The organism is Streptomyces sp. NPDC004435 (genome assembly GCF_042873895.1).
Taxonomy (GTDB): Bacteria; Actinomycetota; Actinomycetes; order Streptomycetales; family Streptomycetaceae; genus Streptomyces.
The window spans coordinates 168,464-276,711 of sequence record NZ_JBIAMB010000003.1; the positions used below are offsets into that span (position 1 = coordinate 168,464).

At 73.5% G+C, this 108,248-nt stretch carries 108 protein-coding genes, 2 pseudogenes and 1 riboswitch (1 of these 111 cut by a window edge); of the genes and pseudogenes, 42 read left to right on the forward strand and 68 right to left on the reverse strand.

Translation table 11 applies throughout. The annotated features are described in order from the left end of the window. Window positions 1–81: 81 nt before the first annotated feature. Window positions 82–252, reverse strand: coding sequence for a thiazolylpeptide-type bacteriocin (locus ACFYT9_RS06305; protein WP_030757923.1), 171 nt, complete (start codon window positions 250–252; stop codon window positions 82–84). A 212-nt stretch (window positions 253–464) separates the two neighbouring features. Here ACFYT9_RS06305 and ACFYT9_RS06310 point away from each other — a divergent pair, with 212 nt between their 5' ends. The 6 genes from ACFYT9_RS06310 (at window position 465) to ACFYT9_RS06335 (ending at window position 11,967) form a co-directional block, all read left to right on the forward strand. Next, window positions 465–1,703 carry an amidohydrolase gene (locus ACFYT9_RS06310; protein ID WP_389161661.1) on the forward strand — a complete coding sequence of 413 codons (1,239 nt, stop codon included), beginning with the start codon at window positions 465–467 and terminating at the stop codon, window positions 1,701–1,703. Window positions 1,704–1,936: 233 nt separating this feature from the next. Continuing rightward, window positions 1,937–3,853 carry a ricin-type beta-trefoil lectin domain protein gene (locus ACFYT9_RS06315; protein ID WP_389161292.1) on the forward strand — a complete coding sequence of 639 codons (1,917 nt, stop codon included), beginning with the start codon at window positions 1,937–1,939 and terminating at the stop codon, window positions 3,851–3,853. Window positions 3,854–3,885: 32 nt separating this feature from the next. After that, window positions 3,886–6,996, forward strand: coding sequence for a glycoside hydrolase family 3 N-terminal domain-containing protein (locus ACFYT9_RS06320; protein WP_389161294.1), 3,111 nt, complete (start codon window positions 3,886–3,888; stop codon window positions 6,994–6,996). Between the two features lie 131 nt (window positions 6,997–7,127). Next, window positions 7,128–8,576 carry an argininosuccinate synthase gene (gene argG, locus ACFYT9_RS06325; RefSeq protein WP_376602645.1) on the forward strand — a complete coding sequence of 483 codons (1,449 nt, stop codon included), beginning with the start codon at window positions 7,128–7,130 and terminating at the stop codon, window positions 8,574–8,576. 212 nt (window positions 8,577–8,788) lie between these two features. Then, a complete protein-coding gene (locus ACFYT9_RS06330) occupies window positions 8,789–10,351 on the forward strand; it encodes a FadD3 family acyl-CoA ligase (RefSeq protein ID WP_389161296.1) in 1,563 nt (520 codons plus the stop codon). Next, a complete protein-coding gene (locus tag ACFYT9_RS06335) occupies window positions 10,348–11,967 on the forward strand; it encodes a flavin-containing monooxygenase (RefSeq protein ID WP_389161298.1) in 1,620 nt (539 codons plus the stop codon). The genes ACFYT9_RS06330 and ACFYT9_RS06335 overlap by 4 nt, the downstream gene beginning before the upstream one ends. Window positions 11,968–12,037: 70 nt before the next feature. Here ACFYT9_RS06335 and ACFYT9_RS06340 read toward each other — a convergent pair whose 3' ends face one another. From ACFYT9_RS06340 to hsaA (ACFYT9_RS06385), 10 genes are all read right to left on the reverse strand, one after another. Next, the gene (locus tag ACFYT9_RS06340; RefSeq protein WP_389161300.1) at window positions 12,038–12,952 is read right to left on the reverse strand and encodes an alpha/beta hydrolase; all 915 of its coding nucleotides are present in this window, start codon (window positions 12,950–12,952) and stop codon (window positions 12,038–12,040) included. Then, window positions 12,949–13,713, reverse strand: a complete 765-nt coding sequence (locus ACFYT9_RS06345; protein ID WP_389161302.1) for a glucose 1-dehydrogenase — start codon at window positions 13,711–13,713, stop codon at window positions 12,949–12,951. The genes ACFYT9_RS06340 and ACFYT9_RS06345 overlap by 4 nt, the downstream gene beginning before the upstream one ends. Beyond that, window positions 13,713–14,498: a glucose 1-dehydrogenase gene (locus tag ACFYT9_RS06350; RefSeq protein WP_389161303.1), complete on the reverse strand. Its 786-nt coding sequence runs from the start codon at window positions 14,496–14,498 to the stop codon at window positions 13,713–13,715. Before ACFYT9_RS06350 ends, ACFYT9_RS06345 begins: the two co-directional genes overlap by 1 nt. After that, window positions 14,495–16,165 carry an FAD-dependent oxidoreductase gene (locus tag ACFYT9_RS06355; RefSeq protein WP_389161304.1) on the reverse strand — a complete coding sequence of 557 codons (1,671 nt, stop codon included), beginning with the start codon at window positions 16,163–16,165 and terminating at the stop codon, window positions 14,495–14,497. Before ACFYT9_RS06355 ends, ACFYT9_RS06350 begins: the two co-directional genes overlap by 4 nt. A 42-nt stretch (window positions 16,166–16,207) precedes the next feature. Then, entirely contained in the window at window positions 16,208–17,077 is an 870-nt protein-coding gene (locus ACFYT9_RS06360) for a MaoC/PaaZ C-terminal domain-containing protein (RefSeq protein ID WP_389161306.1), read from the reverse strand. Then, window positions 17,077–17,559 (reverse strand): flavin reductase family protein, encoded by a 483-nt coding sequence (locus ACFYT9_RS06365; protein WP_376601136.1) that lies wholly within the window; start codon window positions 17,557–17,559, stop codon window positions 17,077–17,079. The genes ACFYT9_RS06360 and ACFYT9_RS06365 overlap by 1 nt, the downstream gene beginning before the upstream one ends. After that, window positions 17,547–18,440: a VOC family protein gene (locus ACFYT9_RS06370; protein ID WP_389161308.1), complete on the reverse strand. Its 894-nt coding sequence runs from the start codon at window positions 18,438–18,440 to the stop codon at window positions 17,547–17,549. The genes ACFYT9_RS06365 and ACFYT9_RS06370 overlap by 13 nt, the downstream gene beginning before the upstream one ends. Window positions 18,441–18,477: 37 nt before the next feature. After that, the gene (hsaD, locus tag ACFYT9_RS06375) at window positions 18,478–19,347 is read right to left on the reverse strand and encodes a 4,5:9,10-diseco-3-hydroxy-5,9,17-trioxoandrosta-1(10),2-diene-4-oate hydrolase (RefSeq protein WP_389161310.1); all 870 of its coding nucleotides are present in this window, start codon (window positions 19,345–19,347) and stop codon (window positions 18,478–18,480) included. Between the two features lie 12 nt (window positions 19,348–19,359). Next, window positions 19,360–20,526 (reverse strand): 3-hydroxy-9,10-secoandrosta-1,3,5(10)-triene-9,17-dione monooxygenase oxygenase subunit, encoded by a 1,167-nt coding sequence (gene hsaA, locus ACFYT9_RS06380; RefSeq protein WP_387274219.1) that lies wholly within the window; start codon window positions 20,524–20,526, stop codon window positions 19,360–19,362. A 108-nt stretch (window positions 20,527–20,634) separates the two neighbouring features. Continuing rightward, window positions 20,635–21,804 carry a 3-hydroxy-9,10-secoandrosta-1,3,5(10)-triene-9,17-dione monooxygenase oxygenase subunit gene (gene hsaA, locus ACFYT9_RS06385; RefSeq protein WP_389161312.1) on the reverse strand — a complete coding sequence of 390 codons (1,170 nt, stop codon included), beginning with the start codon at window positions 21,802–21,804 and terminating at the stop codon, window positions 20,635–20,637. A 193-nt stretch (window positions 21,805–21,997) separates the two neighbouring features. Between hsaA (ACFYT9_RS06385) and ACFYT9_RS06390 the strand changes: the two genes are divergently transcribed. Further along, a complete protein-coding gene (locus ACFYT9_RS06390; protein WP_387274216.1) occupies window positions 21,998–22,915 on the forward strand; it encodes an IclR family transcriptional regulator in 918 nt (305 codons plus the stop codon). On the opposite strand, the gene ACFYT9_RS06395 is transcribed toward ACFYT9_RS06390, so the two are convergent. The 10 genes from ACFYT9_RS06395 to ACFYT9_RS06440 form a co-directional block, all read right to left on the reverse strand. Next, window positions 22,899–23,357 carry an SRPBCC family protein gene (locus ACFYT9_RS06395; protein WP_389161314.1) on the reverse strand — a complete coding sequence of 153 codons (459 nt, stop codon included), beginning with the start codon at window positions 23,355–23,357 and terminating at the stop codon, window positions 22,899–22,901. The two genes, ACFYT9_RS06390 and ACFYT9_RS06395, sit on opposite strands and share 17 nt — an antisense overlap. A gap of 23 nt (window positions 23,358–23,380) precedes the next feature. Further along, the gene (locus ACFYT9_RS06400) at window positions 23,381–24,157 is read right to left on the reverse strand and encodes an SDR family oxidoreductase (protein ID WP_389161315.1); all 777 of its coding nucleotides are present in this window, start codon (window positions 24,155–24,157) and stop codon (window positions 23,381–23,383) included. A 25-nt stretch (window positions 24,158–24,182) separates the two neighbouring features. After that, on the reverse strand, window positions 24,183–25,226 hold the full coding sequence (locus tag ACFYT9_RS06405) for a 2Fe-2S iron-sulfur cluster-binding protein (RefSeq protein WP_389161317.1): 1,044 nt from the start codon (window positions 25,224–25,226) through the stop codon (window positions 24,183–24,185). 4 nt (window positions 25,227–25,230) lie between these two features. Next, window positions 25,231–25,470: a hypothetical protein gene (locus ACFYT9_RS06410; RefSeq protein WP_389161319.1), complete on the reverse strand. Its 240-nt coding sequence runs from the start codon at window positions 25,468–25,470 to the stop codon at window positions 25,231–25,233. Window position 25,471: 1 nt separating this feature from the next. After that, entirely contained in the window at window positions 25,472–26,626 is a 1,155-nt protein-coding gene (locus tag ACFYT9_RS06415; RefSeq protein WP_389161321.1) for a Rieske 2Fe-2S domain-containing protein, read from the reverse strand. A gap of 24 nt (window positions 26,627–26,650) precedes the next feature. Beyond that, window positions 26,651–27,673, reverse strand: a complete 1,023-nt coding sequence (gene dmpG, locus ACFYT9_RS06420; protein ID WP_389161322.1) for a 4-hydroxy-2-oxovalerate aldolase — start codon at window positions 27,671–27,673, stop codon at window positions 26,651–26,653. Window positions 27,674–27,685: 12 nt separating this feature from the next. Beyond that, complete coding sequence (locus ACFYT9_RS06425) at window positions 27,686–28,597, reverse strand: acetaldehyde dehydrogenase (acetylating) (RefSeq protein WP_387274243.1); 912 nt, start codon at window positions 28,595–28,597, stop codon at window positions 27,686–27,688. A gap of 7 nt (window positions 28,598–28,604) precedes the next feature. Continuing rightward, a complete protein-coding gene (locus ACFYT9_RS06430) occupies window positions 28,605–29,387 on the reverse strand; it encodes a 2-keto-4-pentenoate hydratase (protein WP_376605784.1) in 783 nt (260 codons plus the stop codon). A 202-nt stretch (window positions 29,388–29,589) separates the two neighbouring features. Next, entirely contained in the window at window positions 29,590–30,501 is a 912-nt protein-coding gene (locus tag ACFYT9_RS06435; protein WP_389161323.1) for an SDR family oxidoreductase, read from the reverse strand. Between the two features lie 16 nt (window positions 30,502–30,517). Continuing rightward, a complete protein-coding gene (locus ACFYT9_RS06440) occupies window positions 30,518–31,297 on the reverse strand; it encodes an SDR family oxidoreductase (protein WP_389161324.1) in 780 nt (259 codons plus the stop codon). Window positions 31,298–31,376: 79 nt separating this feature from the next. On the opposite strand from ACFYT9_RS06440, the gene ACFYT9_RS06445 reads away from it, so the two are divergent. The 5 genes from ACFYT9_RS06445 (at window position 31,377) to ACFYT9_RS06465 (ending at window position 35,478) form a co-directional block, all read left to right on the forward strand. After that, entirely contained in the window at window positions 31,377–32,135 is a 759-nt protein-coding gene (locus tag ACFYT9_RS06445; protein ID WP_389161325.1) for an enoyl-CoA hydratase family protein, read from the forward strand. Between the two features lie 14 nt (window positions 32,136–32,149). Next, complete coding sequence (locus tag ACFYT9_RS06450; RefSeq protein ID WP_389161663.1) at window positions 32,150–32,998, forward strand: CoA transferase subunit A; 849 nt, start codon at window positions 32,150–32,152, stop codon at window positions 32,996–32,998. Beyond that, the gene (locus ACFYT9_RS06455; RefSeq protein WP_387274196.1) at window positions 32,995–33,768 is read left to right on the forward strand and encodes a CoA-transferase subunit beta; all 774 of its coding nucleotides are present in this window, start codon (window positions 32,995–32,997) and stop codon (window positions 33,766–33,768) included. The genes ACFYT9_RS06450 and ACFYT9_RS06455 overlap by 4 nt, the downstream gene beginning before the upstream one ends. After that, on the forward strand, window positions 33,765–34,829 hold the full coding sequence (locus tag ACFYT9_RS06460) for an NAD(P)H-dependent flavin oxidoreductase (protein ID WP_389161326.1): 1,065 nt from the start codon (window positions 33,765–33,767) through the stop codon (window positions 34,827–34,829). The genes ACFYT9_RS06455 and ACFYT9_RS06460 overlap by 4 nt, the downstream gene beginning before the upstream one ends. Before the next feature lie 100 nt (window positions 34,830–34,929). Continuing rightward, window positions 34,930–35,478, forward strand: a complete 549-nt coding sequence (locus ACFYT9_RS06465; protein WP_389161327.1) for a VOC family protein — start codon at window positions 34,930–34,932, stop codon at window positions 35,476–35,478. A 202-nt stretch (window positions 35,479–35,680) separates the two neighbouring features. Here ACFYT9_RS06465 and ACFYT9_RS06470 read toward each other — a convergent pair whose 3' ends face one another. Genes ACFYT9_RS06470 through ACFYT9_RS06485 form a run of 4 tightly spaced genes read right to left on the reverse strand, consistent with a single transcriptional unit; the run spans window position 35,681 to window position 39,436 of the window. After that, the gene (locus ACFYT9_RS06470) at window positions 35,681–36,838 is read right to left on the reverse strand and encodes an acetyl-CoA C-acetyltransferase (protein ID WP_376599993.1); all 1,158 of its coding nucleotides are present in this window, start codon (window positions 36,836–36,838) and stop codon (window positions 35,681–35,683) included. Between the two features lie 29 nt (window positions 36,839–36,867). Continuing rightward, the gene (locus ACFYT9_RS06475; protein ID WP_387279360.1) at window positions 36,868–37,488 is read right to left on the reverse strand and encodes a TetR/AcrR family transcriptional regulator; all 621 of its coding nucleotides are present in this window, start codon (window positions 37,486–37,488) and stop codon (window positions 36,868–36,870) included. Further along, the gene (locus ACFYT9_RS06480) at window positions 37,485–38,273 is read right to left on the reverse strand and encodes an SDR family oxidoreductase (RefSeq protein ID WP_389161328.1); all 789 of its coding nucleotides are present in this window, start codon (window positions 38,271–38,273) and stop codon (window positions 37,485–37,487) included. The genes ACFYT9_RS06475 and ACFYT9_RS06480 overlap by 4 nt, the downstream gene beginning before the upstream one ends. Continuing rightward, on the reverse strand, window positions 38,270–39,436 hold the full coding sequence (locus ACFYT9_RS06485; protein WP_389161329.1) for an acyl-CoA dehydrogenase family protein: 1,167 nt from the start codon (window positions 39,434–39,436) through the stop codon (window positions 38,270–38,272). Before ACFYT9_RS06485 ends, ACFYT9_RS06480 begins: the two co-directional genes overlap by 4 nt. A gap of 45 nt (window positions 39,437–39,481) precedes the next feature. On the opposite strand from ACFYT9_RS06485, the gene ACFYT9_RS06490 reads away from it, so the two are divergent. Genes ACFYT9_RS06490 through ACFYT9_RS06510 form a run of 5 tightly spaced genes read left to right on the forward strand, consistent with a single transcriptional unit; the run spans window position 39,482 to window position 45,002 of the window. Continuing rightward, window positions 39,482–40,339, forward strand: coding sequence for an enoyl-CoA hydratase (locus ACFYT9_RS06490; RefSeq protein ID WP_387279354.1), 858 nt, complete (start codon window positions 39,482–39,484; stop codon window positions 40,337–40,339). Next, the gene (locus ACFYT9_RS06495; RefSeq protein ID WP_389161330.1) at window positions 40,339–41,508 is read left to right on the forward strand and encodes an acyl-CoA dehydrogenase family protein; all 1,170 of its coding nucleotides are present in this window, start codon (window positions 40,339–40,341) and stop codon (window positions 41,506–41,508) included. The genes ACFYT9_RS06490 and ACFYT9_RS06495 overlap by 1 nt, the downstream gene beginning before the upstream one ends. Further along, window positions 41,508–42,497 (forward strand): acyl-CoA dehydrogenase family protein, encoded by a 990-nt coding sequence (locus ACFYT9_RS06500; RefSeq protein WP_389161331.1) that lies wholly within the window; start codon window positions 41,508–41,510, stop codon window positions 42,495–42,497. Before ACFYT9_RS06495 ends, ACFYT9_RS06500 begins: the two co-directional genes overlap by 1 nt. A 28-nt stretch (window positions 42,498–42,525) precedes the next feature. Further along, the gene (locus tag ACFYT9_RS06505; protein ID WP_389161333.1) at window positions 42,526–43,899 is read left to right on the forward strand and encodes an MFS transporter; all 1,374 of its coding nucleotides are present in this window, start codon (window positions 42,526–42,528) and stop codon (window positions 43,897–43,899) included. Next, window positions 43,896–45,002, forward strand: a complete 1,107-nt coding sequence (locus ACFYT9_RS06510) for an acyl-CoA dehydrogenase family protein (protein WP_389161334.1) — start codon at window positions 43,896–43,898, stop codon at window positions 45,000–45,002. Before ACFYT9_RS06505 ends, ACFYT9_RS06510 begins: the two co-directional genes overlap by 4 nt. On the opposite strand, the gene ACFYT9_RS06515 is transcribed toward ACFYT9_RS06510, so the two are convergent. The 6 genes from ACFYT9_RS06515 to ACFYT9_RS06540 all read right to left on the reverse strand — a co-directional run bounded on the left by ACFYT9_RS06515 (window position 44,992) and on the right by ACFYT9_RS06540 (window position 50,015). Next, window positions 44,992–45,648: a hypothetical protein gene (locus ACFYT9_RS06515; protein WP_389161336.1), complete on the reverse strand. Its 657-nt coding sequence runs from the start codon at window positions 45,646–45,648 to the stop codon at window positions 44,992–44,994. The genes ACFYT9_RS06510 and ACFYT9_RS06515 overlap by 11 nt on opposite strands. A gap of 80 nt (window positions 45,649–45,728) precedes the next feature. Next, on the reverse strand, window positions 45,729–46,724 hold the full coding sequence (gap, locus tag ACFYT9_RS06520) for a type I glyceraldehyde-3-phosphate dehydrogenase (protein WP_387279342.1): 996 nt from the start codon (window positions 46,722–46,724) through the stop codon (window positions 45,729–45,731). Window positions 46,725–46,872: 148 nt separating this feature from the next. After that, window positions 46,873–47,829 carry a GlxA family transcriptional regulator gene (locus ACFYT9_RS06525; RefSeq protein WP_387279340.1) on the reverse strand — a complete coding sequence of 319 codons (957 nt, stop codon included), beginning with the start codon at window positions 47,827–47,829 and terminating at the stop codon, window positions 46,873–46,875. A 63-nt stretch (window positions 47,830–47,892) separates the two neighbouring features. After that, window positions 47,893–48,933, reverse strand: coding sequence for an NAD(P)-dependent alcohol dehydrogenase (locus ACFYT9_RS06530; protein ID WP_389161338.1), 1,041 nt, complete (start codon window positions 48,931–48,933; stop codon window positions 47,893–47,895). Between the two features lie 166 nt (window positions 48,934–49,099). Beyond that, window positions 49,100–49,498, reverse strand: a complete 399-nt coding sequence (locus ACFYT9_RS06535) for a hypothetical protein (protein WP_389161340.1) — start codon at window positions 49,496–49,498, stop codon at window positions 49,100–49,102. Between the two features lie 103 nt (window positions 49,499–49,601). Continuing rightward, on the reverse strand, window positions 49,602–50,015 hold the full coding sequence (locus ACFYT9_RS06540; RefSeq protein ID WP_376603379.1) for a Fur family transcriptional regulator: 414 nt from the start codon (window positions 50,013–50,015) through the stop codon (window positions 49,602–49,604). A 264-nt stretch (window positions 50,016–50,279) separates the two neighbouring features. Between ACFYT9_RS06540 and katG the strand changes: the two genes are divergently transcribed. After that, window positions 50,280–52,505: a catalase/peroxidase HPI gene (gene katG, locus ACFYT9_RS06545; protein WP_389161341.1), complete on the forward strand. Its 2,226-nt coding sequence runs from the start codon at window positions 50,280–50,282 to the stop codon at window positions 52,503–52,505. Window positions 52,506–52,681: 176 nt separating this feature from the next. Here katG and ACFYT9_RS06550 read toward each other — a convergent pair whose 3' ends face one another. Continuing rightward, on the reverse strand, window positions 52,682–53,551 hold the full coding sequence (locus tag ACFYT9_RS06550) for an SDR family NAD(P)-dependent oxidoreductase (protein ID WP_389161343.1): 870 nt from the start codon (window positions 53,549–53,551) through the stop codon (window positions 52,682–52,684). Between the two features lie 189 nt (window positions 53,552–53,740). Between ACFYT9_RS06550 and ACFYT9_RS06555 the strand changes: the two genes are divergently transcribed. After that, entirely contained in the window at window positions 53,741–54,697 is a 957-nt protein-coding gene (locus tag ACFYT9_RS06555) for an IS481 family transposase (protein WP_389161345.1), read from the forward strand. A 625-nt stretch (window positions 54,698–55,322) separates the two neighbouring features. Here ACFYT9_RS06555 and ACFYT9_RS06560 read toward each other — a convergent pair. Both ACFYT9_RS06560 and ACFYT9_RS06565 read right to left on the reverse strand, forming a co-directional pair. Next, window positions 55,323–55,454: a hypothetical protein gene (locus ACFYT9_RS06560; protein WP_389161346.1), complete on the reverse strand. Its 132-nt coding sequence runs from the start codon at window positions 55,452–55,454 to the stop codon at window positions 55,323–55,325. A gap of 164 nt (window positions 55,455–55,618) precedes the next feature. Beyond that, window positions 55,619–55,780, reverse strand: coding sequence for a hypothetical protein (locus ACFYT9_RS06565; protein WP_387272170.1), 162 nt, complete (start codon window positions 55,778–55,780; stop codon window positions 55,619–55,621). An 853-nt stretch (window positions 55,781–56,633) separates the two neighbouring features. On the opposite strand from ACFYT9_RS06565, the gene ACFYT9_RS06570 reads away from it, so the two are divergent. Both ACFYT9_RS06570 and ACFYT9_RS06575 read left to right on the forward strand, forming a co-directional pair. Further along, window positions 56,634–57,293, forward strand: a complete 660-nt coding sequence (locus tag ACFYT9_RS06570; RefSeq protein ID WP_389161348.1) for a hypothetical protein — start codon at window positions 56,634–56,636, stop codon at window positions 57,291–57,293. A 10-nt stretch (window positions 57,294–57,303) separates the two neighbouring features. Further along, window positions 57,304–57,933 (forward strand): hypothetical protein, encoded by a 630-nt coding sequence (locus ACFYT9_RS06575; protein WP_389161350.1) that lies wholly within the window; start codon window positions 57,304–57,306, stop codon window positions 57,931–57,933. A gap of 469 nt (window positions 57,934–58,402) precedes the next feature. Here ACFYT9_RS06575 and ACFYT9_RS06580 read toward each other — a convergent pair. The 8 genes and pseudogenes from ACFYT9_RS06580 to ACFYT9_RS06615 form a co-directional block, all read right to left on the reverse strand. Beyond that, window positions 58,403–58,501, reverse strand: a pseudogene (locus ACFYT9_RS06580) (ATP-binding protein); the annotation flags it as partial. Between the two features lie 1,004 nt (window positions 58,502–59,505). Next, window positions 59,506–59,718: pseudogene (locus tag ACFYT9_RS06585) on the reverse strand (transposase); the annotation flags it as partial. Window positions 59,719–59,886: 168 nt separating this feature from the next. After that, window positions 59,887–60,246 carry a hypothetical protein gene (locus ACFYT9_RS06590; protein ID WP_387272212.1) on the reverse strand — a complete coding sequence of 120 codons (360 nt, stop codon included), beginning with the start codon at window positions 60,244–60,246 and terminating at the stop codon, window positions 59,887–59,889. Window positions 60,247–60,413: 167 nt separating this feature from the next. After that, on the reverse strand, window positions 60,414–60,764 hold the full coding sequence (locus ACFYT9_RS06595; protein ID WP_389161352.1) for a hypothetical protein: 351 nt from the start codon (window positions 60,762–60,764) through the stop codon (window positions 60,414–60,416). Between the two features lie 449 nt (window positions 60,765–61,213). Continuing rightward, on the reverse strand, window positions 61,214–61,693 hold the full coding sequence (locus tag ACFYT9_RS06600) for a DUF4279 domain-containing protein (protein WP_389161353.1): 480 nt from the start codon (window positions 61,691–61,693) through the stop codon (window positions 61,214–61,216). An 86-nt stretch (window positions 61,694–61,779) separates the two neighbouring features. Then, a complete protein-coding gene (locus tag ACFYT9_RS06605) occupies window positions 61,780–62,082 on the reverse strand; it encodes a hypothetical protein (RefSeq protein WP_389161355.1) in 303 nt (100 codons plus the stop codon). A gap of 349 nt (window positions 62,083–62,431) precedes the next feature. Further along, window positions 62,432–62,755 (reverse strand): hypothetical protein, encoded by a 324-nt coding sequence (locus ACFYT9_RS06610; protein WP_389161357.1) that lies wholly within the window; start codon window positions 62,753–62,755, stop codon window positions 62,432–62,434. 512 nt (window positions 62,756–63,267) lie between these two features. After that, on the reverse strand, window positions 63,268–63,510 hold the full coding sequence (locus ACFYT9_RS06615; RefSeq protein WP_389161359.1) for a hypothetical protein: 243 nt from the start codon (window positions 63,508–63,510) through the stop codon (window positions 63,268–63,270). 991 nt (window positions 63,511–64,501) lie between these two features. Between ACFYT9_RS06615 and ACFYT9_RS06620 the strand changes: the two genes are divergently transcribed. Further along, on the forward strand, window positions 64,502–64,939 hold the full coding sequence (locus ACFYT9_RS06620) for a phospholipase domain-containing protein (protein WP_389161664.1): 438 nt from the start codon (window positions 64,502–64,504) through the stop codon (window positions 64,937–64,939). 15 nt (window positions 64,940–64,954) lie between these two features. Here the strand turns inward: ACFYT9_RS06620 and ACFYT9_RS06625 are convergent, their stop codons facing one another. Continuing rightward, window positions 64,955–65,608, reverse strand: a complete 654-nt coding sequence (locus ACFYT9_RS06625; protein ID WP_389161361.1) for a hypothetical protein — start codon at window positions 65,606–65,608, stop codon at window positions 64,955–64,957. 330 nt (window positions 65,609–65,938) lie between these two features. Then, window positions 65,939–66,124: riboswitch (cyclic di-AMP (ydaO/yuaA leader) on the forward strand. 4 nt (window positions 66,125–66,128) lie between these two features. Between ACFYT9_RS06625 and ACFYT9_RS06630 the strand changes: the two genes are divergently transcribed. After that, the gene (locus tag ACFYT9_RS06630) at window positions 66,129–67,031 is read left to right on the forward strand and encodes a transglycosylase SLT domain-containing protein (RefSeq protein WP_389161362.1); all 903 of its coding nucleotides are present in this window, start codon (window positions 66,129–66,131) and stop codon (window positions 67,029–67,031) included. 31 nt (window positions 67,032–67,062) lie between these two features. On the opposite strand, the gene ACFYT9_RS06635 is transcribed toward ACFYT9_RS06630, so the two are convergent. The 3 genes from ACFYT9_RS06635 to ACFYT9_RS06645 all read right to left on the reverse strand — a co-directional run bounded on the left by ACFYT9_RS06635 (window position 67,063) and on the right by ACFYT9_RS06645 (window position 70,477). Continuing rightward, a complete protein-coding gene (locus ACFYT9_RS06635; RefSeq protein ID WP_389161364.1) occupies window positions 67,063–68,367 on the reverse strand; it encodes a phosphoribosyltransferase family protein in 1,305 nt (434 codons plus the stop codon). Between the two features lie 134 nt (window positions 68,368–68,501). Then, a complete protein-coding gene (locus ACFYT9_RS06640) occupies window positions 68,502–69,422 on the reverse strand; it encodes a universal stress protein (RefSeq protein WP_389161365.1) in 921 nt (306 codons plus the stop codon). A 290-nt stretch (window positions 69,423–69,712) separates the two neighbouring features. Next, the gene (locus ACFYT9_RS06645) at window positions 69,713–70,477 is read right to left on the reverse strand and encodes an alpha/beta fold hydrolase (protein WP_387272313.1); all 765 of its coding nucleotides are present in this window, start codon (window positions 70,475–70,477) and stop codon (window positions 69,713–69,715) included. 284 nt (window positions 70,478–70,761) lie between these two features. On the opposite strand from ACFYT9_RS06645, the gene ACFYT9_RS06650 reads away from it, so the two are divergent. Together ACFYT9_RS06650 and ACFYT9_RS06655 are read left to right on the forward strand one after the other, a co-directional pair. Further along, complete coding sequence (locus tag ACFYT9_RS06650; protein WP_389161366.1) at window positions 70,762–73,320, forward strand: SpoIIE family protein phosphatase; 2,559 nt, start codon at window positions 70,762–70,764, stop codon at window positions 73,318–73,320. Between the two features lie 330 nt (window positions 73,321–73,650). After that, entirely contained in the window at window positions 73,651–73,899 is a 249-nt protein-coding gene (locus tag ACFYT9_RS06655) for a type B 50S ribosomal protein L31 (protein WP_387272232.1), read from the forward strand. 86 nt (window positions 73,900–73,985) lie between these two features. Here ACFYT9_RS06655 and ACFYT9_RS06660 read toward each other — a convergent pair whose 3' ends face one another. The 4 genes from ACFYT9_RS06660 to ACFYT9_RS06675 all read right to left on the reverse strand — a co-directional run bounded on the left by ACFYT9_RS06660 (window position 73,986) and on the right by ACFYT9_RS06675 (window position 76,994). Further along, window positions 73,986–74,492, reverse strand: a complete 507-nt coding sequence (locus ACFYT9_RS06660) for a peptidylprolyl isomerase (RefSeq protein WP_387272234.1) — start codon at window positions 74,490–74,492, stop codon at window positions 73,986–73,988. A gap of 121 nt (window positions 74,493–74,613) precedes the next feature. After that, window positions 74,614–74,832 carry a hypothetical protein gene (locus ACFYT9_RS06665; RefSeq protein WP_376601842.1) on the reverse strand — a complete coding sequence of 73 codons (219 nt, stop codon included), beginning with the start codon at window positions 74,830–74,832 and terminating at the stop codon, window positions 74,614–74,616. A 177-nt stretch (window positions 74,833–75,009) separates the two neighbouring features. Next, on the reverse strand, window positions 75,010–75,726 hold the full coding sequence (locus ACFYT9_RS06670) for a response regulator (RefSeq protein ID WP_387272236.1): 717 nt from the start codon (window positions 75,724–75,726) through the stop codon (window positions 75,010–75,012). Further along, the gene (locus ACFYT9_RS06675) at window positions 75,723–76,994 is read right to left on the reverse strand and encodes a sensor histidine kinase (protein WP_389161369.1); all 1,272 of its coding nucleotides are present in this window, start codon (window positions 76,992–76,994) and stop codon (window positions 75,723–75,725) included. Before ACFYT9_RS06675 ends, ACFYT9_RS06670 begins: the two co-directional genes overlap by 4 nt. A 133-nt stretch (window positions 76,995–77,127) precedes the next feature. Here ACFYT9_RS06675 and ACFYT9_RS06680 point away from each other — a divergent pair, with 133 nt between their 5' ends. Then, window positions 77,128–78,036 carry an ABC transporter ATP-binding protein gene (locus tag ACFYT9_RS06680; RefSeq protein WP_389161370.1) on the forward strand — a complete coding sequence of 303 codons (909 nt, stop codon included), beginning with the start codon at window positions 77,128–77,130 and terminating at the stop codon, window positions 78,034–78,036. Continuing rightward, window positions 78,033–78,860 (forward strand): ABC transporter permease, encoded by an 828-nt coding sequence (locus ACFYT9_RS06685; RefSeq protein WP_389161371.1) that lies wholly within the window; start codon window positions 78,033–78,035, stop codon window positions 78,858–78,860. Before ACFYT9_RS06680 ends, ACFYT9_RS06685 begins: the two co-directional genes overlap by 4 nt. Before the next feature lie 12 nt (window positions 78,861–78,872). Here ACFYT9_RS06685 and ACFYT9_RS06690 read toward each other — a convergent pair whose 3' ends face one another. Continuing rightward, complete coding sequence (locus tag ACFYT9_RS06690) at window positions 78,873–79,736, reverse strand: YhjD/YihY/BrkB family envelope integrity protein (RefSeq protein ID WP_376601851.1); 864 nt, start codon at window positions 79,734–79,736, stop codon at window positions 78,873–78,875. Between the two features lie 98 nt (window positions 79,737–79,834). Next, window positions 79,835–80,311 (reverse strand): winged helix-turn-helix transcriptional regulator, encoded by a 477-nt coding sequence (locus tag ACFYT9_RS06695; RefSeq protein ID WP_387272244.1) that lies wholly within the window; start codon window positions 80,309–80,311, stop codon window positions 79,835–79,837. 118 nt (window positions 80,312–80,429) lie between these two features. On the opposite strand from ACFYT9_RS06695, the gene ACFYT9_RS06700 reads away from it, so the two are divergent. Then, complete coding sequence (locus tag ACFYT9_RS06700; protein ID WP_376601854.1) at window positions 80,430–80,948, forward strand: PaaI family thioesterase; 519 nt, start codon at window positions 80,430–80,432, stop codon at window positions 80,946–80,948. 19 nt (window positions 80,949–80,967) lie between these two features. On the opposite strand, the gene ACFYT9_RS06705 is transcribed toward ACFYT9_RS06700, so the two are convergent. Together ACFYT9_RS06705 and ACFYT9_RS06710 are read right to left on the reverse strand one after the other, a co-directional pair. Then, complete coding sequence (locus ACFYT9_RS06705; RefSeq protein WP_376601855.1) at window positions 80,968–81,333, reverse strand: luciferase family protein; 366 nt, start codon at window positions 81,331–81,333, stop codon at window positions 80,968–80,970. Between the two features lie 150 nt (window positions 81,334–81,483). Further along, window positions 81,484–82,716, reverse strand: coding sequence for a PP2C family protein-serine/threonine phosphatase (locus ACFYT9_RS06710; RefSeq protein WP_389161374.1), 1,233 nt, complete (start codon window positions 82,714–82,716; stop codon window positions 81,484–81,486). A 189-nt stretch (window positions 82,717–82,905) separates the two neighbouring features. Between ACFYT9_RS06710 and ACFYT9_RS06715 the strand changes: the two genes are divergently transcribed. From ACFYT9_RS06715 to ACFYT9_RS06730, 4 genes are all read left to right on the forward strand, one after another. After that, window positions 82,906–83,775 carry an AAA family ATPase gene (locus tag ACFYT9_RS06715; RefSeq protein ID WP_389161376.1) on the forward strand — a complete coding sequence of 290 codons (870 nt, stop codon included), beginning with the start codon at window positions 82,906–82,908 and terminating at the stop codon, window positions 83,773–83,775. Between the two features lie 119 nt (window positions 83,776–83,894). Then, on the forward strand, window positions 83,895–85,256 hold the full coding sequence (locus tag ACFYT9_RS06720; protein ID WP_389161665.1) for a VWA domain-containing protein: 1,362 nt from the start codon (window positions 83,895–83,897) through the stop codon (window positions 85,254–85,256). 78 nt (window positions 85,257–85,334) lie between these two features. Continuing rightward, on the forward strand, window positions 85,335–85,550 hold the full coding sequence (locus ACFYT9_RS06725) for a DNA-binding protein (protein ID WP_387272251.1): 216 nt from the start codon (window positions 85,335–85,337) through the stop codon (window positions 85,548–85,550). 96 nt (window positions 85,551–85,646) lie between these two features. Next, a complete protein-coding gene (locus tag ACFYT9_RS06730) occupies window positions 85,647–86,234 on the forward strand; it encodes a nucleosidase (RefSeq protein WP_389161377.1) in 588 nt (195 codons plus the stop codon). A gap of 37 nt (window positions 86,235–86,271) precedes the next feature. On the opposite strand, the gene ACFYT9_RS06735 is transcribed toward ACFYT9_RS06730, so the two are convergent. The 3 genes from ACFYT9_RS06735 to ACFYT9_RS06745 form a co-directional block, all read right to left on the reverse strand. Next, window positions 86,272–87,471, reverse strand: coding sequence for an alpha/beta hydrolase family protein (locus tag ACFYT9_RS06735; RefSeq protein WP_389161379.1), 1,200 nt, complete (start codon window positions 87,469–87,471; stop codon window positions 86,272–86,274). Between the two features lie 69 nt (window positions 87,472–87,540). Then, window positions 87,541–89,421, reverse strand: coding sequence for a CocE/NonD family hydrolase C-terminal non-catalytic domain-containing protein (locus ACFYT9_RS06740; protein WP_389161381.1), 1,881 nt, complete (start codon window positions 89,419–89,421; stop codon window positions 87,541–87,543). 202 nt (window positions 89,422–89,623) lie between these two features. Beyond that, window positions 89,624–90,760 carry a PP2C family protein-serine/threonine phosphatase gene (locus ACFYT9_RS06745; RefSeq protein WP_389161383.1) on the reverse strand — a complete coding sequence of 379 codons (1,137 nt, stop codon included), beginning with the start codon at window positions 90,758–90,760 and terminating at the stop codon, window positions 89,624–89,626. A gap of 445 nt (window positions 90,761–91,205) precedes the next feature. Here ACFYT9_RS06745 and ACFYT9_RS06750 point away from each other — a divergent pair, with 445 nt between their 5' ends. From ACFYT9_RS06750 to ACFYT9_RS06760, 3 genes are all read left to right on the forward strand, one after another. Then, a complete protein-coding gene (locus ACFYT9_RS06750; RefSeq protein WP_376602811.1) occupies window positions 91,206–91,790 on the forward strand; it encodes a TMEM165/GDT1 family protein in 585 nt (194 codons plus the stop codon). A gap of 258 nt (window positions 91,791–92,048) precedes the next feature. Beyond that, complete coding sequence (locus ACFYT9_RS06755) at window positions 92,049–93,341, forward strand: M20 family metallopeptidase (RefSeq protein WP_389161384.1); 1,293 nt, start codon at window positions 92,049–92,051, stop codon at window positions 93,339–93,341. 52 nt (window positions 93,342–93,393) lie between these two features. Further along, window positions 93,394–93,714: a cupin gene (locus ACFYT9_RS06760; RefSeq protein WP_376602813.1), complete on the forward strand. Its 321-nt coding sequence runs from the start codon at window positions 93,394–93,396 to the stop codon at window positions 93,712–93,714. A 102-nt stretch (window positions 93,715–93,816) separates the two neighbouring features. On the opposite strand, the gene ACFYT9_RS06765 is transcribed toward ACFYT9_RS06760, so the two are convergent. Then, window positions 93,817–94,410: a tetratricopeptide repeat protein gene (locus ACFYT9_RS06765; protein WP_389161386.1), complete on the reverse strand. Its 594-nt coding sequence runs from the start codon at window positions 94,408–94,410 to the stop codon at window positions 93,817–93,819. Window positions 94,411–94,542: 132 nt separating this feature from the next. On the opposite strand from ACFYT9_RS06765, the gene ACFYT9_RS06770 reads away from it, so the two are divergent. Beyond that, the gene (locus tag ACFYT9_RS06770) at window positions 94,543–95,922 is read left to right on the forward strand and encodes a threonine/serine exporter family protein (protein ID WP_389161388.1); all 1,380 of its coding nucleotides are present in this window, start codon (window positions 94,543–94,545) and stop codon (window positions 95,920–95,922) included. A 94-nt stretch (window positions 95,923–96,016) separates the two neighbouring features. On the opposite strand, the gene ACFYT9_RS06775 is transcribed toward ACFYT9_RS06770, so the two are convergent. After that, window positions 96,017–96,502, reverse strand: a complete 486-nt coding sequence (locus tag ACFYT9_RS06775) for an SRPBCC family protein (RefSeq protein ID WP_387272267.1) — start codon at window positions 96,500–96,502, stop codon at window positions 96,017–96,019. 191 nt (window positions 96,503–96,693) lie between these two features. On the opposite strand from ACFYT9_RS06775, the gene ACFYT9_RS06780 reads away from it, so the two are divergent. Beyond that, complete coding sequence (locus tag ACFYT9_RS06780) at window positions 96,694–97,293, forward strand: PadR family transcriptional regulator (RefSeq protein WP_387272269.1); 600 nt, start codon at window positions 96,694–96,696, stop codon at window positions 97,291–97,293. Window positions 97,294–97,380: 87 nt separating this feature from the next. Beyond that, complete coding sequence (locus tag ACFYT9_RS06785; RefSeq protein WP_376604597.1) at window positions 97,381–97,839, forward strand: peroxiredoxin; 459 nt, start codon at window positions 97,381–97,383, stop codon at window positions 97,837–97,839. Between the two features lie 154 nt (window positions 97,840–97,993). On the opposite strand, the gene ACFYT9_RS06790 is transcribed toward ACFYT9_RS06785, so the two are convergent. Further along, window positions 97,994–98,380 carry an SHOCT domain-containing protein gene (locus tag ACFYT9_RS06790; RefSeq protein WP_387272273.1) on the reverse strand — a complete coding sequence of 129 codons (387 nt, stop codon included), beginning with the start codon at window positions 98,378–98,380 and terminating at the stop codon, window positions 97,994–97,996. 5 nt (window positions 98,381–98,385) lie between these two features. Beyond that, window positions 98,386–98,823 carry a DUF6325 family protein gene (locus tag ACFYT9_RS06795; RefSeq protein WP_387272275.1) on the reverse strand — a complete coding sequence of 146 codons (438 nt, stop codon included), beginning with the start codon at window positions 98,821–98,823 and terminating at the stop codon, window positions 98,386–98,388. Between the two features lie 187 nt (window positions 98,824–99,010). Between ACFYT9_RS06795 and ACFYT9_RS06800 the strand changes: the two genes are divergently transcribed. The 4 genes from ACFYT9_RS06800 to ACFYT9_RS06815 all read left to right on the forward strand — a co-directional run bounded on the left by ACFYT9_RS06800 (window position 99,011) and on the right by ACFYT9_RS06815 (window position 102,110). Further along, window positions 99,011–99,418, forward strand: coding sequence for an SHOCT domain-containing protein (locus ACFYT9_RS06800; RefSeq protein ID WP_389161392.1), 408 nt, complete (start codon window positions 99,011–99,013; stop codon window positions 99,416–99,418). A gap of 84 nt (window positions 99,419–99,502) precedes the next feature. Further along, window positions 99,503–99,946, forward strand: coding sequence for an RrF2 family transcriptional regulator (locus ACFYT9_RS06805; protein WP_376605748.1), 444 nt, complete (start codon window positions 99,503–99,505; stop codon window positions 99,944–99,946). 90 nt (window positions 99,947–100,036) lie between these two features. Continuing rightward, window positions 100,037–101,224, forward strand: a complete 1,188-nt coding sequence (locus ACFYT9_RS06810; protein ID WP_389161393.1) for a globin domain-containing protein — start codon at window positions 100,037–100,039, stop codon at window positions 101,222–101,224. A gap of 121 nt (window positions 101,225–101,345) precedes the next feature. After that, window positions 101,346–102,110 (forward strand): rod shape-determining protein MreC, encoded by a 765-nt coding sequence (locus ACFYT9_RS06815; protein WP_389161395.1) that lies wholly within the window; start codon window positions 101,346–101,348, stop codon window positions 102,108–102,110. 23 nt (window positions 102,111–102,133) lie between these two features. Here ACFYT9_RS06815 and ACFYT9_RS06820 read toward each other — a convergent pair whose 3' ends face one another. From ACFYT9_RS06820 to ACFYT9_RS06850, 7 genes are all read right to left on the reverse strand, one after another. Continuing rightward, the gene (locus tag ACFYT9_RS06820; protein ID WP_389161397.1) at window positions 102,134–102,505 is read right to left on the reverse strand and encodes a peptidase inhibitor family I36 protein; all 372 of its coding nucleotides are present in this window, start codon (window positions 102,503–102,505) and stop codon (window positions 102,134–102,136) included. Next, entirely contained in the window at window positions 102,502–103,218 is a 717-nt protein-coding gene (locus tag ACFYT9_RS06825; protein ID WP_389161399.1) for a hypothetical protein, read from the reverse strand. Before ACFYT9_RS06825 ends, ACFYT9_RS06820 begins: the two co-directional genes overlap by 4 nt. A 430-nt stretch (window positions 103,219–103,648) precedes the next feature. After that, window positions 103,649–104,434 carry a polysaccharide deacetylase family protein gene (locus ACFYT9_RS06830; protein ID WP_387272287.1) on the reverse strand — a complete coding sequence of 262 codons (786 nt, stop codon included), beginning with the start codon at window positions 104,432–104,434 and terminating at the stop codon, window positions 103,649–103,651. Window positions 104,435–104,692: 258 nt separating this feature from the next. Further along, window positions 104,693–105,067 carry a hypothetical protein gene (locus ACFYT9_RS06835; protein WP_389161401.1) on the reverse strand — a complete coding sequence of 125 codons (375 nt, stop codon included), beginning with the start codon at window positions 105,065–105,067 and terminating at the stop codon, window positions 104,693–104,695. Window positions 105,068–105,143: 76 nt separating this feature from the next. Continuing rightward, window positions 105,144–106,691, reverse strand: a complete 1,548-nt coding sequence (locus ACFYT9_RS06840) for an ATP-dependent DNA ligase (RefSeq protein ID WP_389161403.1) — start codon at window positions 106,689–106,691, stop codon at window positions 105,144–105,146. A gap of 55 nt (window positions 106,692–106,746) precedes the next feature. Further along, window positions 106,747–107,916: a DUF6397 family protein gene (locus ACFYT9_RS06845; protein ID WP_389161405.1), complete on the reverse strand. Its 1,170-nt coding sequence runs from the start codon at window positions 107,914–107,916 to the stop codon at window positions 106,747–106,749. A gap of 132 nt (window positions 107,917–108,048) precedes the next feature. Next, window positions 108,049–108,248, reverse strand: the 3' portion of a protein-coding gene (locus ACFYT9_RS06850; protein ID WP_387272295.1) for a roadblock/LC7 domain-containing protein. It continues 205 nt past the right edge of the window; the window shows 200 of its 405 coding nt (coding positions 206–405); the start codon falls outside the window, past its right edge; it ends in the stop codon at window positions 108,049–108,051.

Below are 108,248 nucleotides of genomic sequence, written 5' to 3' on the forward strand. Positions count from 1 at the left end.
GGACGGCTCCCGGCCCGCGCGGCGGCGCCCGGTGTCCGTGGAGGTCACGGACACCGGGCGCGCGGCGGACCCGGAAGGGGGTCAGGCGGAGCAGGAGGTGGTGCTGGTGGTGGAGCTGCAGGTCGAGGTGGAGCTGGTGCTCGTGGAGCCGGCCAGCACGACCTCGCTGGCGTCCGAGTAGTCGGAGATCTCGAAGGTCTCGGCCTCCAGCTCCAGGATCTCGTCGGCGAGGGTGCTCAGGTCCTTGTTCATGGTGCCTCCTCAGGGTCCGCGGCCCTGTCGGGGGCCGTCTGCCGTGACTCCATTGCAGCGCCCGCCGCTCACCGTTCGGCCCGCCGCCCGCTGGCATCCCGCTGGCGCGCGGTGCCAGCGATCCGTTCCCGTCGTCAGGAACCGGCGCAAGCCGGACGAAGGAGAGACCCGTGCCCGCCCCGTATGCCGCCCCGTCCCGCCCCGCCCTGGCCATGGCCCTCGCAGGGGAGGCGGTCCGTCCCGCGCTGACGCTCTATCTGGACGTCCATTCCGCTCCCGAGCTGTCCGGCGCGGAGGCGCGGACGGCCCGGCTGTTCGGCGACCGGCTGGCGGCGCTCGGCCTGGAGGTGTCCCGGGACGTCGGCGGGCACGGCGTGGTCGGGGTGCTGCGCAACGGCCCCGGTCCGCGGGTCTGGCTGCGGGCGGAGCTGGACGCGCTGCCGCTGGTGGAGGAGACGGGGCTGCCGTACGCCTCCGGGAACGGCGCCATGCACGCCTGCGGTCACGACCTGCACCTGGCGGCGGCGGCCGGGGCGGCGGAGCTGCTGGCGCGGACGGCGGCGGACTGGCGCGGCACGCTGGTGGTGGTGGGGCAGCCGGCGGAGGAGACGCTGACGGGGGCGCGCGCGCTGCTGGCGGCCGGGGTCTACGAGCGGTTCGGCGTGCCGGACGTGGTGCTCGCCCAGCACGCGGCGCCGCTGCCGGCGGGGCTCGTCGCGCACGGCACGCTCCGGGCTCCGGTGACGGCGGCGAGCGCGGCGCTGGAGGTGACGGTGCACGGGCGGGGCGGGCACGCGGCGACGCCGCAGCTCACGGTGGATCCGGTCGTGACGGCGGCGGCGGTGGTGCTGCGGCTCCAGACGGTGGTGTCGCGGGAGAGCGCGCCGGGCGACCACGTGACGCTCACGGTGGGGACGCTGCGGGCGGGGACGGCGGTCAACGTCGTGCCCGACACGGCCTCGCTCGGCATCGGTCTGCGGGCGCTGACCGACGCCGCGCTGGACCGGGCGCTGGCGTCGGTGGAGCGGATCGTACGGGCCGAGTGCGCGGCCTCGGCCTGTCCGCGCGACCCGGACATCGCGCGGGTGAACCGGGCTCCGGCGCTGTGGGGCGACCCGGCGGCGACGGCGGCGGTCCGGGCGGCCCACACGGCCCTGTTCGGTCCTGAGCGGGTGGCCGACTGGCCGGCGTCGGCGGCGTCGGAGGACTTCGCGCTGTACGGCGGGGCGGGCGACGGGCTCCACGGCGCCGGTGACGTGCCGCTGGTGTACTGGATGACCGGTGTCACGGGCCCCCGCCAGTGGGCGGCGGGGCCGGACCGGGTCCCGCCGAACCACTCCTCCCGCTTCGCGCCGGAGGTGCGGTCGGCGCTCCCCGCGGCGATCACCGCGCTGACGGCGGCGGCCCTGGACCGGCTGGACCGGTCGGCGGCGGTCGGTACGGGGGCCTGATCCGGCCACCGCCGGCGTCACCTCCCGAACACGGCTCGCGCCGCGAGTGGCCGTACGGGCCGTCAACGGGTCCTGGGGGTTCGGGAGTTGGATGCGGGAGGGGTTGACGGGCGGTCGGCGCGTCCATAAGTTCACAGCTTGATAAAAGGCGTGCCGCCCTGCGGGACACGGACGGAACCGGGCGGGCCGGGTCCGGACGGCACAGCGGCGCGCCTCGACGAAAGGGTTGTCAGGTGCAGCTCAATCCTCTGCGGGGTGCGCGCCACGGGACGCGTGCGCGTCCCCGCTCGCTCGCCGCCCTCCTCACCGGCGCCCTCGTGGCGACCGGGCTGGTCCTCACCGCGCCCACCACCGCGCAGGCCGCGGGCGAGCGGGTGGACGTCTGGCTGACCACCACCTCCGACGCCGGAGGCCGTACCGTCACCCGCGGACTCACCCCGCAGGCCCCGCTCGCCTTCGGACCCGCCGGCGGCGCCGCGAACCACACCGTCACCGTCGACGAGTCCACCACCTACCAGCAGTTCGAGGGCGGGGGTGCCTCGATCACCGACACCACCGCCCACCTCTTCCGCGGCGGCGCCATCAGCGCGGCCACCCGCGACGAGGTCATGCGCAAGCTCTTCTCGCCCACCGACGGGATCGGGCTCTCCTTCGTCCGCAACCCCATCGGGGCCTCGGACCTCTCCCGCCCCGGGCACGTCTCGCTCGACGACACCTGCTGCGACCTGAACGACTTCGGCGCCAACGGCTACGACACCCCCGTGCGGCTGCTGACCGCGCAGGCGAAGCAGCTGAACCCGGCGCTGCGGGTCAAGGGCGTGCCGTGGAGCGCACCCGGCTGGATGAAGGACAACGGCCGGATGGACCAGATGGGCTGGTTGAAGTGGGAGCACTACCCCACCTACGCCCAGTATCTGGTCAAGTACGTCCAGAGCTACCAGGCGGCGGGGGTCAAGGTCGACTACCTCTCGGTGCAGAACGAGCCGAACTGCTGCCAGGCGGGCAACCCCACGGCGATGAACTACCCCGGCATGAGCTGGAACCCGTCCGGTCTGGCCGAGTTCACCAAGAACCACCTCTACCCGGCCCTGCGGGCCGCCGGCCTGAACACCAAGGTCCTGGTCCACGACTGGAACTACGGCGACTACGCGAACTTCGGCGCCGGCGTCCTCGGCGACGCGGCCGTCCGCGACGACCCGCTCTTCGGCGGCATCGCCTGGCACGGCTACTTCGGCGACCCGGCGGTCGGCAGCCAGGTCCACGACCAGTACCCGTCGGTCCGCCAGTTCAGCACCGAGCACTCCGGCGGGACCTGGATCGGGAACCAGCACGACGAGGACCTGAAGGACATCGTCTCGTACGCCCGCAACTGGAGCGGCAGCCTGGTGAAGTGGAGCCTGGCGCTCAACCAGTCCATGGGCCCGCACAACGGCGGCTGCGGCACCTGCACCGGGCTGGTCACCGTGCAGGAGGGCGGGCCCAGGGCCGGGCAGGTCGACTACACGATCGAGTACTACACGACCGGTCACCTCACCAAGTTCGTGAAGCCGGGCGCGTACCGGATCGCCTCGACCGACAACGCGACCGTGCGGAACGTCGCCTGGCGCAACCCGGACGGCTCCAAGGCGCTGATCGCGCACAACGGCGGCGGCTCCGCGCAGTCCGTCCGCGTCGACTGGGGCGGCCAGTCCTTCACGTACAGCCTGCCCGCCCGCACCACCGCCACCTTCACCTGGTCCGGGACCACAGGGGGCGGGGCGCCGGCCGGGCCGCTGACCGGGCTCGCGGGCAAGTGCCTGGACGTGGCGGGCGGGTCGAGCGCCGACGGCACCGCCGTCCAGCTCCACACCTGCAACGGCACGGCGGCCCAGCGGTGGACGCTCGCCGCCGACGGCAGCGTGCGGGCCCTCGGCAAGTGCCTGGACGTCACGGGCGGCGGGGTCGCCGACGGGACGAAGGCGCAGCTGTACACGTGCAACGGGACCGGCGCCCAGCGGTGGAGGTACGACGCGGCCACCCACGACGTGGTCAACACGGCCGCCGACCGGTGCCTGGACGTGACGGACCGCTCCTCCGCCGACGGCGCACGGGCCCAGATCTGGTCCTGCACCGGCGCGGCCAACCAGAAGTGGACCCACCAGCCGTCCTGACCGCCGCCCCTCCCCCGTCCTCAGGAGACCGCATGCCGCACCACGCGCACCATCGACACCACCGGCACAGGGGGCGCCGCCGCGCCCTCGCCGCCACCGCCGCCACCGCCGTCTCGGCCGTGCTCGCCACGCTGCTCGCGGGAGCGGCGCCGAGCGCCGCCGCGCCGGGCGCCGACGACCCCGCGCCCCGGGCGATCGACCGCTTCGAGGGCGAGGTGCCCTTCGCGAACCCGCCCGCCGAGGGGATCTTCACCTGGGGCAGCGACGCCGACGACCACCCGACGCTCGCGCTGGCCGAGCGGGCCGACGCCCCCGAGGGCGCCAAGGTCCTCGAAGGCCGCTACGACATCGGCGGCTGGGGCGGCTTCACCCACGACTTCGCCTTCGACCGTCCCGCGCAGGACTGGACCGCCCACCGGGGGATCCGCTTCTGGTGGTACGGGCAGAACACCGCGCCGCTGCCGCCCGGTTCGGGCAAGCGGATCAACTTCGAGCTCAAGGACGGCGGCGCGAACGGCGAGGCGTCCGAGCTGTGGACGACCTCCTTCACCGACGACTGGGAGGGCTGGCACCTCGTCGAGATCCCCTTCTCCTCCTTCCAGTACCGCGCCGACTACCAGCCGGTCGGCGGCATCGACCAGGTCCTCGGCCTGGACCGGATGTGGGGGTACGCGCTGACGCTGCCGACCGGCGCGCCGGGCTCCTTCGCGCTTGACGGCGTCGAGCTGTACGGCAGGGCGGAGCCGGCGCTGACCACGCAGGTCGTCACGGGGGCCGCCGTGCACCCGGTGACGGAGGGCGCCGCCGCCCGGATCGACGTCACCGTGAACACCACGGGCGCGCGGCCGACGGACCAGCCGGTCACGGTCGCCTACGCGACCGGGGACGACGGCCCCGCCGAGGTCGGCACGGACTACCGGCCGGTGGCCGGCAGCCTCGTCTTCCCCGCGGGGACGCCCTCCGGCACCACCCGGTCGATCACCGTCGAGACGCTGAGGGACCGCTCCGGCGAGGTGGCCGAGACGATCCCGGTGGAGCTGACCGTCGAGGGCGCCAAGCCGCCCGCCGAGCACCCGGTCGTCGTGGTGAACGCGCACGGGCTGCCGTACCTCGACAAGCGGCTGCCCGTGCAGCGCCGGGTCGCCGACCTGCTGTCCCGGATGACCCCGGAGGAGAAGGCCGGGCAGATGACCCAGGCCGAGCGGAACGCGCTGCGGGCGCCCGGCGACATCGCCGGGTACGCCCTCGGCTCGCTGCTCTCCGGCGGCGGTTCGGTGCCCTCGCCCAACACGCCCGAGGCGTGGGCGCGGATGATCGACGGCTACCAGCTGCGCACCCGGGCGACCCGGCTCCAGATCCCGCTGATCTACGGCGTGGACGCGGTGCACGGGCACAACAACGTGGCCGGGGCGACGATCATGCCGCACAACATCGGCATCGGCGCCGCCCGCGACCCGGCGCTCGCCGCGCGGACGGGCGCCGTCACGGCGAAGGAGGTGCGGGCGACCGGCGTGCCCTGGGACTTCGCGCCCTGCCTGTGCGTGACGCGGGACGAGCGGTGGGGCCGGTCGTACGAGGCGTTCGGCGAGGACCCGGCGCTGGTCACCGCGATGGAGACGGTGATCAACGGCATGCAGGGCGCGGCCGACGGGCGCGACCTGGACCGCAACGACAAGGTGCTGACCAGCGCCAAGCACTTCGTGGGCGACGGCGGCACGACGTTCGGGTCGTCGACGACCGGCTCGTACACGATCGACCAGGGCGTCACCGAGGTGACCCGCGAGGAGCTGGAGGCGGTGCACCTGGCGCCGTTCGCGGAGGCGGTGGAGCGGGGCGCGGGCACGGTCATGCCGTCGTACTCCTCGCTCGACGTGATCGGCGACGGCAAGGGTCCGGTGAAGATGCACGCCCACGCCGAGATGATCAACGGCGTGCTGAAGGACCGGATGGGCTTCGAGGGCTTCGTCATCAGCGACTGGCAGGCCATCGACCAGATCCCCGGGGACTACCCGAGCGACGTGCGGACCTCGGTCAACGCCGGCCTGGACATGATCATGGTGCCGACGAACTACCAGGAGTTCACCCGGACCCTGGTGGCCGAGGCCGGGGCGGGCCGGATCCCGGCCGCCCGGATCGACGACGCGGTGGCCCGGATCCTGACGCAGAAGTTCCGGCTCGGGCTCTTCGAGAAGCCGTACGCCGACACCACCCACCTGCCGTCGGTCGGCTCGGCCGCGCACCGGGCGGTGGCCCGGGATGCGGCGGCCGCCTCGCAGGTGCTGCTGAAGAACGACGGCGGGGTGCTGCCGCTGAAGGCGGCGCAGAAGGTGTACGTCGCCGGGTCCAACGCCGACGACCTGGGCAACCAGACCGGCGGCTGGACGATCAGCTGGCAGGGCGCCCCCGGGAAGCGGACCACCGGCACGACGATCCTCGAAGGGATGCGGAAGGTCGCGCCCGGGCTGACCTGGTCCCAGGACGCCTCCGCACCGGTGGAGGGGTACGACGCCGGGGTCGTGGTGGTCGGTGAGACGCCGTACGCGGAGGGCGTCGGCGACGTCGGCAACGGGCACGACCTGGAGCTCAGCGACGCCGACAAGGCGGCGGTGGACCGGGTGTGCGCGGCGATGCCGTGCGCGGTCCTGGTCGTCTCCGGGCGGCCGCAGCTGATCGGCGACCGGCTGCCGGGGATCGACGCCCTGGTGGCGTCCTGGCTGCCCGGCACGGAGGGCGACGGCGTCGCGGACGTGCTGTACGGGCGCAAGCCCTTCACCGGGCAGCTGCCGGTGACCTGGCCCCGTTCGGAGGCGCAGCTGCCGGTGAACGTGGGCGACTCCTCGTACGACCCGCAGTACCCCTACGGCTGGGGGCTCACCACCCTGACGGCGGCGCCGAAGGGCGGGGAGCCGGTGCTGAAGGCGCTCGGGCTCGCGGCCCGGGTGCTCCAGGCGGCCGGGCGTGGTGATTCACCCGAGGCGCGGCGTCTGGTGGCCCGGGCCAGGCTGCTGGTGCAGGATCGCATCGGGCAGCGGGTCACCGAGGCGGTGGCGAAGCCCTTCGCCGACGCCGACCACCGGCTGCTCTCCGGTGATCCGGCGGGCGCGGTGGCGAGGCTGACCGCGGCCTACCGCGCGGCCGGCTGAGTGCGGGGTCCGGTGGACCGGCGCCTCGCGGGAGGCCGGTCCACCGGGCCCTTCCGGCCCGTTCCGGGGGCTCGAAGACCCGCACCGAGACCGGCATTGCATAGCCATGCGGATTGATGCATACTATTGCCATGTCCAAGGTTCTCACCTCCCTTCCCGTCGGCGAGCGCGTCGGCATCGCCTTCTCCGGTGGTCTCGACACCTCCGTCGCGGTCGCGTGGATGCGTGACAAGGGCGCGGTCCCCTGCACGTACACCGCCGACATCGGCCAGTACGACGAGCCCGACATCGCCTCGGTGCCCGGGCGCGCCCAGACCTACGGCGCCGAGGTGGCCCGCCTGGTCGACTGCCGCGCCGCGCTGGTCGAGGAGGGGCTGGCCGCGCTCACCTGCGGCGCCTTCCACATCCGCTCCGGCGGCCGGGCCTACTTCAACACCACCCCGCTGGGCCGCGCCGTCACCGGCACCCTCCTGGTGCGGGCGATGCTGGAGGACGACGTCCAGATCTGGGGCGACGGCTCGACCTTCAAGGGCAACGACATCGAGCGGTTCTACCGCTACGGCCTGCTGGCCAACCCGCACCTGCGGATCTACAAGCCGTGGCTGGACGCCGACTTCGTCACCGAGCTCGGCGGCCGCAAGGAGATGTCGGAGTGGCTCGTCGCCCACGACCTCCCCTACCGGGACTCCACCGAGAAGGCGTACTCCACGGACGCCAACATCTGGGGCGCCACCCACGAGGCGAAGACCCTGGAGCACCTGGACACCGGCGTCGAGACCGTCGACCCGATCATGGGCGTGCGCTTCTGGGACCCGTCGGTCGAGATCGACACCGAGGACGTGACGATCGGCTTCGAGCAGGGCCGCCCGGTCACCATCAACGGCAAGGAGTTCGCCTCCGCCGTCGACCTGGTGATGGAGGCCAACGCCATCGGCGGCCGGCACGGCCTGGGCATGTCCGACCAGATCGAGAACCGGATCATCGAGGCCAAGAGCCGCGGCATCTACGAGGCCCCCGGCATGGCGCTGCTGCACGCCGCCTACGAGCGGCTCGTCAACGCCATCCACAACGAGGACACCCTCGCCCAGTACCACAACGAGGGTCGCCGGCTCGGCCGCCTCATGTACGAGGGCCGCTGGCTGGACCCGCAGGCGCTGATGATCCGCGAGTCGCTCCAGCGCTGGGTCGGCGCCGCCGTCACCGGCGAGGTCACCCTGCGGCTGCGGCGCGGCGAGGACTACTCGATCCTCGACACCACCGGCCCCGCCTTCAGCTACCACCCGGACAAGCTGTCCATGGAGCGCACCGAGGACTCCGCCTTCGGCCCGCTGGACCGGATCGGCCAGCTGACCATGCGCAACCTCGACATCGCCGACTCCCGCGCCAAGCTGGAGCAGTACGCCGGCATGGGCCTCATCGGCGCCGGCGGCCCGGCCATCGGCGCCGCGCAGGCCGCCGCCACCGGCCTCATCGGCTCGATGCCCGAGGGCGGCGCCGAGGCGATCGCCTCCCGCGGCGAGACCCCCGACACCGAGGAGACGGCGCTCGACCGCGCCGCCATGGAGACCGGCACCGACTAGGTCCCGGCGAGATCCCCGCGACCCCGAGGAGGGGCGGCCCCGGCCGCCCCTCCTCCGTCGTTCCCACGGTTCCCGCGCCTTCCCGCCACGCCTTCCCGGTGAGCGGGAAACGGCTCCTGCGCCGGGCCGCCCCCGCCTGGGAGGCTCCCTCCGTCGTGGACGCACGCCCGCGCCCCGCACGGGACGGGCCCGCAAGGAGGTCGTGACGGATCATGAGGGGCGCTGAGACTCTGGCCCGGCTGGCGGACTGGGCCGCCGAGACCTACGGCGACGAGGAGGCCCTCGTCTTCGGCGGGGACCGGTGGACGTTCCGGGAGCTGCGCGACCGCGTCGACGAGACGGCGCGCGCGGTGATCGCCCAGGGGGTGCGCCCCGGCGACGCGGTCGCCGTCTGGGCGCCCAACAGCGCCCGGTGGGTGGTGGCCGCGCTCGGCGCGGTGGCCGCCGGGGCCGTCCTCGTGCCGGTGAACACCCGCTACCGGGCGGCCGAGGCCGCCGACATCCTGCGCCGCTCCCGCACCAGGCTGCTCCTCACCGAGCACGACTTCCTGGGCACCGACTACCGGGCGCTGCTCGCCGAGGCCGGCGAGGAGCTGCCGCTGCTCGACCGGACGGTCGCCCTGCACTCGGGCGACTGGCCGGACTTCCTGGCCGGCGCGGCGGAGGTGACGCCGGAGCAGCGGCTCGCCCGCTCGGCGGCCGTCCGGCCCGACGATCCCGCCGACGTCCTCTTCACCTCGGGCACCACCGGCCGGCCCAAGGGCGTCCCCACCACCCACGGGCAGAACCTCCGCGTGTACGACGCCTGGGCCCGCACGGTCACCCTGCGGCGCGGCGACCGCTATCTGCTGGTCAACCCCTTCTTCCACACCTTCGGCTACAAGGCGGGCGTCCTGGCCTGTCTGCTGCACGGGGCGACGATCGTGCCGGAGGCGGTCTTCGACGCGGAGACGGTCCTGCGCCGGATGCGGGACGAGCGGATCTCCGTCCTCACCGGCGCGCCCACCGTCTTCACCTCGCTCCTCCACCACCCCGACCGCGCCTCGTACGACCTGGGCGCGATGCGCATGGCGGTCACCGGCGCGGCGAACATCCCGACCGCGCTCATCGAGGAGATCAGGACCGGGCTCGGCGCCCGGGCCGTCTCCACCGCGTACGGGCTGACCGAGTCGACGGGCGTGGTCGCGATCTGCCCGCCGCACGAGTCCCCCGAGACCCTGGCCCGCACCTCCGGCACCGCCCTGGAGGGCACCGAGCTGCGGATCGACGCCCCGCCCGGCGAACCGGGCGAGATCCTGACGCGCGGCTTCCACGTGATGCGCGGCTACCTCGACGACCCCGCCGCCACCGCGGAGGCGGTGGACGCTGACGGCTGGCTGCGCACCGGCGACGTCGGCGTGCTGGACGCGCGCGGCTTCCTGCGGATCACCGACCGGCTGAAGGACATGTTCGTGGTCGGGGGGTTCAACGTGTACCCGGCCGAGATCGAGCAGGTCCTGCGCACCCATCCCGCCGTCCTGGACGCGGCGGTCGTCGGCGCGCCCGACGGGCGGCTCGGCGAGGTGGGCGTCGCCTACTGCGTCCCCGCCGCGGGCGCCCGCATCGACGGCGCGGAGCTGACCGCGTACACCCGCGAGCGGCTGGCCAACTTCAAGACCCCGCGCGCCTTCCACGCGCTCCCGGCCCTCCCCCACAACGCGGCGGGCAAGGTCGACAAGGGGGCGCTGCGAGGGCTGGCGGGGCACACCACCACCGGACGAGGAGCACGATCGTGAACGACAGCACCCCCACCCCCACCGACGTCGACGTGATCGTCGTCGGGGCCGGTGTCACCGGCCTGTACGCCGTGCACCGGCTGCGCGCGCTCGGCCACCGCGTGCGCGGCTTCGAGCGCGGCGACGACGTGGGCGGGGTCTGGTACTGGAACCGCTACCCGGGCGCCCGCTGCGACGTGGAGTCGGTGGACTACTCGTACTCCTTCGACGAGGAGCTCCAGCAGGAGTGGGAGTGGAGCGAGCGGTACGCCACCCAGCCCGAGATCCTGCGCTACCTCGCCCATGTCGCCGACCGCCACGACCTGCGCCGCAGCTACTCCTTCTCGACCTCGGTCGTCTCGGCCGAGCTCGACGAGGAGGCGCTGACCTGGACGGTCCGCACCGACCGGGGCGAGACGGTGTCGGCCCGGTACTGCGTGTTCGCCGTCGGCTGCCTCTCCGCCGCGCACCGGCCGGACATACCCGGGGCTGCGGAGTTCGCCGGCCCCGTCCACCACACCGGGGCGTGGCCGCACGAGGGCGTCGACTTCACGGGGCTGCGCGTCGGCGTCATCGGCACCGGCTCCTCCGGCATCCAGGCGGTGCCGCTCGTCGCCGAACAGGCGGCGCACCTGACGGTCTTCCAGCGCAGCGCCAACTACAGCATCCCGGCGGGCAACCGTCCGCTGGACGCGGCGACCCGGGCCCTGCAGAAGGCGGGGTACGCGGAGCGGCGGCGCCTGTCCCGGCTCAGCGGCGGCGGCTCGCCGCACCAGGCCCACCCGGCGGCGACCTTCGAGGTGTCCGAGGAGGAGCGGCGGGCCGCGTTCGAGGAGCGGTGGCGGCTGGGCGGGGTGCTGTACTCCAAGACCTTCCCCGACCAGCTGACCGACCTGGCGGCGAACGAGGCGGCGCGCGCGTTCTGGGAGGAGAAGGTCCGGGCCGTGGTCGAGGACCCGGCCGTCGCCGACCTGCTGGTGCCCACCGACCACCCGATCGGCACCAAGCGGATCGTCACGGACTCGGACTACTACGCCACGTTCAACCGTCCCGACGTGAGCCTCGTCGGCCTGCGGGGGAACCCGATCGAGCGGATCGAGAGCGGCGGCGTCGTCCTGGCCGACGGCACCCTCGTGGAGCTGGACGCGCTCGTCTTCGCGACCGGCTTCGACGCGATGACGGGCGCGCTCGACCGGGTCGAGGTGCGGGGGCGCGGCGGGCGGCTGCTGAAGGACGACTGGGCCGCCGGTCCGCGGACGTACCTGGGGCTCGGGGTGGACGGCTTCCCGAACCTGTTCAGCCTCACCGGGGCCGGCAGTCCGTCGGTCATGGCCAACGTGGTGCTCTGCGCGGAGCAGCACGTCGACTGGCTGGCGGAGTGCCTGCGCCACCTCGGCGCCCACGGCTACCGGGCGATCGAGGCCCGGGAGGAGGCCGTCGAGCGGTGGGGCGCGGAGTGCCGTGACCGGGCCGCGGCGACGCTCTTCCCCGCGGCGGACTCCTGGTACCAGGGCGCCAACATCCCCGGAAAGCCCCGGGTGTTCATGCCGTTCATCGGCGGCTTCGGGGTGTACGGGGAGATCATCGCCGGCGTGGCGGAGGCGGGGTACGAGGGGTTCGACCTCATCGGGGCGTGACCCGCGCCCGGCAGGACCGCGCCCCCGGGCCCACCGTGCGGTGGGCCCGGGGGCGCGGGTGCGGAGCGGGTCAGGAGGGGTCGAGCGCGGCGCGCAGGACGGCGAAGGCGCGGTCGCGGGCCTCGGCGCCCTCGGGGAGGACGCCGGCCATGGAGAGGAAACCGTGGAACATGCCCGGATGGTGGTGGTGCTCCACGCTCACCCCGGCGGCGGCGAGCGCCTCGGCGTACGCGATCCCCTCGTCCCGCAGCGGGTCCAGGCCGGCCGTGACGACGTGGGCCGGCGGGAGGCCGGCGAGGTCGGCGTGGGTGAGCGGGGACGCGTGGGGGTGGGTGCGGTCGGCCGGGTCGGGCAGATAGGCGTCCCAGTACCAGCGCAGGTGGTCGGCGGTGAGGAAGTAGCCCTGGGCGTTCTCCCGGTGGGACGGGCGGGAGCGGGTGGGGTCCAGCATCGGGTAGTAGAGGGCCTGGAAGGCGATCCGGGGGCCGCCCCGGTCACGGGCGAGCAGGGTGAGGACGGTGGCGAGGTGGGCGCCCGCGCTGTCCCCCGCGACGGCGAGCCGGCGGCCGGGGTGGGTCCGGGCCGCCCACCGCAGGGCGGTGTAGGCGTCCTCGGGGGCGGCCGGGAAGGGGTGCTCGGGGGCGCGCCGGTAGTCGGCCGCGACCACCGTGGCGCCGGTGGCGGCGGCGATGCTCCGGCAGAAGGCGTCGTGGCTGTCGAGGTCGCAGAGGACGAAGCCGCCGCCGTGGCAGAAGACGACGACGGGAGCGTCCGCCCGGGTGCCGCCCTCGTAGACGCGGACGGGCACGCCGTCCGCGTCCCGGTCCGTGACGCGGGCGACGGGGAGCGGGGGCACGGCGGGCCGGGCGCGGGCGGCGAAGAAGGCGCGGACCTCGGCGATGTCGGTCATCGTGGTGCCGAGCGGGGGGAACTGCGCGGCGGCCCCGTCGATGACGGCCCGGACCTCGGGGGTGGGGAGGGTCACGCGTCGGACTCCTTCGCGGGGAGGAGGGGCATGCGGCCCGCGGACGCCCCGCCGTCCACGGCGAGTTCGGCGCCGGACAGGTACGAGGACTCGTCGGAGGCGAGGAAGGCGACGAGCCGTGCGACCTCCTCGGGCTCCCCCACCCGGCCGAGCGGGGCGCCGGGGTGGTGGGTGGTGCCGAGGTGGGCGGTCATGGCGGTGGCGATGGCGCCCGGGTGGACGGAGTTGACCCGGATGCCGTCCGGGCCCAGTTCGAGGGCGGCCGTCTTCGTCAGTCCCCGCAGCCCCCACTTGGCGGCGCCGTAGGCGCCGTGGCCCCAGATGCCCTGGAGCCCGGCCTGGGAGGAGATGTTCACGACGGAGCCGCCGCCGCTGTCTCGGATCGCGGGGGCGGCGGCGCGGATGCCGAGGAAGGGGCCGGCGAGGTTGACCCGGAGGAGGGTGTCCAGGCGGGCCGGGTCCTCGTCCACGATGGGGGAGGTGGAGTAGACGGCGGCGTTGTTGACGAGGACGTCGAGCCGTCCGAAGGCGTCGAGGGCGGTGGCCACGGCTGCGGCCCAGGAGGGTTCGTCGGTGACGTCGTGGCGGACGAAGCGGGCGGCCGGGCCGAGGGAGGCGGCGGTCTCCTCGCCCTCGGCCTCGCGCACGTCGGTGAGGACGACGCGGGCGCCGAGCGCGGTGAAGAGGCGGGCCTCGGCCTCGCCCATGCCGCGGGCCGCGCCGGTGATCAGCGCGACCTTCCCGGTCAGGTCGACGGGCATCAGCGGTCCTCCTGAAGTGTGGTGAGGGCGGGTCCCGTGGTCCAGCCGCCGTCGACGGCGAGCTCGGCGCCAGTGACGTACGAGGCGGCGTCGGAGAGCAGGAAGACGACCGCGCGGGCGATCTCCTCCGGCGTGCCGACGCGCCCCAGGGGCGCGGCGGGGAAGCCGCCGGCGCCGTCCGGGAGGCCCAGGTGGGCGGTCATGGGGGTGTGGATCATGCCGGGGTGGACGGAGTTGACCCGGATCCGGTCGGCGGCGAGCTCCACGGCGGCGACCTTGGTGAGACCGCGGACGCCCCACTTGGCGGCCCCGTAGCCGGCGGTGCGGGCCAGGCCCATCAGGCCGGCGGCGGAGGAGATGTTCACGACGGAGCCGCCGCCGTTCGCCCGGAGCACCGGGATCACGGTGCGCAGGCCGAGGAAGACGCCGGTGAGGTCGATGTCGACGACCCGGCGGAACGCCTCCGCGGTCTGCTCCTCCAGGGTGTGCGAACCACCGGAGATCCCGGCGTTGTTCACGAGTCCGTCGACCCGGCCGAAGGTGTGCGCGGCCAGGTCCACGACCGTGTGCCAGTCGTCCTCGGAGGTGACGTCGTGCCGGGCGAAGCGGGCGCGGTCGCCGAGCTCCGCGGCGAGCGCCCGCCCCTCCTCCTCCCGGACGTCCGTCAGGAGCACGCGGGCCCCCGCGTCGGCGGCCGCGCGGGCGGCCGCCGCGCCGAGTCCCCGGGCGCCGCCGGTGACGACGACCGTCCGGTCGCGCAGGACCTGCTCGGGGCGGCCGGTCACGCGGGGTCGCCCGCGATGTCGTTGACGGCCAGCCAGCTGAACGTCATGGCGGGGCCGATGGTCGCGCCGGGGCCCGGGTAGGTCTCGCCCATGACGGCGGAGGAGACGTTGCCGGAGGCGTACAGGCCGGGGACGGGGGTGCCGTCCTCGCGCAGGACGCGGGCGGTGGCGTCGGTGACGAGGCCGCCCTTGGTGCCGATGTCGCCGGGGTGCACGGGGATGGCGTGGAAGGGGCCCTTCTCCAGCGGCGCCAGATTGGGGTTGGGGAGCGTCGGGTCGCCGTAGTAGCGGTCGTAGACGCTGTCGCCGCGGTGGAAGTCCTCGTCCCTGCCGGCGCGGGCGAAGCCGTTGAAGCGGTCCACGGTGGCGCGCAGCCGCTCCGGGGCCGCGCCGATGAGTCCGGCGAGCTCCTCCACGGTCGCGGCCTGCTTGACGAAGCCGCTCTCCCGCCACGGGCGGGGGAACGCCTGGCCGGGGAAGAGGCCCATGAAGATGTACCGGGACTTCGCGGTGGCGTCGAGGATCAGCCAGGACGGTACGGCGGTGGCGCCGCCGCGGGCCTGGTGGGCGTACATGGCGTCGACGAACTCGTGGTACGGGGCTGCCTCGTTGGCGTACCGCTCCCCCGCCGAGTCGACGATCACCATGCCGGGGATCCCCCGGTCGGCGACGAGGAAGAAGGGCTTGGCGTCCGGGGGTACGACGGTCGGCGCGCCCCACACCTTGTCCATCAGGTCGACGGCGGCGCCGAGGGCGAGGGCCGGTTCCAGGGCGTCGCCGGTCTGCCCGTCGGCGGCGGCGCTCCAGGCGGTGGAGGTGGGGGCCGGCAGGTGCTTCTCGCGGAGCGCCTGGTCGTGGGAGAAGCCGCCGGAGGCGAGGACCACGCCGCCGGTGGCACGCACGGTGAGGTCGCGGCCGTCGCGGCGCACCCGTACGCCGGTGACCCGGCCGTCCTCCTGGACGAGGCCGGTGAGCGGCGCGGAGAGCCAGAGCTCGCCGCCGAGGCGGTCGAGCGAGTGGCGCATGCGGGCGATCAGGGCCTCGCCGAGGGAGAGCGGCTTCCGCCCGGTGAGCAGGGCCTTCGCGGCCCGCGCGCCGACCTTGAGGGCGGTGCGCCGGCCGGCCCAGGTGCGGCCGACCATGTTGAGGTCGTGGAAGTCCTTGGAGGTGATGGTGAGGCCGTACGTGGGGAGTCCGGCGCGGCGCATGGTGTCGCGCCGTTCGGGGCCGAGCCGCGTGAAGTCGAAGACCTCGGGTTCGACGGAGCGGCCCTGCGGGTAGCCGCCCATGCGCTCGGGGTAGTAGTCGGAATAGCCGGGGGTGTAGACGAAGCGGACGTCGGTGCGGTCGTGGAACTCGCGGACCATGCGCGGTCCGTACCGCACGTAGGCGTCCTTGCGGCTGTCGGGGACGCGGTCGCCGACGGTGGCGTCCAGGTAGGCGCGGGCCTTCTCCGGGGTGTCGCCGAGTCCCGCGGCGTCCAGGTGGAAGTTGCCGGGGACCCAGATGGCGCCGCCGGAGAGGGCGGTGGAGCCGCCGTAGGCGTCGGTCTTCTCGACGATCAGGGCGGTGAGGCCGCGCAGCCGGGCGGTGAGGGCCGCCGCCATGCCGGCGGCGCCGGAGCCGACCACGACCACGTCGTAGGTGTGGTCCCAGGTGCTGTTCATCGCGTTCTCCCTCGGGGAGTCAATCCGGCGGTCGGGGCCGGTTCAGCGGGTGGTGACGCGGGCGTCGGTGAGGACGGGGGCGTCGTCGCGGTCCGCGGCCGTGGCGGTCAGCCGGTGGCCGTCGGCGGTGTGCCAGACCCGCAGCCGGAGCGTCTCGCCGGGGAGGAACACCCCGGCGAAGCGGGTGCGGCAGCCGGTGACGGCGGCGGCGTCGCCGTCGAGCAGGTGGTCGGTGACGGCCTTGACGGCCATGCCGAAGGTGCACAGGCCGTGCAGGACGGGCCGGTCGTAGCCGGCCCGGCGGGCGGTGGCCGGGTCGGCGTGCAGGGGGTTCCAGTCGCCGGTGAGCCGGTAGAGCAGGGCCTGCTGGGGGAGCGTGGGGACGTCGAGGAGCAGGTCGGGGTCCCGGTCCGGGGCGGGGAGGCGGTCGGAGGGGCCGCGGTCGCCGCCGAAGCCGCCCTCGCCGCGTACGAAGACGTGGTTGCGCTGGGTGAGGAGGGGCGCGCCGTCCTCGCCGAGGAGGGTGGACTCCTGGACGAGGACGGCGGCGCTCCCCTTGTCGTACACGTCGGTCAGGCGGGTGACGGCGGTGGCGCGGGCGGCGGAGGGCAGGGGGCGGTGGACGGTGATCTCCTGGCCGCCGTGCAGGACGTGTGCCAGGTCGATGTCGACGCCGGGCGCCTCGAAGACCTGGAAGCCGACTCCTCCGGTGCCGCCGGCGACGACACCGAAGGTGGGCAGGGTCTGGAGGCCGTCCTCGTGGCCCTCGTACACGTAGCGCAGTTCGCGCGGGTCGGTCTCGGGGACGCCCGCGCCGAGCGCCAGGTGGTACAGGCGCACGGCGCGGTCGTCCCAGACGACCTCGGTCCGCACCGGGGGCGCGGCCTTCGCCTGGTCGGGGTCGATGGGCATCAGAAGGCTCCGACGGCGTAGCGGCTGCGGTAGAAGAGCAGCGGCCTGCGGTCCTCGCCCGCGTCGAGGGCGACGACGTGGGCGGTGACGAGGTGGTGGTCGCCGGCCTCGTACACCTCGTGCAGTTCGCACTCGACGTGGGCGAGGGCGCCGTCGATCCGCACGGTGCCGTGCTCGCTGACGCTCCAGGGGACGCCGGCGAACTTGTCGGGACCGCTGCGGCCGAGGGCGGCGCAGGTGGTCCGCTGGTCCTCGGCGAGGATGTTGACGCAGAAGCGGCCGGCCCGTTCGATCCTCGGCCAGCTCGTGGAGGACCTGCCGACGGCGAGCATCACCAGCGGGGGGTCGAGGGAGAGGGAGGCGAAGGACTGGCAGGCGAAGCCGGCGGGCTCGCCGCCGTCGAGCGCCGCCACGACGGTGATGCCGCTGGCGAAGCGTCCGAGGACGTCGCGGAAGACCGCTGGGTCGATCAGCCGTTCCACTGGTGGCCCCAGACGCTGTCGGCGGTGATCTCCTTGGCGACCCAGGTGGCGGGGTCGACGACCAGGCCGTCCCAGCCGTACTCGACCTGGAAGCCGCCGGGGGCCTGGGCGTAGAAGGAGACCATGCGGTCGTTGGTGTGGCGGCCGAGGCTGGAGGCGATGGGGACGCCGGCGGCCTGCATGCGGTCGAGCCCGAGGCCGACGTCGTCCAGGGTCTCCAGCTCCACCATGAAGTGCACGATGCCGGGGGGCAGGGCGCCGGGGTAGAGGCCGAGGCTGTGGTGGCGGCGGTTGGGGCTCAGGAAGTGCATCCAGTGGAAGTCGCGCTGCTCGGTCGCGGTGGGGACGGCCTGCGGCGGGAGCTTCATGGAGTCCCGGAGCTGGAAGCCGAGGAGGTTCTCGTAGAAGTCGAGGGCGGTCTCGATGTCGGGGGCCGGCAGGACGACGTGGCCGAGGCCGAGGTCGCCGGTGACGAAGCGGTTGCCGTAGGGGGTGGCGAGCGGGGTGTGGTCCTGTGCCTGGCCCCAGTAGAGCTCCAGCGGATTGCCGCAGGGGTCCGTGAGGTGGATCAGGCCCTGGACGCGGCGCTCGGCGAGTTCGGCGGCGTCGGCGTGCTTCACGGCGACGCCGGCCGCCTCCAGTGCCGCGGCCGCGTCGGCGAGTGCGGCGGCGTTCGCGAGCTCCCAGCCGGCGGCCAGCAGCCGGTCGCTCTCGCCGGACTGGATCGCGAGGCGGTACGCGCGGTCGTCCAGGCGCAGCAGGAGGGTGGTGTCGGTGGAGCCGGGTGCCTCGACCATGCCGAGGATGTCGAGGGTGTAGCGCCGCCACTCGTCGAGGCGGGTGGTCTCCAGGCGCAGGTAGCCGAGTGCGCGCATGTCCATGGGGAACCTCTGTGTTCGCTGAGGGGGTTCGGCGGGGTCAGTGGGTGAAGAAGTCGACGGCGAGACGGTTGAACTCGTCGGCCTGTTCCGTCTGGGCCCAGTGGCCGCAGTGCGGGAAGACGTGCAGGCGCGCGTCGGGAATCGCCTTGAGGGCGACGAGGGCGCCGTCGAGCGGGTTGACGCGGTCCTCGCGGCCCCAGGTGAGGAGTACGGGCCGGGTGATCCGGTGGGCCTCGCGCCAGAGCATGGTGGCCTCGGCCCAGTCCGGGTTCGCGAAGGAGGCGGCCATGCGGGCGGAGCCGAGCCGGGTCTCGGGGTCGGTGGCGGAGGCCCACCGCTCCTCGACCAGGGCGTCGGTGACGACGGACTGGTCGTAGGCCATGACGGAGAGGAAGGCGCGGAGCTGTTCCCTCGTCGGCTCGGGTGAGGCGTTGAACTCGAAGAGGCGCTTGATGCCCTCGGTCGGGTCCGGGGCGAAGAGGTTGACGGAGATGCCGCCGGGTCCCATCAGGAGGAGCTTGTCGGCCTTCTCCGGGTGGTCGAGGGCGATCCGGACGGCGGTGCCGCCGCCGAGCGAGTTGCCGACGAAGTGGGCGCGCTCGATGCCGAGTTCGTCCATGAGGGCGGCGACGGCGCGGGCGCTGTAGCTGAAGTAGTCCCGGTCGAGCTCGGGCTTGTCGGAGCGGCCGTAGCAGGGCTGGTCGACGAGGAGGGTGCGGAACTGCCGGGCGAGGATGGGGAGGTTGCCCCCGAAGTTGCTCCAGCCGGAGGCGCCGGGGCCGCCGCCGTGCAGCATGATCACGACGGGGGCGTCGGGCCGGTCCGCCGGTCCGGCCTCGTGGTAATGGAGGGTGAGTCCGGCGGCCTCGGCGGTGCGGGAGGTCGAGGCGTACGTGGGCGCGGTCATCTGCGGCACCTCTCAGGCCATGGTGTCTTGGATGTCGATGCCGAGGGCGCACTGGCCGTACATGACGAGGGCGCGCTCGGGGTCGTTGGCGGCGTGGCCGCGGCCGGTGTGGGCGTCGCGCCAGGCGCGCTGGACGGCTCCGGAGCCGGTGCGCATGGCGTTGCCGCCGGCGTTCTCCATGAGCAGGTCGATCGCGGCGACCGCGCGCTCGGTGGCGAGCACCTGGTCCCGGCGGGTGCGGGTGCGCAGCTCCATGGGCAGTTCCTCGCCGCGCTCGGCGAGGGCGTACATGGCGCCGATGTTGCGGGTGAGCTGGAGCCAGGCGGCGTCGATGTCGCTGGCGGCGCGGGCGATGCGGACCTGGGCGAAGGGGTCCTCGGCGACCTGCTGGCCGTAGGAGACGCGGAAGCGCTTGCGGGTGGCCTCGGCGTAGGAGTCGTAGGCGCCCTCGGCGATGCCGACGATCGGGGTGGCGATGGTGGTGGTGAAGACGCCGGCGTAGGGCAGCCGGTAGACGGGTTCGGGGTTGATCTCGTGGCCGGGCACGTCGAGTGCGGTGACGGGGCCGAAGCTGAGGGCGCGGTGCTCGGGGACGAAGACGTCGTCCACGACGATGTCGTTGCTTCCGGTGCCGCGGAGTCCGACGGTGTCCCAGACGTCGTCGACGCGGTAGTCGGAGCGGGGGACGAGGAAGGTCCGCATGTCGACCGGCTTGCCCTCGGCGTCGGTGACGAGACAGCCGAGGAGGGCCCAGCGGGCGTGGTCGCAGCCGGAGGAGAAGTGCCAGCGGCCGGAGAGGCGGAAGCCGCCGTCGGCGGCGGCCGCCTTGCCGGTGGGGGCGTACGAGGAGGCGATGCGGGTCTTCTGGTCCTCGCCCCACACCTCCTGCTGGGCGCGCGGGTCGTAGAGGGCGACGTGCCAGGGGTGGACGCCGACCACTGAGGCGACCCAGCCGGTCGATCCGCAGGCCCGGGCGATCTCCTTGACGGCCGTGTAGAAGGTCACCGGGTCGGCGGCGCGGCCGCCGAACGCCTTCGGCTGGAGCAGCTGGAAGAAGCCGGTGTCCTCCAGTTCCTTGACGGAGGCGTCGGGCACGCGGCGCAGTTCCTCGGCCTCCGCGGCGCGTTCGCGCAGGACGGGGGCGAGGTCGCGGACGGCTGCCAGGACGTCGTCGGCCATGGGGGCATCCCCTTTCGGGTCGTGGTGGGGGAATGCCAGGACCGTACGGCGAGCCGGTCGCGGGGTGAACGCGTCGCTCCCACTGAGCGGGAAGGCGGCGCGGGCGGTTCAGAGCATGGGGTCCTGGACGTCGAGGCCGACGGCGTCGCGGCCGAAGAGGGTGAGGGCGCGCGTGACGTCGTTGGCGGCCTGGCCGCGGCCGGTGTGGAGGTCGCGCCAGGCGCGGGAGAGGACGTCGCCGTCGCTGCGCAGGGGGCTGCCGCCGGCGTTCTCGCGCAGCAGGTCGACGGCGGTGAGGGCGCGTTCGGTGGCGAGGGCCTGGTCGCGGCGGGCGCGGGCGCGCAGGGTGACGGGGGGTTCGCCGCCGGCGCGGGCCACCGCGTACAGCTCGGCGGTGTTGCGGGCGAGCTGGAGGCGGGCGGCGTCGATCTCGCCGGCGGCGCGGGCGATGCGGACCTGGGCGAAGGGGTCCTCGGCGACGCGGCGGCCGTGCGGGAGGGCGGGGTGGGTGCGGGCGGTGTCGACGTGGTGGTCGTAGGCGCCCTCGGCGATGCCGACCATGACGGTGGAGACGGTGGTGGTGAAGAGGGCCGCGTAGGGCAGCCGGTAGACCGGTTCGGGGTTGGTCTCGTGGCCGGGGCAGCGGAGGGTGGTGACGGGGGCGTAGCCGAGGGTGCGGTGGGCGGGGACGAAGGCGTCGTCGACGACGATGTCGTTGCTGCCGCTGCCGCGCAGTCCGACGGTGTCCCAGACGTCGTCCACCCGGTGGTCGGTGCGGGGCACGAGGAAGGTCCGCATGTCGAGCGGGCGGCCGTCGGGGTCGCTGACGAGCCCGCCGAGCAGGGCCCAGCGGGCGTGGTCGGCGCCGGCCGCGAAGTGCCAGCGGCCGGAGAGCCGGTAGCCGCCGGGGACGGGGGTGACGGTGCCGGTGGGCGCGTGGGAGGAGCAGATGAGGGCGGTGTCGTCGCCTGCCCACACGTCGTGCTGGGCGCGGGGGTCGAGGAGGGCGACGTACCAGGGGTGGACGCCGAGGAGGGCGGTGGTCCAGCCGGTGGAGCCGCAGGCCCTGGCGATCTCGTGGACGGCGGCGTGGAAGACCTCGGGGTCGGCGGCGAGTCCGCCGTGGGCGGAGGGCCTGAGCAGCCGGAAGAAGCCGGTGCGGTGGAGGTCGGCGAGGGTGGCGTCGGGGACGCGGCGCAGTTCCTCGGCCTCGTCGGCGCGCTCGCGCAGGGCGGGGGCGAGCGCCCGGACCGCGGTGAGGACGTCGTGGTCGCGCATGGGGTGCCTCTCGGGGCCGGGGCCCGGATCTTGGGCTCCTCTTGGGTGACGAGAGGGAACCTACGCGTTACCGTTCCGAGACGGAACACCCCCTTCCCGTCGCCCCGCCCCCTCTGGCACTCTCCACGCAATACCGGAGATTACGGACGCGGCAGGGCTTTCGCCCGTCGCGCCGTCCGCGTGGGAGGTGTCGATGACGACGCATGCCGCCGAGCCCGTCCAGGACATGCGGGCCGTGGGGGCCGCCGGGCCGGCCGAGGCCGGGCCGCTGCCGCCGCTGTCGCTGCTCGAGAAGGCGGCGAAGGTGCTCAGCGCCTTCCAGAGCGGCGGGCCGCGTCTGACGCTCACCGAGGTCGTGCAGCGCTCGGGGATCCGGCGCTCCTCCGCGCACCGGATCCTGGACCAGCTGGTGCAGTTGCGGTGGCTGGAGCGGGAGGGACGTGACTACCGGCTGGGCATGGGCATGCTGGAGCTCGGCGCGATGGCCTCGCACCACAACCGGCTGCGCCGGGCGGCCCTGCCGCATCTGCACGCGCTGCACGAGGCGACCGGCCATCTGGTGCACCTCACCGTCCTCGACGGCCCCGAGGTGGTCTACCTGGAGCGGATCGGCGGGTCGGACGACTCGGGCGTGCCCTCGCGGACGGGCGGCCGGCAGCCCGCGTACTGCACCGCGTCGGGCAAGGCGATCCTGGCGTTCAGCGACGCCCCGGTGGTGGAGCAGGTGATACGGAACGGGCTGCGGCCCCGCACCCCCCGGACGATCACCCGTGCCGACCCCTTCCGGGCCGAGCTGGCGCTCGTCCGGGAGCGCGGGGTGGCCTTCGACCAGGAGGAGGGGTTCCGGGGCGTCTTCTGCGTGGCGGCGCCGCTGCGCGGGGCGGGGCGGGCCGTGGCCGCGATCTCGGTCTGCGGCCACGGCGTGCACCGGGAGCTGGAGCGGATCGCCCCCGCCGTGCGCGGCTGCGCCCGCTCGGTGTGGCAGTCGATGTTCGGTCCCGGCCGGCGCGCCGAACAGCGGGCGGAGCCGGTGGGGGCGGCGCCGGCCGGGGTGCCGCAGCCGTCGATGGACAACATGATGACCTGGCTGCGGTTCAGCGACTGGATGTGAAGCCCGGGGCGAGGCGTTCGCGGACGGCGTCGAGGCCGGTGGCGTAGACGCCGTCCCCGAAGGCGGCCTCGACCCGCGGGACGAGGTCGTCCGGGGCCCGGTAGGCGGCGGACCAGCGGAGTTCGGCGCCGTCCGGGTGCGGAGCGACGGCGAGGGTGGCCACGTACTCCTCGACGGGCAGCGCGAGCGGGTCGAGGAGCGTGTAGCGGTAGCTGCGGGCGGCGGGGTCGCGGGCGAGCAGCCGCTCGCGGGCGACGACCGTGCCGTCCAGGGTGAACCTGCGGACGGCGCCGGGGTCGTCGGGGCCGGCTCCGTCCTCCACCGTGGCCGGTGGGACGTGCGGGTGCCAGTCGCCGAGGGTGGCGAAGCCGCCGACGAGCGCCCAGACGGTGTCGGGGTCGGCGGGGACCACGAGGGAGCGGACGAGGGTACGGGGGTGCACGGTGCCTCCGGGTCGGGTTGCCGTCACCAGGTGCGGTCGCCGCGCAGGACGGCGTCGGCGCCGCCGTCCGCGAAGACGACCTGGCCGGTGACGAGGGTGTTCTCGGGCGAGGTGAGCCAGGCGATGAGCGGGGCGAGCTGTTCGGGCCGGGAGTGGCCGCGCAGCGGCATGGGGACGGCCCGCTCGACGAGGGCGCGGGTCGCGGGGTCGTCGAGGAGGGGACGGGTCAGCGGGGTGAGGACCACGCCGGGGGCGACGGCGTTGAGCGGGATGCCGGCGCCGGCCCAGGCGTCGCCGGGGGCGGCGCGGCGGACCCAGCGGGAGACGGCCGCCTTGGAGGAGGAGTAGACGAGGTGTCCCTCGCCGCGGTCCACGGCGGCGCGGGCGGCGGCCACCGCGGCGGTCTCGTCGCCCGCGTCCGCGGCGGCCATCAGGGCCGGGTCCGTGGGGTGCACGGAGTCGATGGAGCCGACGACGAGCGCCCGCGGGTCGCGGCCGGCGGCGAGGAGCGGGCGCAGTCCGTCGAGGGTGGCGACGGCGCCGAAGTGGTTGACGCGGATGGTGAGCGGGTCGAAGTGGGCGACGCCCGCGCAGGAGACGACGGCGTCGAGCCGGCCGCCGGTGAGCTCGCGGGCGCCGGCCACGAGCGCGGCCCGGCCCTCGGCGGTGGACAGGTCGGCCCGGAGGTCGCCGTCCTCCAGGTCGGCGGCGAGGACCGTGTGGCCCCGCTCCCGCAGGAGGGCCGTCGTGGCGGCGCCGATGCCGGAGGCGGCTCCGGTGACCAGGTACGTACGGGGCATGGGAGGGCTCCTCGTCGGCAGTGGTTCAGGAGTAGGTGATCTCGACCCGGTCGGTGACCGGCAGGGCCTGGCAGGCGAGGACGTAGCCGTCGGCGAGGTCGGCATCGTCCAGGACCTCGTTGCGGACCATCCGCACCTCGCCCGTGACGATCCGGCAGGTGCAGGCGCTGCACGCGCCCTCGCGGCAGGAGTACGGGGCGTCCACCCCGGCCGCGAGGAGCGCGTCGAGCAGGGGGGCCGACGGCGGCCAGGCGACCGTACGGGTCTCGCCGTCGAGTTCCACCGTCACGGCGCCGTCGCCCTCGCCGCCGGCGGCCGCCGGGGCGGGCGCGTCGAAGACGTCCCCGGACAGGGAGAAGAACCGTTCCCGGTGGATGCGTCCTCCGGGGGTGCCGAGCGTGCGCAGCGCCTGCTCGGCGGCGTCCATGAGCGGCCCGGGGCCGCAGACGAACGCCTCGCGGTCGGCGTAGGGCGCGAGCGCGGCGGCGAGCCGGTCCGGGACCGGCAGGCCCTGGAGCGACTCCAGCCAGTGGAGGACGAGGAGCCGTCCGGGGTGGGCGGCGGTGAGGGCGCGGAGTTCGTCGCGGAAGATGACGGAGGTCTCGTCCCGGTTGGCGTACAGGAGGACGATCCGGCCGGTGCCGGCCGCGAGGACGGACTTGGCGATGGAGAGGACCGGGGTGATGCCGCTCCCGCCGGCGACGAGCAGCAGGTCGTGGTCGAGGGAGTCCGGGGTGAAGGTGCCGGCCGGCGGCAGCACCTCCACCTCGTCGCCCGCGGCCAGGTGGTCGCAGACCCAGTTGGAGCCGTACCCGCCGGCCACCCGCTTGACGGTGACCTTCAGCGGTTCGCCGGTGTGCGGCGAGCTGGCCAGCGAGTAGCAGCGGGCGACGGGCCCGTCCGCGCCGGGCAGTCTCAGGGTGAGGAACTGCCCGGGGCGGTGGGCGAAGCGGGGCGCGCTCTGCGGGGACGGTTCCAGGACCAGGGAGCGCGCGTCGGGCGTCTCGGCGACGACCTCCACGATCCGGAGCCGGTGGGTGCGGGCGGTGCCGGCCCCGGTCGCGGTCACCGGCTCAGACGTCGACACGGACACCGTCGGCCTCCAGGGTTCCGTCCGCGACCGCGCGGTCGATGCTGGACCGCAGCGCCCGGCAGGTGCGGATCCGGGCGCTGGTGGCGCCCCGCCCCACCCGGTCGCGGATCTCGGCGCAGGCGACGGCCGCGTCGGCGGTCCACTGGACGGAGGTGTGGGCGGGGCTGAACTTCTCGCACAGGACCTGGTTGCCGCAGGCCTCGCACTGGACGGGTCGCATGTCAGGGGGCTCCCGCTTCGGTCTCGGCCGCGCGGCGGGCCAGGTTCTCGTCGACCTCGGCGCGCCACGCCCGGTTGGCCCGCCGGGTGTCGATCTCGAACTCGAAGCGCCGGGTCATCTCGTCCTTGACGTCGGCGACGTCGACGTAGAACTGCTCGTACCAGCGGCGCAGCTGGTACACGGGGCCGTCCTCCTCGGTGAGGAGCGGGTTGTCGATCCGGGTCTTGTTCCGCCAGATCTCGATGTCCTGCTCGAAGCCGGTCTCCAGTCCCCCGATCAGGCTCCGGGCGGCCTCGGCGGCCGCCTCGTCGGTCATGCCGGGCAGCTTCCTGACGATCGCCCCGTACTGGAGGACGAAGCTGTCGGCGCTCACCGGGTAGTGACTGTTGATCAGCACCATCTCCATCTCGACGCCGGGAGCCACCTCGGTGAACACGTAGTCGATCATGTAGGACGGGCCGTAGTAGGAGGCGTCGGAGCGCAGCGGGGAGCTGAGGTTGCCCAGGTCCATGTCGCCGCGCGGGGCGCTCTCCATGTACTGGGTGGCGACGTGTCCGTCGAAGACGTTCTTGAAGTACGTCGGGAAGGCGTAGTGGACGTAGAAGAAGTGCGCCATGTCCACGACGTTGTCGACGATCTCGCGGCAGTTCGAGCCGTCCACCCGCGCGGTCTTCCAGGTCCAGTCGCTCCATTCGGCCGCGTCCGGGCCGTGGACGCCCTCGATCTCGGGGACGGTGGCCTCGGCCGGCGGCGGGTTGCCCTCGGGGTCGTGCCAGACGAAGAGCTGCCGGTTGCGCTCCAGGGTGGTCCAGGCGCGGGTGCGGGCGCGGGGCGGTACGCGGCGGGCGTACGGGATGCCGGCGCAGCGGCCGTCGCCGGACCAGCGCCAGTCGTGGAACGGGCAGGCGACGGCGTCGCCCTTGACCGTGCCGTGGGCGAGGTTGCCGCCCATGTGGGGGCAGTAGGCGTTCAGGACGTGGAGCTCTCCGTCGTCCTGGCCCTGGAAGACCACGAGCTTGGTGCCGAACGCCTCGATCTCGTGCGGCTCGCCGTCCTTGAAGGATGCGGCGAGGCCGAGGCAGTGCCAGCCCCGGGCGAAGCGGGCGGGCGGGCGTCCGGCGTCGATGACACGGACCTCGTCGTTGAGCGCAGTCATCACGTTCTCCTGGTGGTGGTGGGGTCAGTTCCGGGCGGCGAGTTCGAGGGCGATGTCGATGAGCTGGTCCTCCTGGCCGCCGACGAGGCGCCGTTCGCCGGCGCGCAGCAGGATCTCGGCGCCGGAGACGCCGTAGCGCTCGGCCTGCCGGTAGGCGTGCTTGAGGAAGCTGGAGTAGACGCCGGCGTGGCCCATGAGCAGGGCGAGGCGGTCGAGTCGGCACTCCTCGTCCATGACGGGGCGGACGACGTCCTCGGCCGCGTCGATGATCTTCAGGACGTCGATGCCGGTGCGGATGCCCATCTTGGCGCAGACGGCGACGAACGCCTCGACGGCGGTGTTGCCCGCTCCGGCGCCGAGCCGGCGGGTGGAGCCGTCGATCTGGAGGGCGCCGGCCTTGACGGCGGCGACCGAGTTGCCGATGCCGAGGGCGAGGTTCTCGTGTCCGTGGAAGCCGACCTGGGCGTCGTCGCCGAGTTCGGCGACGAGGGCCTGGACGCGGTCGGTGACGTCGTCCATGACCATGGCGCCGGCGGAGTCGACGACGTACACGCACTGGCAGCCGGCGTCGGCCATGATCCGGCCCTGGCGGGCGAGGTTCTCGGGGCTGGTGGAGTGGGCCATCATCAGGAAGCCGACGGTCTCCAGGCCCCGTTCGCGGGCGAGTCCGAAGTGCTGGACCGCGATGTCGGCCTCGGTGCAGTGGGTGGCGATCCGGCAGATGCCGGCGCCGTTGTCGTGGGCGGCGCGGATGTCGTCCTTGACGCCGAGTCCGGGGAGCATGAGGAAGGCGATGGTGGCGCGCCGGGCGGTCGCCACGGCGGCCTTGATCAGCTCCTGCTCGGGGGTCCTGGAGAATCCGTAGTTGAACGAGGAGCCGCCGAGTCCGTCGCCGTGGGTGACCTCGATCACCGGGACGCCGGCGTCGTCGAGGGCGGCGACGACGGAGCGCACGTCGTCGGCGGTGAACCGGTGGCGCTTGGCGTGCGAGCCGTCGCGCAGCGAGGAGTCCGTGATCCGGATGTCGAGGGTGTCCGAGTAGGGCATGGCAGGGGCTCCTTAGGCACCCGGGGCGAGGAGCGCCCGGGCGAACTCCTCGCCGACCTTGGTGGCGGCGGCGGTCATGATGTCGAGGTTTCCGGCGTACGGCGGGAGGTAGTCGCCCGCGCCCTCGACCTCCAGGAAGATCGCGACGCGTGCCATGCCGCCGTTCTCGGGGCTGGGGTCGTCGAACTGCGGCTCGCCGCGCAGCCGGTAGCCGGGGACGTACGCGGCGACCTGCTCGGCGACCTCCTTGACGGAGAGGGTGATGGCGGCGCGGTCGGCGTCCTCGGGGACGGCGCAGAAGACGGTGTCGCGCATGATGACGGGCGGGTCGGCCGGGTTGAGGATGATGATGGCCTTGCCGCGCGCGGCGCCGCCGATGGTCTCGATGCCGCGGGAGGTGGTGCGGGTGAACTCGTCGATGTTGGCGCGGGTTCCGGGGCCGGCGGAGACGGAGGCGACCGAGGCGACGATCTCGGCGTAGGCCACCGGGACGACCCGGGAGACGGCGTACACCATGGGAATGGTGGCCTGTCCGCCGCAGGTGATCATGTTGACGTTGGGCTGGTCGAGATGGGCGCGGAGGTTGGCGGGCGGGACGACGGCCGGGCCGACGGCGGCGGGCGTGAGGTCGATCGCTTTGATGCCGAGCTCGGCGTAGCGGGGCGCGTTGGCGCGGTGGACGGAGGCGCTCGTGGCCTCGAAGACGAGGTCGGGCGTCTCGTCCCGGGCCAGGAGCGCGTCGACGCCCTCGTGGGTGACCTCCAGGCCGAGCCGGCGGGCGCGGGCGAGGCCGTCGCTGTCGGGGTCGACGCCGACCATCCAGCGGGGTTCGACGAGCTCGGAGCGGAGCAGTTTGTACAGCAGGTCGGTGCCGATGTTTCCGGAGCCGACGACGGCGGCGGTCGCCTTGGTCTTGCGGGTCATCATCACCTCAGGTGAAGGAGAGGGAGACCGGGCCCAGCCCGGTGAACTCGGCGGTGAAGGTGGCGCCCGGCGCGATGTCGACGGCCCGGGTGCACGAACCGGGCAGCACCAGATGCCCCTTCTTCAGGGGCACGCCGAAGCGGGCGACGGTACGGGCGAGCCAGGCGACGGATCGGGCCGGGTCGCCGAGGACGGCGTCGCCGCGGCCCTCGGCGAGGAGTTCGCCGCCGCTGGTCAGCCGGGCCTCGACGGCCTTGAGGTCGATCCCGCGCGGGTCGCGGCCCTCGCCGATGACGAATCCGGCGGAGGAGGCGTTGTCGGCGATGGTGTCGGCGATCGTGATGCGCCAGTCGCGGATGCGGCTGTCGATGAGTTCGAGGGCGGGGACGACGCGTTCGGTCGCCGCGAGCACATCCTCGGGGGTGCAGCCCTCCCCCGGCAGGTCGTCGCCGAGGACGAAGCCGACCTCGACCTCGACGCGGGGGTGGCAGTAGCGGGCGACGGGGACCGGGACGCCGGGGGTGAGCTCCATGTCGTGGAGCAGGTGTCCGTAGTCCGGCTCGTCGACGCCCATCATGCGCTGCATGACGGGCGAGGAGAGGCCGACCTTGTGGCCGCGCACCTCGGCTCCGGCGGCGAGGCGGCGGCGGATGTTGACGAGCTGGATCTCGTACGCGTCCTCGGTGTCGATGCCGGGGTACGCCTCGCTCAGCGGGGCGATCGGCGAGACGCCCAGTTCGGCGGAGCGCAGCAGCTCGGCCGCCTCGTGGCGCCGGCGGTCCGTGAGCATGACGGGTCCCTCCTGGGGGCGGTTCGGTGGCTGTGTCCGGCGAGGCTAGGCCGCACCCGCCGCACCCCGTGAGCGCCGTTTCCCGGTGAGCGGGAAACCCCCGCGGGCGGCGCGCCGGCGCCCGGAGCACGTCGCCCCCCCCACGCCGGGTCCCGGGGCCGGCGTGGGGGCGTGGGGGCGTCCCGTGGCGTTCCCCGTCTGTTCAGTGGGTGCCGTACACCGGTCGCGGGGGTTCCGACTCCGCGAGGAGCTTCAGGGCCGTGGCGCCCGCCGACTCGGGGGTCCGGCGGGCGCCCGTGTCGGCGGTGGGGCCGGGCCGCCAGCCCTCCATGACGGTGATCCGCCCGCCCTCCGCCTCGAAGACGCGGCCCGTCACGCCCTCGGACGCGTCGGAGCCGAGCCACACCACCAGGGGCGAGACGTTCTCGGGGGCCATCGCGTCGAAGCCGCCGTCCTCCGGCGCGGCCATCGTCTCGGCGAAGGCGCTCTCGGTCATGCGCGTCCGTGCCGCCGGCGCGATCGCGTTGGCCTGGACCCCGTACCGCCCCATCTCGGCCGCCGCGACGAGGGTGAGGCCCACGATCCCGGCCTTGGCCGCCGCGTAGTTGCCCTGCCCGACACTGCCGAGCAGCCCCGCGCCGGAGCTGGTGTTGACCACCCTCGCCCGTCGGACCCGGCCGGCCTTCGCCTCGGCCCGCCAGTACGCCGCCGCGTGCCGCAGCGGCAGGAAGTGGCCCTTGAGGTGGACACGCATGACGGCGTCCCAGTCGTCCTCGCCGAGGTTGACGAGCATCCGGTCGCGGAGGAAGCCGGCGTTGTTGACGAGGGTGTCCAGGCCGCCGTACGTGTCGAGGGCGGCGGCGACCAGTGAGGCCGCGCCGTCCGGGGTGGCGATGTCCCCGCCGTGGGCGACCGCCTCCCCGCCGGCCGCGATGATCTCCTCGACGACTTCCTGGGCGGGGCCGGAGCCGCCGCCGGCGCCGTCGAGGCCGACGCCGAGGTCGTTGACGACGACCCGTGCCCCCTCGGCGGCGAAGGCGAGCGCGTGCGCGCGCCCGAGGCCGCGGCCCGCTCCGGTGACGACGACGACGCGTCCCGCGCTGAGTCCGGTCATGTGAAGGTCCTGCCTTTCAGGAGTGGTCGGTGGTGGCGGCGTCGAGGAACGCGGGGCGCTCCCCTCCGCCGTGGACGTGGAGGGCCGCGCCGCTGATGTACGCGGCGCGGTCGGAGGCGAGGAAGACGCAGGCGTCGCCGATGTCGGCGGGCTCGGCGAGCCGTCCGAGGGGCACGGTGCGGCCGACGGCGGCGACGCCGTCCTCGTCGCCGTAGTGCAGGTGGGAGAGTTCGGTGCGGACCATGCCGAGGACGAGGGTGTTGACCCGGACAAGCGGGGCCCACTCCACGGCCATCGAGCGGGCCAGGTTCTCCAGGCCGGCCTTGGCGGCGCCGTACGCGGCGGAGCCCGGGGACGGGCGGGTGCCGCTGACGCTGCCGACCATGACGATGGATCCGCCGCCGTCCTGACGGCTCATCACCCGGTGCGCGGCGAGCGAGGCGGTGAGCGGGGCGACGAGGTTCAGTTCGACGACCCGGGCGTGCTGGGCGGGTTCGCCGTCGGCGAGGGTCCGGTACGGAGTGCCGCCGGCGTTGTTGACGAGGGTGTCGAGGCGCCCGTGGTCGTCCCGCACCCGTGCGAAGAAGGCCGTCACGGCGTCCGGGTCGCGGAGGTCCACGGGGAGGAAGCGGGCGGTGCGGCCGGCCGCGGTGACGGGCGTGTCGGGGGCCCGCCGGGCGCAGGTCACGACCTCCGCCCCGGCTTCGAGCAGGGCCCGGGTGATGCCGGCGCCGACGCCCCGGGTGCCGCCGGTGACGACGGCGACGGAGCCGGACAGATCGATGGTCACTGCCAAGGGACACCTCCCGCAGCGGCCGAACCGCTGCTACCTTCATACCTAACAAACGTTTGGTGGAAAGGTAGCTGATCTGCTCATGGGTGTCTCCACCTCCGCCCCCGACGAGGGCGTCGCCGTCGTCACCGTCGACTTCCCCCCGGTCAACGCCCTCCCCGTCCGGGGCTGGTACGACCTCGCCGCCGCCGTCCGCGCCGCGGGCGCCGACCCGAAGGTCCGCTGCGTCGTGCTCACCGCCGAGGGCCGCGGCTTCAACGCCGGCGTCGACATCAGGGAGATCCAGCGCGCGACCGGCCCGGAGGCGATCCTCGGCGCCAACCAGGGCTGCGCCGAGGCCTTCGCCGCCGTCTACGAGTGCGAGGTGCCGGTGGTCGCCGCCGTGCACGGCTTCTGCCTCGGCGGCGGCATCGGCCTCGTCGGCAACGCGGACGCGATCGTCGCCTCCGAGGACGCCACCTTCGGCCTGCCCGAACTGGACCGGGGCGCCCTCGGCGCCGCCACCCACCTCGCCCGCCTGGTCCCCCAGCACCTGATGCGCACCCTCTACTACACCTCCCGCACGGTCACCGCCGAGGAACTGCACCGGCACGGCTCGGTGTGGCGGGTCGTCCCGCGCGAGGGGCTGCGCGAGGCGGCGCTGGAGCTGGCCCGCGAGATCGCCGCCAAGGACGGGCGGCTCGTCCGCCTCGCCAAGGCCGCCATCAACGGCATCGATCCGGTGGACGTCCGGCGCAGCTACCGCTTCGAGCAGGGCTTCACCTTCGAGGCCAACCTCAGCGGCGTCGCCGACCGCGTCCGCGACACCTTCGGCACGGAGAAGAGGGAGGACAAGTCGTGAGCAAGGACAAGACGATGACCGCCGAGGAGGTCGTCGGCCGGCTGAGCAGCGGCATGACGATCGGCATCGGCGGCTGGGGCTCCCGGCGCAAGCCGATGGCGCTGGTCCGGGCACTGCTGCGCTCCGAGGTCACGGACCTGACCGTGGTCTCGTACGGCGGTCCCGACGTCGGTCTGCTGGCCGCCGCGGGGAAGATCCGCAAGCTGGTCGCCGCCTTCGCCACGCTCGACTCCGTCCCGCTGGAGCCGCACTTCGGCGCGGCCCGGCAGCGCGGCGACCTCGAACTCGTGGAACTGGACGAGGCGATGATGATGTGGGGGCTGACGGCGGCCGTGCACCGGCTGCCCTTCATGCCGATCCGGGCCGGGCTCGCCTCGGACGTCATGACCGTCAACCCGACGCTGCGGACGGTCACTTCGCCCTACGGGGACCGCGAGGAGCTGGTCGCCGTCCCCGCGCTCCGGCTGGACGCCGCCCTGGTCCACCTCAACCGCGCCGACGCGTACGGGAACGGCCAGTACCTGGGCCCCGACCCGTACTTCGACGACCTGTTCTGCGAGGCCGCCGACACGGCGTACGTCTCCTGCGAGCGGATCGTGGACACCTCCGAGCTGCTCAAGGACGCCGGGCCGCAGACGCTGCTGCTCAAGCGGGCGTTCGTGGACGGCGTCGTCGAGACGCCGAACGGCGCGCACTTCACCTCCTGCGTCCCGGAGCACGACCGGGACGAGGCGTTCCAGCGCCACTACGTCGAGGCCGCCCGCGACCCGGAGAAGTGGCGGGAGTTCACCGCGCGGTTCCTCTCCGGCGACGAGGACGCGTACCAGGCCGCGGTGGCGGCGTTCCACGGGGAGGAAGCATGACCGGCACCGGCACGACCAGCACCGCCACCCGCGCCGAGTACTGCGTGGTGGCCTGCGCCGAGGCGTGGCGGGACGCCGGCGAGGTCCTGGCCAGCCCGATGGGCACGGTCCCGATGATCGGTGCCCGGCTCGCGAAGCGCACCTTCGCCCCCGACCTGCTGCTCACCGACGGCGAGGCGCTGCTCATCGGCGACGTGCCGGCGCTCGGCGCGGCGCCCGCGATCGTGGAGGGGTGGCTGCCTTACCGGCAGCACCTGGCCATGGTCGCCACCGGGCGGCGCCACGTGATGATGGGCGCCAGCCAGCTCGACCGGCACGGCAACCAGAACATCAGCTGCATCGGCGCCTGGGAGCGGCCGAAGCGCCAGCTCCTGGGCGTGCGCGGCGCCCCGGTCAACACCCTGAACAACCCGACCAGCTACTGGGTCCCCCAGCACTCGACCCGGGTCTTCGTCGAGCGGGTCGACATGGTCTGCGGCGTCGGCTACGACCGGGCCGCGGCGGCCGGGCCCTCCGCCACCCGCTACCACCGCATCCCGGACGTCATCACGGACCTGGGCGTCTTCGACTTCGAGACCCCGGACCGCGCGATGCGGCTCCGCTCGCTCCACCCGGGCGTCACCGTCGAGCAGGTGCGGGAGGCGACCGGCTTCGCGCTCGTCGTGCCCGAGGAGGTCCCGTACACCCGCGATCCCACGGCGGAGGAACTGCGGCTGATCCGCGAGGAGATCGACCCGCGCGGGATGCGGGACCGCGAGGTCCGGGCATGAGCGACACCACGATCGCCACCCCCTTCACCGCCCTCGTCGGTGTGCGGCACCCGATCGTGCAGACGGGCATGGGATGGGTGGCGGGACCCCGGCTGGTGTCCGCCGCCGCGAACGCGGGCGCGCTGGGCGTCCTGGCCTCGGCGACGATGGGCGTCGAGCAGCTCAGGTCCGCCGTGCGCGAGGTCAGGTCCCGTACGGACGCGCCCTTCGGCGTCAACCTGCGGGCCGACGCCGGGGACGCGGCCGAGCGGGTCCGGATCATCATCGACGAGGGGGTGAAGGTCGCCTCCTTCGCGCTCGCGCCCTCGCGTGAGCTGATCGCCCGCCTGAAGGACGCCGGGGTCGTCGTCATCCCCTCGATCGGCGCCCGCCGGCACGCCGAGAAGGTCGCCGCGTGGGGCGCGGACGCGGTCGTGGTGCAGGGCGGCGAGGGCGGCGGCCACACCGGCAGCGTCGCCACCACCGTCCTCCTCCCCCAGGTGGTGGACGCGGTGGACATCCCGGTCGTCGCCGCCGGCGGCTTCCACGACGGGCGCGGCCTGGCCGCCGCCCTCTCCTACGGCGCGGCCGGCATCGCCATGGGCACCCGCTTCCTCCTCACCTCCGACTCGACCGTCCCCGACGCGGTCAAGGACCGCTACCTGGCGGCCGTGGTCGGCGACGTCACCGTCACGACCAAGGTGGACGGGCTGCCCCACCGGATGCTGAGGACCGAGCTGGTCGACGCGCTGGAGCGCTCGGGCCGGGCCTCGGCGCTGCTGCGGGCCGTCCGCCACGCGGCGGCCTTCCGGCGCGAGTCCGGCATGAGCTGGCCCCAGATGGTCAGGGACGGACTCGCGATGAAGCACGGCAAGGAGCTGACCTGGAGTCAGGTCCTGCTCGCCGCCAACACCCCGATGATGCTCAAGGCGTCGATGGTGGACGGCCGCACCGATCTCGGCGTGATGGCCTCGGGCCAGGTCGCGGGCCTGATCGACGACCTCCCCTCGTGCGCGGAGCTCGTCGACCGGATCATGGCGGAGGCGGCGGCGGCGCTGCGCGCGCTGCCCCGCCCGGACTGAACGACCCCGCACGCACGACGTCCGCCGGGGTGGAACCACCCCGGCGGACGCGTGTCCTGCCCCACCCCTGCCGGTTTCCCTGTTTCGAACGGATCACGCCATGCCTGTCCAGCGGCTGAACCACGCCGTCCTCTTCGTCTCCGACCTGGAGCGCAGTCTCGCCTTCTACCGTGACGTGCTCGGCTTCCGGCCGCTGCCCGGGGCCTTCCCCGGCGCGGTCTTCCTCCAGGCGGCCGGCTCCGCCAACGACCACGACCTCGGTCTCTTCCGGTCCCCCGAGCCCGCCTCCGGTCAACGCGCCGGCCGCGTCGGCCTGTACCACCTGGCCTGGGAGGTGGCCACGCTGGCGGATCTGCGCACGATGCGGGCGCGGCTCGCCGAGGCGGGCGCGCTGACCGGGGCGAGCGACCACGCCTCCACCAAGGCCCTGTACGCCCGCGACCCCGACGGCATCGAGTTCGAGGTCTGCTGGCTGGTCCCCGACCACGCGGTGGCCGGCGAGCTCTCGGCCATGACCGCGCCCACCCGCCCCCTGGACCTCGACGCCGAGATCGCCGCCTACGGCGCGGAGACCCCGGGAGGCCCCCGCACCGATCACACGATCTGGCAGCGGATCTTCGGCATGGAGGCCCCGGAAGGCGCTCGGTGACGACGAGCCTCCTCGGCCCCCGCCCGCTCCAGCGGCTACAGCCGCTCGATGATCGTCACGTTCGCCTGCCCGCCGCCCTCGCACATGGGCACCTCCCCCCGACGGCCCCCTCGCACCGCTCGGCCCCAGGGGGCCTCCCGGGCTTCGGGGAGCCTGCGCCGGCCTCCGGCCGGACGGCCGCGGGGAGCAGAGGGTGCTTCCCCTACAGCCGCTCGATGATCGTCACGTTCGCCTGCCCGCCGCCCTCGCACATGGTCTGGAGGCCGTAGCGGCCTCCGGTGCGCTCCAGTTCGTGGAGGAGGGTGACGGCCAGCTTGGTGCCGGTGGCGCCGAGGGGGTGGCCCAGGGCGATCGCGCCGCCGTTGACGTTGACCTTCTCCGGGTCGGCGCCGGTCTCCTTCAGCCAGGCGAGGACGACCGGCGCGAACGCCTCGTTGATCTCGACGAGGTCGATGTCGTCGAGCGTCATGCCGGCCTTCTTCAGCGCGTACGCCGTCGCCGGGATGGGCGCGGAGAGCATCCGGATCGGGTCCTCGCCGCGCACCGAGAGGTGGTGGATCCGGGCGCGCGGGGTGAGGCCGTGTTCGCGCACGGCCCGCTCGCTCGCGAGCAGCATGGCCGAGGCGCCGTCGGAGACCTGGGAGGAGACGGCGGCGGTGATCCGCCCGCCCTCGACCACCGGGTTCAGGCCGGCCATCTTCTCCAGGGAGGTGTCCCGGCGCGGGCCCTCGTCGGTGGTGACGTCGCCGTAGGGGACGATCTCGCGCTCGAACCGCCCCTCGTCGATCGCGCGGATCGCCCGCCGGTGCGAGCGGAGCGCGAACTCCTCCATGTCCCGGCGGCTGATGCCCCACTTCTCGGCGATGAGTTCGGCGCCGTGGAACTGGTTGACCGGCTGGTCGCCGTACCGCGCGCGCCAGCCCGCGGAGCCTGCGTACGGCCCCTCGGTGAGGCCGAGCGGGGCTGCGGCCTGCCGGCTGGCGAAGGCGATGGGGACCATCGACATGTTCTGGACGCCGCCGGCGACGACGAGGTCCTGGGTGCCGGACAGCACGCCCTGGGCGGCGAAGTGGAGAGCCTGCTGGGAGGAGCCGCACTGCCGGTCGACGGTCACGCCGGGCACCTCCTCCGGCAGTCCGGCGGCGAGCCAGCAGGTGCGGGCGATGTCGCCGGCCTGCGGTCCGACGGTGTCCAGGCAGCCGAAGACGACGTCCTCGACGGCCGCCGGGTCGGCGCCCGACCGCTCCATCAGGGCCTTCAGGGCGTGCGCGCCGAGGTCGGCGGGGTGGACGGCGGAGAGTCCGCCGTTCCGCCGGCCGACCGGGGTGCGGATCGCTTCGACGATGTAGGCCTCGGCCATGGTCACTCCTCATGGGTACGTCGGGAACGTCAGGTGCTTCGCGTACGTCGGGTACGCCGGTGTCCGCCACGGAGCGCGACCCCCTCCAGCACCATCGAGAGGTACTGGCGGGCGATCTCCTCCGGGCTGTGCTGTCCGCCCGGCCGGTACCAGGACGCGGCGACCCAGACGGTGTCGCGCACGAAGCGGTAGGTGAGCCGGACGTCGAGGTCGGTGCGGAAGTCCCCGGCGGCCACGCCGGACTCCAGGGTCCTGAGCCAGGCGCGCTCGAACCTCCGCTGCGCCTCGGCGAGATAGCCGAAGCGGGGCTGGTCCCGCAGCTGCCCGGACTCCTTCTGGTAGATGGCGACGGCGGCACGGTGCCGGTCGATCTCCCGGAACGATTCGGTGACGAGGGCCTCGAGGGTCTCCCGTGGGCCGAGGCCGGCGGCGAGCACGGCGTCGTACCGGGTCCACAGGTCGTCCAGGAAGCCGGAGAGGATCTCGTCGAGCATCGACTCCTTGGAGTCGAAGTGGTAGTAGAGGCTGCCCGCGAGCAGACCGGCCGCGTCGGCGATCCGGCGGACGGTGGTGGCGTCGTACCCCTGGACGGCGAAGACCTCGGCCGCCACGTCCAGGAGCTCGCGGCGCCGCTCGGGCGCCGGTCTCACGGGTGCTGGCTGCTGACCGAGAGCACCTCGCCGGTGAGGTACGAGGAGTACCCGCTGGCGAGGAAGACGATCACGTTCGCCACCTCCCACGGCTCGGCGTACCGGCCGAAGGCCTCGCGGGAGGTGAGCTCCGCGAGGAGCTCGGGGGTGGTGACCTTCACGAGGTGGGGGTGCATGGCGAGGGACGGCGAGACGGCGTTGACGCGGACGCCGTACGCGGCGGCCTCCAGCGCGGCGCACCGGGTGAGGGCCATGACGCCGGCCTTGGCGGCGGCGTAGTGCGCCTGGCCCTTCTGGGCGCGCCAGCCGACGACCGAGGCGTTGTTGACGATGACGCCGCCCGCCCCGGCCGCCCTCATGCGCCGGAGCGCGGCGCGGGTGCAGCGGAAGGTGCCGTTGAGGGTGACGTCGAGGACCTTGTCCCACGCCTCGTCGGTCATGTCGACGAGGTCGGCGGTGCCGCCGAGTCCGGCGTTGTTGACGACGATGTCGAGGCGTCCGTGGCGTTCCTCGGCGAGGTCGAGGAGGGCCGCGACCTGGGTCTCGTCGGTGACGTCGCAGGGCAGCGAGGCCACCCGGCCGGGGCCGAACTCGGCGGCGAGCTCCGCCTCGGACTCCTTCAGCCGCCGGGCGTGGGCGTCGGAGATCACGATGTCGGCGCCCTCCTCCAGGAGGCGGCGGGCGGTGGCGCCGCCGATGCCTGCGCCGGCGGCGGCGGTGACGACGGCGGTGCGGCCGGCGAGCAGGCCGTGGCCGGGGAGGTAGGGGGGTGGGGTGCCGGTCACGGGCGGGCCTCCTTGGGCAGGCCGAGGACGCGCTCGGCGATGATGTTGCGCTGGATCTCGTTCGAGCCGGCGTAGATCGTGTCGGCGCGGGAGAAGAGGAAGAGCCGCTGCCAGTCGGTGAGGTCGTACGGCTCCCCGGCGGCGAGCATGCCGTCGGCGCCGCAGACGTCCATGGCGAGTTCGCCGAGTTCGCGGTGCCAGGTGGCCCAGAAGATCTTGTTGATGGACGCCTCGGGGCCGGGTGCTCCGGCGGAGACGCCGCCGAGCATCCTGAGGGCGTTGAAGCGGATCGTCTCCAGGCCGGTCCAGGCGCGGGCGATGCGGTCGCGGACGAGCGGGTCGGCGGCGGCACCGTTGCGCCGGGCCAGCTCGATCACGGCCTCCAGTTCGCGCCGGAAGCCGACCTGCTGGCCGAGGGTGGAGACGCCCCGTTCGAAGCCGAGGGTGGCCATGGCGACCTTCCAGCCCTCGCCCGGGGCGCCGACGATGTTCTCCGCGCCGGTCCTGGCGCCGTCGAAGAACACCTCGTTGAACTCGGAGGTGCCGGTGAGCTGGACGATGGGCCGGATCTCCACCCCGGGGGCGTGCAGGGGGACCAGGAGGTAGGAGAGGCCGTGGTGGCGGGCGGAGCCCGGCTCGGTGCGGGCGACGACGAAGCACCAGTCGGCCTCGTGGGCGCCTGAGGTCCACACCTTCTGTCCGGTGACCACCCACCCGTCGCCGTCCCGCTCCGCCCGGGTGCGGACGTTGGCGAGGTCGGAGCCGGCGTCCGGCTCGGAGTAGCCCTGGCACCAGAGTTCGTCGACGGCGACGATCCGGGGCAGGAAGCGGGCGCGCTGGGCCGGGGTGCCGAAGGCGATGAGGGTCGGCCCGAGGAGCTGTTCGCCGATGTGGCCGACGCGTGCGGGGGCGTCGGCGAGGGCGTACTCCTCGTGGAAGGCGACCTGTTCCTCCAGGCTCGCGCCCCGGCCTCCGTACTCCTTCGGCCAGCCGACGCAGGTCCAGCCGTGGGCGGCCATGTGCCGTTCCCAGGCGAGGCGTTCGGTGTGCGCCTCGTGCTCGCGTCCGGGGCCGCCACGGCCGCGCAGGTCCGCGAACTCGCCGGTGAGGTGGGTCCGCAGCCAGCCGCGGACCTCCCTGCGGAACTCCTCGACGTTGCTCATGGCCGTACGTTAACCTACCAAACACTTGTTAGGGAAGGAGGGCGGATGTCCGCTGCCCGCACCACGTCCGGTGAGCCCGTCCGCTACGAACGGCGGGGCCCCGTCGCCGTCGTCACCATGGACCGGCCCCAGTACCGCAACGCCCAGAACTCCGCGATGACCTACGCCCTCGACCGCGCCTTCTACCGCGCGGCGGAGGACGGCGAGGTCAAGGTCGTCGTCCTCGCAGGCGCCGGCGAGCACTTCTCCGCGGGGCACGACATCGGCACCCCCGAGCGCGACGCGCACCTGCCCTTCGAGCGGCGGGCCGGCCTCTGGTGGGACCACTCGGACAAGGACGGCGCGGAGAGCCGCTTCGCCCGCGAGTCCGAGGTCTACCTGGGCATGTGCCGCCGCTGGCGCGAACTGCCCAAGCCGGTCGTCGCGTCCGTGCAGGGCGCCTGCGTCGCCGGCGGTCTGATGCTCGCCTGGATCTGCGACCTGATCGTCGCCTCCGAGGACGCGTTCTTCGCCGACCCGGTGGTCCGCATGGGCATCCCCGGCGTCGAGTACTTCGCCCACCCCTGGGTGATGCCGCCCCGGATCGCCAAGGAGTTCCTGTACACCGGCGACCGGATGGGCGCCCGCCGCGCCCACGAGGTCGGCATGGTCAACCGCGTCGTCCCCCGCGACGAACTCGAAGCCCGGACGATGGAACTGGCCCTGCGGATCGCCGAGATGCCCCGCATGGGGCTCGCCCTCACCAAGCGCGCCGTCAACCAGGCCGAGGACCTCCAGGGACTGCACACCGGCATGGACTCCGTCTTCGGACTGCACCACCTCGCGCACGCGCACAACGCCGAGACCGCCCGCGACTCGCTGGGCGGCATGGACATCCACGCCATGAAGGCGGCGGGAGCCTGATGGACCTCGACTTCTCCGCGGCCGACGACGCCTTCCGGGCCGAGGCCCGCGCCTGGCTCGCCGCCCACGTGCCCACCACGCCCCTGCCCTCCCTGGAGACCGCCGGGGGCTTCGCCGCCCACCGTGCCTGGGAGGCCGAACTCGCCGCCGACCGCTGGTCGGTGGTCTCCTGGCCCGAGGAGTACGGCGGCCGGGGCTCCTCCGTCCTGCGCTGGCTGGTCTTCGAGGAGGAGTACTACGCCGCCGGCGCGCCGGGCCGCGTCGCCCAGAACGGCATCAACCTGCTCGCCCCCACCCTCTTCGAGCACGGCACCGACGAGCAGCGCGCCCGCGTCCTGCCGCCCATGGCGTCCGGCGAGGTCGTCTGGGCCCAGGCCTGGTCCGAACCCGAGTCCGGATCCGACCTCGCGAGCCTGCGCTCCACCGCCGTGCGCACCGACGGCGGCTGGCTGCTCCGCGGCCAGAAGACCTGGTCCTCCCGGGCCGCCTTCGCCGACCGCGCCTTCGGCCTCTTCCGCAGCGACCCGGACGCCGGCCGGCCGCACCGGGGACTGACCTACCTCATGTTCCCGCTCGACGCGGACGGCGTCACCGTACGGCCCGTCGGACGGCTCGACGGCAAGCCCGCCTTCGCCGAACTCTTCCTCGACGACGTGTTCGTCCCCGACGAGGACGTGATCGGCGCCCCCGGCGACGGCTGGCGGGTCGCGATGAGCACGGCCGGCAACGAGCGCGGCCTCACCCTGCGCAGCCCCGGCCGGTTCTCCGCCGCCGCCGACCGGCTCGCCGCCCTGTGGCGCGAGCACGCCGATCCCGCCGACACCGCCGTCCGCGACCGCGTCGCCGACGCCGTCATCGGCGCGAGCGCCTACCGCCTCTTCACCTACGCCAACGCCTCCCGGCTCGCCGCCGGCGGCTCGATCGGCGCCGAGTCCAGCCTCAACAAGGTCTTCTGGTCCGAGCTCGACATCGCGCTCCACGAGACCGCCCTCGACCTCCTCGGGCCGTACGGCGAACTCTCCGACGAGGCCGCGGAGGCCCCCGCGCACGGCGGCTGGGCCGAGGGCCACACCTTCTCCCTGGCCGGGCCGATCTACGCCGGGACCAACGAGATCCAGCGCGACATCATCGCCGAGCGGCTGCTCGGCCTGCCGAAGGGACGCCGGTGATGCGGTTCCTGCTCGACGACGAACAGCGGGAGTTCGCCCGCACCCTGGACACGCTCCTGTCGGCGGCCGACACCCCCGGGGCCGCACGGGCCTGGGCGGCCGGCGACCACGCCCCGGGGCGCGCCCTCTGGTCCCGGCTCGCGGACGCCGGAGTGTTCGCGCTGGCGGTACCGGAGGAGTACGAGGGGCTTGGCCCGCTGCCGCTCGAACTGGCTGTGGCCTTCACCGAACTGGGCCGGCACGCCGTCCCCGGCCCGCTCGTCGAGACCGTCGCCGCGGCGGCCCTCCTCGACCGGCTCGGCGACAAGGCCGCGGCCTCCGCCTGGCTGCCTCGCGTCGCCGCCGGCCAAGCGGTCGTCTCCCTCCGCGTCCCGGAACTCACCGGCCCCTACGCGCTCGACGCGGACCTGGCCGACGCCGTGCTGGTCGCCGAGGACGACACCGTGCGGATCGCCGACGCCGCCGGCCCCGTACAGCCCTCGGCCGATCCGGTACGCCGCCTGGCCAGGCCCGCGGCGGGCGGCACCGTCCTGGCCCGCAGCCCCGAGGTCGCCGCCGCCACCGCGTACGCCGCCGAGGTGGCCGCCCTCGCGACGGCCGCCCAGTCCCTGGGGCTCGGCCGGGCGCTGCTCGACCGGACCGTGGCCTACGTGAAGCAGCGCACCCAGTTCGGCGTGCCCATCGGCTCGTTCCAGGCCGTGAAGCACCGGCTGGCCGACACCCTGCTCGCCCTGGAGTTCGCCCAGCCGCTGCTGCACGCCGCCGCCCTGGCCCTGGCCGGGCACGGGACGGCGCACCGGGAGGTCGCCGCCGCGAAGGTCACCGCGGGCGAGGCCGCCCACACCGCCGCCCGCACCGCCCTCCAGCTCCACGGCGCCGTCGGCTACACCGAGGAGCTGGACCTCTCCCTGTGGATCCGCAAGGCACGGCCGCTCCGCGACGCCTGGGGCACCCCCGCCTCCTGTCGCGCCCGTGTCCTCGCCCCCTGACCCCCTCCCCACCGCACCCGGGAGCACCATGTCCGCCGCACCGTCCTCGCACACCCCCGAGAGACAGCCCGATCCGGCGCTGTTGCGCCGGGTGGCGCTGTCGAGCCTGCTCGGCACCGTCATCGAGTACTACGACTTCCTGCTGTACGGCACGATGGCGGCGCTCGCCTTCGGCCCGCTGTTCTTCCCCGGAGACGATCCCCTCAGCGGCACCATCGCCGCCTTCGGCACGCTCGCCGCCGGCTATGTGGCCCGGCCGCTCGGCGGCGCCGTCTTCGGCCACTTCGGCGACCGGCTCGGCCGGAAGTCCATGCTCGTCCTGACGATGGTGCTGATGGGCGTGGCCAGCTTCCTCATCGGCGTGCTGCCGACGTACGAGACCATCGGCGTCGCCGCCCCCGTCCTCCTGGTGCTGTTCCGCGTGGTGCAGGGGCTCGCCATCGGCGGCGAATGGGCGGGCGCGACCCTCATGGTGGTGGAGCACGCCGATCCGCGCCGGCGCGGACTGTGGAGCGGCGTCATGCAGATGGGGTCCCCGCTCGGCTTCCTGCTCTCCACCGTCGCCGTCGCCCTGGTGTCGGCGCTTCCCCGCGAGGCGTTCCTGGACTGGGGGTGGCGCCTGCCGTTCCTCTTCAGCGCGGTGCTCCTCGCGGTCGGCCTGTACGTACGCCTGTCCGTGACCGAGAGCCCGCTCTTCCGGCGGTCCGCGGCGCGGGACGGCGCCGGGGCGGACGGCGGCGTTCCGCTGGCCCGGGTGCTGCGCCGTCCCCGGACCCTGGTCCTCGCCTGCGGCGTGGGCATCGGCCCCTTCGCCCTGACCGCGCTGATCAGCACCTTCATGCTCACCTACGCCACCGGCATCGGCTACACGACCTCGCAGGTGATGACCGGCATGGTCTTCACCTCGCTCGCCGGTCTGGTCGCCATCCCGCTCTTCTCCGCCCTCTCCGACCGCGTCGGACGCCGGGCCGTGGTGCTCGGCGGGGCGACGGGCGTCGTCGTACTCGCCTTCCCGGTCTACGCCCTGGTCGACACGGAGAAGCCGGCGCTGCTGATCGCCGGCATGGTCCTCGGGCAGCTCGTGCAGTCCGCGATGTACGCGCCGCTCGGGCCGCTGCTCTCGGAGCTGTTCGGCACGCGTGTCCGCTACACCGGCGCCTCGCTCGGCTACCAGCTGGCCGCCCTGGTCGGCGGCGGCTTCACCCCGCTGCTCGCCGGCGGTCTGCTCGCGGACCGGGCCGGCAGCACCCCGCTCGCGGTGCTCGCCGTCGGCTGCGGCCTGGTGACCGCGCTCGCGATCTGGCGCACGGCGGAGACCCGGGGCAGGGACCTGTCCGAGGAGGACCCGCCCCCTTCCCGCACCATCACCGCACCCGCCGTCGAGAAGGGAGCAGAGGCATGAGGTTCACCGAGGAGCAGGAGGAACTGCGCACCGCGGTGCGGCAGTTGCTCCGCCGTCATCCGGGCGGGTCGGCCTGGCGGCCGCTGGCCGAGCAGATCGGGGCGGCGGGGCTCGCCGTCCCCGAGGCGTACGGCGGCGCCGGCTGCGGGGCCGTGGAGGTGCATGTGGTGATGGAGGAACTGGGCCGGGAGCTGAGCCCCGTCCCGTACCTCGGCTCCGCGGTGCTCGTGGTGCAGACGCTGCTGGCCGCCGGCTCCGCGGAGGAGTGCGCCGCGCTGCTGCCGGGGCTCGTCTCGGGCGAGGCGACGGCGGCGCTCGCGTGGGCCGAGGGCGGCTCCTGGGATCCGGAGGCGGTACGGGCCGAGGCCGTCGCCTCCCCCGGCGGCGGCTGGCGGCTCACCGGGGTGAAGGAGCACGTGCTCGACGGGGCCGGCGCCGGGACGCTGCTGGTGGCGGCCCGGACGGGCGCGGGGGTGTCGCTCTTCGCGGTGGCCGGCGACGGACCGGGGGTCGTCCGCGAGGAGACGGTGCCGATGGACGCCACCCGGGCGCAGGCGCGGGTGGCGCTCGACGGGGCGGAGGGCCGGCTGGTCGGCGCCGAGGGCGACGGTGGACGGGTGCTGCGGCACGTCCTCGACCTGGCCTGCACGGCGCTCGCCGCGGAGCAGGTCGGCGCGGCTGCGCGGTGCCTCGAACTGACGGTGGCGTACGCCGGGGAGCGGGTGCAGTTCGGGCGGACGATCGGCTCCTTCCAGGCGGTGAAGCACCGGCTCGCGGACGCGTACGTCCGGGTCGAGTCGGCCCGCTCCGCGGCGCTCGGCGCCGCCTTCGCCGCCGCGGACGGTGCGCGCGGACCGGAGCTGACCCGGCTCGCGGCCACCGCCAAGTCGGTCTGCTCGGAGGCGTTCGCCGAGGTGGCCGGTGAGACGATCCAGTTGCACGGCGGGATCGGCATCACCTGGGAGCACGACGCGCACCGCTACTTCAAGCGGGCGCACGGCTCCGCCCGGCTCTTCGGCCCGCCCCACTGGCACCGCTCCCGCCTGGCCACCGCCCTCGGCCTGCCGGACCCGGTCCCCGCCCCCGACTCCGTCAGCCGTTGATGGAGAAGAAGATGGTGTCGTGGTGGTACCAGTCCAGGCCGCGCGCCTTGGTGGACTCCCACTCGTCGTGCTCGAACTCCAGCTTCTCGATGAGGAGATCGAGGTCGTAGACGAAGTCGGGGTCGATCTTCTCCCGGACGGCCCGGTAGGCGTCGGCGGCCGGCTTGGCCCGGTCGAGCGGCAGCAGCCCTATGTCGGGGCCGTCGATCGCGTATGGCACGTGGAAGGGGATCTCGTCCGGCGGGCCGGAGAAGAGGAAACCGTACGGGAGCAGGTCGGCGGGGACGCCGTGCTGCTTCAACTGCTCGTCGAGCAGGCTGAAGAAGGTGCCGGGCTTGGAGTAGACGCCCAGGTCGGAGGGGTCGGAGCCGCAGTAGTCGATGATGTGCTGGAGCGCCCTGGCGTAGGCCTTGCCGGCGTAGGTCCCCGGCGCGTCGGCGCGGCCCTCGATCAGGTGCTCCAGGGCCTGGGGGATGGTCAGGTCCCAGTCGAGGCCCTGGTGGTCCAGCTCGCGCTGGCTGGCCTCGCACCGCTCGCGGATCATGGGGAGCACGCGCCGCTGCTCGTCGGTGAGGCGCTCCGCCGCGCCGAGGTAGGCGACGGCCTCGGCGCGGTCGCCGCTGGTGTACGAAATGATTCGGCTCATGATCGACATGCTGCCACGCGCCACTGACAACGCCCCCCTCGGCCGGTGCCGAGGGGGGCGTCGTCGCTGGTGACGCGGGGTCAGCCGGCGAGCAGCAGCAGGGTGTCGATGACGCGGTTCGAGAAGCCCCACTCGTTGTCGTACCAGGCGACGACCTTGACGTGGCGGCCGTCGACCCGGGTGAGGGCCGCGTCGAAGATGGAGGAGTGCGGGTTGCCGGTGATGTCGGAGGAGACGAGCTCGTCCTCCGAGTACTCCAGGACGCCGGCGAGCTTGCCCTCGGCGGCCGTGCGGTAGGCGTCGAGGATCTCGTCGCGGGTGACCTCGCGGGTGACCGTGGTGTTCAGCTCGACGATGGAGCCGACCGGGACGGGCACGCGGATCGAGTCGCCGGCGAGCTTGCCGTCGAGCTGCGGCAGGACCAGGCCGATGGCCTTGGCGGCGCCGGTGCTGGTCGGGACGATGTTGACGGCGGCGTTGCGGGCGCGGCGGGCGTCGCGGTGCGGGCCGTCCTGGAGGTTCTGCTCCTGGGTGTAGGCGTGCACGGTCGTCATGAAGCCGTGCTCGATGCCGGCCAGCTCGTCGAGGACGGCGGCCAGCGGGGCGAGCGCGTTGGTGGTGCAGGAGGCGTTGGAGACGATCGTGTGGAGCTCGGCGTCGTACTTGTCGCTGTTCACGCCGTAGGCCAGGGTCACGTCGGCACCGTCGGAGGGGGCGCTGACCAGGACCTTCTTGGCACCCGCGTCGAGGTGGAGGCGGGCGTCCTTGGCGCTGGTGAAGCGGCCGGTGGCCTCCAGGACGATGTCGACGCCCAGCTCGGCCCAGGGGAGGTTGGCCGGCTCGCGCTCGGCGAGGACCTTGATGCGGCGGCCGTCCACGACGAGGGTGTCGCCCTCGACGGAGACCGGGCGGCCGAGGCGGCCCGAGGTGGAGTCGAAGGCGAGGAGACGGGCGAGCGCCTTCGGCTCGGTGAGGTCGTTGACGGCGACGACCTCCAGCGTGGTGTCGCGCTCCAGCAGGGCGCGGAGCACGTTGCGGCCGATGCGACCGAAACCGTTGATGGCGATGCGAGTCATGATGCGGTGTCCCTTCCGTTTCTTCGTGACCCAGCCTCGCTCGCCGCGCCCCGGCGCGGCAGGGGCGAGATCGCCACGGTCCGAAAGGATCGTGCCAACAACCAGGCGGGACGCCGCGAGGGGTCGTCCGGGGGGGGCACGGGAGGGCTCAGTCGCCCCGGGTGAAGGTGCGGCGGTAGTCGCTCGGGGTGGTGCCGAGGATCCGCTGGAAGTGCATCCGCAGGTTGGCGCCGGTGCCGAGTCCGGTGTCGGCGGCGATCTGCTCGACCCCGCGCTCGGAGCGTTCGAGGAGTTCACGGGCGCGGTCGACGCGGGCACGGAGCAGCCACTGCATGGGGGTGTAGCCGGTCTCCTCGACGAAGCGGCGGGAGAAGGTGCGGGGCGAGACGGCGGCGTGGCGGGCGAGGATGTCGAGGGTGAGGGGTTCGTCGAGGTGGTGCAGGACCCATTCACGGGTGGCGGCGAAGCGTTCGCCGTGGGGTTCGGGGACGCTGCGGGGCACGTACTGGGCCTGGCCGCCGCTGCGGTAGGGGGCGGCGACGAGCCGGCGGGCGGCGTGGTTGGCGGCGCCGACGCCGAGGTCGCCGCGGAGGATGTGCAGGCAGAGGTCGAGGCCGGAGGCGGCGCCCGCGGAGGTGAGGACGCTCCCCTCGTCGACGAAGAGGACGTTCTCGTCCACCTGGACGAGGGGACGCTTCTCGGCCAGGGCGCGGGCGTAGTGCCAGTGGGTGGTGGCGCGCCGGCCGTCGAGGAGGCCGGTGGCGGCGAGCGCGAAGGCGCCGGTGGAGATCGCGGCGAGCCGGGCACCGCGCGCGTGGGCGGCGATCAGCGCTTCGACGACGGCCGGGGGCGGGTCCTCACGGTCGGGGAAGCGGTAGCCGGGGACGAAGACGATGTCGGCCCAGGCGAGGGCGTCGAGGCCGTGGGCGACGTTGTAGGAGAGGCCGTCTCCGCCGGTCACCAGGCCGGGGGTGGCACCGCAGACGCGGACTTCGTAGGGCATGCTCGCGCGGGTCGTGAACACCTGGGCGGGGATGCCGACGTCGAGGGGTTTGGCGCCTTCGAGGACGAGGACGGCGACGCGGTACAGACGGGTGGGGGGCACGTCACGAGCCTACGTGGCGCCGGTGGCCGGGCCGTCGGCCCGGCCGCGCGCGTGTGGGGCGGGTCAGCCGTGCGGGAGGATGACGGCGCGGCCGTCGACCCGGCCGGCGTGCAGCCGCTCGTACGCCTCGGGCGCCTCGTCCAGTGTGTAGGTCTCGGTGTGGACGTCGACGGCGCCCGCGCGGGCGAGGTCGAGGACCTCGATGAGTTCGGCGCGGGTGCCCCAGTACGGGGAGGTGACGCTCACCTCGTAGGGGAGGGCGCCGAAGCCGACGGGGAGGGTGCCGCCGCCGAGGCCGACGATGGTGACGTCGCCCTCCACCGCGGCCATGGCCCCGGCGGCGGCGGTGGTGGGCGGGGCGCCGACGAAGTCGAGGACGACCTCGGCGCCGCGCCCGTCGGTCAGGGCGCGGACGGTGTCGGCGGCGGAGGCGTCGGAGAGGACTGTGTCGTGGGCGCCGACGGTCCTGGCGAGGGCGAGCTTCTCCTCGGAGACGTCGAGGGCGACGACCCGGGCGGGGGTCAGGGCCCGGAGCAGCTGGACGGCGACGTGGCCGAGGCCGCCGGTGCCGATGACGACGGCGGTGGAGCCGGGGACGAGCTTCGGCAGCGAGCGCTTGACGGCGTGGTACGGGGTGAGGCCGGCGTCGGTGAGCGGGACCGCCTGGACCGGGTCGAGGCCGCCGAGCGGCACGAGGTGGCGGGGACTGTCGACGATCATGTACTCGGCGATGGCGCCGGGGGCTCCGAGGCCGGGCGGGCGGATGCCGAGCTCGGCGGCGCGCAGGCAGTAGTTCTCCTTGCCCTGGGCGCACATGAAGCAGTTCCCGCAGCCCCAGGGGCCGTAGACGGCGACGGAGTCGCCCTCGGCGAAGCCGGTCACGCCGTCGCCGAGGGCGGCGACGGTGCCGACGCCTTCGTGGCCGAGGGTGAGGGGCAGCGGGAAGGGGAGCTGTTCGGCGGACCAGCTCATGACGGCGATGTCGGAGTGGCAGACGCCGGCGGCGGTGACCTTGAGGAGCACCTGCCCGGGGCCGGGTTCCGGGTCGGGGACGGTGACGACTTCGGGGGCGGCACCCACGGTGCGGTACTGCAGTGCCTTCATGGCGCTTTCCTTTCCGGTGTCGCAGCGGCGCCTCGGCCGCGGGGCGGGCGGGCACGCCTTCTCCAGGGTGCGTCCGGGCCACGGCACGCGCGCGGTGGTTCCCGCCCGGCGGATATAGATGCAACATACACCCACCGAGGGACGGGGATCCGGCCCCGGCGTCCGGTCAGGCGCGCAGCGCGCACCAGGGCCGGCCGGCGTGCTCCGCCGGAGTCCCGTCGAGGATCCGCGCGGCGCGGGCCGCCGGATCGAGGAGCGCGGTCGCGAGACGCGCCCACCGCCGCCCGAGCGAAGTCCCGGGGCCCGGCACGCAGGTGACCGGCGGCTCGCCGGGGCTGGTGACGAGCAGTCGCAGCAGTGCGTCGCGATCCGTCGCGGCCGCCCGCCCGAGGCGGTCACGCAGGAAGTGGTGCCGCTCCCCGAGCCGGGATGGGCAGGGGCCGCCGCCCCCGCCCTCCCCCGGCTGCGCGCCGGGCCGCCCTCGCCCCGGGGCCATGACGACGAGGGCGGCGCCCGGAGCCGTACGCGCTACGCGGTCGACGAGGACGAGCGGCCCCTCAGGCACTCCCGCGCGGCCCTCATCGCCCGTGAGGCCCCTTCCGCCCGCGGGGCCACCGCCCGCAGGCCCCGAGCGGAACCCGCTCCGGGCATGCGTCGGGACTCAGGGCTCAGGCCGCGCAGGACGGGCAGCGGCCGCGGTAGGTCACGTCGACCTTGGAGACGGTGAAGCCGTAGCGCTCGGAGTCGGGGAGGACGGCGAGCGGGTCGCCGAGGGGGCGCACGTCGCGGATGGTGCCGCACTCCGTGCAGACGAGGTGCTGGTGCGGGTGGTGGGCGTTGGGGTCGTACCGCTTCGCCCGGCCGTCCGTGGAGAGCTCCACCACCTCACCGAGGGAGACCAGTTCACCCAGGGTGTTGTAGACGGTCGCGCGGGCGATCTCGGGCAGTCGCTCCACGGCGCGCGCGTGCACCTCGTCGGCGGTGAGGTGCACGTGCTCGCCGGCGAGGACCTCCGCGACGACACGCCGCTGCGACGTCATCCGCCAGCCGCGGGCGCGCAGCCGCTCCAGCAGGTCACTCATATGGGCCTACCTGTTCCTTCTCGGCGAGGGCCGCGCGCGGAGTCTCGTGCCCCCGGGCTCGGCGCGTCACCTCTTTGTCGTCGTTCTTGACTTGGACTTCGTCCATTGTAGGATCAGTTTTGTTAATGGCCAAGGGACAGGAAGAGTCCGACACGGCGGGAGACGAGGACGTGACGTGCCGCTTCCGGGGAACACTCCGGGCGGTATCGCTTCGTCGGGTCTCCGTGTCCGCGACCTTCCCGCGCGTGTCCGGAAGGAATACCCATGTCTGAGAACCTCGATGCACCCGGCGGCGACGTGACGGCCGAGGGCGCAGGCGGCTGCCCCGTGGCCCACGGGCGCGCCGCACACCCCACCCAGGGCGGTGGCAACCGTCAGTGGTGGCCGAACCGGCTCAACCTGCGGATCCTGGCCAAGAACCCGGCCGTGGGCAACCCGCTCGGCGAGGACTTCGACTACGCCGAGGCGTTCAAGACGCTCGACCTCGCCGCCGTGAAGCAGGACATCGCCGAGGTTCTCACGACCTCGCAGGACTGGTGGCCGGCCGACTTCGGCCACTACGGCCCCTTCATGATCCGTATGGCGTGGCACAGCGCGGGCACCTACCGCATCAGCGACGGCCGCGGCGGCGCCGGCGCCGGCCAGCAGCGTTTCGCCCCGCTCAACAGCTGGCCGGACAACGGCAACCTGGACAAGGCCCGCCGCCTGCTGTGGCCGGTGAAGAAGAAGTACGGCCAGTCCCTCTCCTGGGCCGACCTCATGATCCTCACCGGCAACGTGGCCCTGGAGTCCATGGGCTTCGAGACCTTCGGCTTCGCCGGCGGCCGCGCGGACGTCTGGGAGGCGGACGAGGACGTCTACTGGGGTCCGGAGACCACCTGGCTCGGCGACGAGCGCTACTCGGGCGACCGCGAGCTGGAGGAGCCCCTCGGCGCCGTCCAGATGGGCCTCATCTACGTCAACCCCGAGGGCCCCAACGGCAACCCCGACCCGATCGCCGCCGCCCGCGACATCCGCGAGACCTTCCGCCGGATGGCGATGAACGACGAGGAGACCGTCGCCCTCATCGCCGGTGGCCACACCTTCGGCAAGGCGCACGGCGCCGGCCCGGCCGACAACGTCGGCGCGGACCCGGAGGCGGCCCCGATCGAGGCCCAGGGCTTCGGCTGGGCGAGCAGCTACCGCTCCGGCAAGGGCCCCGACGCCATCACCTCCGGCCTGGAGGTCACCTGGACCACCACGCCCGCCCAGTGGGGCCACGACTTCTTCAAGCACCTCTTCGAGTACGACTACGAGCTCTCCAAGAGCCCCGCGGGTGCGAACCAGTGGGTCGCCAAGGACGCCGAGGCGATCATCCCGGACGCGTACGACCCGGAGAAGAAGCACCTCCCGACCATGCTCACCACCGACCTGTCGCTCCGCTTCGACCCGGTCTACGAGCAGATCTCCCGGCGCTTCTACGAGTACCCCGAGCAGTTCGCCGACGCCTTCGCCCGCGCCTGGTACAAGCTCACCCACCGTGACCTGGGCCCGATCGTGCGCTACCTCGGCGCCGAGGTCCCGTCGGAGGAGCTCGTCTGGCAGGACCCGCTTCCGGCCCGTGCCGCCGAGCTGGTCGACACGGCGGACATCGCCTCCCTCAAGGAGAAGATCCTCGCCTCGGACCTGACGGTCGCCCAGCTGGTCGGCGCGGCCTGGGCCGCGGCCTCCTCCTTCCGCGGCAGCGACAAGCGCGGCGGTGCCAACGGCGGCCGCATCCGCCTGGAGCCGCAGCGCGGCTGGCAGGTCAACAACCCGGACGACCTCGCCCAGGTCCTCCGCGTCCTGGAGGGCGTCCAGGAGTCCTTCAACACCGGCCGCACCGACGGCAAGCAGGTCTCGCTCGCCGACCTCGTGGTCCTCGCGGGCTCCGCGGCCGTCGAGAAGGCCGCCGCCGACGCCGGCCGGTCCGTCGAGGTCCCCTTCACCCCGGGCCGCGTGGACGCCTCCCAGGAGCAGACGGACGTCGAGTCCTTCGCCGCCCTGGAGCCGCAGGCGGACGGCTTCCGCAACTTCCTCGGCAAGGGCGTCCGCCTCCCCGCCGAGTACCTGCTGGTCGACCGCGCCAACCTGCTCACGGTGAGCGCCCCCGAGCTGACCGTCCTCGTCGGCGGCCTGCGCGTCCTGGGCATCACGGCGCCGCAGACCTCCCTCGGTGTCCTCACCGAGAACCCGGGCACGCTGACGAACGACTTCTTCGTCAACCTGCTCGACCTGGGCACCACCTGGTCGGCCACCTCCGGCGACGCGAACACCTTCGAGGGCCGCGACGACGCGACCGGCGAGGTCAAGTGGACCGGCAGCCGCGCCGACCTGGTCTTCGGCTCGAACTCGGAGCTCCGTGCCCTCGCCGAGGTCTACGCGAGCGACGACGCCAAGGAGAAGTTCGTGACGGACTTCGTCGCGGCCTGGACCAAGGTCATGGACCTGGACCGCTTCGACCTCCGCTGAGCCGCACCGCCCCGCCCGGGCCGGCCCGCCGACATACGGCCGGCCCCGGCACCCCGCACCGGCGCCACCCGCGCGCCGGTGCCCCGCGCCCCCGTGACCTTCCCCGGTCCCGGGGGCGCACCCCTGTCCGGACCCCGGCGCGGGCCGCCCCGGCGCCCACCGCCCCGGGGCCGGCGTCAGACGCCCGGCACCGGCGCCGTCCCCACCAGGCCGTCCGTCAGCGCCATCAGGCGACGGCGGGCCTCGGTGTCGTACGCCTGCTCGTGCGCCCGCGCGTCGGTGAACCGGTCGAAGTACCGACCCGTGACCCCGGCGAGCTCGGGGTCGACGACGAGCCGGACGGTCGGCGCGACCCCCTCCTCGATGCCGACGAGCGGGGTGAGGCCGTAGGTACGGACGCCCTCGGTGTCCATGAGGTGGGCGGGGTGGAGGGCGTTGACCGTGACGCCGCTGCCGTCGAGCTCGGCGCCGAGGGCGAAGGTCGCCATGATCAGGGCCAGTTTGCTGCGGCAGTAGGCGCGCAGCCCCTCGTACTCCTCCTCGACCATGAGGTCGTCGAAGTCCACAGCCTCCTGCCCGATCGAGGCGACGTTCACGATCCGGGCCGGGGCCGAGGCGGTGAGCAGCGGCAGCAGCCCTCGGGTCAGGGCGTAGGGGGCGAGGTGGTTCACGGCGAGGCGCAGTTCGTGGCCCTGGGCCGAGACCTCGCGCACGAGGGGGCGGGCGCCGCCGCCGACCACGGCGTTGTGGACGAGCGCGTCGAGGCGGGGTTCGGCCTCCCGGACCCGCCGGGCGAGGTCCGCGACCTCGTCGAGGTCGGCGAGGTCCGCGGCATAGGTGCGGACCTCGCCGCCGGCGCCCAGGGCGCGCACCTCGGCGGCGACGGCGGCGAGCCGCCCCGCGTCACGGCCGTGCAGGAGCACGATGCCGCCGCGGCCGGCGAGCTCGAGGGCGATGCCCCGGCCGAGTCCCTGGGTGGCTCCGGTGACGAGTGTGGTGTGGTGGTGCGGGAGTCCGTTCCCGGTCATGGACGTGTGCTCAGTCATGATCGCGAGCCTGCCCGGGCGAGTACGCGACTGGGGAGAGTGCGCCGCACCTGGTGTCGCCACCACCAGCCTCGGGGGCCGGGCCTAGGTGTATTGATCACGAGCGTTGTTAACGCTGATTGGTCTTGATCATGGCGAAGACCTCCGGTGTGGTGGAGGTGTCTAGGACTACACCGCACGGAGGTCTTCGTGTCTCACCGTAATGTCCGGCTGACCGTGCACGGCAGGCGGATCCTGGTCGGACGCGTCCTGTCCGGCCGTCCCGTCGCGCATGTCGCCGCGGAGATGGGTGTCTCCCGGCCCGCGGCCCACAAATGGATACGGCGCTGGCGGGCCGAGGGTGACGCGGGGCTCGCGGACCGCTCCAGCAGGCCGCACACCACTCCGCACCGAACCCCGGCCGCCCTGGAAGAACGCGTCTGCGACCTGCGGCGAAGCCGCAAGCTCGGCCCCGCCCGGATCGGCCCGATCCTGGGACTGCCCCCATCCACCGTCCACCGGATCCTGACCCGCCACCAACTCAACCGGCTGGCCTGGCTGGACCGCCCGACCGGCGCGGTGATCCGCCGCTACGAACGCGACCGTCCCGGCGAACTCGTCCATGTCGACGTGAAGAAACTCGGCCGGATCCCCGACGGCGGCGGCCACAAAGTCCTGGGCCGCCAGGCCGGCCGGGCCACCCGCAACAGCATGGGCTTCGACTACGTCCACTCCGCCGTCAACGACCACTCCCGCCTCGCCTACAGCGAGATCCACCCCGACGAGAAAGTCGCAACCTGCGCGGCCTTCCTCACCCGCGCCGCCGCGTTCTTCCACGCCCACGGCATCCACCGCATCGAACGCGTCCTGACCGACAACGCATGGGCCTACCGCAAGGGCCTGGCCTGGAAGGCAGCCCTCGCCGAACTGGACGCGACCGGCAAACTCACGCGTGCCTACCGGCCACAGACCAACGGCAAGGTCGAACGCTTCAACCGCACCCTGCTCGACGAATGGGCCTACCTACGGCCCTACACCTCGAACACCGAGCGGACCGAAGCCCTGACAGACTTCCTCCACACCTACAACCACCACCGCTGCCACACCGCACTCGACGGACACCCGCCCATCAGCCGCGTCAACAACGCTGCGGGTCAATACACCTAGGCGGCCACCGCTGCGCGGCCGGTGGTACGGCCGCGGCCAGGTGGATGTTCCCCGAGACCCTAACGGCGGTGAAGTTCGTACCGCAACGCAGCGGCGCGACGCCGTACTCCTCCAGTCCCGCCGCGCCTCGTCGGCGTCGCGCGCCGCAGGATCAGCCACGTCTCGGCGCCAGCCCCGCGGTTGCGGCGCGAGTGCACGAGCACGCCGGGCGCCATCTTCACCGGCCCCTGGAAGCCCATCACTGGGCGCTCCTGCTCCGGCCGACAGCCCCCCGGCCGGACCGGACGCGTCCGCCACCGCCGCCCGAAGGGCATCCACGGGGGTGAGGAGGCGGTCCTCGCCGGGGCAGATCCGCCAGTGCGGTCGGGGCCCGGCCGTGCAACGGGCGACCGGCACGGACAGCATCGTCCCGGCGGCGAGCGCCCACGTACCGGTGGTGCTCCAGTCCACCGCCGAGCCAACCAAGAGCACCCAGTAGAGCGCCTCCCCGTCCTCGACGACGGCGCCACTGCGCGCGCCGAGGATGTCCAGGGCGAGCAGGCCGACGCCGCGCGGGACCCTCACGGCGTCCACACCGACGGCCCTCGGCTCACACAAGGTCGGACTCGTCGCCAGCAGGCCGGGATCAGCCAAGCTGCGCGAGGGCGGCCCGGACGTCCGAGTAGAGGTCTTCTTCGCCGAAGTGCTCGGGCTGGCTGGCGGCGGCGCGGGCCTCGCGCTGCTCGTAGAGACCGAGACCTCGGTGCTCGGGCAGCACCCCGTGCCATAGTGCAGGCCGTTGCCGGGGACGACGAGTTCGGTGAAGGCGGCGACGAGCCGCAGAGTTCAGCTTGGCCGCCTGTTGACCGACCCTGACCTGACACGTTCTCCGAGACGGTGAAACGCCCCGGCATGCCGGGGCGTCTCGTCCGTGCGTTGATTTCAGCGCAAGCCGTTTGTGTCGTCGAGCTCTTCGCCGGCGGGGAGTGGCTGAAGGTCGTACCCCGGTTCATCGCCGTACATGACCGCGGAAACCGCGCTGTCGTAGGCATCGTCGAGGCCGTTGCCGCTTGCGCCGAGTATGTTCTCCCAGTCAAATCCCATACCTACGAGCCTACCCGTAGTGCGCCTCGGGAGGTTGTGGACGGCTGGGCGGCCTTTCAGTGAAGGATCACAGCCACTCGTTGATCGCCGCGATCAGGACTGTCGTGTCGTAGCGGACAGCGAACTTGTCGTACCGCGTGGCGACAGCACGGTTCCTGTTGAGGCGGTTGATCCACACTCGACAGCGTGGCGCTCGCGGTGGTCGACCGGGTCGAAGCGCGGCGACCGGCCGCCGCGGGAACCGTGCCTTTGACGGTTGCGGGCCTGGTCGGCCTTGTCCGGGATGGTGCAGCGAATCCCGCGGCGGCGCAGGTAGCCGCGGTTCCTGCGGGAGGCGTACGCCTCGTCGGCCCGCACTCGGTCGGGGCGGACGCGTGGCCGTCCCGGACCCCGGTCGGCGGGCCCGGATCCGGGGCTGTTGGTGTCGGAGGGTCCCCACGGGACAGTGAGCAGTGGTACGCCGATACCCTCACGGGTCTGGTGGTGCACGCGGCCGAGATCGACGCCGCCGTGGCCCGGGCGCTGAAGCGAAGCCACGGCGGCGACCCGCACAACGCGGGGCACGCAACGCGGGGCACGCAACGTACCCGTCGCTCGACGAGGACCAACTCCCCCGCGCCACCAGGCTCGCCTCCCTCGGGGGCGTGCGAACACGGTGCAGCGGGCAGAGCTTCGGCGGCTGTGGACATCGCTGAGCCCCCAGGCTCGTGCGGAGTTGTGGACCGGGCACAGGGACGGTCTTCTTGCGGCGGGACTGCTCGCCCCGACCATCAAGAAGGCCGCCCCCGACCGGGGCTCCGGGCCCCACGGTGTCGAAGATCCGGGAGCCGAGGAGCGCAGGACCCGGGAGAAGATGAACCTGATCGCCGAGGCCGCCGACTGGAAGGGTGACAACGACGCCGCGCGGCACATGGCGCACTACCTCGGGAACAGCGGGACGGACATGGAGCTGCCCGTCGACAAAATGATGTCGGACGTGCCCGGCTCCGACGCGCACATCGAGGACGGCATCAGGGAACATCAGGCGGCTTGGCGCGACGACGCTCTCGCGGAGTTCCGGCGCAATGGCGGACAACCCGTCTCGATGCCGGTGGAGACCGGAAACCGGGACTTCTCCTTCGCACAGGACGTCGACAACAACTGGTTTTACGCGGTCGGCTCCATCCGGTCGAACGTGACCGGGGTGGTCACCGTCGTACCGGACGAGAACGGGCAGCCCCAGGTCGGTCTCGACCACCAGGCCAACGCCTGGGACCGCTACAACTGGGACGAGAGCAAAGGCGTGACCACCGATCTCCTATGGGGCGGCGAAATCGGCATTCCGGACGGTCAGATGGCCCGCCTCCACACCACGGGCATCGCCCAGGAGTTCGACATGGCGGGCAGCAGCTCCGTCAAACACTACGATCTGGGCGGACCCGCCCCGAACCAGGGCTCTCTGCCACAGCCGGACCAACCGGGCCGCGAGGGCGACCGGACGGATCCGGGTCGTGGGCAGCAGGAAGCGCGATAGAGGATCACTGATGGACACCTCCCCCCGGCCCGCTGCCGACACCCGGCCCGTGTGCCGCCGTCGTGTGCCGGTCGCAGTCGTCGTCGTTGCGGTTCTCCTCGGCTGCGTCGCCAGCGCGATCGGTGTGGTGTCCTGGGTCGCCGATGACGTGTCGTCGGATCTGACGGACCAGGAAATGACGTGCTGCTGGGAAGAAGGGGCCACGCCCGCCTGGATGAGCGACCAGCTCGGCATCCGCATTCCGGAGGGAGCCTCGGACCGGCGGTCGGGCTACAAAACCGGCCAGCGTTACGACACCGGCCTGCTCGCTTTCGTCCTGCCGAGCGAGGACGCGGAGCGGTACACCGGCAGACTCATCCGGAGCGGCACCGAGATGATCGGGAACGTGCACCCCGAAGAGAAGGGCTACCGGCCCGCCGCCGCCTTTGGTCACCTCGGACTGCCCGAACCCGAGACGCTCGTCCAGGGCCTCCGGAAGGCCGGCCTGTGCCCGGACGACCTTGCGTCCCCGGAGGGCAAATACCTCCAGCGCTGCATCGACCTCTTCGCCCACGAGTTCACACCCGGCACCACGCGGATCTACATCCGGTCGACCATCGAACCGTCCATCACGCCTCCGCCCGCGCGCAGCGCTCCGTAAGCCCGTTGCGCGGGCCTCGCACAAAGGTCGGCGGAACCCCTGCTCTGTACCGCTGCCACCGCCAGGAGCACGGGCGCGGCCAGGACGACGGCGTCTGAGCGCACTGCGGCAGAGTGGGAGCGGGTGCGGCTGGTGCCGCCGAACCCGGCGGGGTCGAGCGCGCGGCCCGGGGTGCGGAGCGACCCGGAGTCCTCGCCGCTCTCGCCGCCGAAGCGTTCGGCCTGTCGGCCTCCCTTGCCACCCAAGCGCCACTTCACCTGATAGTCGACGATGTCGCCGGCCGCGTTCATACGTGGAACCGCTGTCCCATCTCATCGACTATGTCATCACTGATGCCCTTGACCTGCGGGCTGTCAGAGGGCGGTTCGTGAGGTGTCGACCGTTTCCATATGGAGCCGAAGCACGCTGGTTGTCAGGTGGGCAGGCTTCTCGGCACCTGCGGGGCTCGATGTCGGCAGGTCGTTCTTCGTCAGTTCTTGACAGCCTCTGCGATCTGTAGGGCGACCTGGGCGGGCGTCAGGTGTGTGGTGTCGACGACCTCGGCCTCGGCGTGCAGCCACGTGCGGGCCAAGGAGAGAGGCTGGGTGCACCCGGCGTATTTTGTGGTCACGAACCCTCTCGTGCTCGCACTGACGTGGCCGACACGTCGCGGCGGTCTTTTGAGGCGTTGACGGCTGAAGCGGAGAGCAGCTGATCAGCTTCTCAGCAAGATGCGAGTGCGGAGAAGATCGAGCTCAGCCCGGCCGTAGCCGGCGCGTTTGAGTAGCTTGACCCGGGTGACCTGGCCTTCGAACTGGCCGCAGCTCCAGGTATTCGACAGTCCGGCGACGACTGCGTCCCGGTCACGCAGAAGCCCGTCGGCGACTGCTGCAGGGCGGGCAGATCGTGGGTTCTCACCTGGTCGATCCACCCTTCGAGGTCTGCGCCGCGGCGTTCGTGCATGAGCGACCCGAAGCCCCGGACGTGTTCAACCGTCGCGTTGAGTTCGGGGCAGGCTTCTCGGACCTCCATCAAGCCCACGGCCTCATCGGGCAGGTGCTCAGGTCGGGGCATGATCCAGCGCAGGGCCCGCCTTGGCTTCGGCAGCGCCGGGGACGGCGGCGTCGTGATTGTGCCCTGCTTGAGGAGGCAGACGTAGGAATTGACGACGCTCCTGTCGCCCGCGAAGCCCTGCTCGCGTACCTCTCGGTGGAGTTGGCCATCGTTGCGGCAGCCTTGGCGGAACCGCTGGTAGATGTAGGGCTTGAGTCGTCCAGCAGGGTCCGGCGCTGGGTCACCTTCACCAGCAGTTCGTCGACGTTCGCCGTCCGCGCGCATCGGCGAACGGAGTAGCAGTCCCGGTCCAGGTCGCGGCTGATGCCGCGCAGGGAACGGCCTTGGGCGAGGGCTTCGTGAACTGCTCGGTGGCGTTCGCGGATGGTGGCGACGATGCGACGGGGGCGTCCTCGGACATCGAGCATCCCGTCCAGCTCCGTCAGCGGTTGGGCTTTCGCGGGCTGGTGCACGGCGACGTGGGCGGCGCGGATGCAGCCGTAGTGCGTGGCGACAGTCTTCTCCACAGCCTTGGCCAGGCGCGCTCTTCTGCGGCAGGTCGTGCTGTAGGTAAGCCCACTGGCAGCCGGTCCGGCCCTGGTACAGGATCGCGTTCACGATCTCCCGCATCGCGTAGGCGCCCTGGTGGCCTCTGACCGAGCGGTGCCGGTCCTTCCAAGCGGTGATCACCGGCTCGATCAACGCCCACTGCTCGTCCGATAAGTCGCCGGGGCAGGACTTACGTTCGCCCACATCATCACATCAGCAGACAGGTGGCTTCAGGTCAGCGGATTCCGCCCCACATCCACACCATCAGGCGATGACAGAGCCGCTCAAAGAGTCTGAACCGCCCTCTGACAGTGCTGCTGGACGTATGCCATCGACGTTCAACCATTGGTGCCGGACATGAGGAGGCGAGGGCTATGCGCGGTGCCCGGTGGCGAAGCGTACGAAGCCGGCGATACGCGGGTTGAACGTCAGCGTGCACTGCCCGCCGAGGGCCGAACGTACGCCTGCCACAACGTCGGCGTCCGGCGTGCCGAACACCTCGAAGCGTTCCACCTGGCAGTGCTTCATCACCTCTTGGATGTACGGATCCGCCAGCTTCCAGTGGAGGCGGACCGCGTCGGAGTCTTGATAGAGCTGGAAGCTGTGGGCGAGCATCTGCTCCTCGTCCACGAAGGTCTCCACCATCAGCTGAGGACCGTGCTCCTGCGCGAAGGCGACTGCCCTGGCGACGACGTCACGGAAAACCTCCAGGTGTCCCTCTGTGATGCGCATGGTGTTTCGGAAAAGGAGACTCGAGGAGTCGTGAGTGGCCATGACTCGACACTCGCCCCTCAACCACGGTTGAGGTCAAGCGCGGGTCTCCTCAGCACACTCCTCGACCTCGCGGGCTGCGCCGACCGAGTCGGCCGGCCTCAGTCGGTCGACGCTGTACGTGCGCGCTAGCGGTAGCAGGCCCAGCCTTGCGCATGGTTCCGCTCAAGTACCTTGTACGCCCCTCCGCCGTACTGCAGACGACACGCGTGGTCGAGATCCATGCCTCGTACGCGGTAGGTCGCCCAGCCGAAGGGCGCGCCCATCCACATCGAGTCGATGCAACGCCATCCCCTCGCGTGGTTCTCGACCAAGCGGGCGATGCTGGCGTCCCCCGGGTTGACTGTTTTCTGGCAGTAGGCGCTCAGGTTGATGCCGCCGAGGCGGGTGGCCGCTGAGGCCGGCGGTGCCACGACGGTCAGTCCTGTCGTGGCTATGGCCGTGACGGCCGCTGCGCGCAACCAGTGCCGTACACCCATGCGAGCCACTCCTGTCGCCTCGGCGTCCCGCCCCTTTGCGGACCGAGAGCAAGTCTGCCGCGCGCTGGCCGCGACTGGAGACAGAACACCGGATTTGTCCTGCGATTGCCCACGGCGGTTCCCGGACACCACAACGCTGTCCGTTCCCCGGTGAGGTCGGGGCAGGACTGCTAGTCGCGGGGATCGGTCGGCTATGGGGTCCTGGCGAAGCTGCCCCGACCACAGAACTCGTCAAAGGCTCACGAACCGCCTTCTCAGGTCTGAGTGAAACTCACCACCCTGGCGTCGAGCCTTCAGGTGCGGGGCCTGTCTCCGAGGGTTTGGGTGCCTCATCGATCACGGCGAGCGTGTGTGCTCTGAACTGGGGTTTGTCAGTTCTGCTGAGAGGTCGGGGGCGCGATTCTCGTGGCACGTGGCAGTTTCCGGTCGCGTCGGACGTCAGGTCGGGCTCAGTCGCCGTCTTCATACGGGGTCATGTCGTACTCGTCGATATCGAGAGCGGCTCCGGTAGCAGTGAGGAAGTCCAGCACGTCGCGGTCCAGATGCCAGCCGAACAGGTTGGAATCTTCCGGAGTTCCCTGCTGGCGGGGCTGCTGTTCCTGGTCGGTGTCGTTGAAGCAGCGGACGACCTCCAGGACTGCGCCGCCGTGTTCGTGTTCCTCGGCGGCCAGCCGACCGGCGAGTTCGGCGACTCGGGCCGTGTGGGGTCGAAGCCTGTCCAGGACTCGGCCGATCTGCTCGTCGACACGCAAGCCTGGCTCTCGACACACGATCTTCCAGGAGTGGCTCACGGGAACCACCGCGGGTTCCGTGAAACGGCTGCCTCGGACGGACACCTCGTCAGGTTCGATGCCCAGCAGCGCGGTCATCTCCGCCGCGGAGGTGTGCTGGCTGAACAGCGCGAAGTAGACGTACTGACGAAGAGGCATCCGGGGACGTTATCTGCGGGACGGCGGCTGGTCCAGGGAGATTGGCCCGGAGCGAGGCGACAGTTCGGTGGTCATGCCACAGCGGATCAGTTGTCGGAGGTGACGAGTCCGTGACGGGGCAGGTCGGCCGGGAGGTCTTGGACACCGACCGCAAGGCGGCGCGCGGCTTCGGCGTGCAGGTCGTTGAGCTCGTGCCAGTGGGGCGAGGCGAACAGGCCGGTCAGGGCGACGGTTTCGGGGGAGGTGGCGAGTTCGACGCGGTCGTCGGTGGGACGGTGGGGATCTCCGTAGGCGGGCGTCCTCGACGATGGCGTCCAGGCGTCGGGCGGGCGGGGAGTCCAGGGCGATGCAGGGGGCCGTGATGCGTCGGACGAGCCCGTGATTGCCACGACGGGTCATGCAGAGACAGCAGGCGGGGACACCGGCGGGGCTCGACCACTTCTTCGACGGTCAACCGCTCGCGGTGCTGCCCGGGTTCGTGGACTTCGGTCAGAACGGGCATCGCTTGGATCAGCGCCGGGACACTTCGGCTTGTCAGAGCCGCCGGCCGGGGTAGGGCGGCGGGGGTCCGGTAACCGACCCGGTTGTCATCACGCCGGTGGCGGCGGTTCGGGCCGATCAGAAACGAGAGGGGGCCGATGGGCAGGTGATTGGCGTCGGCGAGCCGGTCGAGAGAGGAGCCGATCGCCTCGCGGTGGACTGGCGGCAGCGCGATGGGCAGGAACCGCAGGTGGCTGGTCATACGGTCCTTCGTGCTTCGCGGGTGCGGCGTTGGCGGGCCCATGGGAGGTTCTTCCGTTCGACGCTCTCATCGAGGTCGACGGCTTCCAGACCGGCACGGGTGATCCTCTCGGTGCCATCCAGGATGGCGTCCAGGGCGGCCTCGCGGACCAGGTGGGACAGGCTGCCGATCCTGCCCGCGGTGCGGTCGTGCAGGTAGGGGGCGAATCGCAAGAAGGCGCCCGGGCGGTGGGCGTGCAGCCGCAACGCGTTCTCCAAGGTGGCGACCAGGGCCTGCCAGGCTGCCTGTTCCTGCGGAGTCTTGTGGCGGAAGGGTGTCATTCGCGCCGCGGGTGGCCGGCAGAGAGCGGGCGTGGCGCCAGATGAAGTCTGCGAACGGCGCGGAGACCGAGCCCATCCGGGTCCACGGGACGGTGATCCATCCGCCCGCTCTGCCGTCGCGGACCCAGACGTGGGACAGGTCGTTGGGGTCGTAGTGGACCTCCCGGAGCTCGCCCTTGAGCGGGACGCCGGAGGGCTGGCGGCGATGGGGCCCAACTCGCGGCAGTCGTAGGTGCGGTAGTCCATGACGATCCCGTAGTCGTTGATCTTCCGCCATTCCGCGGGCATCAGTTCGAGGGAGTCATCGCCGGTCAGGCAGACCGGCAGGTGTCCGGCGCGGGTCACCAGCAGCGCGTAGACCTCGTTCGGCGACAGGGCCTTCCTCGGCAGGAATGGACTGCGCAGGCCGTCGTGAGGCCGGCTCTGCCAGCAGGCCATCAACCATTCCTCGCACGGCTTGGACAGTTCCCGCAGAGTCCAGACGGCTTCGACGTCCTGGCCACTGCGTGACGCTAAGGCCGACGTAGCCGGCAACGTGCTGGCAGAACAGGGTGCTGATCGAGGAGAACGTCCGCTCGACGACGCCCTTGCCGGTCGGGGTGGCCGGGCGGGCGGGCTGGACCGCGATTGCCCAGGGTGCGGCAAGCGGCGGTGAAGGTGTCGGAGATGAAAACCTTGCCGTGGTCGATCACGATGGCGTCCGGGACGATGACCGGCTTGGCGGCGGCGTGCTCCAGGCGGGCGTCGATGCTCATCAGCCGTGCGTGCGAGATCAGCGACGCGGACAGCCGCAAGGCCTCCGCCCATCCAGGCCGCATCGGCTCCGGGGCAGGTGGGAGAACAGGACCAGGCTCGCTGCCCCGTGATCATCGACGAGGCGGACCAAGGTCCCCGCCAGCCCGACGGCGGAATGAACCCTGTCGCCGAACCGCGCCCGGTCCCCGACACTCAGCACCCCGCGCGGCAGCCATCCACTCATCGCCCGTACCTCCGCTCGACCAACTTGAGGTCCCCCAGCGGACGGGAGAGGTCCGCTCTCAAAGTCCCAGACCACAGCAGGTGGAAACACCACCGGCAGCGCCTTGATCGGATCCCCGACCATCGCGGCCTGGGCCATCAACGGTGCCGGAACCGCGCGCGCCGCCCTCACCGCGGCCACCAACCCGGCCGCCGCGTACCGCGGATGCCGGTGGCCGGCCATCCACAGCAGATCCACCACCCGGACCGGGTCAAGCTCCCCGACCAGGCGACAGGCCCAACCCACCGCCTCACACACCTGCCGCGTCACCGAGAACGCCACCGCGGAACGCTCGTCGACGCGGTCCACCCGACATGACGGCCCGTCGTCGCCGACCAGTACAACCCCGGGAGGTGGCGCTGCCTCGGTACGACGGAAAGTCACGCACCGGCGGCACGTCGTCGCACCCGATCCTCACCGCATCCCTCAACGGTCGCCGGACCTCTGCCCCGCCCTCCACCCAGGCCACATCGACGCCCGCCACCTCCAGCAAGGCCTCATCGGAATGCGCACGCGTCCTGTCCATGGAACGACCATCACGGGTCTGGTGAGACCTGCCAGGTCAGACTCAATCCACCCTGAAAGGTAAGAACTGGGCATGGCCAACTACACGCGCCGCGCGCGGAGCGTAGTGCGGCGCTCCCGTTGCGTTCCCGAGCTTTCGCGCGATCCAGCCATGATCCTCAAGACTGTGCAGGTCGGGGCCACCAGCACCTAGCAAGCACCGAATCCCGCAACATCGGCCTCGGCTCGGGCTCGGGCTCGGGGAAGTACGACATCTCGATGACGGGCCCCAACCGCTTCCTGCGCCGCTTCATCGGCGACGCCTCCAAGGCCGGCCGGGCGATCGAGGTGGCGGCCCGCTTCGCGGTCGAGCCGGGTTCCGGGAAGACCGCCGTCCGGTTCAGGCTGACCAACACCTCCGGCGGCCCGGTCACCTTCACCATCCGCTCCAACGCCTACCACACGGACGCCCGTGGACCTGCACCGTCACCGCCGGATCCTCGCGCGAGGACTGGTTCGACGCGGTGGCGTACGCGGACGGCTGGTACGACTTCACGGTCCTGGCGGACGTCGACGGCACCTGGTCCCGCCGGCACACCGGCACTCCGGTACACCGACACACCGGCCACATCGAGACCGGCGCGCCCAGCGTGACCGGCTGACGGTCTCTCGCACGCTCACCGTCCGGCCAGGGCCGCGCGCCGGATCGTGGCGTCGACGAGCGCGAGCGCGTCCTCCGCGCTGCGGCCCGGCGCGCGGTTCCAGGGGCCGATGAGTCCGTGCCACCCCTGGGACCGCAGTTCGGTCATGATCCAGGCGCCGGCCTCGTTCATGGTGGACGCGCTGCCGTGACCCAGCCGGTGGGCGGCGAGCATGGCGCCGCAGAGGCACCGGGCGCCGCGTGCGTCGCGCAGCTTGTACGGGGTGTTCTGCCAGCCCCACTCCGTCAGCACCCGGCGCGCGTACGCCAGGTGGACGGACGGGCGCACGTCACGGCGGCCGATCCGCCGCCAGGCGTGCAGCCGGTCCGGGAGTGCGGCCCCGATCCGGCCGGGCAGCGGCCGCTCGGCGGGCGGGGCCGGCGGCAGCGCGCCGAGCGCGTCGGCGACGAGGCGGTCGACGGGGACCGAGAGGAGCCGCCGCCATGCCTCCGGGTCTGGAGCCGGCCGGGCGGGGAGCGGCGCGAGCAGGCGCTCCCAGGCGGCGCTCTCGTAGAGCCGGGCCGCCTCGCGATCGAGGGCGTCGGGGTCGAGGGCGTCGGAGCCGAGCGGCTGCGCGGAGGTGGGCGCCGTGCGGGGCGGGGCGGTACGCGATGAGACAGGAAGCGACATTCCTCCATCATTGATGCCGAATGTCTGATTTGCGACTTATGCGCGAAGTCTCGCGTGTCGCCCACCACTCCCTCTCGGGTGCATTACGCCGCACTATTCCATGAACGGAATAAGGCGCCCTATTCGGGCATTGCACACCCAGTGACGCGACTCACTTTCCGGGTGCCGCAAGCGGGTCCGCACCCCTCACGAGCCGCACGGGGCAAGGGATTCCGGACCGCCCTCCCGCACGGTCGATCTTGAATTCCGCCTCGTCGATCTTTACCCTTCCTTTTCCCTCGCATTCCCGTCTTGTTCCCCACCGTATTTCTCGCCTACGGTCACCTCCATTCGAGCGGATCGCCGAATCCTGCCACCGCCCGAAAGACCTCCCATTTCACCCGACGGCAGGAGCGGGGGACCCACCACACCGCCGGTCCGGCCAGCCGGAGCGGCTCGGGGTGAAGCCGCGTGCGCGCGGCCGGACACCTCCCGTCCGAACCCGACAGCTCACCTCGCAGGCGCCGGAGAGGAAACCGTCATGGCCGCTCACGGCAAGCACCGCCGCCCCCGACGCCGTCCCGTCTCCCGAGGTCTCGCCTTCGCGGGCACCGGCGGAGTCGCTCTGGCCCTGCCCCTGGTCGTGCCCGCCACGGCCGGCGCCGAGCCCGCCGCGCAGGCGGCCGCCCCGGCCGCCTCCGTCGCCGCCCCGGCCGTGCGGGCCGCCGCGGCCGCGCAGGCTCCCGCCGCGCCCGCCGCCACCCGCGCGTACACCGTCGTGAAGGGCGACTCGCTTTCCCTGATCGCCCACCGAAAGGGAATTCAGGGCGGCTGGAAGTCGCTTTACCAGGCGAACAAGACTGCGGTGGGTGACAATCCGTCACTCATTCACCCGGGCCTCGAACTGACGATTCGTCGGGATTCCGCGAAGGCCGCCCCCGCGGCCGAGAAGCCGGTCCGCGAGAGCGCCGCCAAGACCGCCTCGAAGTCCGACGCCAAGCCCGCCTCCGCCGGTTCGGCCGAACGGGCGAGCCGTTCCTCCGCCCGCGCGGCGGCCCCGGCCGTTCAGACCAAGGCCCAGCCGGCCGCCGCCAAGGCCGCGCCCGCCGCCGCCACCCGGTACGCCGACAACCTCGACGGCTGGATCCGCGAGTCGCTGGACGTCATGGCCGGCTACGGCATCCCCGGCTCGTACGACGGCATCCTCCGCAACGTCATGCGCGAGTCCTCCGGCAACCCCCGTGCCGTCAACCTCTGGGACTCGAACGCCGCCAAGGGCACCCCCTCCAAGGGCCTGCTCCAGGTCATCGACCCGACCTTCGCGGCCTACCACGTGCCGGGCACCTCGCTCGACCCGTACGACCCCGTCGCCAACATCACCGCCGCCTGCAACTACGCGGCCGACCGCTACGGCTCCATCGACAACGTCAACGGCCCCTACTGATCCATCCCGCCGCTATTGATCCACCCCGCCGTCACCGATCCACCCCGCCGCCCACCGTCCTGAAGCGGCCGGTGAACCAGGCGGTCGCCAGCGCCGCCACCTCCTCCAGGGCCCCGGGCTCCTCGAAGAGGTGGCCTGCGCCCAGCACGACCTCGACGCGGCTCTCGCAGCGCAGCAGCGCCTCGGCCCGCCGGTTGAGGTCCAGGACCGGTTCGTCGGCCCCGCCGACGATCAGCAGGGTCGGCGCCCGGACGGCGGCCAGGCGCTCCTCCGCGAGGTCGGGCCGACCGCCCCGGGACACCACGGCGGCCACCTCGTCCTCCGGCGCGGCCGCCGCCCACAGGGCCGCCGCCGCGCCCGTGCTCGCACCGAAGTAGCCCCGCGGCAGTGCCTCCGTCTCCGGCCACCCGGCCGCCCAGGCGGAGGCCTGGGCCAGTCGCCCGGCGAGGAGCGGGGTGTCGAAGACCCGCGCCCTGTCGGCCGCCTCGGCCTCGGTGAGCAGGTCGAAGAGGAGCGTCCCGAGCCCGGCCCGGTTCAGGGCGGCGGCCACCGCGCGGTTCCGGGGACTGTGCCGCCCGCTGCCGCTGCCGTGCGCGAAGAGGACCAGCCCGGCGGCCCCGTCGGGCAGCGCCAGGTCGCCCGGCAGCTCCGGGCCCCCGCCCGGGATCCGTACGGCGGTGTGCCGGACCACCGGATCACGCGCCGCCCGGCTCCGGTCGAGCCGGTCCACCACCTCGGCGTCCGGCGTCTGGTCGAACTCCCGGTAGAACTGCCCGACGGCGGCGAACCCCTGAGGGGTGTGCACGGCGACCGTCTCGTCGGCCTCGCCGCCGAGCCTCGCCGTCCAGCCGTACGGTGCCACCGGCACGGCCAGCACGATCCGCGCGGCGCCACCGGCCCGCACCACCCGGCAGGCGGCGAGCGCAGTCGCGCCGGTGGCGAGTCCGTCGTCGACGACCACGACCGTGCGCCCCTCCAGCGGCACCGGCCGCCGGCTGCCCCGGTACGTCCGGGCGCGGTCGGCCAGCACCGCCCGCTCCCGTTCCTCGACCGCCTCCAGGTCACGCGCGCTCACGCGCGCGTCCCGCACGATGTCCTCGTTGACGACCCGCACCCCGCCCTCCCCGATGGCTCCCATGGCGAGCTCGGGCCGGCTCGGCACGCCCAGTTTCCGGACGAGACAGATGTCCAGGGGCGCGTCGAGGAACTCCGCGACCTCGCCCGCCACCGGAACCCCGCCCCGCGGCAGGCCGAGGACGACGACCTCGTGCCCCTTGAAGCGGCCGAGGCGCGCGGCGAGCTGTCGCCCCGCGTCGACGCGGTCGGCGAAGTACATGACGTGCCGCCTTCCCGGTGGGCGCCTCCCCCGGCGGGCCGTCCGGTCCGGCCCGTACCTCCAGGGTCCCACCCGCCGACGTGTCACCGCCGGGCCCGGCGGCAGCCGGCGCAGGGCGCGGGTCCGCCGTCCGGTCAGCCCTTGGCGTTACGGACCACGGCGACGGGGCAGTGGGCGTGGTGGAGCAGGGCGTGGCTCACCGATCCCAGCAGGAGGCCGGCGAATCCGCCGCGCCCACGGGCGCCCATGACGACGAGCTGGGCGTGCGCGGACTCCTCCAGCAGCACCTCGCGGGGCTTGCCGCGCAGCAGCCGGGGCTCCGCCTTCGTCCCCCGGTGGCGTTCGGCGACCCGGGCCAGTGCCGCGTCCAGGACCCGGCCCGCCTCCGCGTGCACCTCCTCGACTCCGTGGAAGAGCGAGGTCAGGTCTCCCGGGCCGGAACGCTCCGTCCACGCGTGGACGGCGACCAGCTCCGCGCCGCGCGCCGACGCCTCCGCGAACGCGAAGTCGACGGCCGCGTCCGAGTCCGGCGAACCGTCCACCGCGAGGACCACCGGCCCGTCCGGCTCCTCCCTGCCGCGCACGACCAGGACGGGGCACCCGGCGTGGGTCGCGAGGTGGACGGCGACCGAACCGACCACGAGACCGCCGAAGGCCCCCGTGCCGCGGCTGCCGACGACCACGAGCTCCGCGCCCCTGGCGCGGGTGGCGAGGACGACGAGCGGTTCGCCCGCGATCAGCTCGCCCGAGACCTCCGTCCCGGGCGCGACCGCCTTGGCCCGGGCCACGGCCGTGTCCAGGACGATCTGCGCCTGCCGTCGCAACCCGCTCTCGGTGGGCCCGTACAGCGACGGCTCCAGTGCCACCCGGAACAGCGGCCAGATGAAGGCGTGCGCCACGACCAGCCGCACCCCGCGCTGACCGGCCTCCCGCGCCGCCGTCTCCACGGCCCCCAGTGCCGACGGCGAGCCGTCGGTCCCGACGAGGACGAACGGACCGCCGCCCGCCCCGGCCTCGGTCTCCGCTGTCGTGGCCCGTTCCTCGCTGCGCCCCATCGCTCGTCCGTCCTTCCGGTGGTGCTCCGCCGATCGCGGGTGCCCTGGTGATCGAGTACACCCGTCGACTGCCCGCCCACCCGGGCGCCACGCGGGCCGGAAGTCCCGCGCGACCCCGCGAAAGGTCCCGAAGGCTTGCGACGCCCCCGGGACGGTCGGCCGACGGCGCCGGGCGGGCACGGCATCAGGCTGACGCGAGGCGGGCACGGATCAAGCTGACGCGAGGCGGGCACGGCCTCCGGCACGGCATCCGGCACGGCCGCACCCGCCGACCCGGTCGGGCCGCGGCGTCAGGCTGCCAGGAACGCCTCGATCGCCGTCGCGAGGTCCTTCGGCGTCTCCTCCGGCGGGTAGTGCCCCGCGTCCGCCAGGACTTCGAGGCGTGCGTTCGGGTACCAGCGCAGCCAGGTCGCTTCCATGGCCTCCGCTCCCAGCGCCGGGTCGTGCGCCCCGACCACCAGCAGCACAGGCGTCGGGTTGTCGCGGACCCTCTCGTGGAAGTCCGGCCCCGACCAGGAGTCCAGGTAGGCGCGGAACGCGGCCGTGGAGGAGCGGTTCACCGAGCGGTCGACGACGGCGTCCAGCCATGGGCCCGGATGCCGGCCTCCGGTGGTGTGGTCGATGATCACCCGCCGCAGCGCAGGGTCGTCGGCGGCCCCGGCGAACAGTCGCCGGCTCTCCTCGTCGAGGGGAAAGCCCGCCGCGGAGACGGGCGAGATCCCCACGATCGAGCGCACCCGGTCGGGCGCCTCCAGCAGCATCAGCTGAGCGGCCTTGCCTCCCATGGAGTGGCCGATGACGGAGAAGGAGTCCCAGCCGAGGTCGTCCGCCACGGCCAGCGCGTCCGCGGCCACCTCCTCCATGGTGAAGGCGCCGTCGTCGTCCCGGGCCTCGCCGTAGCCGCGGCAGTCGAGAAACGCGTAGCTGCCCGCCGACTCGTCGAGGTGGGCGCGGAGCGGGTCGAAGCTGCTGCGGTCGCCGAACCAGTTGTGGAGGACGAGGGCCCTCCCCGGGCCGTCGCCGTGGACGTCGTACGGAAGAACCCGGCCGGTCATACTGCCCCCTGCGTGCGAGGTGGTGATGAGGGTGGTGGTGTCGACCGCGCGCTCGTGACGACGGAGGACGACGACCGAGTGTGACGGCACGGACGCGCCGGGTCAACAGCCCCGGAGGCCATGGGAGCGACGGACGCACGCGCGTGGGGAGCGGACGTGCGCCCTGTACGCACCCCACCGCCGCGACGGACGCACGCGCGCGCGTGGGGAGCGCCCACGCCGAACGCGTCCCCACGCGCGCGTGCCGATGGGCCGCGGAGCCCCACCGGCGGGCGGCCGCCGGGATGCGGCGGGTTTCGCGGCGGGCGCATGCTGGCTGTGTGACCCCGCACGAGCCGTCCCCCGGCGCGCCGCCGCAGGCCCTGACGCAGGCGCTGGCGGAGGCGGCCACGGACGCCGTCGAGGAGGTGGGCGGGTACGCCGGCGGGGTGTACCTGCGCTCCGGTACGGAGGGGCTGCTCCGGCTCTCGGTGCTGGCGGGCCTGCCGGGCGAGCTGTTCCGGCCGTGGTCACGGATGCACACCAACCGTCCGTTCCCGGTGGCCGAGGTGCACCGCTCCGGGCAGCCGGTGCACCTGTCGGACGTCGAGGAGTCGATGCGGCGGTTCCCTCAGCTGGTGGCGAGCCTGCCCTTCCCCTTCGCCTCGCTCTACACCCCCGTCCTGACCGGCCGGGAGCGGTTCGGGGTCCTCGTGGTGCTGCGGCCCCCGACGCCCGGTCTGCCGGTCGGCGCGCACGACCGGGAGCGGATGACCCGGGCGGGACTGCGGCTCGGGGAGGTCCTGGCGGAGCTCTCGGCGGACGGCACCCCGGTACGGTGGCCGGGCGACCCGATCTGCGTGCAGCTGCCCTCCGGCTCGGTGCCGCCGGTCCGGTTCGGCTCCTTCGACTGGGACCTCGCGTCGGGGTCGGTGACCATGGACGCCGGGCTGCGGGCGATCCTCGGCGTCGCGGACCCGTCTCCGGTGCCGATCGAGGCGCTGACCTCACGTCTTGAGCCGGAGGACGGCTACGCGCTGTGGGCGGCGGCGCGCCGGACGGGCACGGCGAACGGCGGCTCGGTGCGCCGGCTGCGGCTCAAGGGCCCGGACGGCGGTCTGCACCTCCTTGAAGTGTCGGCGCGCTCGCGCTTCGTCGGCGCCGACGGGCACGGTCATCTCACCGGGGCCCTGGTGGACCTGGGCACGGGTCTGGTCGGCTCGGACGCGACGGACCGGCTGCCGCGGGCCATCCTGGCCATCGACCGGCTCGGCCGGGTCACCTACGTCAACGAGCTCACCGAACGGCTGCTGGGACGCCCGCGCGGGGCGCTGGCCGGGCGGCCGCTCTGGGAGGCGCTGCCCTGGTTCGCCCACCCGTTCCACGAGGAGCAGCTGCGGGCCGCGCTGCTGTCGAGCGAGCCCGTGCGGTTCCTGGCCCGCCCGGAGGACGGCCGGTGGCTGTCGGTGTCGCTGTACCCGGGCCGGGACGGGGTGACGATGGTGCTCGTGCCGGAGGAGGGACCGGTCCCCGAGGAGACGGTTCCGCCGCATGTGGCCGCGCCCGTCTTCGTACCGCCCCTCTACCCGACCACGGCCCCCACTCCCCCGCCGCCGCCCGAGGACGGACTCGGGCCGGAGAGCACCCGGGCGGCCTCGCTGTACCGGCCGGTGGCGCTGGCGATCGCGCTGACGGAGGCGGTGACCGCTCGGCAGGTGTCGGCGGTGGTGACCGAGGAACTGCTGCCGGCCTTCGGCGGCCGGCAGCTGGCGATCTACCTGCTGAGCGAGCGGCGACTGTACCTGGCCTGGGAGACGGGGTTCCCGCCCGGGTTCCTGGACCAGTTCGACGGGGTGGCGCTCGACGCGCACGTGCCGGGGGTGGACGCGCTGACCAGCGGCCGGGCGCTGTTCTTCGAGTCGATGGAGGCCCTGGGACGGACGTATCCGGAGCTGCCGATGGACGCGGAGACGGGTGCGCGGGCGTTCCTGCCGCTGATCGCCTCGGGCCGGCCGGTGGGTTCGTGCATCCTCGGGTTCGACCGGCCTCGGGACTTCACGCCGGAGGAGAGGGCGGTGCTCACCGCGCTGGCCGGGCTGATCGCGCAGGCGCTGGAGCGGGCGCAGCGGTACGACTCCGAGGCCGCCGTCGCGCGCGGGCTCCAGGACGCGCTGCTCCCGCACCGGCTGCCCGTGCGGGAGGGCGTGGAGACAGTGGGCCGCTACCTGCCGGGGACACAGGGGATGGACGTGGGCGGCGACTGGTACGACGTGGTGGAGACGGCCAGGGGCGAGCTGGCCCTGGTCATCGGGGACGTGCAGGGGCACGGGGTCGCGGCGGCGGCGACGATGGGTCAGCTGCGGAGCGCGGTGCGGGCGTTCGCGCTGAGCGGTCTGCCGCCGCAGGACGTGGTGCGGGCCACCAACAGGCTCCTGATCGACCTGGACCCGGGACAGTTCGCGAGCTGCTGCTACATGGTCCTGGACGCGCGGACCGGAGAGGTGCGGGCGGTCCGCGCCGGACATCCGCAGCCCCTGCTGCGGCATCCTGACGGGACGGCGGAGCTGCTGGACATCGCGGGCGGGGTGGTGCTGGGCGTGGACGGGCGTGCCGCGTACCCGGAGACGCGGCTGCGCATGTCCGAGGGTTCGGTCCTGACCCTGTACACGGACGGTCTCGTGGAGCGTCCCGGCGCCGACATCGACGAGGGGGTGGAGCGGCTCAGGCGGACGCTGGCGTCGACGGGCTCCCTGCCGCTCGCGGAGGCGGCGGACCGGCTGATGCACGAGGCGGTGCGGGCGTCGGACCGGCCGGACGACATCGCCCTGCTCCTCGCGGCCCGCTGGCCGCGGCGGCGCGGCTAGGGCCTGTCCGACCTGGGCGTCGAGCTGAGCCGGGGCCGTTCGTCGCGTGCGCTCGGCGCGCGGCCTGAGCGCCCTCGGCCGAGATCTCTCCTGCTCGATTTCGAGCGCGGGGGAAGTGCGTGCTGGGCGGTCCGGGCCCGATGTGAAAGGTCGGAGGGGTGCGGGAGCCGCTCCGGCCCCGATCCGCCGGACCGGTTCCGGCGCTCACCCGGTCGGGTCAGCGGCGCTGGTCGGTGAGGGCGGCCCCGGCGAGGCTGGGGAGGGTCCGCGCCGTTCGGGCCGGACGTGACGGGGCGGCCGCGCGACGGCCGCCCGAGGCGAGGAGGCCCCGTGCAGCAGGACAAGCAGCCCGACTACCGGCCCGTGGTCTTCCGGGACCGTTCGGCGGGGTACGCGTTCCTGACGCGGTCGACCGCGACGAGCGAGCGGACCATCGAGTGGGACGACGGCAACACGTATCCGGTGGTCGACGTCGAGATCTCGTCGGAGAGCCATCCGTTCTTCACGGGCAAGGCACGGACCGTGGACACGGAGGGGCGGATCGCCAGGTTCGAGCGGCGGTACGGCGAGGACGGCTGAGGCCCTCGCGGGCCGGGGCGGTGGAGGGAGTCCGTCGGACGCCGCTCCGGCCGCCCCGTTCCGTGGGGTGTCGCGGAGAGGGCGGGTCAGCCCTCGACGACGCCGGACTTGCCGATCTTGATGGTGGCGCTGGTGGCGCCGGTGCGGGAGCCCAGGGCCTCGACCTTCTTGACGACGTCCTGGCCCTCGACGACCTCGCCGAAGACGACGTGCTTGCCGTCCAGCCAGTCGGTGACGATGGTGGTGATGAAGAACTGCGAACCGTTGGTGTTCGCACCCGCGTTGGCCATCGAGAGCAGGAACGGGCGGTCGTGCTTCAGCTTGAAGTTCTCGTCCGCGAACTTCTCGCCGTAGATGCTCTTGCCGCCGGTGCCGTTGCCCCGGGTGAAGTCGCCGCCCTGGAGCATGAAGGCGGGGATGACGCGGTGGAACGGCGAGCCCTCGTAGCCGAAGCCGTGCTGGCCGGTGGCGAGCTCGCGGAAGTTCTTCGCCGTCTGCGGGACGACGTCGTCGAACAGCTTGAAGACGATCCGGCCGGCCGGCTCGTCGTTGATGGTGATGTCGAAGAAAACGTTGCTCTCGTTGTTGCTCATGGGGACATCCTGTCATTCCCGGCGCACCGCGCGCGCACGGGCTGCCTCCCGGCGGGTCACGTCGCACCGGTGCCCCGCGCCGGCTGGGCCGCGGGGCACCGGAGGCGGTGGGAACCGAAGGTCAGCGCAGTCCCTGGCCGGAGCCGTCGGCGACGGTGCCCTCCACGGTCGTGACGGTCTCGTGGAGGACGGTCGCGGCGCCCTCGTCCTGGAGGATACCGGTGGCCCCGCCGAGGCTCAGGGGGTTCTCCGCGGCGCTGGCCTGCGGCGGCGGCGTGACGAGGGCGGTGACGACGCCTGCGGCGAGGGAGGCGATGGCGAGCATGCTGCGCTTCTTCATGCCCTGGTCAACTACTGGGGCGGGAAAGGGTTACGGCCCGGACACCCCTCGGCGTCGGAGGACGGCAGGGTGAAGGGGGAGGGACGAAGGCGAGCTGAGGCGGGAGCGGGGCTGGGCTGGGCTGGGGCGGGAGCGGGGCTGGGCTGGGCTGGGGCGGGAGCGGGGCTGGGGCGGAGGTCAGCCGGCGGAGACGAGGCCCGCCTCGTAGGCGAGGATGACGAGCTGGACCCGGTCGCGGGCCTCCAGTTTGGCGAGGAGCCGGGTGACGTAGGTCTTCATGGTGCCGAGGCTGATGTGGAGTTCGTCCGCGATCTCGGTGTTGGAGAGGCCGCGGCCGACGAGGGTGAGGACCTCCCGCTCGCGTTCGGTGGTGCGCTCGGCGATCCGGAGCGCGGCGGGGTTCGGGGCGGCCGAGGCGGTGTCCCGGCCGTCGCGGGGGCGGCGGGTGAACTCCTTGATGAGGCGCCCGGTGACGCCGGGGGCGATGAGGGCGTCCCCGGAGGCGACGATCCGGACGGCCGCCAGGATGTCGTCCATGGCCATGTCCTTGACGAGGAAGCCGGAGGCGCCGGCGTGGAGGGCGCCGTAGACGTGGTCGTCGTCGTCGAAGGTGGTGAGGACGACGACCCGCGCGCCGGTCCGGCCGGCGGTGATCCGCCGGGTGGCCTCGATGCCGTCGGTGCCGGGCATCCGCAGGTCCATGACCACGACGTCAGCGGCGGTCTCCTCGACGAGCCGGACGGCTTCGGCGCCGTCGGATGCCTCTCCGGCGACGATCAGGTCGTCCGTCTCGGCCATGACCATGCGCAGGGCGGTGCGGACGAGGGGCTGGTCGTCGGCGAGCACGACACGGACCGGGGACGGGGTGGCGGCGGGCGCGGTGGTGTCGCTCATGCGGGGGCGGCTCCTGGTGGGACGGGCAGGTGGGCGGTGACGCGGAAGCCGCCCCCGGGCCGGGGTCCGGCGGTGAACTCCCCGTGCAGCAGGCCGACGCGTTCGCGCATGCCGACGAGTCCGTAGCCGGAACCTCCGCCGGTCACCTCTCGGCTGCGGCCGGGGACGGGGCCGGGGTCCTCGACGGTGAGGGCGACGGTCTCGGGGTCGCGGAGATCGACGGTGACGGTGCATCGATCGGCGCCGGAGTGGCGGACGACGTTGGTGACGGACTCCTGGAGGACTCGGAAGGCGGAGAGGTCGATGTCGGGCGGCAGGGGGCGCGCGGCGCCGACGCGGCGGACGGTCACGCGCACGCCCGCGGTTCCGGTCGTGTCGGCGAGCCGGTCGAGCGAGGCGAGCCCCGGCATGTCGGGGAGGGCGGACACGGCGGGGAGGGCGGACACGGCGGGGGTGTCGGGGGGCGGATCGGATGGTGTGCCGGGGTCGTCGGCGGTGCGGAGGGCGCCGAGCATGCGGCGGAGGCCGGCGAGGGTGTCGCGGCTGGCGGTCTCGATCTCCCCGAGTGCCTCACGGGCCAGGTCGGGCCGTTTGTCGATGACGAGGCGGGCGGCACCGGCCTGGAGGGCGACGATGCCGATGCTGTGCGCGACGGTGTCGTGCATCTCGCGGGCGATCCGGAGCCGTTCGGCGATGACGGCCTGCTCGGCGGCGCGGGCGCGGGTCTCCTCGGCGTGAAGGCGGTTCTGGCGCGCGAACCGGCCGAGGAGCCACACGAGTCCGGCGGTGGACAGCACGGCGAGGGCGGTGGTGGTGCCGACGGTCCAGCCGGCCAGGAATCGTATGGCGAGGTGGCCGAGAACGACTCCGATGGCCAGGAGGGCGGCGCGCTCGGCCTCCTTCGTCGGGCGGTTGGCGGCGATGGTGTAGAGGGCGACGTCGACGGCGAGGTATTGGGCGAGCGGTATGGCGGTGACGCCCAGCGGGAGGGAGCCGAGGACCGCGGCCGCGAGCAGGTGTCCGAGGGCGGCGGTGGGCCGGCGGTCGAGGAGGGCGCTGCCGCGGAGGGCGAGGGCGGCGGCGAGGGCGAGCATGGTCAGCCCGTCCCAGCGGAGGAAGACGACGCCCGCGAGGACGTCGGCCTTCTCCTGACCGGGCAGTCGCATGCGGAGGAGGGCAGTGAAGAGGAGTCCGGCGAGCCAGGCCAGCGCGGCCCACCGACCGGGCGTGACCCGTCTGAGGAGCGGCGTCGCCGAGGTCGCTGACATGCGGTGATCGTAGATCGCGAGGACTTCTCGCGTCATCAACCCGTGGTCGTACGACCGGGGATGACAGTCGGCGGCGTGATTGTCCGTCCTGGTCCGATGTCCGGGGGCGGTGCCGGGCGGCACCGTTGAGGACATGATCGAAGTCAAGGAACTCACGAAGCGCTACGGCGCCACCACCGCGGTCGACCGGCTGTCGTTCACCGTGCGTCCGGGCCGGGTCACCGGCTTCCTCGGGCCCAACGGTGCGGGGAAGAGCACGACGCTGCGGATGATCCTCGGACTGCACGCGCCGAGCGGCGGCACGGTGACCGTCGGGGGCCGGCGGTTCGCGGACCGGCCGCGGGGGCTGCGGCATGTGGGCGCGCTCCTCGACGCCTCGGACGTGCACGGCGGACGGACCGCGCGCTCCCACCTCGCGGTCCTCGCGCGGAGCAATCGGATACCGCTCCCCCGGGTCGACGAGGTGCTGGAGGAGGTCGGTCTCGGTGCCGCGGCACGGCGGCGGATCGGGGGCTACTCGCTGGGGATGCGACAGCGGCTGGGTATAGCGGGCGCCCTGCTGGGCGATCCGCCCGTGCTGCTCTTCGACGAGCCGCTGAACGGGCTGGATCCGGAGGGCGTGCACTGGGTGCGTGGGCTGTTCGGGCGGCTGGCCGGGGAAGGACGGACCGTCTTCGTCTCCAGTCATCTGATGAGCGAGATGGAGCACACGGCCGACGATCTGGTGGTGGTCGGCCGGGGCCGGCTGATAGCCGAGGAGAGCCTCGCCGAGTTCGCGGCGCGCGGCGCGCGGCCGAGCGTGACGGTCGTGACCTCGGCGCCGGGCGTGCTGACGCCGGTGCTGCTGGCGGCGGGTGGAGAAGTGGTTTCGGAGGAGGGCCGGCTGACGGTGATGGGGCTGAGCGCGGCGCGGATCGGTGAGCTGGCGATGGAGCACCGGGTGGTGCTGGACCAGCTGGCGACCCGCCGGGCCTCGCTGGAAGAGGCGTTCATGGAGCTGACGGCGGAGAGCGCCGACTACACGGCGGGGGGTGCCCGATGACGACGCTGGTCGTTGCGGTGTCGGAGCCGAAGGACCGGTTCCGCGATCTGGTGGCTTCGGAGTGGCTGAAGCTGTGGTCCCTGCGGTCGACGGGGTGGTCGCTGCTGTTGGGGGCGCTGGCGGTGATGGCGTTCAACGTGGGCACGGCGTGGGACCACTACCGGTACTGGTCGGCCTACGACGACGTCTCGCGGGCCGAGTTCGTGGCGAACGGCCTGGCGCTCGGTGACGCCTTCACCGGGAACGCGGCGATGGTCCTGGTGCTGTTCTCCGCGGCGATGGGCGCGGTGGCGGTGGTCGGCGAGTACGGCAGCGGTCAGGTGCGCACGACGTTCGCGGCGGTGCCGGCCAGGGGGGCGCTGATATCGGCGAAGGCGCTGGTGCTGGCCGGGGCGCAGGCCGGGTTCGGGGCGGTCGTGGCGGGCGGGTCGTTCTGGGCGACGCAGGCGGTGCTGTCGCTGCGGGACACCGGGGTGTCGCTGGGGCATCCGGGGGCGGTCCGGCTGGTGCTCGCGTCGGCGCTGCTCGCTCCGGTGTGCGCGCTGGCGGGGATGGCGCTGGGGGCGGTGGTGCGGCGGGGGGCCGCGGCGGTGGTCGGTGCGGTGGTGCTGCTGCTGTTGCTGCCGGCGGTGCTGAGCGAGGAGCGTCATCTGACGGCGGTGCTGGGCCATGCGATGCCGTTGCAGGCGTGGCAGCGACTGGCCGGGGAGGGGGCGACAGGTCCGTTCCCGTGGACGACGGGCGGGGCGTGGCTGGTCTACGGCGCGTGGGCGGTGGTGTCGGTGCTGGTGACGGTCATGGTGGTCCGTCGGCGGGACCAGTGAGGCGGCGGGGGGTCAGTCGCGGCCGGTGCGGGTGAGGCGGCGGCGGAGGCGGGTCTCGTGGACGAGGCGGCCGACGAGGGCACTGCCGTAGACGACGAAGCCGACGCCGACGAGCCAGGACTGGAGGACGAGGACCGTGCCGAACTGGCCGTAGGTGACGGCGTTGGAGGCGATGAGCGGAGAGAAGACCAGCTGGGAGAAGACCCGGAGGCCGAGGAGGCCGAGGGCGGTGAGCACGGCGCCGGGCAGGAGGGCGCGCCAGCGGATGCGGCCGCAGAGGAGGAAGCGCTGGGACCACCAGAAGAACAGGAAGGTGCCGAGGAGGTCTCCGGTGGCGACGAGGAGGGTGACGCCGGCGGGGGCGTGTTCGGGGGCGGGGAAGGCGACGAAGAGGAGGAGGGCGGCGATGAGGACGGCGAGCCAGACGATGTGGCGCCACATGGTGTGCCAGCGGGCGGTGGGGAGATCCCAGGCGCGTTCGTAGCCGGTCTGGACGGCGGAGCCGAAGGTGACGCCGAAGGCCGCGAGGGCGGCGAGGCCGAAGGCGGTGGTGCGCTGGAGGGCCTGGCCGGGCTGGCCGAAGAGGCGTTCGACCTCTTCCTGGGAGACCTCGGTGACGCCGAGGCCCTGGACGAGCCAACGGGCGAAGCCCTGGCCGCGGGCGAGGTCGGCGGCGGCCACCACGATGAGGAGGGGGACGAGGGTGAGGAGGCTGAGGGCGGCGAACCCCATGGCGCGGTGCATGAGTTCCATGGCTCGGCCGCGGTTCCAGGCGAGCCCCACGGGTGATGCGAGCAGGCGGGTGTGCCACCGCTGGAACAGGGGTTCGTCTGGGTGCGGCGGCTGGTCGCGCGGCGTACCGGGGGTGGGGGGCATGTCTGGTGCGGTACCCGCCGGAGAGCCGGGGGCCGCAGCGATGCGGCCGAACGGGTGGCGTCGGTGGGTAGCGCCGGTGGGTGGCGCCGGTGGTGGCTTCAGGGGGCGGGCAGGGGGCGGGCGGCGGGGCCGGGGGTGACCGTGACCTCGCGGGCGGCGAGGATCTCGGCGTCGTCACCGGCGCACCGGACGACGACCTGGACGGGGGATCCGCAGGCGGTGTGGTTGATGTCCAGGGCGGGGCCCTCGGGGTCGCCGGTGTGGGTGTCGCCCCACTGCTTGAGGGCGAGCAGCACGGGCCAGAGGTCGATGCCCTTGGGGGTGAGGCGGTACTCGTTGCGGGTGCGGGTGCCGGGCTCTCGGTAGGGGACGCTGCGGAGGACCCCGGCGGCGACGAGTTTGCGGAGCCGGTCGGCGAGAACGGCCTCGGAGAGTCCGATGTGGCGGCGGAAGTCGTCGTACCGGCGGACGCCGTTGAAGGCGTCGCGCAGGATGAGCAGGCTCCACTTCTCGCCCACGAGGTCCAGGGTGCGGCGGATCGAGCAGTTCTCGGTGTCCGTCTCCAGCCACTTCATCGTCACACTCTAGCCACCTGGCTGCGCCGTTGACAGTCAGACGAACGGGGGTCTAGCTTCGATCTACAGAGTCAGCCGCTGAGAGCGGCGGCCGGGGGCACGACGGAGTGGAGTGGTCATGGGGCGGTCGAGGACGGTCGAGTGGGAGGACGCGGGGGCCACGGCGCGGGCGGCGGCGTCGATGGCCGGGCTCGACTTCCTGCGCGAGATGATCGCGGGCCGGCTGCCGGGCCCGCCGATCGCGGCACTGCTGGGGTTCTCGCTGGAGGAGGTCGAGGACGGCCGGGCGGTCTTCGCACTGGAGCCGGGCGAGGAGCACTACAACCCGATCGGCAGCGTGCACGGCGGGGTCTACGCCACGCTGCTGGATTCGGCCGCGGGGTGCGCGGTGCACACCACACTGCCCCTGGGGACCGCGTACACCTCGCTCGACCTGCAGACCCGGTTCCTGCGGCCGATCACGAGCGACACGGGCAAGGTGCGGGCCGTCGGCACGGTCATCTCGCGGGGGCGGCGAACGGCGCTCGCGGAGGCGGGACTGTACGACGGGGAGGACCGGCTCCTCGCCCACGCGACCAGCACCTGCATGCTCTTCCCGGTTCCCGGCCGGGAGGCGGGCGACGGCGCTCGCGCCTGACGCCCGCGCGCCCGTCCGGTCAGCGCAGGACGAGGACCGGGCGGGCGCGGGTACAGCGGTCGGGGGCCACGTCGGGGGCCGACATGGCCTGGAGGGCCGCGCTGACCAGGGTGGCGAGCAGGTCGATGTCGGAACCGGCGTCGAGGCGGACCGTCACCCAGCCGGAACCGGCCCGCAGCCGTACCGCGGTCGAGGTCTGAAGGGCGGGCCGCAGCCGGGCGACCATCGCGCGGGTGAGGTGGACGTCGGCCTCGTGCTCGCCGTGGAAGTGGACGATCTCCTCCGTCGCCGTCCCGAGGCCGAGTTCGGCACCGCAGTGCGCACGGCCACGGATCAGCGAGGGCCAGCTCATCAGACGTTCACTGGCATGCCTGGCCGTGTTCATACGAGGAGCGTGCCGGGCGGCGGGGCCCGGCACAAGCGTCCTGGCGAAAGAATCCCCGCGAGGCCGGAAACCGGCCGCCGGAGAGGGCCGACTGACGCGATGTCACCACCGTGGGTGGGGTCGGGGAAGCGCTCCGTCACGGGCGCCCGCTCAGGTCGCCGGCCTGGTCCGGACGCGGGCCGCGAGGACGGCGACGTCGTCCTCGGCGTGGTGCGCGTCGAGGCGGCCGAGGACCTCGTCGACCACCTGTTCGGGTCCGGGTTCCGGCGGCAGTCGGAGTCCGGCCAGCCGGGCCAGCGAGACGTCGATGTCCTCGCCCCGGCGCTCGACCAGGCCGTCGGTGAAGAGCAGCAGCGTGTCCCCCTGTCCGAGCTCGCGGGTGGCCGGCTCGTAGCCGCCGACGCCGGTGCCGAGCGGCGGGCCGACGGGCAGGTCCACGAGTTCGGCCGAGCCGTCCGGGCCGAAGACGGCGGGCGGGAGGTGGCCGGCGCTGGCGAAGGTGGCGGTGCCGCGTCCGGGGTCCACGCGGACCAGGAGACAGGTCGCGGGGCGGCGGGCCCCGTCCTCCGCGACGACCGCGTCCAGGTGCCGCAGCACCCGGTGGGGCGGAAGGTCGGTGGCGGCGACCTCCCGGAGCGCGGAGCGGTAGGCGTTCATGTCGACGGCGGCTTCGAGGCCGTGGCCCATGACGTCGCCGACGACGAGCAGGCTGCGGCCGAAATGGAGCCGTACCGTCTCGAACCAGTCACCGCCGACCAGCGTGTGCGACCCGGCCGGCAGATAGCGGCCGGCGATCTCCAGGTTGGGGTGGGGCCGGCCGGGTTCGGCGACGAGGGCACGCTGGAGATGGAGGGCGATGTCCTCGGTGGCGGCGAGCTGCCGGGCGTGGCGGATGTGACGTGCGGCGAGGCGGGCCGCCTGGCGCAGTACGGCGAGGTCCGCGCCGGTGTACGGGGCCGTGGTGCGGGCGAGCGTGACCGTGCCCAGGGGGCGCTCGCGGTCGACGGCGAGAGGGGCGGTGAGCGTGTGGAGCGGCTCCGGACCGGCGGCGCCTCCCGGTGCGAGGGGGGCGGCGTGCGGGCCGCTCATGGCCCCCGGGGCCGCCGCCGTCCCCACCGTCGCCCCCGCCGTCGTCCCCGCAGCGGCCGGTGGGACGGCGTCCGGGCCGGGCGTGGCCCGCTGCGGGGCGGGCGGGGCCTGGCTGCCGGGGTTCGTCTCCCTGCCGGGGGTCAGGGAGACGGTGGCGGTGCCGCCGGGGTGACGAGCGAGGAAGGCGGCGAGTTCGCGGCAGGTGACGGCCTCGTCGAGCGTCGTGCCGATCAGGCCGATCGCCGCCTCCAGAGCGGACGACAGGCGCCGCTCGGCCTCGTCTCTCTCCGCCACGACACCTCCACCGCCGTGCGGCCACCGGGCGGGCGACGGGCGCCCGCTCACCCCCATTGCACCAGTGGGCTGCGTTCCGCGCGCGGCACGAGGCGGCGCGGGAACTGTTGTGCGGCGATGCGGGATCTGATCAAGTACACCCAGAGGCTACCGACCAGTAGGACACTTCGCTCCCCCGGGGGGACTGCCATGACGAACGGGTTCTTCGGCTCCGTCGACGAGGTCGCCGAGCGACTCGCCGCGACCGGGTACCTGGCCTCCCCCGCCATCGCCACCACGGTCTTCCTCGCCGACCGGCTGGGCAAACCGCTCCTCGTCGAGGGCCCCGCCGGCGTCGGGAAGACGCAGCTGGCACAGGCCGTCACGGAGGCGACCGGCGCCCGGCTCGTCCGGCTCCAGTGCTACGAGGGAGTCGACGAGGCCCGGGCGCTGTACGAGTGGAACCACGCCAAGCAACTGCTGCGGATCACCGCCGGGCGGGGGGAGTCCTGGGACGAGGCCCGCACCGACATCTTCAGCGAGGAGTTCCTGCTCCCCCGCCCGCTGCTGACCGCGATCCGTTCCGAGGAGCCGACGGTGCTGCTCGTGGACGAGACCGACAAGGCCGACGTCGAGGTGGAGGGCCTGCTCCTGGAGGTCCTCGGCGACTTCCAGGTCACCGTGCCCGAACTGGGCACGATCACCGCCGCCCGGCGCCCCTTCACCGTCCTCACGTCCAACGCGAGCCGGGAGCTGTCCGAGGCGCTGCGGCGCCGGTGTCTCTTCCTGCACATCGGCTTCCCCGAGGAGGAACTGGAGCGCCGGATCGTCACGCTGAAGGTGCCGGGCCTGGACGCGGCCCTCGCCGCCTCTGTCGTCCGGGTCGTGGGGGCGCTGCGCGCGATGGACCTGCGGAAGGTGCCCTCCGTCTCGGAGACGATCGACTGGGCCCGCACCCTCCTCGCCCTGGGCGCGGAACGGCTGGAGGAGCGGGTGGTCCGGGAGACCCTGGGCGTCCTGCTCAAGCATCAGGACGACATCGTGAGGGCGGCGGCCAAGCTGGACCTGGACGCGGTGTGAGCGCCGTCCCCGAGCCCGCCGACAGCGCCGACCCCATCGAGACCTCCGGGACACCCGGGACCTCCGGAGCCTCCGGAGCCTCCGGGACTCCCGAGGCCGAGGCCCCGCCGGAGGGGCCGGTGGCGCGGCTGACCGGCCTGGTGGCGGCGCTGCGCGACCACGGTTTCGGCATCGGCACCGGCGAGACCGTCGACGCCGGGCTCGCACTGGAGGCGATCGGGTTCGCCGACCGGGAGCGGGTGCGGGAGGCGCTCGCCGCGACGCTGCTGCACGGCGAGCGGCAGCGCCCGGTCTTCGACCGCGTCTTCGACCTGTACTTCCCGGCGAAGGTGACGTCCGCCGAGGCGGACGCGGTCCTCGTCGACCAGCAGGACAACGCCGCCCTCGCCGGCCTGCGCGAGCGGATCGCCGAGGCGTTGGCCGCCGGTGACACGGCTCTCCTGGACCGGCTCGCGGCCGAGGCGGTGGCCGGCTTCGGCGGCTACGGTTCCGGACCGGGGACCGACGGCTGGTCCTCGTACCAGACTCTCTCCCGGCTCCGCCCGGAGACCCTGCTCGCCCGGGTGCGCGCCGCGCGCACGGCTTCGGGCCGGGAGCCCGAGTTCGGCGACCGGCTGCTCGACGAGGAGATCCGCCGGGCGATCGAGGGGTTCCGCGAGCGGGTGCGGACCGAGGCCCGGCGCCGGGTCGCCGACCGGCGGGGGCGTGACCAGGTGGCCCGGCGGGCGGTGGCCGGGACGGCGGACCGGGTGGACTTCCTGCTGGCTGGGCGCGAGCAGCTGGACGAGCTGCGGCGGACGGTACGGCCGCTGGCGCGGAAGCTGGCCACCCGGCTCGCGGCCCGCCGGCGCAGGGCCTCGCGCGGCGAGATCGACCTGCGCAGGACCCTGCGGGGCTCGCTCTCCACCGGCGGAGTGCCGGTCCGTCCGGTGCTGCGCCGACGCCGTCCCGGGCGGCCCGAGCTGGTGCTGCTGTGCGACGTGTCCGGGTCGGTGGCCGGCTTCGCCGGGTTCACGATGGCACTGGTGCAGGCGCTGCACGACCAGTTCGGCCGGGTCCGCGTCTTCGCCTTCGTCAACCGGGTCGACGAGGTCACCGGCCTCCTCGCGCGGGGCGCTGCGGACCCGCCAGGGCTGGGCGAGCGGATCCTCGCGGAGGCGCGGCTGACCGGTTGGCACGGGCAGAGCGACTACGGGACGGCGCTCGACGAGTTCGTCGAGCGGTACGCGGACGCGCTCGGTCCGCGCACGGTCGTCTTCGTCCTCGGCGACGCCCGCACGAACCGGGCCGACCCGCGGATCGAGTCGCTGCGGCTGATCGCCGAGCGCGCCCGCCGGGTGCACTGGCTCAACCCGGAACAGCCCGCGCTGTGGGGCACGGGCGACTCGGTGGCCCCGCTGTACGCGGAGGTGGTGGACATGTGGCCCTGCCGCAACGCCCGCCGGCTCGGCGAAGTGATCGGGCGGCTGCTCCCGGTCTGACCACGGGCCGCCGCCACGCGACGCATCCGCCGGGCGGGAACACCGGCGGTCCCGTCCCGCCCGTGGCACGATCGGCCCATGGCCACCACCGGATCCGACCGTCCAGAGACCGACTTCCCGCGCGGCATCGGCGCGCCCGCGACCCGCGCCCTCGCCGCCGTCGGCTACACCCGGCTCGACCAGCTCGCGGGCGTGCCGTCGGCCGACCTCGCCGCTCTGCACGGAGTGGGTCCCAAAGCCCTGCGCGTCCTCGGCGAGGCCCTCGCGGAGCGGGGTCTCGCCCCCCTCGCCTGACGACCGGCCCACCGTCGCGCCGTCCCGGCCCCGTCCCGCCACCGCTCCCACCGTCCCGGCTGTACGGTCCGTGGGCGGGCGAACTAGCGTGGGGCCATGGAACTCCTGGGAGAGATCACCTCCGACCGGCCGCTGCTCGTCCTCGCCGTGAAGGAGGAGGCGCAGTTCTTCGACACGTCCCTGCCCGTGCTCCTCACGGGCATGGGCAAGGTGAACGCGGCGACCGCGCTCGCCACGGTCCTGGGCCGGGGGCCGCGTCCCTGCGGCATCGTCAACCTCGGCACCGCCGGCGCCCTGCGCACCGGCTGGTCGGGCACGCACGTGGTCGGCACGGTCGTCCAGCACGACCTGGACGGCGAACTCCTCGCGACGCTGACCGGCGAGACGTACGGGGCTCCGATCGCGCTCCCCGACGGCGGTGACGTGGTCCTCGCCACCGGGGACGCGTTCATCTCCGACGAGGCCGCCCGCGCCCGGCTCGCCGAGCGCGCCCCGCTGGTGGACATGGAGGGCTACGCGCTGGCCGCGGCGGCGGAGGCGTCCGGGGTGCCGCTGCGGATCGTGAAGCACGTCAGCGACGAGGCGGGTGACGGCGCCGACCGCACCTGGCGCGACTCGGTCGCCGCCTGCTCCCGCGAGCTGGCCGACTGGGCGGCGGCCCACATCCCGGCGTACCGCTCCTGAAGCGGGCCGCTCGCCCCTCCCCGCTCCGCCCGCCGGGTCAGGGGTTCTGGAAGTGGACCTCCGGGTGGGCAGGGGAGGGCCCCGCGAGCAGGCCGTCCGGTGCTCCGCGCAGGTGCCGGTCGAAGAAGGCCGCCACGTAGGTGCGGGTGAGCGAGACGGCCCGTTCGGGCGCGATCTCCGGGGCGGGCAGGCCGAAGTGGCGCTCGATCATCGGGAAGTCCGAGTAGGTCGAGTGCGCCGATCCGGCCACCGTGAGCCATCGCTTCCAACCGTCGAGCCGGGGCCACATCCGGTCCCAGGTGGTGTCCTCGCCGCCCGGCAGGTGGACCTTGTCGTGGGTCCCGAGCATCAGGAAGGGCCGCCCGCGCAGCCGTTCCGCCGGCAGCTCCTCCCAGAAGGCGCCGTCCATGTTCACGCCGGCGTCGATCCTGCGGTCGGCCACCATCGCGGTGGCGGCGCTCGCTCCCCCGATGGAGTGCCCGGCCATCCCGATCCGCCGCGCGTCGATGATCCTCGCGTACCGCCACGCGGGGCGGGGCCCGGTGAGCCGGTCCAGGACGAAACGCATGTCGGCGGCCCTGGTCGAGGTCACGACGCCGGCGGGGACGCCCTGCTCGTCGAGCGCGACGCAGGCGACGCAGCCCAACGTCTCGCCACCGGGCAGGGTGATGCCGTACGACTCGTAGGCGTGGTCGACCGAGGCGACGACGTAGCCGCGCGAGGCGAGGTCCTCGGCGAGGTGGGTGAGGGTCCAGCGGGAGACGGAGAAGCCCGGCGAGAGCAGCACGAGCGGGCGGCGTCCGGGTGCGGGGCGGACGTCGCTCCTGCTGTGGGTCCGGGTGGCGGCGACGACGTCCGCCGGCATCGCGGCGGCGGCGCCGATCCCCTCGGCCATCCGGCGCGCCTCCTCGCGGCCGGCGTACGGGGCGCGGGGGCCTCCGCCGGGCCGGGCGGCCGGGTAGTGGAGGGTGACCATCAGCCGTCGTCCGTTGGCGGTGGGCACCCAGGGGTCGGTACGGGAACGGTCGACGAGCGGCAGGAGGGTGCTGCCCACGGGGTGCCGCCCGGTCGGCGCCGGCAGCGTGAAGGGCTTCACGGGCACCGCGGCGTCCGCGAGGACGGCGGACGCGGCACCGGCCGCGGGGGTCGTGGCGGGCGAGGCCATGGCGGTGCCGGCGGGTAAGGCGAGCGTGCCGGCGAGGACGGCGGCCGCGGCCGCCCGGATGAGTCGCTTCATGCGGATCACGCTAGAAGGACTCCCCCGGGCGCCGCGTCGTCCGCGAGGCGTACCCCGGCCGGAGGAGGTTCAGCCGAGGGGCAGCTCCAGGTAGGAGGCGTCCCCGGGCGGCGAGCCGAGCTCGGTCTGCGTCCACGTGACGGAGGCGTCCCCGTACAGCGGGTCCTTGCTGTCGACGACGAGCATCAGCCGGTGGCCGACGGGGATGTCGTACGCGGCGGCCTGGAGGGACCAGGTGACGGTGGTGTCCTGGTCGGGCGTCAGGCCGTAGGCGTTCAGCGGCTCGTGGGTGATGATCCTCGCCGTGCCGTCCTCGGCCACGTCGAAGAGGTGGGCGATGAGGCCGGCCGAGGCGACGGTGGAGCGGACGGTGAGCCGGAGCCGCGGAACGCCGCGGACGCGCCGTCCCACGGGGCCGCCGTCCGCGGCGACGAGGGGTTCGGTCGCCCAGGCGAGGGCGTGCCGACGGTCGATCTTGTGCGTGTCGTAGAGCTTGGGGTTGCCCTTCCACTCGGCCTGGCCGGTGCGGAGCAGTTCGCCCATCGCGGTGGCCTCGGTGTCGACGCCGGCGAGGAAGGTGCGGCGCCAGCCGGTGGTCTCCGCGTCCCCGTCCGCCGGGACGAGCAGGCCGTCGGTGCCGCCGGCGCCGTCTCCGGTGAGGCCGAGGAGTTCGTGGCCGACGGTGACGTCCTGCCAGGTGGGGCGGGACTCGCGGACGGCGGGTTCGACGATCCGGCGGGTGCCGGTGGGCTGCCCGGTGACGGGGTCGAGGTCGGGCTCGGTGACGTAGGTGAACATCACCTGGCCGCAGACCTCGTCCCACTCCTCGACGCCGTTGCGTTCGCCCTTGAGGTGGTGGTCGAGCCAGGCGTACGCCTCGTCGAGGACGGGGTCGGGGGCGCCGAGGGAGGTGCCGAGGAGCCCGGCGCCCTCGGGGGCTGCGTGGTCGCCGATCCAGAGGTTGAGCCGCTTGGGGACACGGAGCCGGTCGAAGGTGTCGACGGCCTCGTTGACCGCGAAGAGGCTCTCGTGCCAGGTGTTCGAGTAGAAGGTGGGGGTGCCGTGGTCGTCGGTGAGGTCGGCGTAGGTCAGCGGCGAGCGGCGCTCGCCCCAGCGGACGACGGCGTCGAGGTTCCGGTCGTTCAGGAAGTCGTCGAGGATCCGCCGGTTCTCCTCGTCGAACTTCTCCTCCACGGGGCCGCCGGTGAAGCCGATGAGGGCCTTCACGGCGGCGAGGTGGCGAGTCCTGTGGTCGTAGAGGCTGGTGGCGAGGTTGCCCCAGGTGCTGAGCGCGACGACGGCGGAGACGCGCTCGTCGTGGGCGGCGACGAGCTGGCTGATGCCGGAGCCGTAGGACTCGCCGAGGAAGCCGATGACGGCGGGGGCGAAGCGCTCGACGCCGAAGTCGACGAGGGTGGAGCCGTCGGCCACGTCGTTCGGGCCCGCGACGTCGACGTACCCCTCGGAGGTGGTCGGGAGGCCGGGAATGCCGAGACCGCGCGGGGTGTAGGCGAGGACGTGGTAGCCGCGGAGGGCGAGGGCGAGGTAGGCCCCGGGGAAGAGACCCCACCCGAAGGGGGTCCAGCCGGAGGGCACGACGACGAGCGGGTGGGGGCCGGGGCCGAGCTGCCGCAGGCTGAAGGCGGAGAGGCGGTGGCCGTCCGTGGTCTCGACGCGGTGGTAGCCGGGCACGGCGAGGCCGCGCACCCGGGCGACGCGTTCGGCGAGCGCGGCGGGCAGCATGCCTTCCGGAAGGGGGTCGTCGGCGAGGAGGGCGGTGACCACGGCCTGGCCGAACCGGACCGCCTCGGGGTGGACCGTGCCGCCGGAGGCCCAGAGGCCGTCGGCCGCGACGCGTTCCGCGTCGGCCTCGCTGAGGGTGGTCCTGAGCCCGGGGAATCCCGGGAACTCCTCGGACGAGCCGTCGGTGGTGGGGTTGGACTGGGGCACGTGCACCCGTTCCTCTCGACTGGAGTGTGACTGTCCGTCGTGCGGACGCACGCAAGCCTCACGTATCGGGAAGGGAGTGACCAGAGCGCACGAAGGGCGCACGCATCACGCAACGGGGCGGGAACGACCCAGGTCGCCCCGAACTCGACGTTTGGGAGCGGAGGGATCTGTTCCGGCGGGTGTCAGCGGGAGGGCGCAGCTGTCAGCGGGAGGCGTCGGGCGGCGCGGGCGCGCCGGTGCGGGCGACGAGGAGGGCGGCGACGTCGTCGTCCAGGCCGCCGCCGCCGTAGGTGGCGAGGTCCCGGTGGAGCAGTTCGGGGACCTGCGCGGAGGGGGCGTCGCCCCACTGCCGGGCGCGCTCCTCCAGCGGATAGAACACGCCGGCCCGGTCGCGCGTCTCGCTGACGCCGTCGGTGTAGAGCAGCAGCCGGTCTCCCGGACCGAAGGGGAACTCCTCGATGTGGTGGCGGGAATCGGCGAGCCCGGCGAGGTTGAGCGGCAGGGAGGGTTCGGCGACCTCCACGGTGGTGACGGTGGTGCCGCGCTGGAGGAGGGGGGCGGGGTGGCCGCAGTTGAGGAGCCGGGCGGTGGCTCCGGTGTCGGGGAGTTCGACGAGGACGACGGTGGCGAAACGTTCGGCCGCGTCGGAGTCGGGGTCCCAGGCCGCGTAGCGGGCCAGGCCCTCGTCGAGCCGGTCGGCGAGGGCGCCGAGGTCGGGTGCGTCGTACGCGGTCGAGCGGAAGGCGCCGAGGAGGACGGAGGCGGTCTCGACGGCACCGAGGCCCTTGCCCTGTACGTCGCCGAGCATGATCCGTACGGCTCCCGGGATCTGCACGGCCTCGTAGAAGTCGCCGCCGATGCGGGCCTTGGCCGCGGCGGCCACGTACAGCAGGTGGAGTTCGAAGGGGCCGAGGCGGGGCGGCAGCGGGCGGAGCACCACCCGCTGGACCACGTCGGCGACGGCCGTGACCTCGGCGAGGTCCCGCTCGTAGCGGGTGCGGACCGCGCTGATCCAGGCGGCCACGGCGGTGATGGAGAGGATGAGGCCCTCGCTCGCGAGGAGTTCGTCCCCGACGGGTCCGCCGCGGCTCAGGACGAGCACCGCCCGCAGTGCCATGGCGGCGACGCCCATGCCGATGGTCCCCCACACGCTCCAGGTGGCGGCGGCGAGGGCCGGGACGGTGAAGAGCAGGCGGTCGACCCGCTCGGCGTCGGGGGTGATCGCGTCCGCCACGACGACCACGATCATGACCAGGACGGGCAGGGCCCGGCCCAGGTTGAACTGGGCCCGCGACGTGGTGGCGGGTCGAGGCCGGGGCCGGGGACCAGCTGCGTGCATTTCATGATCGTACGCAGAACGGGCGGCGCGACCGGGGCGCGGCGGGCTGGCGTGTCCCGACGGCAGTGCGCGAGAGGCCCGGGACTCACCCTGAGGTGCAGGGTGAGACATGCGCCGCCCCGGCATCCGAATCGATACTCTCCGGATGTAAACGCGCATATTCGCGTAGGGAAGAGACAGCTCTCATGCCTGAATGATCCTTCCGTTACACTGGTGGGCAGCGAAGGGGAGTAGCCCTGCGAACCGGTCGTCGACACACTGGAACCCCCGGGTTCCCGGTGACCGGGTCCGCGCGTGACGCGGACGGGCGAGACCTTCGGCCAGGCATCACCGCGCCCGCACCTCCGTGGGCGTGGTTCGTCATGCCGGGCCGAGTGGTCCTCCCGTCGCCCTGCGAAGGTGCCGTGCGGAGCCACCGGGCCCGGACCGAGCAGAGAGCGCCGGTATGCACCTCGACCCCTTGGCGATCGTCACCGCCTTCGGGCTCATCTTCCTCGCCGAGCTTCCCGACAAGACGATGTTCGCGTCGCTCGCCATGGGCACGCGCATGCGTCCGCTGTACGTGTGGTTCGGGACGTCCGCCGCCTTCGCGGTGCACGTCGCCCTCGCCGTCGGAGCCGGCAGCCTCCTCGGAATGCTGCCCGGCTGGATCGTCAAACTCGTCTCCGCGCTGATGTTCGGCTTCGGCGCGTTCATCCTGCTGCGCGGTGGGGGCGACGACGACGAGGAGGACGCGGGCGGCAGGACCGTCACCGGCTTCTGGCCGGTGTTCTCCACGGCCTTCATGGCCGTCTTCATCAGCGAGTGGGGCGACCTGACCCAGATCACCACCGCCAACCTCGCCGCCACGAACGGCACCGCGTCGACCGCGATCGGCTCCTTCATCGCCCTCACCTCGGTCTCCGCCCTGGCCCTCGTCGCCGGCCGCTTCATCGCCAAGCGCGTCCCGCTCAAGACCGTCCAGCGCGTCGGCGGCGTCTGCATGGCGGGCCTCGCGATCTGGTCCCTCGTCGAGGTCTTCACCGGCTGACCGCACCCGCCGCTCCCTCTCCGGGGCTGTGCCGCCGCTCCCTCTTCGGGGCTGTGCCGACCGCACCCGCCGCTCCCCCGCCGGGGCCGTACCGCACACCGCGGGTACGGCCCCGGAGCCGTACTCCCGGGGCCGTGCGCGTCGCACGCGTCCTTCCGTTCCCGCCCTCCGGCGGCGAGCCTGACCGTGGGAGCGCCCGGCATGGGGCAGCGTCCGAGCCGCGGAACACCCAGACCGACCGAGACCGAAGGGGAGCCCATGAACCGCGATCCCGTCCACGCCGAACTCGACCGGCTGGCCGAGGAGGCCGGCCCGCAGGTGGTCGACTGGCGGCACCACCTCCACCGGCACCCCGAGCTGTCCAACCGGGAGGAGGGAACGGCCCGGTTCGTCGCCGGCCATCTGCGCGGCCTGGGCCTCGACGAGGTACGCACGGGCATCGCCGGGCACGGGGTCGTCGGAGTGCTCCGGGGAACGGCCCCCGGCGGCGGACGGGTGGTGGCGCTGCGCGCGGACACGGACGCGCTGCCGGTGAAGGACCTGTGCGGGGAGGAGTTCGCCTCCACGGTGGTGGACGCGGACTACCCGGGCGGACCGTTCCCGGTCTCCCACGCCTGCGGGCACGACTGCCACACGGCGATGCTGATGGGGGCGGCGACGGTCCTCGCGGGGGTGCGCGACCGGCTGCCGGGAACGGTCCTGTTCGTCTTCCAGCCGGCGGAGGAGGGGCCGCCGGTGACCGAGACCGGCGGAGCGCTCGCCATGGTCGAGGCGGGCGCCTTCGACGACCCGGTGCCGACGATGGCCTTCGGCATGCACGTGACACCGTTCCCGAAGGGGTACGTCGGCTACCGGGCGGGCAATCAGTACGGCGCCTCCGTGCTGGTCAGGATCACCATCAGCGGCCGGCAGGTGCACGGCTCCACACCGTGGCAGGGCATCGACCCGATGCCCGCCGCCGGGGCGGTGCTCACCGGGATCGGGCAGCTGTACCGGCAGGTCTCGGCCTTCGACCCGGTCACCGTCACCATCGGGCACGTCGAGGACGTCGGCCGGTTCAACATCATCGGCGAGACGGTGACGCTCTGGGGCACCGTCCGCTGCGCCGTGGAGTCCGACATGCCGGACGTGCGGCAAGGGCTCCAGCGGCTGGCCGAGCACTCGGCGGCGGCGTACGGCGCCACGGCCGAGGTGGAGTACCTCCAGCCGGTGCCTCCGGTGCACAACACCGGGCCGTGGGTGGCGGCCGGGCTGCCGACCCTCCGGCGGGTGGCGGGCGAGGAGCGGGTCACGGAGACCGGGGCGACGCTCGGCTACGACGACGTCTCCGAGCTCCTCTCGCGCTTCGGCGGGCTGTACGTGATGCTCGGCGTCCAGGACGCGGTGCTCGGCCCGGACGGACTCCCCGTCGCGGAGGAGGGCGGACGCGGTCTCGTCACCAACCACCATCCGGGCTTCTACGCCGACGACGACACCCTCGTCACCGGTGTCCGGCTCCACGCCCACGTCGCGTACGACCACCTCGCGGGGGCGCTCCTGCCCGCAGGGTGAGCCGGCCGGCGGCCCGAGTTGCGCGCGCGGACGCAGCCGCGAGGCTGGGGGTATGAACGTGGACCTCACCGCCCTCGCCGACGAGCACCTGGCCACCGCCCGCACCGCCCCGCACGGGCGCAGCGCCCATCTGGTGCTGCACGACGGGGTGCTGCGGCAGACCGTGATCGCGCTCACCGCCGGCACGGCTCTGGACGAGCACAACGCCCCTCCGGCGGCGAGCCTCCAGGTGCTCACCGGCCGGGTGCGGCTGACCACGCACGGCTGGGCGGACGAACTGGCCGCCGGCGCGCTGCGGGAGATCCCGAAGGAACGCCACGGGCTGACCGCCGTCGAGGACTCCGCCGTGCTGCTGACCGCGGTCAACGACTGAGCTCCGGCCGCGGGCGGCGCTCAGTCGTCGAGCGCCGGCCGCGGCCGGCGCGGGCGGCCGGCGCGGGCGGCCGGGCGCCCTCGCCCGCCGTTGGCGTGCCCGTCATCCGATCGCGTCGAGGTCCCGCGCGTAGTGCTCGATGGCCGGGCGGTACTCCCGTACGGAAGGATCCTCGCTCGTGGCGGCGAGGAGGGTCAGGAGCAGCCGTACGGAGTCGTGGTGGCGGCCGGTGTTGTACAGGGCCATCGCGAGGAAGGCGCGGAGGGCGCCGTCCTCCGGGAACTCCGCCGTCGCCGGTTCGAGCAGGCCGACCGCGTCCTCGTACCGGCCGAGGGTCCGGTAGGTGCTGCCGAGGCCGAGGAGCGCGCCGCGCCGGTCGTCGGCGGTGAGGCCGGGGCCGGCGAGCGCGGTCTCGTAGTACGGCACGGCTTCGGCCTCCAGGCCGAGGACGTCATGCGCCCAGGCGGCCTGGTAGGCGACCTCCGCGTCGCCGGGGAGGCGCGCGGCGAGGGAGACCAGCCGTTCGCGCGCCTCCTCCCGGCGGCCTCCGGCGCGGAGGGCGACCGCCTCCTCCAGCAGACGGTCGCGCTCGCCGGGGACGAGGGCGGTGCCGGGGGCGAGGCCGGTGCCGGGATCCGTCTCGGGGGCGGTGCCGGGATCGGTCTCAGGGGCGGTACCGGAGGGGGTGTCCTTCATCCGGTCATGATGGCAGCGGTGCGTACGCACCGGCGGGGCCGGGGGCGGGATCTGACGCTCCGTCCTTCGACACCGACCCACCCGCGCACCCCCTGCTAACGTTCGCGAATGCGCCTTTTGCCCCGATTTGATATGCGTGGTCTCGCGCGGCGGGTGGCAGCGCTGCGGCCCCGGCGGCGCACCGGCACGGTCACGCTCCCCGAGGACGAGACGGCCGGGCGGGAACGGCTGAGGGACCTCGCCGCGCTCCTCTGCGAGCTCGGCTCCGACCTGTTGCGGGCCGCCGAGCGCAGCTCCGAGGTCGAACGGACGCTGCACGATGTCGCCGCGCGCTACGGCACCCGGGCGCGCTGCTTCGTGGTGCCGACCGGGCTGTTCGTGCGGGTCGGCGGCGGTCCCGACGGGCGCGGCGGCGAGCTCGACTTCGCCCCCGTCGAGGGGCCCGACCTGCGGCTCGACCAGGTGGAGGCGCTCCAGGCGCTGGTCACCCGGATGCTCGCGGAGGAGGTTCCCTTCGAAGAGGTGCGCCGGGCGCTGCGGCGCAACCGCGAGCGGCCGGAGCGGTTCAGCCCGTCGGCCACCGTCTTCGGTTACGTGCTGCTGACGGTCGGACTCGGCACCATGCGGCACGCGACCCTGCCCGCCATCGCCGGGTACGCGGTGCTCGGCGCCGGCGTCGGTCTGCTGCGCCTGTTCGGCGACCGGCTGCCCTCGGCCCGTACCGCACTGCCGGTGGTCACCGCCATCCTGGTCACCGCCGCCGCGCTCCGGTGGGCCGGCCCCCTGTTGCACGAGAACCCCGCCGTGCTCTACGTCCCGCCGCTCATCGCCTTCCTGCCGGGTGCGGCGCTCACCCTCGGCGCGATCGAGCTCGCCACCGGGGCCGCGCTGTCCGGGATCTCCCGGTTGGCCGGCGCGGTCAGCGTCCTGCTGCTGCTCTCGCTCGGCATCCTGGTCGGCTCCGAACTGCTGCGGGCGCACCCCTCGGGCGGAAAGGCGGCGGAACCGCTCGGCGCGTGGGCGCCGTGGGCGGGGGTGCTGCTGCTCGGCTTCGGCTTCCTGCTGTACTTCTCCGCGCCGCCTCGGGTGACCGGCTGGCTGCTCGGCGCGCTCCTCGTCGAACGGCTGGTGCAGTCGACCGCGTCCGAGCTGGCCGGGGCGGCCTTCGGCGCCTTCGCCGCCGGGGCGGTCCTGCCGCCGATGGCGACCTGGATCGAGAAGCGCTCCCGCACCCCCGACCAGGTGGTCTTCCTGCCCTGCTTCTGGCTCCTGGTCCCGGGTGCGATCGGGCTCACGGGCGTCTCGGAGATCATCGTGGAGAAGGACACCGGCGGCGGCCTGAACAGCCTGGTCGGCACCGTGATCACGGTGGCCGCGATCGCCCTCGGCGTGCTCGTGGGAGCCGGTCTCCAGCGCCGACCCCGGCTGCTGCTCGGCGAACCCGTGCCGAGCGGCCCCGCCCCCGGCCCGGAGAACCCCCGGTCCGAGGCCGCGGACGGCTCCGGGGGATGACGCGGAGCAGCCGGCCGTCCCGGTGGACCCGCGTCTCGTGCGACCCGCGGCCGATGCGGCGGGCGCGAGGGGCCTGGACCATGACTCGAAGGGGTCAGCGAGGCGGGTCCGGAAGCTCCTCGCCGGTCTCCAGGAGCGACTTCAGGCTGGAGACGATCGCGGGCCAGCCCTCTCCGATGAGCCCGCGCATGATGCCGTCCGGCTCCAGGCCGCTGTGCGTGACGGTCAGCCGGACCATGTCCCCGGAGGGTTCGACGGTGAAGGTGACCGTGGACCGGCGCTCGCGGGAGAGGGGTCCGTACACCTCGTCGTCCAGGCCGACGGCCTTCGCCCATTCGGGGGTGAAGGTGTGCCAGGTGTACGCGAGGAGGCGACCCGGGACGGCCTCGACGACGACCTGCTCGGGGTCGGCGGTCCTGCGGTCGCCCTCGTCCCAGACCATCGTCGCGCCGGGGGTCCACTCCGTCTCGAAGGCCACGCCCCAGTAGCGTCGGGTCAGTTCCGGCTCCGTCAGCGCCTTCCAGAGGTCGTCCGGGGTGGTCCTGATGTAGCTGGTGTAGACGTACGCGTCGGTGTCCATGGCGCTGCTCGCTCCTCCGGCTTCCCCCGGTCGTCTCCCCCGCGGTGTCCTGGTGATCCAGCGTAGGCAGGCCCCGGGTCGGGGTGCCAGACAAGAGGGTGCGGACCGGGGGCCGCGGGCCCGGACCGTGGATGTTGCGGTCGTTGAATAGGTGCGGAGGAAACTATTCAACGGACTGCTAGCGTGTCCGGATGTCGCTCAAGCACGCCGTCCTCGCAGCTCTCCTGGAGGGCGAGGCATCCGGCTACGACCTGGCCAAGATCTTCGACGTGTCCGTCGCCAACTTCTGGGCCGCCACTCCCCAGCAGCTCTACCGCGAGCTCGACCGGCTCTCCGAGGCCGGGCTCATCACCGCCCGGGTCGTCGAGCAGGAACGGCGCCCGAACAAGCGGATGTTCAGCCTCACTCCGGAGGGACACCGGGACCTCGGAGCGTTCACCTCCACGGCGCCGCGGCCGCTGGCGGTGCGCGACGAGCTGATGGTGCAGGTGCAGGCGTGCGACGGCGGTGACACGGAGGCCGTGCGGGGCTTCGTGGCAGGGCGGATGGACGTCTCGCGGGAGAAGCTGGCGCGGTACGACCGCCTGCGGGAGTGGCTGCTGGACGGGCGGGACGAGGAGACGTATCTGCGCGAGTCGGAGCGCGTCGGGCCGTATCTGACGCTGATGCGCGGCCGGTTGCTGGAGGAGGAGAACCTCCGGTGGAGCGAGCGGGTGCTCGCGGTCCTCGACGCGCGGATCGCCGCCGGCCGGGGCGGCGACGGGGTGACGCCGACTCCTACCCTGAGGTAGAACTCTCGGGTAGCCCGCCGGGGAGGCCGGAGGGTACGGGCAGGGCGTACGCCGCGAAGCCGGCGCGCCCGACGAAGGGGCGGACCCATGAACGTCGGTGACCTCGTCGAGGACTTCACCCTTCCGGATGAGACCGGCACCCCGCGCTCCCTCTCCGGGCTGCTCGAGGAGGGGCCAGTCGTGCTCTTCTTCTACCCGGCGGCGATGACGCCCGGCTGCACCGCCGAGGCGTGCCACTTCCGCGACCTGGCCGCCGAGTTCCGCGCGGCGGGCGCGCTGCCCGTGGGGGTCAGCGGGGACGTCGTGGAGAAGCAGCGGGAGTTCACCGAGCGCCACTCGCTGGGCTATCCGCTGCTCTCCGACCCCGAGGGCGCCGTGCGCGAGCGCTTCGGTGTGCGGCGCGGCTTCTCGCTGGCCCCGACGAAGCGGGTCACGTTCGTGATCGGACAGGACCGACGGGTGCGCGAGGTGGTCCGCAGCGAGCTGCGGATGAGCGCCCACGCGGACCGTGCGCTCGCCGCGCTGGCGGCGCTGCGCGCCTCCTGATTCCGGCCTTCGGATTCCCGCGCCCGGACTCCCGCGCCTTGGGGCCGGTCTCCGGAGGCTCGCGCCCTGAAGCACGCGCCCTGTCGCCGGCTGCCCGAGTCCCGCGCCCCGACGCCCGCTGCTCTGGTTCCGCACCCTGGCGCCCGCGCACTGCTCAGACTCCGAGCAGCTTGGCCTTCGCCGCGGCGAACTCCTCGGGGGTGAGCAGTCCCCGCTCGACCAGTGCGGCGAGGCGGGTCAGCTGCTCCGTGAGTCCTCCGGGGTCCTGTCCGCCCGTCTGGGGCGCCGACGCGGGCTGTGGGGGCGGGGGCGGCGCGGCGGCCGGCGGCGGGGACTGGAACTGTGGGGCCTGTTGCGGCTGCTGGGCCTGCTGCGACTGGAGGTCGGCGATGGCCTGCTCCTGGTCCTGCTCGCGGCGGGAGGCCCTGGCGGCGCTGCGGCCGGCGGCGTACGCGGCTCCGCCGACGAGCGCGCCGCGCAGCAGCGGGGCTCCCGCCGGCCGGATCACCGGGCGGGCGAGGGGGCGTCGTCGCATGAACATGCCGGTCAGCTCCTTCCGGCGGCCGCGGTGACCGCCTCCTCGTAGGCGGCACGCGCCGCTTCCACATGGGCGTCGGGGACCGGGACGCGGGCGGCGACGCGGCCGCCCGCCTCCTGGATCGCCTCGGCCGCCCGCGCGGCCCAGATGTGCTCGACCAGCAGCATCAGCGCGCAGGAGCCCGGCTCCAGCGACTGGGCGACCTCGGCCGCGTCCTCGGGGCCGAGGAGGTTCGCCTCCGGGCCGATCTCCGCCGTGGCCTCGTCGAACTCGTCGTACTCGATCAGTTCGGAGGTGGAGACCTCCCCGCCCGACGCCCTGACCACCACGAGCGAGTCGATCAGACGGACCTGTCCCTCCTTGCGGAGCTCGGCGATCGCGGCGACGGCCGACACCTTCAGCCGCTCCCCCGGAAAGGCGAGCACGACACATTCCACCGGTCCCATGGCACTCCGCTCCTCGTCGTCCCCGCGGACCGCCGTCCGCGCACGGGAGTTCCCATCCGAACACGGCGCCGGGCGGGTCGCACGCGGAGCCCGGACGGACCTCCACGACATGCGGGGTCGGGCCGGACGGGTGAGACTCGCTCCAACGCGCGGCCCTCCCGGCCGCGAGGGAACGGAGTGCGCAGGAATGGACGACTACCCCCTCCTGAACGTCTTCTGGACGATGCTGTGGTTCTTCCTCTGGATCATGTGGCTCTTCCTGCTCTTCAAGGTCATCACGGACATCTTCCGGGACCACGATCTGAACGGCTGGGGCAAGGCGGGATGGCTCATCTTCTGCATCCTGCTGCCCTACCTGGGCGTCCTCGTCTACGTCATCGCCCGCGGCAAGGGCATGGGCCTCCGTGACGCCAAGCAGGCGAAGGAGGCGGAATCCCGCTTCCAGGAGTACATCCGGCAGACGGCCGGCACCCAGGCCGCGGCGAACGCCACCACGAGCACGACGGACGAGCTGGCTCGGCTCGCGGACCTCAGGGCGAAGGGCGCGATCTCCGAGGAGGAGTTCCAGCAGGCGAAGACCAAGATCCTCGCCTGAGCCGTTCCGCCTCGACGAGCGACCCCGTATCCCGGACCGCACCCTTAATGCGAGTCCGGGATACCGCTTTGATACGGTCGGTTCGTGAGGTTGACCAAGTTCACCGACCTGGCCCTGCGCGCCGTGATGCGCCTGGCCGTCGCCGCCGACGAGGAGCCCGTCACCACGCGCACGGTGGCGGAGGAGATGGCCGTGCCGCACGCCCACATGGCGAAGGTGGTCACCCGGCTCCAGCACCTCGGCGTGGTGGAGGCCCGGCGCGGACGCGGGGGCGGGCTCGCGCTCACCGACTTCGGCCGGCGCTCCTCGGTGGGCTGGCTGACCAGGACGCTGGAGGGCGAGGAGGAGGTCGTCGGCTGCGAGGCCGACCCGCCGTGCCCGCTGCGGGCGGCCTGCCGGCTGCGGGGCGCGCTGCGGGAGGCGCAGGACGCCTTCTACCGCACGCTCGACCCGCTGACGGTGGCCGATCTCGTACGGTCCCCGACCGGCCCGGTCCTGCTCTCCCTCACTCCCCGCCCTCCGGCGTGACCGCCGGCCCCCCGGGGTGACGCCACCGGCGTCGCCCCGGATACACCTTCGCTTTAAATGCGTAGATCATCTACCAGATTGAGAGTTCCGATGCTGTCCGAGCAGGCCGTTCCCGTCGTCCGCGCCACGCTGCCCGCCGTCGGCGGAGCACTCGACGCGATCACCGAGCGCTTCTACGGGCGTCTCTTCGCCGCCCGTCCCGAGCTCCTGCGCGACCTCTTCAACCGGGGCAACCAGGCCAGCGGCGACCAGCGCAAGGCGCTCGCCGGCTCCATAGCCGCGTTCGCCGTCGCCCTCCTGGAGCACCCCGACACCCGCCCCGACACCCTGCTCTCCCGCATCGCGCACAAGCACGCCTCGCTCGGTGTCACCGCTGACCAGTACAAGATCGTGCACGAGCACCTCTTCGCCGCGATCGTCGAGGTGCTCGGCGAGGCCGTCACCCCCGAGGTCGCCCGGGCGTGGGACGAGGTCTACTGGCTGATGGCGAACGCGCTCATCGCCCTGGAGAGCCGCCTCTACCAGGAGGCGGGCGTCGAGGACGGCCGGGTCTGGCGCCCGGTACGGATCGCCGAGCGGCGCGAGGAGACCGCCGACACCGTCTCCCTCACGCTCACGGACCCGGACGGCTCGCCGCTGCCCCGCTTCCTGCCCGGCCAGTACGTGAGCGTGCGCGTCGCGCTCCCGGACGGCGCCCACCAGATCCGCCAGTACAGCCTCTCCTCCGCCCCCGGCCGCCCCACGTGGCGGATCACGGTGAAGCGGGTCGACGGCGACCCGGCGGGCGAGGTCTCGAACCAGCTCCACGCCCACGCCACCGCCGGTGACCTCCTGGAGGTCTCCGCGCCCTTCGGCGACCTGGTGCTGCCCGAGGGCGACGGCCCGTTGTTGCTCGCCTCCGCGGGCATCGGCAGCACCCCGATGCTCGCCATGCTCGACCACCTGGCCGCCACCGGCGCCGGGCGCCCGGTCGTCGTCGTGCACGCCGACCGCTCCCCCGACGCGCACGCCCACGCCGAGGAGCTGCGCGCGCTCGTCGGCAGGCTCCCGGAGGGGAGCCTGCACCTCTGGTACGAGGAGCCGGGCGCGTCCGGAGCCCGCGCGGGCCGCGCCGACGTGACCGCGCTGGAGCTCCCGGCCGGCACGAGCGCCTACCTCTGCGGTCCGCTCCCCTTCCTGCGGGCGGTCCGCGGGGACCTCGTCGCCTCCGGCGTCGCCCCGGCCGACGTCCACTACGAGGTCTTCGGCCCGGACCTCTGGCTCGGCGCCTCGGCCTGACCCGAGCCCGACCATGATCCTTCGATCCTGAAGCACCATGGCGTTCCCGCTGCGGATCCTGCATAGTGTGGGCGCGGATCGGCCTCGTAATCAGTGGGCCGACAGGGAATGGACGGAAGCGATGGGATCGTACGGAGCGGGTGGCACCCACCTGGACGCGCGGCGGCCGGTACGGGGGATCGCCCTCGACATCGGCAGCTCACGGACACGGGCCTGGGCCCCGGGGGCGGGCGTCTTCGCCGACGTGCCGAGTGCGGCCGTCCGGCGCGACGGGGCGGCGGACGACTCCTCCCAGCTGCTGCTCCTCAAGCGACTGGCCGCCTCCGCCCCAGGCGGCCCGAGCCACGACACCGTCGTGATGCTGACCCATCCGGTGCTCGCCGCCCCCGCCGAGCGCGAGGCGGTCCGCCGGGTGGTCGACGGGCTCGGCCCCGTCCGGGTGATCGCCGTCGACAGCGCCCGCGCCGCGGCCGCCTACGCGGCTCCGCCCGGCGGCGGTCCGCTGCTCGTGGTGGACCTCGGCGCCCGGCTGACCGAGGTCACGCTGGTCGTGGACGGACAGGTGCAGGACGCCCGGCTCGCGGAGCTCGGCGTGGACGATCCGCCCGCGCACGGCGGGGTGCCGGAGGCGGTGGCCGGCACGGCCGCCGACATGGTCAGCGACATGTGGCGCGAGGACGGCACCGGCGCGGTCCGCGGTGCGCTGCGCCGCGGGGTGCTGGTGACCGGCGGCGGCGCGCTCCGCCTCGACGTGACCGCGCGGCTCGCGCAGGTGCTGCGCGGCCGAGTGCGGCTGGCCAACGACCCGGCGACCAGCGTGGTGCGGGGCGCCGGTCTGATGCTGGCCTCGGCCCTGCGGCACCCGGGGGCCCGGCGCACCCCGTGACCGGGGGCGCGCCGGGGCCGGGATCAGCAGCCGGTCGCCCAGATGTGGGAGTCGCCGCGGTCGTTGGCCGCGCCGTTGTACCCCACCTCCTGTCCCGGCGCGAGGCAGATGGTCATGCTCCCGCCCTGCCAGGCGTTCTCGTAGACGCGGACGTGGTCCTTGATGCCGGGGCCGGAGATGCCGTGGTTGGCCCAGGAGGAGTCGGTGTCGGAGATCCAGCTCTCCCACCAGCCGTCGTCACCGCTCCAGTTGGCCCGCTGCCCGCCGAAGTTCGCTTCCTGCCAGACGCAGAAGTGGCCGGAGGGGCATTCGGCGGCGGTGGCGGGGCCGGCGACGGCGAGGCCGGTGGTGAGGGCGAGCAGGGCGGCGGCCGTGGTGGCCAGGATGCGCTTCACGAGGGGGCGTTGCCTTTCCGTGGTGGGGTGGGCGCGGGCAGTCGGACCGCCCGCAGCAGCGCGCGGTCGCGCAACTGCCGGTAGGTGGTGAGCTCGTCGCGGTGCAGGGTGCGCACCTCGGTCAGCTCGGCGCGCTCCAGGCGGGCGCGGGTCTCGTCGAGGCCGGTCTCCCGCGCGCAGCGGGCGGCGTCCACGGGGTCGGGTCGGGCGGGCCGGGGCCGGCCGGGCGGTGCGACGCACGCGGTCCAGCGGTCGAGGGCGGCCCTGTGGGCGGGATCGTCCCGGTAGCGCGCCTGGGCCTCGGCGCGGAGGTTGTCGACGACGACCTGCGCGCGGAACCAGCGGTACTGGTCGCCGTAGAGGCGGTCGCGGGCGACGGCGAGGCAACCGTCGCTGTGCGCGGTGACGGTGGCTCCGGTGGCGAGCGTCACGGAGAGTTCGCGCGGGCCGGTGCCGAAGAGGGCGACCTGGAGGGTCCGGTCCTCGGCGGGTGCGCGGGGCTCGGCGGTCGCCTGGATGCCGCGCCCGGCGAGGCAGTCGTCGACGAAGCGCCGCTCCGCCGCCTTGAGGAGCGCGTCCTGCTCCGTGCGCGCGACCGGGACGGCGGCCCGATGTTGCAGGTCGGGGCCGACGGAGGTACAGCCGGTGAGCAGGGCCAGCGCGGCGGCGGCCGGCACGGCACGGCGGGCGAGCGGTGTGGTGGCGAGCGGCATGAGTCCCCCTTCGCGCCGTGGCGCGGTGCCTGGTCGGCGGGCCGGAGGATGATCGCCGGCCGGCCCGAACGATCACTGCCCGTGACCACGGCGGCCATGCCCGAGGTCACTCGAACGGGTCGAACGCGCCGTTGCGCGCGCCCCTCGGGCGCCGTGCGCGCGCAGCTCCGGAGCTGGACCCGGGCATGCCGTGGACACACCCTCGGGGATGCCCCCGGACATGGTGAGGCCCCGGCTGGACGGGGGATTCCAGCCGGGGCCGATCACCATGACGGGCGAAGGGCGGTCCACTCTGGGGGGGAACCTGGGGACCGGGCCCCTCCGCCGTCACATAAAGGAGAACGGCGGACCTTTTCCGAATGTTCCGGGCGGTCCGGGGTGAACGGTGTGAGTCGGCTCACCTGCCGCGGGGCGGGCCCGGTGGCGGTCGTCAGTCCTTCTCGGGCCGGTAGACGGCTCCCGCGCGGGCGGTGCCGGGGGCGAGCAGTTCGGGGACGGTGACGAAGGTGTAGCCGCGGTTCCGGAGTTCGTCGATGATCTCGGGGACGGCGGGGACGGTGCCGTCGTAGATGTCGTGGAGCAGGATGATGCCGTCGCGGTGTGCCTGGGTGAGGACGCGTTCGCGTATCAGACCCGAGTCGGTGGTGGAGTAGTCCTTGGCCGTGATGCTCCAGAGGATCTGGGCGAGGCCCAGCTCGCGGCTGACGTCGCCGACGGTGGAGTCGGTGCGACCCTGGGGCGGGCGCATGAGGACGGGCTTGCGGCCGGTGATCTTCTCGATGGCGTCCTGGGTCCGGGACAGCTCCTCGCGCACCTCGGCCTCGTCGAGGTCGGTGAGGATCTGGTGCGTCCAGGTGTGGTTGGCGACCTCGTGGCCCTCGTCCGCGATGCGCCGGACGACCTTCGGGTAGCGGTCGACGTGCTTGCGCCCGAGGAGGAAGAAGGTGGCCGGGACCTGCTTCTCCTTGAGGATGTCGAGCAGGTGCGGCGTGTCCTTGCCGGGACCGGCGTCGAAGGTGAGCGCGATGCACTTCACCTCGGCGCAGTCGACCCGGCGGGTCTCGGTGCCCGCCTTGCCGTCGTCCCCTGACTCGGCCCGCGCCTCCTGCGGCGTCACAGTGTCCATGGCGCAGCCGCCCAGCGTGAGCATGAGCGTGGCGGCGGCGAGCAGGGCGGCGGTCCTCCCACCGCGGCGGCCCGGCCTGGATCGGAACATGGTGGTACCCGCTTTCCCCGGTTTCGTGTGCGTCGTGGCCACGCACCGCCTGGTCAGGGCAGGTGCGCCAAATGGCCGACGTGAACTCTACACACGGTGTATACCGGGGCCGGAAGGGGGGTCTCCCCTTCCGGGAGAGCACACCTCCCCCGCTACGCCCGTCCCCCTCCGGGCATGGCTCGGCCCCGGGCGGCGCCCGTCCGCTCCGCCCGGGGTGTCCCTGTCACGCCTTCGCCGGCCAAGGCCGGCGCGGCGCGGTCAGCGGGAGGCGAGGAGCAGTCGCGCCTCGGTCTCCTGGTCGCCGGAGACCGCCTGGTGGGACTCGATGTCGAAGCCGGCGGCGAGCACCTTCTCGACCTCGGAGACGGCTTGGTATCCGCCGGTCAGCAAGGCACCGACCTTGCCGGCGAGCCGAGGGGGTCGCACCTCCTCACGCTGTCCGCCGGAGGTGTCGAAGGTGGCCATCCACACGGTGGCGACCGGCGTCGTGCCGGAAGGGCTCGGGGGCTCCAGGTCCTCCAGCCGGTAGTAGTGGTCGAGGACCTCGAACACGGCCCGCGCGTCCTCCTGGCGGCAGTCGCTCAGCTGGACGGTGACGTCGGTGTCGATGTGCAAGTCGTACACGTCGCTCATCTCCTCGCGGCAGGCTTGCCACCTTCCAGCATCCCCCTCGTGCCCCGCCGCGTCGACGGCTCCCGTCCCGCCGCCGTCAGCCCGCGGCGAGGAGCGAGTCGACGGTGTCGGCCTCGGCCGCGGACTTGTCCGGGCGGTGGCGGAGGACCCGGGCGAAGCGGAGGGTGATGCCGGCCGGGTAGCGGGTGGAGCGCTGGAGACCGTCGTACGCGATCTCCACGACCAGTTCGGGGCGGACCGTCACGGTGAAGCCGTCGTCCTCGACGGCCAGCTCGCTCAGGCGGGTGGTCTGCCAGCCGAGCATCTGGTCGGTGAGCCCCTTGAAGGTCTTGCCGAGCATGACGAAGCCGCCGTCGCCCGTGCGGGCGCCGAGGTGGAGGTTGGACAGGTAGCCGGTGCGACGGCCGTGGCCCCGCTCGGCGGCGAGGACGACGAGGTCGACCGTGTGCACGGGCTTCACCTTGAGCCAGGTGCGGCCTCGCCGGCCCGCCACGTAGGGCGCGTCGAGCGCCTTGAGGAGGACGCCTTCGTGGCCCCGGGCCAGGGTGTCGGCGAGGAACCGCTCGGCCGCCTGCCGCTGCGCCGGGTCGTCGGGGGCCGTCACCTCGAAGCGGCGGACCCGGCGCTCCGCGGGCAGCAGTCGTGCGAGGACCGCGTTCCGGGCGCGGCCGGGACGGTCGACGAGGGGCTCGCCGTCGGCGGCGAGGACGTCGAAGAAGACCGGGGTCAGCGGGAGAGCGGCGCGGGCGCCGGTGACGTCGGTGCGGGAGCCGACTCGCCCGGCGATGGACTGGAAGGCCGCCGGGCGGCCGGTGGCGGGGTCGAGGGCGATCAGCTCGCCGTCGAGGATGAACAACTCCGACGGAACCTCGCGGGCGACGGCCACGACCTCCGGCAGGCGGGCGGTGATGTCGTCGAGCGAGCGCGTGTGGACCCGTACCTCCGCTTCGTCGCGGTGCACCTGGATCCGGATGCCGTCCAGCTTCTCCTCGACCGCGCACGGCCCCAGCGCCTCCACCGCCTCGACGACGGATCCCGCCGTGTGCGCGAGCATCGGCTGCACGGGCCGGCCGACCCGCAGGGTGAACCGGTCCAGGGCGGCCCGCCCGTCCGCGAGGACCGCCTGCGCCACCGGCGGCAGCGAGCCTTCCAGCATCACGGCCCGCCGCAGTTCGGCGGCCGGCACCTCCGCGGCCTTGGCGACGCCCTCCAACGCGACGGCGTCGAGCGCACCCTGCCGCACCTCGCCGGAGAGCAGGCGCACCAGCAGCTCCTGCTCCTCGACGGTCGCCGCCGCGCACAACTCCCTGACGCGGCGCGTCCGTTCCGCCTGGGAGCCGGGACCGGCCACGGCCGCCAGCTCGTCCATCGCCGCGTCCACCTCGGCCAGGGTCAGCGCCGGCGCGGCCGCCGGGGGCACCGCAGGCGGCACGACCTCCTTCAGCGTGCTCCAGCCGACCCCGATGCGACCCTGCGGCAGCCGGCCCGAGAGGTAGGCGATGACCAGGAGGCTCTCCTCGGGCGTGGCCTCGGCGAAGAGCTCGGCGAGCAGGGCGGTCTTCCGCGACCTCGCCGAGGCGGCGGCGACCTGGAGGGAGACCTCCGCGACCCGGGCCAGCAACATGCCCCCATCGTCACCGGACCTCCCCGCCGCCGCACCCGCAGGCCCAGGGCAGGCTCTACCCCCAGTCCCGCCGCTCGCCCCAGCCGGACCCGGCCCTCCGGCCCGGGAGCGAGCGCCGGATCCGCGTCAGCAGCCCGGGGCGCCCGGGGAGCGGGGCCCGGCCCGGTGGGCGGGGCGCCCCGCCACGCGGACGGGCCGCCGCCGCCGCACGCGACCTCCCAGGCTCCGACACCGGCCCCACCGGGATCGGCGGCTCCGTCACCGGCTCCACGGGCACCGGCGGCTCCGCCTTCGGTCGGACCCGGTCCCCCGGGTGCGGCGCCTGGCAGGCGGCGCGGGCCTCGTCCAGCGCCAGGACCAGGCTCATCCGGTGCCAGAGGATCTCGTCCGGGTCGTCGGCGCGGACGAGCCGGTCGGCGATCTCGCGGGAGGCGCCGGCGACCGGGAAGCCCGGCGGCGGGGCCGGTCGGAGCCGGTCGAGGTGGTTGCGCTCGTAGGGGTCGTCGACGACCTCCGCGAGCTGCACCGGGTCGAGCAGCGAGGCGATCGCCGCCGCCCGGACCCATGGATCGTCGGTGGCGCGCAGCAGCAACCCGAGGTTGCGGGAGCGCCAGTTCCTGGCCCGCAGGTCGTCGGCCGCGGCCCGCTCGCGCACCTCCACCGGCAGCCGGCCGGTGAGCAGGGCGGGGTGCGCGGCACCGAAGGCGGTGACCTCGGCCGCCACGTACAGCCAGATCACCGAACGGTAGCGGTTGAGGTAGAAGCGGACCGGGCTCAGGTGGCCCGTGCGGGCCAGCCTGGTGAACCGGTCATGGGTGATGGAGAGGAGGCCGGCGGCCTCTCCCGCCCCGATGGTCCTGACGCGCTCACGGAGGCCGTCGGGAAAGTCCGGGGCCGCCTTGAGCCGGTCGAGCTCGGCACGCTCGACCGGGCGCCGCTCGGGAGCCCGGTCCTTCCCGCTCCCCCGGTCCCGGGCCGGTGGTGCGCCCGGATCCGGGGCCGGGTGCGGCACCTGGAGCGGGACCGTCCTGATCAGCCCCATCCGCACGGCGAGCCGGAACTCTTCGCGCCTCAGCTCCAGCTCCTGCGCGGCCCGCGCCGGCGTCACCGTCCGCGCCGTCTCCTCCATCGGCCGCCCGGCCGCCGTCGTCCGATCCATCGCCGCCCGGTCCATCGCCGTCCGGTCCACCATCGCCTGGTTCACCGTCGTCTGATCCACCGTCATGGTGTCCGCCGCCTCCCCCACTCGTCCGCCCGGCCTGCCGACCGGCTCGGGTTCCGGCGAACCCGACACCACGAAGGTAACGCAGAGTGACGATCACGGCACCACCTGTGGACAACGGCCTGTGGACAACCGTCAGGAGGTGGGCCCGCCGGGCTGCCGCGCGGAGACGCCCAGGTGCTCGCCGACCCGGTTGACCAGGAGCGTCATCTCGTACGCGACCTGGCCGACGTCGGCCTCCGCGTCGCTCAGCACGCAGAGGCAGCTGCCGTCACCGGCCGCGGTGACGAACAACAGGGCCTCGTCGAACTCGACCATCGTCTGCCGGGCACGGC

Coding starts and splice junctions, on each gene's coding strand:
- ACFYT9_RS06305 (WP_030757923.1), bottom strand. CDS start 252: ATGAACAAGGACCTGAGCACCCTCGCCGACGAGATCCTGGAGCTGGAG.
- ACFYT9_RS06310 (WP_389161661.1), top strand. CDS start 465: ATGGCCCTCGCAGGGGAGGCGGTCCGTCCCGCGCTGACGCTCTATCTG.
- ACFYT9_RS06320 (WP_389161294.1), top strand. CDS start 3,886: ATGCCGCACCACGCGCACCATCGACACCACCGGCACAGGGGGCGCCGC.
- argG (WP_376602645.1), top strand. CDS start 7,128: ATGTCCAAGGTTCTCACCTCCCTTCCCGTCGGCGAGCGCGTCGGCATC.
- ACFYT9_RS06330 (WP_389161296.1), top strand. CDS start 8,789: ATGAGGGGCGCTGAGACTCTGGCCCGGCTGGCGGACTGGGCCGCCGAG.
- ACFYT9_RS06345 (WP_389161302.1), bottom strand. CDS start 13,713: ATGCCCGTCGACCTGACCGGGAAGGTCGCGCTGATCACCGGCGCGGCC.
- ACFYT9_RS06355 (WP_389161304.1), bottom strand. CDS start 16,165: ATGAACAGCACCTGGGACCACACCTACGACGTGGTCGTGGTCGGCTCC.
- ACFYT9_RS06360 (WP_389161306.1), bottom strand. CDS start 17,077: ATGCCCATCGACCCCGACCAGGCGAAGGCCGCGCCCCCGGTGCGGACC.
- ACFYT9_RS06370 (WP_389161308.1), bottom strand. CDS start 18,440: ATGGACATGCGCGCACTCGGCTACCTGCGCCTGGAGACCACCCGCCTC.
- hsaD (WP_389161310.1), bottom strand. CDS start 19,347: ATGACCGCGCCCACGTACGCCTCGACCTCCCGCACCGCCGAGGCCGCC.
- hsaA (WP_387274219.1), bottom strand. CDS start 20,526: ATGGCCGACGACGTCCTGGCAGCCGTCCGCGACCTCGCCCCCGTCCTG.
- hsaA (WP_389161312.1), bottom strand. CDS start 21,804: ATGCGCGACCACGACGTCCTCACCGCGGTCCGGGCGCTCGCCCCCGCC.
- ACFYT9_RS06390 (WP_387274216.1), top strand. CDS start 21,998: ATGACGACGCATGCCGCCGAGCCCGTCCAGGACATGCGGGCCGTGGGG.
- ACFYT9_RS06400 (WP_389161315.1), bottom strand. CDS start 24,157: ATGCCCCGTACGTACCTGGTCACCGGAGCCGCCTCCGGCATCGGCGCC.
- ACFYT9_RS06410 (WP_389161319.1), bottom strand. CDS start 25,470: ATGCGACCCGTCCAGTGCGAGGCCTGCGGCAACCAGGTCCTGTGCGAG.
- ACFYT9_RS06415 (WP_389161321.1), bottom strand. CDS start 26,626: ATGACTGCGCTCAACGACGAGGTCCGTGTCATCGACGCCGGACGCCCG.
- dmpG (WP_389161322.1), bottom strand. CDS start 27,673: ATGCCCTACTCGGACACCCTCGACATCCGGATCACGGACTCCTCGCTG.
- ACFYT9_RS06425 (WP_387274243.1), bottom strand. CDS start 28,597: ATGACCCGCAAGACCAAGGCGACCGCCGCCGTCGTCGGCTCCGGAAAC.
- ACFYT9_RS06430 (WP_376605784.1), bottom strand. CDS start 29,387: ATGCTCACGGACCGCCGGCGCCACGAGGCGGCCGAGCTGCTGCGCTCC.
- ACFYT9_RS06435 (WP_389161323.1), bottom strand. CDS start 30,501: ATGACCGGACTCAGCGCGGGACGCGTCGTCGTCGTCACCGGAGCGGGC.
- ACFYT9_RS06445 (WP_389161325.1), top strand. CDS start 31,377: ATGGGTGTCTCCACCTCCGCCCCCGACGAGGGCGTCGCCGTCGTCACC.
- ACFYT9_RS06450 (WP_389161663.1), top strand. CDS start 32,150: ATGACCGCCGAGGAGGTCGTCGGCCGGCTGAGCAGCGGCATGACGATC.
- ACFYT9_RS06455 (WP_387274196.1), top strand. CDS start 32,995: ATGACCGGCACCGGCACGACCAGCACCGCCACCCGCGCCGAGTACTGC.
- ACFYT9_RS06460 (WP_389161326.1), top strand. CDS start 33,765: ATGAGCGACACCACGATCGCCACCCCCTTCACCGCCCTCGTCGGTGTG.
- ACFYT9_RS06465 (WP_389161327.1), top strand. CDS start 34,930: ATGCCTGTCCAGCGGCTGAACCACGCCGTCCTCTTCGTCTCCGACCTG.
- ACFYT9_RS06470 (WP_376599993.1), bottom strand. CDS start 36,838: ATGGCCGAGGCCTACATCGTCGAAGCGATCCGCACCCCGGTCGGCCGG.
- ACFYT9_RS06485 (WP_389161329.1), bottom strand. CDS start 39,436: ATGAGCAACGTCGAGGAGTTCCGCAGGGAGGTCCGCGGCTGGCTGCGG.
- ACFYT9_RS06490 (WP_387279354.1), top strand. CDS start 39,482: ATGTCCGCTGCCCGCACCACGTCCGGTGAGCCCGTCCGCTACGAACGG.
- ACFYT9_RS06495 (WP_389161330.1), top strand. CDS start 40,339: ATGGACCTCGACTTCTCCGCGGCCGACGACGCCTTCCGGGCCGAGGCC.
- ACFYT9_RS06500 (WP_389161331.1), top strand. CDS start 41,508: ATGCGGTTCCTGCTCGACGACGAACAGCGGGAGTTCGCCCGCACCCTG.
- ACFYT9_RS06505 (WP_389161333.1), top strand. CDS start 42,526: ATGTCCGCCGCACCGTCCTCGCACACCCCCGAGAGACAGCCCGATCCG.
- ACFYT9_RS06510 (WP_389161334.1), top strand. CDS start 43,896: ATGAGGTTCACCGAGGAGCAGGAGGAACTGCGCACCGCGGTGCGGCAG.
- ACFYT9_RS06515 (WP_389161336.1), bottom strand. CDS start 45,648: ATGAGCCGAATCATTTCGTACACCAGCGGCGACCGCGCCGAGGCCGTC.
- gap (WP_387279342.1), bottom strand. CDS start 46,724: ATGACTCGCATCGCCATCAACGGTTTCGGTCGCATCGGCCGCAACGTG.
- ACFYT9_RS06530 (WP_389161338.1), bottom strand. CDS start 48,933: ATGAAGGCACTGCAGTACCGCACCGTGGGTGCCGCCCCCGAAGTCGTC.
- ACFYT9_RS06540 (WP_376603379.1), bottom strand. CDS start 50,015: ATGAGTGACCTGCTGGAGCGGCTGCGCGCCCGCGGCTGGCGGATGACG.
- katG (WP_389161341.1), top strand. CDS start 50,280: ATGTCTGAGAACCTCGATGCACCCGGCGGCGACGTGACGGCCGAGGGC.
- ACFYT9_RS06550 (WP_389161343.1), bottom strand. CDS start 53,551: ATGACTGAGCACACGTCCATGACCGGGAACGGACTCCCGCACCACCAC.
- ACFYT9_RS06565 (WP_387272170.1), bottom strand. CDS start 55,780: ATGGGATTTGACTGGGAGAACATACTCGGCGCAAGCGGCAACGGCCTC.
- ACFYT9_RS06570 (WP_389161348.1), top strand. CDS start 56,634: ATGAACCTGATCGCCGAGGCCGCCGACTGGAAGGGTGACAACGACGCC.
- ACFYT9_RS06575 (WP_389161350.1), top strand. CDS start 57,304: ATGGACACCTCCCCCCGGCCCGCTGCCGACACCCGGCCCGTGTGCCGC.
- ACFYT9_RS06590 (WP_387272212.1), bottom strand. CDS start 60,246: ATGCGCATCACAGAGGGACACCTGGAGGTTTTCCGTGACGTCGTCGCC.
- ACFYT9_RS06595 (WP_389161352.1), bottom strand. CDS start 60,764: ATGGGTGTACGGCACTGGTTGCGCGCAGCGGCCGTCACGGCCATAGCC.
- ACFYT9_RS06600 (WP_389161353.1), bottom strand. CDS start 61,693: ATGCCTCTTCGTCAGTACGTCTACTTCGCGCTGTTCAGCCAGCACACC.
- ACFYT9_RS06610 (WP_389161357.1), bottom strand. CDS start 62,755: ATGACACCCTTCCGCCACAAGACTCCGCAGGAACAGGCAGCCTGGCAG.
- ACFYT9_RS06615 (WP_389161359.1), bottom strand. CDS start 63,510: ATGAGCATCGACGCCCGCCTGGAGCACGCCGCCGCCAAGCCGGTCATC.
- ACFYT9_RS06625 (WP_389161361.1), bottom strand. CDS start 65,608: ATGTCGCTTCCTGTCTCATCGCGTACCGCCCCGCCCCGCACGGCGCCC.
- ACFYT9_RS06630 (WP_389161362.1), top strand. CDS start 66,129: ATGGCCGCTCACGGCAAGCACCGCCGCCCCCGACGCCGTCCCGTCTCC.
- ACFYT9_RS06635 (WP_389161364.1), bottom strand. CDS start 68,367: ATGTACTTCGCCGACCGCGTCGACGCGGGGCGACAGCTCGCCGCGCGC.
- ACFYT9_RS06640 (WP_389161365.1), bottom strand. CDS start 69,422: ATGGGGCGCAGCGAGGAACGGGCCACGACAGCGGAGACCGAGGCCGGG.
- ACFYT9_RS06645 (WP_387272313.1), bottom strand. CDS start 70,477: ATGACCGGCCGGGTTCTTCCGTACGACGTCCACGGCGACGGCCCGGGG.
- ACFYT9_RS06650 (WP_389161366.1), top strand. CDS start 70,762: ATGCGGCGGGTTTCGCGGCGGGCGCATGCTGGCTGTGTGACCCCGCAC.
- ACFYT9_RS06660 (WP_387272234.1), bottom strand. CDS start 74,492: ATGAGCAACAACGAGAGCAACGTTTTCTTCGACATCACCATCAACGAC.
- ACFYT9_RS06665 (WP_376601842.1), bottom strand. CDS start 74,832: ATGAAGAAGCGCAGCATGCTCGCCATCGCCTCCCTCGCCGCAGGCGTC.
- ACFYT9_RS06670 (WP_387272236.1), bottom strand. CDS start 75,726: ATGAGCGACACCACCGCGCCCGCCGCCACCCCGTCCCCGGTCCGTGTC.
- ACFYT9_RS06675 (WP_389161369.1), bottom strand. CDS start 76,994: ATGTCAGCGACCTCGGCGACGCCGCTCCTCAGACGGGTCACGCCCGGT.
- ACFYT9_RS06680 (WP_389161370.1), top strand. CDS start 77,128: ATGATCGAAGTCAAGGAACTCACGAAGCGCTACGGCGCCACCACCGCG.
- ACFYT9_RS06685 (WP_389161371.1), top strand. CDS start 78,033: ATGACGACGCTGGTCGTTGCGGTGTCGGAGCCGAAGGACCGGTTCCGC.
- ACFYT9_RS06690 (WP_376601851.1), bottom strand. CDS start 79,736: ATGCCCCCCACCCCCGGTACGCCGCGCGACCAGCCGCCGCACCCAGAC.
- ACFYT9_RS06695 (WP_387272244.1), bottom strand. CDS start 80,311: ATGAAGTGGCTGGAGACGGACACCGAGAACTGCTCGATCCGCCGCACC.
- ACFYT9_RS06700 (WP_376601854.1), top strand. CDS start 80,430: ATGGGGCGGTCGAGGACGGTCGAGTGGGAGGACGCGGGGGCCACGGCG.
- ACFYT9_RS06705 (WP_376601855.1), bottom strand. CDS start 81,333: ATGAACACGGCCAGGCATGCCAGTGAACGTCTGATGAGCTGGCCCTCG.
- ACFYT9_RS06715 (WP_389161376.1), top strand. CDS start 82,906: ATGACGAACGGGTTCTTCGGCTCCGTCGACGAGGTCGCCGAGCGACTC.
- ACFYT9_RS06725 (WP_387272251.1), top strand. CDS start 85,335: ATGGCCACCACCGGATCCGACCGTCCAGAGACCGACTTCCCGCGCGGC.
- ACFYT9_RS06730 (WP_389161377.1), top strand. CDS start 85,647: ATGGAACTCCTGGGAGAGATCACCTCCGACCGGCCGCTGCTCGTCCTC.
- ACFYT9_RS06735 (WP_389161379.1), bottom strand. CDS start 87,471: ATGAAGCGACTCATCCGGGCGGCCGCGGCCGCCGTCCTCGCCGGCACG.
- ACFYT9_RS06745 (WP_389161383.1), bottom strand. CDS start 90,760: ATGCACGCAGCTGGTCCCCGGCCCCGGCCTCGACCCGCCACCACGTCG.
- ACFYT9_RS06750 (WP_376602811.1), top strand. CDS start 91,206: ATGCACCTCGACCCCTTGGCGATCGTCACCGCCTTCGGGCTCATCTTC.
- ACFYT9_RS06755 (WP_389161384.1), top strand. CDS start 92,049: ATGAACCGCGATCCCGTCCACGCCGAACTCGACCGGCTGGCCGAGGAG.
- ACFYT9_RS06760 (WP_376602813.1), top strand. CDS start 93,394: ATGAACGTGGACCTCACCGCCCTCGCCGACGAGCACCTGGCCACCGCC.
- ACFYT9_RS06765 (WP_389161386.1), bottom strand. CDS start 94,410: ATGAAGGACACCCCCTCCGGTACCGCCCCTGAGACCGATCCCGGCACC.
- ACFYT9_RS06770 (WP_389161388.1), top strand. CDS start 94,543: ATGCGTGGTCTCGCGCGGCGGGTGGCAGCGCTGCGGCCCCGGCGGCGC.
- ACFYT9_RS06775 (WP_387272267.1), bottom strand. CDS start 96,502: ATGGACACCGACGCGTACGTCTACACCAGCTACATCAGGACCACCCCG.
- ACFYT9_RS06780 (WP_387272269.1), top strand. CDS start 96,694: ATGTCGCTCAAGCACGCCGTCCTCGCAGCTCTCCTGGAGGGCGAGGCA.
- ACFYT9_RS06785 (WP_376604597.1), top strand. CDS start 97,381: ATGAACGTCGGTGACCTCGTCGAGGACTTCACCCTTCCGGATGAGACC.
- ACFYT9_RS06790 (WP_387272273.1), bottom strand. CDS start 98,380: ATGTTCATGCGACGACGCCCCCTCGCCCGCCCGGTGATCCGGCCGGCG.
- ACFYT9_RS06795 (WP_387272275.1), bottom strand. CDS start 98,823: ATGGGACCGGTGGAATGTGTCGTGCTCGCCTTTCCGGGGGAGCGGCTG.
- ACFYT9_RS06800 (WP_389161392.1), top strand. CDS start 99,011: ATGGACGACTACCCCCTCCTGAACGTCTTCTGGACGATGCTGTGGTTC.
- ACFYT9_RS06810 (WP_389161393.1), top strand. CDS start 100,037: ATGCTGTCCGAGCAGGCCGTTCCCGTCGTCCGCGCCACGCTGCCCGCC.
- ACFYT9_RS06815 (WP_389161395.1), top strand. CDS start 101,346: ATGGGATCGTACGGAGCGGGTGGCACCCACCTGGACGCGCGGCGGCCG.
- ACFYT9_RS06825 (WP_389161399.1), bottom strand. CDS start 103,218: ATGCCGCTCGCCACCACACCGCTCGCCCGCCGTGCCGTGCCGGCCGCC.
- ACFYT9_RS06830 (WP_387272287.1), bottom strand. CDS start 104,434: ATGTTCCGATCCAGGCCGGGCCGCCGCGGTGGGAGGACCGCCGCCCTG.
- ACFYT9_RS06835 (WP_389161401.1), bottom strand. CDS start 105,067: ATGAGCGACGTGTACGACTTGCACATCGACACCGACGTCACCGTCCAG.
- ACFYT9_RS06840 (WP_389161403.1), bottom strand. CDS start 106,691: ATGTTGCTGGCCCGGGTCGCGGAGGTCTCCCTCCAGGTCGCCGCCGCC.
- ACFYT9_RS06845 (WP_389161405.1), bottom strand. CDS start 107,916: ATGACGGTGGATCAGACGACGGTGAACCAGGCGATGGTGGACCGGACG.